Annotated in this window: 106 protein-coding genes (2 of these 106 running past the window's edge); 30 read left to right on the top strand and 76 right to left on the bottom strand. The window is 65.7% G+C overall.

The window, feature by feature from the left end; translation table 11 throughout:
* From MRBLST15_RS03370 to MRBLST15_RS03150, 45 genes are all read right to left on the bottom strand, one after another.
* On the bottom strand, positions 1–243 hold the start of the coding sequence (locus tag MRBLST15_RS03370; protein ID WP_265952294.1) for a protein phosphatase CheZ. The gene continues 363 nt to the left of window position 1, outside the view; 243 of the gene's 606 nt are visible here — the first part of the coding sequence; its start codon is at positions 241–243; the stop codon falls past the left edge of the window.
* Positions 243–635 carry a chemotaxis response regulator CheY gene (gene cheY / locus MRBLST15_RS03365; RefSeq protein WP_005413247.1) on the bottom strand — a complete coding sequence of 131 codons (393 nt, stop codon included), beginning with the start codon at positions 633–635 and terminating at the stop codon, positions 243–245. The genes MRBLST15_RS03370 and cheY overlap by 1 nt, the downstream gene beginning before the upstream one ends.
* A 19-nt stretch (positions 636–654) precedes the next feature.
* A complete protein-coding gene (locus MRBLST15_RS03360) occupies positions 655–1,398 on the bottom strand; it encodes an RNA polymerase sigma factor FliA (protein ID WP_025878979.1) in 744 nt (247 codons plus the stop codon).
* The gene (locus MRBLST15_RS03355) at positions 1,395–2,282 is read right to left on the bottom strand and encodes a MinD/ParA family ATP-binding protein (protein ID WP_265952298.1); all 888 of its coding nucleotides are present in this window, start codon (positions 2,280–2,282) and stop codon (positions 1,395–1,397) included. The genes MRBLST15_RS03360 and MRBLST15_RS03355 overlap by 4 nt, the downstream gene beginning before the upstream one ends.
* A complete protein-coding gene (gene flhF / locus MRBLST15_RS03350) occupies positions 2,269–3,888 on the bottom strand; it encodes a flagellar biosynthesis protein FlhF (protein ID WP_367785226.1) in 1,620 nt (539 codons plus the stop codon). Before flhF ends, MRBLST15_RS03355 begins: the two co-directional genes overlap by 14 nt.
* A 145-nt stretch (positions 3,889–4,033) precedes the next feature.
* Positions 4,034–6,136, bottom strand: a complete 2,103-nt coding sequence (flhA, locus tag MRBLST15_RS03345; RefSeq protein ID WP_367785225.1) for a flagellar biosynthesis protein FlhA — start codon at positions 6,134–6,136, stop codon at positions 4,034–4,036.
* The gene (gene flhB / locus MRBLST15_RS03340; protein ID WP_251475208.1) at positions 6,133–7,263 is read right to left on the bottom strand and encodes a flagellar biosynthesis protein FlhB; all 1,131 of its coding nucleotides are present in this window, start codon (positions 7,261–7,263) and stop codon (positions 6,133–6,135) included. Before flhB ends, flhA begins: the two co-directional genes overlap by 4 nt.
* A gap of 133 nt (positions 7,264–7,396) precedes the next feature.
* The gene (locus MRBLST15_RS03335) at positions 7,397–9,523 is read right to left on the bottom strand and encodes a putative bifunctional diguanylate cyclase/phosphodiesterase (RefSeq protein WP_367785224.1); all 2,127 of its coding nucleotides are present in this window, start codon (positions 9,521–9,523) and stop codon (positions 7,397–7,399) included.
* A gap of 162 nt (positions 9,524–9,685) precedes the next feature.
* Positions 9,686–10,477 (bottom strand): flagellar biosynthetic protein FliR, encoded by a 792-nt coding sequence (gene fliR, locus MRBLST15_RS03330; RefSeq protein WP_099818389.1) that lies wholly within the window; start codon positions 10,475–10,477, stop codon positions 9,686–9,688.
* A 16-nt stretch (positions 10,478–10,493) separates the two neighbouring features.
* On the bottom strand, positions 10,494–10,763 hold the full coding sequence (locus MRBLST15_RS03325; protein ID WP_005413254.1) for a flagellar biosynthetic protein FliQ: 270 nt from the start codon (positions 10,761–10,763) through the stop codon (positions 10,494–10,496).
* Between the two features lie 77 nt (positions 10,764–10,840).
* Complete coding sequence (gene fliP, locus MRBLST15_RS03320) at positions 10,841–11,620, bottom strand: flagellar type III secretion system pore protein FliP (RefSeq protein WP_180166999.1); 780 nt, start codon at positions 11,618–11,620, stop codon at positions 10,841–10,843.
* A 1-nt stretch (position 11,621) separates the two neighbouring features.
* The gene (gene fliO / locus MRBLST15_RS03315; RefSeq protein WP_265952305.1) at positions 11,622–12,029 is read right to left on the bottom strand and encodes a flagellar biosynthetic protein FliO; all 408 of its coding nucleotides are present in this window, start codon (positions 12,027–12,029) and stop codon (positions 11,622–11,624) included.
* Positions 12,026–12,361, bottom strand: coding sequence for a flagellar motor switch protein FliN (gene fliN / locus MRBLST15_RS03310; RefSeq protein ID WP_165377068.1), 336 nt, complete (start codon positions 12,359–12,361; stop codon positions 12,026–12,028). Before fliN ends, fliO begins: the two co-directional genes overlap by 4 nt.
* The gene (fliM, locus tag MRBLST15_RS03305) at positions 12,358–13,362 is read right to left on the bottom strand and encodes a flagellar motor switch protein FliM (protein WP_025878989.1); all 1,005 of its coding nucleotides are present in this window, start codon (positions 13,360–13,362) and stop codon (positions 12,358–12,360) included. The genes fliN and fliM overlap by 4 nt, the downstream gene beginning before the upstream one ends.
* A gap of 10 nt (positions 13,363–13,372) precedes the next feature.
* Positions 13,373–13,888: a flagellar basal body-associated FliL family protein gene (locus MRBLST15_RS03300; protein ID WP_099818393.1), complete on the bottom strand. Its 516-nt coding sequence runs from the start codon at positions 13,886–13,888 to the stop codon at positions 13,373–13,375.
* Positions 13,889–14,086: 198 nt separating this feature from the next.
* On the bottom strand, positions 14,087–15,250 hold the full coding sequence (locus MRBLST15_RS03295) for a flagellar hook-length control protein FliK (protein WP_367785223.1): 1,164 nt from the start codon (positions 15,248–15,250) through the stop codon (positions 14,087–14,089).
* Positions 15,250–15,732 (bottom strand): flagellar export protein FliJ, encoded by a 483-nt coding sequence (gene fliJ, locus MRBLST15_RS03290; RefSeq protein ID WP_089241011.1) that lies wholly within the window; start codon positions 15,730–15,732, stop codon positions 15,250–15,252. Before fliJ ends, MRBLST15_RS03295 begins: the two co-directional genes overlap by 1 nt.
* Positions 15,729–17,129 carry a FliI/YscN family ATPase gene (locus MRBLST15_RS03285; RefSeq protein ID WP_367785222.1) on the bottom strand — a complete coding sequence of 467 codons (1,401 nt, stop codon included), beginning with the start codon at positions 17,127–17,129 and terminating at the stop codon, positions 15,729–15,731. The genes fliJ and MRBLST15_RS03285 overlap by 4 nt, the downstream gene beginning before the upstream one ends.
* Positions 17,126–17,767, bottom strand: a complete 642-nt coding sequence (locus MRBLST15_RS03280; protein ID WP_414716124.1) for a FliH/SctL family protein — start codon at positions 17,765–17,767, stop codon at positions 17,126–17,128. The genes MRBLST15_RS03285 and MRBLST15_RS03280 overlap by 4 nt, the downstream gene beginning before the upstream one ends.
* Positions 17,764–18,750 (bottom strand): flagellar motor switch protein FliG, encoded by a 987-nt coding sequence (fliG, locus tag MRBLST15_RS03275; protein WP_099818764.1) that lies wholly within the window; start codon positions 18,748–18,750, stop codon positions 17,764–17,766. Before fliG ends, MRBLST15_RS03280 begins: the two co-directional genes overlap by 4 nt.
* 10 nt (positions 18,751–18,760) lie before the next feature.
* A complete protein-coding gene (fliF, locus tag MRBLST15_RS03270; RefSeq protein ID WP_265955950.1) occupies positions 18,761–20,407 on the bottom strand; it encodes a flagellar basal-body MS-ring/collar protein FliF in 1,647 nt (548 codons plus the stop codon).
* 12 nt (positions 20,408–20,419) lie between these two features.
* Positions 20,420–20,785, bottom strand: coding sequence for a flagellar hook-basal body complex protein FliE (gene fliE / locus MRBLST15_RS03265; RefSeq protein WP_025878997.1), 366 nt, complete (start codon positions 20,783–20,785; stop codon positions 20,420–20,422).
* A gap of 775 nt (positions 20,786–21,560) precedes the next feature.
* Positions 21,561–23,066 (bottom strand): sigma-54 dependent transcriptional regulator, encoded by a 1,506-nt coding sequence (locus tag MRBLST15_RS03260; protein WP_265955555.1) that lies wholly within the window; start codon positions 23,064–23,066, stop codon positions 21,561–21,563.
* Positions 23,063–23,440 carry a response regulator gene (locus MRBLST15_RS03255; protein WP_025879000.1) on the bottom strand — a complete coding sequence of 126 codons (378 nt, stop codon included), beginning with the start codon at positions 23,438–23,440 and terminating at the stop codon, positions 23,063–23,065. Before MRBLST15_RS03255 ends, MRBLST15_RS03260 begins: the two co-directional genes overlap by 4 nt.
* Positions 23,441–23,454: 14 nt before the next feature.
* Positions 23,455–24,864, bottom strand: coding sequence for an RNA polymerase factor sigma-54 (gene rpoN, locus MRBLST15_RS03250; protein WP_180167005.1), 1,410 nt, complete (start codon positions 24,862–24,864; stop codon positions 23,455–23,457).
* 300 nt (positions 24,865–25,164) lie between these two features.
* Complete coding sequence (locus tag MRBLST15_RS03245) at positions 25,165–25,797, bottom strand: response regulator (protein WP_025879002.1); 633 nt, start codon at positions 25,795–25,797, stop codon at positions 25,165–25,167.
* Between the two features lie 92 nt (positions 25,798–25,889).
* Complete coding sequence (locus MRBLST15_RS03240; protein WP_367785221.1) at positions 25,890–26,468, bottom strand: PilZ domain-containing protein; 579 nt, start codon at positions 26,466–26,468, stop codon at positions 25,890–25,892.
* Complete coding sequence (locus MRBLST15_RS03235) at positions 26,465–26,758, bottom strand: hypothetical protein (protein ID WP_265955561.1); 294 nt, start codon at positions 26,756–26,758, stop codon at positions 26,465–26,467. Before MRBLST15_RS03235 ends, MRBLST15_RS03240 begins: the two co-directional genes overlap by 4 nt.
* On the bottom strand, positions 26,755–27,171 hold the full coding sequence (fliS, locus tag MRBLST15_RS03230; RefSeq protein WP_089241027.1) for a flagellar export chaperone FliS: 417 nt from the start codon (positions 27,169–27,171) through the stop codon (positions 26,755–26,757). The genes MRBLST15_RS03235 and fliS overlap by 4 nt, the downstream gene beginning before the upstream one ends.
* Before the next feature lie 129 nt (positions 27,172–27,300).
* Positions 27,301–28,719, bottom strand: coding sequence for a flagellar filament capping protein FliD (gene fliD, locus MRBLST15_RS03225; protein WP_265955563.1), 1,419 nt, complete (start codon positions 28,717–28,719; stop codon positions 27,301–27,303).
* Positions 28,720–29,162: 443 nt separating this feature from the next.
* The gene (locus MRBLST15_RS03220; protein WP_032974833.1) at positions 29,163–30,341 is read right to left on the bottom strand and encodes a flagellin; all 1,179 of its coding nucleotides are present in this window, start codon (positions 30,339–30,341) and stop codon (positions 29,163–29,165) included.
* A gap of 86 nt (positions 30,342–30,427) precedes the next feature.
* Positions 30,428–31,618: a flagellin gene (locus tag MRBLST15_RS03215; protein ID WP_367785220.1), complete on the bottom strand. Its 1,191-nt coding sequence runs from the start codon at positions 31,616–31,618 to the stop codon at positions 30,428–30,430.
* Positions 31,619–31,690: 72 nt separating this feature from the next.
* Positions 31,691–32,908, bottom strand: coding sequence for a flagellin (locus MRBLST15_RS03210; protein WP_100552482.1), 1,218 nt, complete (start codon positions 32,906–32,908; stop codon positions 31,691–31,693).
* A gap of 367 nt (positions 32,909–33,275) precedes the next feature.
* Positions 33,276–34,478 (bottom strand): flagellar hook-associated protein FlgL, encoded by a 1,203-nt coding sequence (gene flgL, locus MRBLST15_RS03205; RefSeq protein WP_265952785.1) that lies wholly within the window; start codon positions 34,476–34,478, stop codon positions 33,276–33,278.
* A complete protein-coding gene (gene flgK, locus MRBLST15_RS03200) occupies positions 34,475–36,355 on the bottom strand; it encodes a flagellar hook-associated protein FlgK (RefSeq protein WP_367785219.1) in 1,881 nt (626 codons plus the stop codon). The genes flgL and flgK overlap by 4 nt, the downstream gene beginning before the upstream one ends.
* 8 nt (positions 36,356–36,363) lie before the next feature.
* On the bottom strand, positions 36,364–37,557 hold the full coding sequence (gene flgJ, locus MRBLST15_RS03195) for a flagellar assembly peptidoglycan hydrolase FlgJ (RefSeq protein ID WP_367785218.1): 1,194 nt from the start codon (positions 37,555–37,557) through the stop codon (positions 36,364–36,366).
* A gap of 1 nt (position 37,558) precedes the next feature.
* Positions 37,559–38,701: a flagellar basal body P-ring protein FlgI gene (locus MRBLST15_RS03190; protein ID WP_367785217.1), complete on the bottom strand. Its 1,143-nt coding sequence runs from the start codon at positions 38,699–38,701 to the stop codon at positions 37,559–37,561.
* 2 nt (positions 38,702–38,703) lie between these two features.
* The gene (flgH, locus tag MRBLST15_RS03185; protein WP_025879104.1) at positions 38,704–39,396 is read right to left on the bottom strand and encodes a flagellar basal body L-ring protein FlgH; all 693 of its coding nucleotides are present in this window, start codon (positions 39,394–39,396) and stop codon (positions 38,704–38,706) included.
* Between the two features lie 22 nt (positions 39,397–39,418).
* Positions 39,419–40,204, bottom strand: a complete 786-nt coding sequence (flgG, locus tag MRBLST15_RS03180) for a flagellar basal-body rod protein FlgG (RefSeq protein ID WP_025879105.1) — start codon at positions 40,202–40,204, stop codon at positions 39,419–39,421.
* A 103-nt stretch (positions 40,205–40,307) separates the two neighbouring features.
* On the bottom strand, positions 40,308–41,057 hold the full coding sequence (locus MRBLST15_RS03175) for a flagellar basal body rod protein FlgF (RefSeq protein WP_099818408.1): 750 nt from the start codon (positions 41,055–41,057) through the stop codon (positions 40,308–40,310).
* A 32-nt stretch (positions 41,058–41,089) separates the two neighbouring features.
* The gene (gene flgE, locus MRBLST15_RS03170; RefSeq protein WP_032974827.1) at positions 41,090–42,313 is read right to left on the bottom strand and encodes a flagellar hook protein FlgE; all 1,224 of its coding nucleotides are present in this window, start codon (positions 42,311–42,313) and stop codon (positions 41,090–41,092) included.
* Between the two features lie 32 nt (positions 42,314–42,345).
* Positions 42,346–43,029, bottom strand: coding sequence for a flagellar hook capping FlgD N-terminal domain-containing protein (locus tag MRBLST15_RS03165; RefSeq protein ID WP_258265858.1), 684 nt, complete (start codon positions 43,027–43,029; stop codon positions 42,346–42,348).
* 23 nt (positions 43,030–43,052) lie between these two features.
* On the bottom strand, positions 43,053–43,460 hold the full coding sequence (flgC, locus tag MRBLST15_RS03160; RefSeq protein ID WP_025879109.1) for a flagellar basal body rod protein FlgC: 408 nt from the start codon (positions 43,458–43,460) through the stop codon (positions 43,053–43,055).
* A gap of 3 nt (positions 43,461–43,463) precedes the next feature.
* Positions 43,464–43,859 (bottom strand): flagellar basal body rod protein FlgB, encoded by a 396-nt coding sequence (gene flgB, locus MRBLST15_RS03155; protein ID WP_025879110.1) that lies wholly within the window; start codon positions 43,857–43,859, stop codon positions 43,464–43,466.
* Between the two features lie 151 nt (positions 43,860–44,010).
* Positions 44,011–44,955 (bottom strand): chemotaxis protein, encoded by a 945-nt coding sequence (locus MRBLST15_RS03150; protein WP_089241055.1) that lies wholly within the window; start codon positions 44,953–44,955, stop codon positions 44,011–44,013.
* A gap of 134 nt (positions 44,956–45,089) precedes the next feature.
* Between MRBLST15_RS03150 and flgA the strand changes: the two genes are divergently transcribed.
* From flgA to MRBLST15_RS03130, 4 genes are all read left to right on the top strand, one after another.
* Positions 45,090–45,746, top strand: coding sequence for a flagellar basal body P-ring formation chaperone FlgA (gene flgA, locus MRBLST15_RS03145; RefSeq protein WP_367785216.1), 657 nt, complete (start codon positions 45,090–45,092; stop codon positions 45,744–45,746).
* A 75-nt stretch (positions 45,747–45,821) separates the two neighbouring features.
* Positions 45,822–46,127, top strand: coding sequence for a flagellar biosynthesis anti-sigma factor FlgM (gene flgM / locus MRBLST15_RS03140; protein ID WP_025879113.1), 306 nt, complete (start codon positions 45,822–45,824; stop codon positions 46,125–46,127).
* Positions 46,124–46,462, top strand: a complete 339-nt coding sequence (locus MRBLST15_RS03135) for a flagellar protein FlgN (RefSeq protein WP_208081380.1) — start codon at positions 46,124–46,126, stop codon at positions 46,460–46,462. The genes flgM and MRBLST15_RS03135 overlap by 4 nt, the downstream gene beginning before the upstream one ends.
* Positions 46,463–46,553: 91 nt before the next feature.
* A complete protein-coding gene (locus MRBLST15_RS03130; protein WP_236512136.1) occupies positions 46,554–47,771 on the top strand; it encodes an ATP-binding protein in 1,218 nt (405 codons plus the stop codon).
* A gap of 94 nt (positions 47,772–47,865) precedes the next feature.
* On the opposite strand, the gene MRBLST15_RS03125 is transcribed toward MRBLST15_RS03130, so the two are convergent.
* Positions 47,866–49,641 carry an EAL domain-containing protein gene (locus MRBLST15_RS03125; protein WP_025879116.1) on the bottom strand — a complete coding sequence of 592 codons (1,776 nt, stop codon included), beginning with the start codon at positions 49,639–49,641 and terminating at the stop codon, positions 47,866–47,868.
* A 4-nt stretch (positions 49,642–49,645) separates the two neighbouring features.
* Positions 49,646–51,748, bottom strand: a complete 2,103-nt coding sequence (locus MRBLST15_RS03120; RefSeq protein WP_367785215.1) for a PAS domain S-box protein — start codon at positions 51,746–51,748, stop codon at positions 49,646–49,648.
* 143 nt (positions 51,749–51,891) lie between these two features.
* On the opposite strand from MRBLST15_RS03120, the gene MRBLST15_RS03115 reads away from it, so the two are divergent.
* The gene (locus tag MRBLST15_RS03115) at positions 51,892–54,651 is read left to right on the top strand and encodes a bifunctional diguanylate cyclase/phosphodiesterase (protein WP_367785214.1); all 2,760 of its coding nucleotides are present in this window, start codon (positions 51,892–51,894) and stop codon (positions 54,649–54,651) included.
* A gap of 107 nt (positions 54,652–54,758) precedes the next feature.
* Here the strand turns inward: MRBLST15_RS03115 and MRBLST15_RS03110 are convergent, their stop codons facing one another.
* The 9 genes from MRBLST15_RS03110 to MRBLST15_RS03070 all read right to left on the bottom strand — a co-directional run bounded on the left by MRBLST15_RS03110 (position 54,759) and on the right by MRBLST15_RS03070 (position 61,657).
* Positions 54,759–55,844: a GAD-like domain-containing protein gene (locus MRBLST15_RS03110; protein WP_367785213.1), complete on the bottom strand. Its 1,086-nt coding sequence runs from the start codon at positions 55,842–55,844 to the stop codon at positions 54,759–54,761.
* A gap of 198 nt (positions 55,845–56,042) precedes the next feature.
* Positions 56,043–56,570 carry a hypothetical protein gene (locus MRBLST15_RS03105; protein WP_367785212.1) on the bottom strand — a complete coding sequence of 176 codons (528 nt, stop codon included), beginning with the start codon at positions 56,568–56,570 and terminating at the stop codon, positions 56,043–56,045.
* Positions 56,571–56,682: 112 nt separating this feature from the next.
* Positions 56,683–57,147: a hypothetical protein gene (locus MRBLST15_RS03100; RefSeq protein WP_265952794.1), complete on the bottom strand. Its 465-nt coding sequence runs from the start codon at positions 57,145–57,147 to the stop codon at positions 56,683–56,685.
* Between the two features lie 138 nt (positions 57,148–57,285).
* The gene (locus MRBLST15_RS03095) at positions 57,286–57,501 is read right to left on the bottom strand and encodes a hypothetical protein (RefSeq protein ID WP_205404047.1); all 216 of its coding nucleotides are present in this window, start codon (positions 57,499–57,501) and stop codon (positions 57,286–57,288) included.
* 98 nt (positions 57,502–57,599) lie between these two features.
* Positions 57,600–58,790 (bottom strand): methyl-accepting chemotaxis protein, encoded by a 1,191-nt coding sequence (locus MRBLST15_RS03090; RefSeq protein ID WP_100465318.1) that lies wholly within the window; start codon positions 58,788–58,790, stop codon positions 57,600–57,602.
* Positions 58,791–58,955: 165 nt separating this feature from the next.
* The gene (hflD, locus tag MRBLST15_RS03085; RefSeq protein WP_099818418.1) at positions 58,956–59,570 is read right to left on the bottom strand and encodes a high frequency lysogenization protein HflD; all 615 of its coding nucleotides are present in this window, start codon (positions 59,568–59,570) and stop codon (positions 58,956–58,958) included.
* Positions 59,567–60,709 carry a tRNA 2-thiouridine(34) synthase MnmA gene (gene mnmA, locus MRBLST15_RS03080; protein ID WP_089241078.1) on the bottom strand — a complete coding sequence of 381 codons (1,143 nt, stop codon included), beginning with the start codon at positions 60,707–60,709 and terminating at the stop codon, positions 59,567–59,569. Before mnmA ends, hflD begins: the two co-directional genes overlap by 4 nt.
* Positions 60,706–61,167: an NUDIX hydrolase gene (locus MRBLST15_RS03075; protein WP_312704170.1), complete on the bottom strand. Its 462-nt coding sequence runs from the start codon at positions 61,165–61,167 to the stop codon at positions 60,706–60,708. Before MRBLST15_RS03075 ends, mnmA begins: the two co-directional genes overlap by 4 nt.
* Position 61,168: 1 nt before the next feature.
* Positions 61,169–61,657, bottom strand: coding sequence for a hypothetical protein (locus tag MRBLST15_RS03070; protein ID WP_265951814.1), 489 nt, complete (start codon positions 61,655–61,657; stop codon positions 61,169–61,171).
* 113 nt (positions 61,658–61,770) lie between these two features.
* On the opposite strand from MRBLST15_RS03070, the gene clpS reads away from it, so the two are divergent.
* Entirely contained in the window at positions 61,771–62,097 is a 327-nt protein-coding gene (gene clpS, locus MRBLST15_RS03065; protein ID WP_025879127.1) for an ATP-dependent Clp protease adapter ClpS, read from the top strand.
* A gap of 113 nt (positions 62,098–62,210) precedes the next feature.
* On the opposite strand, the gene MRBLST15_RS03060 is transcribed toward clpS, so the two are convergent.
* Positions 62,211–63,023, bottom strand: coding sequence for an APH(6) family putative aminoglycoside O-phosphotransferase (locus tag MRBLST15_RS03060; RefSeq protein WP_312704169.1), 813 nt, complete (start codon positions 63,021–63,023; stop codon positions 62,211–62,213).
* 138 nt (positions 63,024–63,161) lie between these two features.
* On the opposite strand from MRBLST15_RS03060, the gene clpA reads away from it, so the two are divergent.
* Complete coding sequence (gene clpA, locus MRBLST15_RS03055) at positions 63,162–65,444, top strand: ATP-dependent Clp protease ATP-binding subunit ClpA (RefSeq protein WP_367785211.1); 2,283 nt, start codon at positions 63,162–63,164, stop codon at positions 65,442–65,444.
* Between the two features lie 72 nt (positions 65,445–65,516).
* Here the strand turns inward: clpA and MRBLST15_RS03050 are convergent, their stop codons facing one another.
* From MRBLST15_RS03050 to aat, 3 genes are all read right to left on the bottom strand, one after another.
* Positions 65,517–65,906, bottom strand: coding sequence for a hypothetical protein (locus tag MRBLST15_RS03050; RefSeq protein WP_312704167.1), 390 nt, complete (start codon positions 65,904–65,906; stop codon positions 65,517–65,519).
* 209 nt (positions 65,907–66,115) lie between these two features.
* Positions 66,116–66,334, bottom strand: a complete 219-nt coding sequence (infA, locus tag MRBLST15_RS03045) for a translation initiation factor IF-1 (protein ID WP_005409596.1) — start codon at positions 66,332–66,334, stop codon at positions 66,116–66,118.
* 86 nt (positions 66,335–66,420) lie between these two features.
* Positions 66,421–67,161, bottom strand: a complete 741-nt coding sequence (aat, locus tag MRBLST15_RS03040) for a leucyl/phenylalanyl-tRNA--protein transferase (RefSeq protein ID WP_312704188.1) — start codon at positions 67,159–67,161, stop codon at positions 66,421–66,423.
* A 71-nt stretch (positions 67,162–67,232) separates the two neighbouring features.
* On the opposite strand from aat, the gene MRBLST15_RS03035 reads away from it, so the two are divergent.
* Positions 67,233–68,501 (top strand): hypothetical protein, encoded by a 1,269-nt coding sequence (locus tag MRBLST15_RS03035; protein WP_367785210.1) that lies wholly within the window; start codon positions 67,233–67,235, stop codon positions 68,499–68,501.
* Positions 68,502–68,560: 59 nt separating this feature from the next.
* Here the strand turns inward: MRBLST15_RS03035 and MRBLST15_RS03030 are convergent, their stop codons facing one another.
* The gene (locus tag MRBLST15_RS03030; protein WP_367785209.1) at positions 68,561–69,685 is read right to left on the bottom strand and encodes a GNAT family N-acetyltransferase; all 1,125 of its coding nucleotides are present in this window, start codon (positions 69,683–69,685) and stop codon (positions 68,561–68,563) included.
* A 191-nt stretch (positions 69,686–69,876) separates the two neighbouring features.
* Between MRBLST15_RS03030 and MRBLST15_RS03025 the strand changes: the two genes are divergently transcribed.
* Entirely contained in the window at positions 69,877–71,355 is a 1,479-nt protein-coding gene (locus tag MRBLST15_RS03025; RefSeq protein WP_367785208.1) for an N-acetylmuramoyl-L-alanine amidase family protein, read from the top strand.
* 357 nt (positions 71,356–71,712) lie between these two features.
* Positions 71,713–73,251, top strand: coding sequence for an N-acetylmuramoyl-L-alanine amidase family protein (locus MRBLST15_RS03020; RefSeq protein WP_367785207.1), 1,539 nt, complete (start codon positions 71,713–71,715; stop codon positions 73,249–73,251).
* A gap of 68 nt (positions 73,252–73,319) precedes the next feature.
* Here MRBLST15_RS03020 and trxB read toward each other — a convergent pair whose 3' ends face one another.
* Positions 73,320–74,291, bottom strand: coding sequence for a thioredoxin-disulfide reductase (gene trxB, locus MRBLST15_RS03015; RefSeq protein ID WP_176020735.1), 972 nt, complete (start codon positions 74,289–74,291; stop codon positions 73,320–73,322).
* Between the two features lie 232 nt (positions 74,292–74,523).
* Here trxB and MRBLST15_RS03010 point away from each other — a divergent pair, with 232 nt between their 5' ends.
* From MRBLST15_RS03010 to MRBLST15_RS02995, 4 genes are all read left to right on the top strand, one after another.
* Positions 74,524–76,887, top strand: a complete 2,364-nt coding sequence (locus tag MRBLST15_RS03010; RefSeq protein WP_312107064.1) for a DNA translocase FtsK — start codon at positions 74,524–74,526, stop codon at positions 76,885–76,887.
* Positions 76,888–76,923: 36 nt separating this feature from the next.
* Positions 76,924–78,870 carry a DUF3857 domain-containing protein gene (locus MRBLST15_RS03005; RefSeq protein WP_367785206.1) on the top strand — a complete coding sequence of 649 codons (1,947 nt, stop codon included), beginning with the start codon at positions 76,924–76,926 and terminating at the stop codon, positions 78,868–78,870.
* A 110-nt stretch (positions 78,871–78,980) separates the two neighbouring features.
* Complete coding sequence (gene lolA / locus MRBLST15_RS03000; RefSeq protein ID WP_367785205.1) at positions 78,981–79,619, top strand: outer membrane lipoprotein chaperone LolA; 639 nt, start codon at positions 78,981–78,983, stop codon at positions 79,617–79,619.
* A 147-nt stretch (positions 79,620–79,766) separates the two neighbouring features.
* Positions 79,767–81,065 carry a replication-associated recombination protein A gene (locus MRBLST15_RS02995; RefSeq protein ID WP_367785204.1) on the top strand — a complete coding sequence of 433 codons (1,299 nt, stop codon included), beginning with the start codon at positions 79,767–79,769 and terminating at the stop codon, positions 81,063–81,065.
* A gap of 87 nt (positions 81,066–81,152) precedes the next feature.
* Here MRBLST15_RS02995 and MRBLST15_RS02990 read toward each other — a convergent pair whose 3' ends face one another.
* On the bottom strand, positions 81,153–81,518 hold the full coding sequence (locus MRBLST15_RS02990) for a hypothetical protein (protein ID WP_367785203.1): 366 nt from the start codon (positions 81,516–81,518) through the stop codon (positions 81,153–81,155).
* Between the two features lie 185 nt (positions 81,519–81,703).
* On the opposite strand from MRBLST15_RS02990, the gene MRBLST15_RS02985 reads away from it, so the two are divergent.
* Positions 81,704–82,105, top strand: a complete 402-nt coding sequence (locus MRBLST15_RS02985) for a DUF805 domain-containing protein (protein WP_080148804.1) — start codon at positions 81,704–81,706, stop codon at positions 82,103–82,105.
* Between the two features lie 85 nt (positions 82,106–82,190).
* Here MRBLST15_RS02985 and MRBLST15_RS02980 read toward each other — a convergent pair whose 3' ends face one another.
* Positions 82,191–82,565, bottom strand: coding sequence for a hypothetical protein (locus tag MRBLST15_RS02980; protein WP_088099885.1), 375 nt, complete (start codon positions 82,563–82,565; stop codon positions 82,191–82,193).
* A gap of 270 nt (positions 82,566–82,835) precedes the next feature.
* Between MRBLST15_RS02980 and MRBLST15_RS02975 the strand changes: the two genes are divergently transcribed.
* The 9 genes from MRBLST15_RS02975 (at position 82,836) to MRBLST15_RS02935 (ending at position 92,840) form a co-directional block, all read left to right on the top strand.
* Positions 82,836–83,864 (top strand): alpha/beta hydrolase, encoded by a 1,029-nt coding sequence (locus MRBLST15_RS02975; RefSeq protein WP_367785202.1) that lies wholly within the window; start codon positions 82,836–82,838, stop codon positions 83,862–83,864.
* Positions 83,865–83,985: 121 nt separating this feature from the next.
* A complete protein-coding gene (locus MRBLST15_RS02970) occupies positions 83,986–85,365 on the top strand; it encodes an ATP-binding protein (RefSeq protein ID WP_367785201.1) in 1,380 nt (459 codons plus the stop codon).
* A gap of 50 nt (positions 85,366–85,415) precedes the next feature.
* Positions 85,416–86,462, top strand: a complete 1,047-nt coding sequence (locus MRBLST15_RS02965) for a heme/hemin ABC transporter substrate-binding protein (protein ID WP_367785200.1) — start codon at positions 85,416–85,418, stop codon at positions 86,460–86,462.
* On the top strand, positions 86,459–87,502 hold the full coding sequence (locus MRBLST15_RS02960; RefSeq protein ID WP_089241109.1) for a FecCD family ABC transporter permease: 1,044 nt from the start codon (positions 86,459–86,461) through the stop codon (positions 87,500–87,502). The genes MRBLST15_RS02965 and MRBLST15_RS02960 overlap by 4 nt, the downstream gene beginning before the upstream one ends.
* A complete protein-coding gene (locus MRBLST15_RS02955; protein WP_367785199.1) occupies positions 87,499–88,260 on the top strand; it encodes a heme ABC transporter ATP-binding protein in 762 nt (253 codons plus the stop codon). Before MRBLST15_RS02960 ends, MRBLST15_RS02955 begins: the two co-directional genes overlap by 4 nt.
* Positions 88,261–88,329: 69 nt before the next feature.
* Positions 88,330–89,079, top strand: coding sequence for a hypothetical protein (locus MRBLST15_RS02950; protein WP_367785198.1), 750 nt, complete (start codon positions 88,330–88,332; stop codon positions 89,077–89,079).
* A 382-nt stretch (positions 89,080–89,461) separates the two neighbouring features.
* The gene (gene fusA / locus MRBLST15_RS02945) at positions 89,462–91,498 is read left to right on the top strand and encodes an elongation factor G (protein WP_367785197.1); all 2,037 of its coding nucleotides are present in this window, start codon (positions 89,462–89,464) and stop codon (positions 91,496–91,498) included.
* A gap of 202 nt (positions 91,499–91,700) precedes the next feature.
* Positions 91,701–91,973 carry a hypothetical protein gene (locus MRBLST15_RS02940; protein WP_025877210.1) on the top strand — a complete coding sequence of 91 codons (273 nt, stop codon included), beginning with the start codon at positions 91,701–91,703 and terminating at the stop codon, positions 91,971–91,973.
* A 111-nt stretch (positions 91,974–92,084) separates the two neighbouring features.
* Positions 92,085–92,840 (top strand): SapC family protein, encoded by a 756-nt coding sequence (locus MRBLST15_RS02935; protein ID WP_312704187.1) that lies wholly within the window; start codon positions 92,085–92,087, stop codon positions 92,838–92,840.
* Position 92,841: 1 nt separating this feature from the next.
* On the opposite strand, the gene MRBLST15_RS02930 is transcribed toward MRBLST15_RS02935, so the two are convergent.
* Together MRBLST15_RS02930 and MRBLST15_RS02925 are read right to left on the bottom strand one after the other, a co-directional pair.
* Complete coding sequence (locus MRBLST15_RS02930) at positions 92,842–95,169, bottom strand: ATP-binding protein (protein WP_367785194.1); 2,328 nt, start codon at positions 95,167–95,169, stop codon at positions 92,842–92,844.
* A complete protein-coding gene (locus tag MRBLST15_RS02925) occupies positions 95,166–95,858 on the bottom strand; it encodes a response regulator transcription factor (RefSeq protein WP_323054333.1) in 693 nt (230 codons plus the stop codon). The genes MRBLST15_RS02930 and MRBLST15_RS02925 overlap by 4 nt, the downstream gene beginning before the upstream one ends.
* A gap of 148 nt (positions 95,859–96,006) precedes the next feature.
* Between MRBLST15_RS02925 and MRBLST15_RS02920 the strand changes: the two genes are divergently transcribed.
* Positions 96,007–97,272 carry a hypothetical protein gene (locus MRBLST15_RS02920; protein WP_367785191.1) on the top strand — a complete coding sequence of 422 codons (1,266 nt, stop codon included), beginning with the start codon at positions 96,007–96,009 and terminating at the stop codon, positions 97,270–97,272.
* A 1,170-nt stretch (positions 97,273–98,442) separates the two neighbouring features.
* On the opposite strand, the gene MRBLST15_RS02915 is transcribed toward MRBLST15_RS02920, so the two are convergent.
* Entirely contained in the window at positions 98,443–100,026 is a 1,584-nt protein-coding gene (locus MRBLST15_RS02915; protein WP_367785189.1) for a P-loop ATPase, Sll1717 family, read from the bottom strand.
* A gap of 71 nt (positions 100,027–100,097) precedes the next feature.
* On the opposite strand from MRBLST15_RS02915, the gene MRBLST15_RS02910 reads away from it, so the two are divergent.
* Positions 100,098–100,313, top strand: a complete 216-nt coding sequence (locus MRBLST15_RS02910) for a hypothetical protein (protein ID WP_367785538.1) — start codon at positions 100,098–100,100, stop codon at positions 100,311–100,313.
* Between the two features lie 239 nt (positions 100,314–100,552).
* On the opposite strand, the gene MRBLST15_RS02905 is transcribed toward MRBLST15_RS02910, so the two are convergent.
* From MRBLST15_RS02905 to MRBLST15_RS02895, 3 genes are all read right to left on the bottom strand, one after another.
* The gene (locus MRBLST15_RS02905; protein ID WP_367785187.1) at positions 100,553–101,269 is read right to left on the bottom strand and encodes a hypothetical protein; all 717 of its coding nucleotides are present in this window, start codon (positions 101,267–101,269) and stop codon (positions 100,553–100,555) included.
* Positions 101,270–101,387: 118 nt separating this feature from the next.
* On the bottom strand, positions 101,388–101,792 hold the full coding sequence (locus MRBLST15_RS02900; RefSeq protein ID WP_367785185.1) for a hypothetical protein: 405 nt from the start codon (positions 101,790–101,792) through the stop codon (positions 101,388–101,390).
* Positions 101,793–102,005: 213 nt separating this feature from the next.
* The gene (locus MRBLST15_RS02895; RefSeq protein ID WP_367785183.1) at positions 102,006–102,734 is read right to left on the bottom strand and encodes a hypothetical protein; all 729 of its coding nucleotides are present in this window, start codon (positions 102,732–102,734) and stop codon (positions 102,006–102,008) included.
* 526 nt (positions 102,735–103,260) lie between these two features.
* On the opposite strand from MRBLST15_RS02895, the gene MRBLST15_RS02890 reads away from it, so the two are divergent.
* Positions 103,261–103,617: a hypothetical protein gene (locus MRBLST15_RS02890; protein ID WP_230109560.1), complete on the top strand. Its 357-nt coding sequence runs from the start codon at positions 103,261–103,263 to the stop codon at positions 103,615–103,617.
* Positions 103,618–103,629: 12 nt separating this feature from the next.
* A complete protein-coding gene (locus MRBLST15_RS02885) occupies positions 103,630–104,130 on the top strand; it encodes a hypothetical protein (RefSeq protein WP_367785181.1) in 501 nt (166 codons plus the stop codon).
* A gap of 6 nt (positions 104,131–104,136) precedes the next feature.
* Here MRBLST15_RS02885 and MRBLST15_RS02880 read toward each other — a convergent pair whose 3' ends face one another.
* A complete protein-coding gene (locus MRBLST15_RS02880) occupies positions 104,137–104,871 on the bottom strand; it encodes a BPL-N domain-containing protein (protein WP_367785179.1) in 735 nt (244 codons plus the stop codon).
* A gap of 350 nt (positions 104,872–105,221) precedes the next feature.
* On the opposite strand from MRBLST15_RS02880, the gene MRBLST15_RS02875 reads away from it, so the two are divergent.
* The gene (locus tag MRBLST15_RS02875; protein WP_367785177.1) at positions 105,222–106,469 is read left to right on the top strand and encodes an arsenic transporter; all 1,248 of its coding nucleotides are present in this window, start codon (positions 105,222–105,224) and stop codon (positions 106,467–106,469) included.
* A gap of 24 nt (positions 106,470–106,493) precedes the next feature.
* Here the strand turns inward: MRBLST15_RS02875 and MRBLST15_RS02870 are convergent, their stop codons facing one another.
* The 5 genes from MRBLST15_RS02870 to MRBLST15_RS02850 all read right to left on the bottom strand — a co-directional run bounded on the left by MRBLST15_RS02870 (position 106,494) and on the right by MRBLST15_RS02850 (position 111,952).
* Positions 106,494–107,951 carry an OprO/OprP family phosphate-selective porin gene (locus MRBLST15_RS02870; protein WP_367785175.1) on the bottom strand — a complete coding sequence of 486 codons (1,458 nt, stop codon included), beginning with the start codon at positions 107,949–107,951 and terminating at the stop codon, positions 106,494–106,496.
* Between the two features lie 134 nt (positions 107,952–108,085).
* Positions 108,086–108,862 (bottom strand): ABC transporter permease, encoded by a 777-nt coding sequence (locus tag MRBLST15_RS02865; protein WP_367785173.1) that lies wholly within the window; start codon positions 108,860–108,862, stop codon positions 108,086–108,088.
* Entirely contained in the window at positions 108,846–109,679 is an 834-nt protein-coding gene (locus tag MRBLST15_RS02860; RefSeq protein ID WP_089235669.1) for an ABC transporter ATP-binding protein, read from the bottom strand. Before MRBLST15_RS02860 ends, MRBLST15_RS02865 begins: the two co-directional genes overlap by 17 nt.
* Before the next feature lie 14 nt (positions 109,680–109,693).
* Positions 109,694–110,755, bottom strand: coding sequence for an ABC transporter substrate-binding protein (locus MRBLST15_RS02855; protein WP_367785171.1), 1,062 nt, complete (start codon positions 110,753–110,755; stop codon positions 109,694–109,696).
* Between the two features lie 75 nt (positions 110,756–110,830).
* A complete protein-coding gene (locus MRBLST15_RS02850) occupies positions 110,831–111,952 on the bottom strand; it encodes a 4-oxalomesaconate tautomerase (RefSeq protein WP_367785169.1) in 1,122 nt (373 codons plus the stop codon).
* Positions 111,953–112,061: 109 nt separating this feature from the next.
* On the opposite strand from MRBLST15_RS02850, the gene MRBLST15_RS02845 reads away from it, so the two are divergent.
* On the top strand, positions 112,062–112,907 hold the 5' portion of the coding sequence (locus tag MRBLST15_RS02845) for a LysR family transcriptional regulator (RefSeq protein ID WP_099818458.1). It continues 57 nt past the right edge of the window; 846 of the gene's 903 nt are visible here — the first part of the coding sequence; its start codon is at positions 112,062–112,064; the stop codon falls past the right edge of the window.

The following is a 112,907-nucleotide window of genomic DNA, read 5'->3' as shown; positions in this document are numbered from 1 at the left end:
GTGGTCCAGGCGCGCGCAGGCGTCGTCCAGCTCGCCGGCTTCATCGGGCACGGTCGGCAGTTCGCCCAGCGCCTGGCCCAGTTCGCGGGCCAGCCGCGAAAGGCCGCTCATCATCGGCTGGGTGCGCAGCGCCACCAGGCCGTCGATGCGCTGGCGCCAGGCCGTCTCGTCGCCGGATTCCAATGCATCCAGGGCTTCCTGCAGGCGCAGGGCGAGGGCGCTCTTGTCGACCGTGGTGTCCATCAAGCGCTGGCCGCCAGGCGTTCGAAGATCTTGCCGAGCTTCTCTTCAAGCGTCTGTGCGGTGAACGGCTTGATGATGTAACCGTTCACGCCGTTCTGCGCCGCTTCGATGATCTGCTCGCGCTTGGCTTCGGCGGTCACCATCAGCACCGGCAGGGTCTTCAGCTTGGCATCGGCGCGGATCGCCTTCAGCAGTTCGATGCCGGTCATCACCGGCATGTTCCAGTCGGTGACCACGAAGTCGAACGGCTGGCTCTGCAGCAACGACAGCGCGGCATGCCCGTCCTCGGCTTCGGCGGTGTTGGTGAAGCCCAGATCGCCCAGCAGGTTCTTGACGATACGACGCATGGTCGAGAAATCGTCGACGATCAGGATGCGCATGTTCTTGTTCAAAGCAGAGTTCCTTTGTTGATCAGCTCTCGAGGCCGGCGTCGGCCGCCTCGAAAATCTTCAGTCGGCCACGCAGGCGCAGGACCGCCTGGCCGTGGATCTGGCAGACCCGCGACTCGCTCACGCCGAGCACTGCGCCGATCTCTTTCAGGTTCAGCTCCTGCTCGTAGTAGAGCGACAGCACCAGCTGTTCGCGCTCGGGCAGGTGGCCGATGGCATTGCCCAGCTCGCGGCCGAACTCGCCGCGTTCCAGCACCTGCTGCGGGGTCGGGCCGCCCTGGGCGACGGTGTCCAGTTCGCCCTGGTCTTCAATGCGCGACTCCAGGCTCAACACCTGCCCGCGCGAGGCGTCCTCCATCAGTCGCAGGTACTCGGGCAGCGGCATCTCCATCGCAGCGGCCACTTCGGTGGCGCTGGCGGCGCGGCCGGTGCTCTGCTCCAGGCGGCGGATGGTGGCAGCGGCGTCGCGGGCACGGCGGTGCACCGAACGCGGCACCCAGTCGCCACGACGGATCTCATCGATCATCGAACCGCGGATGCGGATCGAGGCGTAGGTCTCGAACGAGGCGCCCTGGTCGGCGTCGTAGCTGCGCGACGCTTCGATCAGGCCCATCATGCCGGCCTGGATCAGGTCGTCCACTTCAACGCTGGCCGGTAGGCGTGCGGCCAAGTGGTGGGCGATGCGCCGCACCAGGTCCGAGTGCTGGGCGATGACCTCGTTGGCCGCCGTGCGCTGGACCTCTCTGTACTGGGCGGCGCCTTTCATGCGGCCACCCCGCGCTGCTTGATGATGCGTTCGAGGAAGAACTCGACGCCACCGCGCGGCTCGGTCGGGGCCTGCCAGCGGGCGGTGCGGCGGGCGATCTCGGTGATCGCCAGTGCCGACGGGCTGGATGGATAGGCCTTCACCACCGGCTGCTGGCGCTGCACCGACAGGCGCAGCCAGTCGTCCTGCGGCACGCAGCCGAGGTAGTTCAGCGAGACATCGGCGAGGAATTTCTCGCAGACGCGGGTCAGCTTCTCGTACAGCACGCGGCCTTCGTTGGGGTCGCGCACCATGTTGGCCACCACCTGGATGCGGTCCACGCCACGTTCGCGTGACAGCACCTTGATCAGGGCGTAGGCGTCGGTGATCGAGGCTGGTTCATCGCAGACCACCACCACGGTGTCCTGCGCGGCCTGGCAGAAGGTCAGCACGCCATCGGTGATGCCGGCGGCGGTGTCCACCACCATGATGTCCAGCTCGCGCTCCAGTTCGGAGAACACGTTGACCAGGCCCACATGCTCAGCCGGGGCCAGCTCGGCCATGTGTCGCCGGCCGGACGCGGCCGGTACCACCAGCACCCCGTTCGGGCCTTCGATGATCACGTCATCCAGGCTGCAACGCCCAGCGACCAGGTCGGCCAGGGTATTGGTGGGGTTCAGGCCCAGGATCACGTCGATGTTGGCCAGACCGAGGTCGGCGTCCAGCAGCAGGGTGCGTTTGCCCATGCCGGCAAGTGCCACGGCCAGGTTGGCCGACACGTTGGTCTTGCCGACGCCGCCCTTGCCGCCGGTCACGGCAATCGTGCGCACAGGGCCGAGCGGCTCGCTGCGGGTCGCCGTCAGCGGGAAGGTGGTGGTCAGCTTGGCGTACTCACGCGACGGCATGGTTCAACTCCGGGTTGCAGGGCATATCGGCCGCGCGGCGCAAATCTTCAAGGCGAAGTACAAGATTGGCTGCACTGGCCCGGTGCAGGTCGTCCGGGACGTCCTGGCCATCGGTCACCCAGGTGATCGGCAGCTTGTGGTCCACCGCCACCGACAGCGCGTTGCCGAAGCGGCCGGTCTCGTCCAGCTTGCTCAGCACCAGGCCCTGCAGGTTGGCCGCGCCGAAGCGGCGGACCACCTCGTCCATGTCGCTGAAGCTGGTGTTGGCCGGCAGCACCAGCAGGGTGCGGACCTGGCGGGCGGCGCGCAGCCATTGCAGCTGGGCGGCCAGCGCACGGTCGCGCGGGCCCAGGCCGGCGGTGTCGATCAGCACCAGCTTGTAGTCCTTCAGCCGCTCCAGCAGCTGGTCCAGGTCGGTGCCGCTGTTGGCCTCGTGCACCGCGATGCCGAGCTGGCGGCCATAGCCGTACAGCTGTTCACGGGCGCCGATGCGCATCGTATCGGTGGTGACCAGGGCGACATCGCGGGCCGCATGGGCTTCGGCGAAGCGCGAGGCCAGCTTGGCGATGGTGGTGGTCTTGCCGGCGCCGGTCGGGCCGACCAGGGCGATCACACCGCCTTCCTCCATCGGATCGACCGGAGCGATCGGCAGCTTGCGCGAGATCAGCCCCAGCATCAGGCCACGGCCACGATGCGCTTCGGTTTCCAGCGGAATCTGCATGGCCACGTCGCGGGCGATGCCAGCGTCGAAGCCGTACTCGTCCATCAAATCCAGCGCGGTGGCGCGCACCGGGCAGCCGCGCAGGCGCTCGTCGGTGAAGCGGTTCATTTCGCGCTCGATCACCTGGCGCATGCCGGCCACTTCCTGGCGCAGATGACGGATTTCGGCGTCGTCGGCGACCAGGGTGAGGGCAGGTGCCGGTGCCAGCGCCGGCAGCGGTGCCGGTGCAGCCTCCGTCGGCTGCATGGCAACCGACGCGTGGTGTGCTTCGTCTTCTGATGCGACGGCGGCCTGTAGGGCAACCGGCAACGGCGGCGGCGAGACTGCCGGCAGCTGCGTGCTGTCTTCCAGCGGCGGATCGATCTGGAAGCGGGCGCGGTTCACCGGCGCGGCTGCGGCCGGCGAGGGCGCCACGATGGCGTCGGCGAACGGGGCGAAGATCTGTTCCGGCAGCGTCGATTCATTGACGGCGGCACGCGCCAGGGTAGCGGCGAAGCCGGTGCTGCCGCGCGTCGGCACGATTTCGTCGGCGCTGTCCAGGGTGCGGCCGGTCGCGCCGACGGCGGCGCGGGCGAGGGCGGCGACGGCCGAGGTGGTGGCTGCCACCGGCTCCGGTGCCGGGGTGCTGCTGCGACGGCGGGTGACCGCAGCGATCACCGCGTCGGCGGCGGTACGCGGTTTCGGTGCGGGCGGCGGTGCCACGTCGCGACGCGACGCTTCCAGGGCGCGCTGCACGGCGCTCTCATCGTAGTTGGCGGCTGCCACGATCTCGATGCCTTCCTCGATCCGGCGGTTGGACAGGATCACGGCGTCAGGACCATGTTCCTTGCGCACCAGGTTCATGGCCGAGCGCATGTCGGCGGCGACGAATCGTTTGATTTTCATGCTGTGGTCACGGGACGAAGTCGGCGGAGTGGCGGTCGGAGAACGCGGGTGGTCGGTGGTCTGCACGGTTCGGGTTCCCCTTGGAATCTGTCTGTTGCGGGTGTTTGAAAGTGGTGTCTGTTTTCTGGCGCGTTGCAGGGCGGCGTCAGCTGATCGTTCCGACCAGCTTCAGGCGCTTGTCCTCCGGCACCTCGCTGTACGCCAGGACCGACAGCGACGGAACGCTGTGGCGGACCAGGCGGGCCAGCGCGGCGCGCACCGGGCCAGGTACCAGCACCACCGCGGGCTCGTTGCGGGCTTCCTGCTTGCTGACACATTCGGCCAGGCTCTGGTGCAGTCGCTCAGCGAGTCCGGGTTCCAGCGCGGCGCCGTTGCCCTGCGTGGACTCCTGCAAGACACGTTCCAATTGCGGGTTGAGGGTGAACACCGGCAGCTCCGCCGACATTCCGGCGATCTCCTGCACGATGAAGCGGCCCAGCGCGGTGCGCACGGCGGCGGTCAGCGTGGCCGGGTCCTGGCTGTGCGGCGCATGTTCGACCAGTGCCTCGGCGATCTTGCGCAGCTGGCGGATCGGAATGCGCTCGACCAGCAGGTTCTGCAGCACGCGCACCACCGCCGACAGCGGCAGCGCCTTCGGCGTCAGATCTTCGACGAGCTTCGGCGCGCTCTTGGCCAGGTTGGCCAGCAGATGCTGCACTTCTTCGTGGCCAAGCAGTTCCGGTGCGTGTTCGCGGATCAGGTGCGAAAGGTGGGTGGCGACCACCGTGGCCGGGTCGACCACGGTGTAACCCAGGGTTTCGGCCTGGGCGCGCTGGTGCGGCTGGATCCAGGTCGCATCCAGGCCGAAGGCGGGGTCCTTGCCGGCGATGCCCTCCAGCGGACCAAGCGCACTGCCGGGGTCCAGCGCCAGCTCGCGGTCGGGATGGATCTCGGCGGTAGCCACCGGCACGCCATGCACCAATACCCGGTACCCGTTCGCCGGCAGTTCCAGGTTGTCGCGGATGTGTACCGACGGAATCAGGAAGCCGACGTCCTGGGTCAGTTTGCGGCGTACGCCCTTGATGCGGGGCATCAGCTCGCCCCCCTGGTTGCTGTCCACCAGCGAAATCAATCGATAGCCGACTTCCAGGCCCAGCGGATCGACCGGACGCAGTTCGTCCCAGCTGAGTTCCGCCGTGGGTGCGGGGGCAGCGGGGCGGCCCAGCGCGTTCAGCGCGTTGGTTTCGCCTGCCGCGGTGTCGGCCTGGGCCGGCGCCAGGCCCTTGCGGTACACCTTCCAGGCGATGAAGCCGAGGATGGCGGCCAGCGTCAGGAAAGCGACGTTGGGCATGCCCGGCACCAGGCCGACCACGCCGAGGATGCCAGCGGTAATGGCCAGCGCACGGTACTGGCCGAACACCTGGCCGGTCATCGCCTGCGCCATGTCCTGCGAGCGCGAGGCACGGGTAACCAGCATCGCCACCGCACTGGAGACCAGCAGCGCCGGCAGCTGCGCCACCAGGCCGTCACCGATCGACAGCAGGGTGTAGGTGGCAGCGGCATCGCCGAACGGCATGCCATGCTGCAGCACGCCCACGGCCAGGCCACCCAGCATGTTGATGAACAGGATCAGGATGCCGGCGATCGCATCGCCGCGGATGAATTTGCTGGCGCCGTCCATCGCGCCGTAGAAATCGGCTTCCTCACGGACCTCTTCACGGCGCAGCTTGGCTTCCTCGCGCGTCAGCAAACCGGCGTTGAGATCGGCGTCGATCGCCATCTGCTTGCCGGGCATGGCGTCGAGGATGAAGCGCGCGGTCACTTCCGAGACGCGGCCGGCGCCCTTGGTGATGACCACGAAGTTGATGATGGTCAGGATCGCGAACACCACGATGCCGACCGCGTAGTTGCCGCCGATCACGAATTCGCCGAACGCGGCGATCACCTTGCCGGCCGCTTCGTGGCCGTTCTGGCCATTGAGCAGGATCACGCGGGTGGAGGCCACGTTCAGCGCCAGCCGCAGCATGGTGGTGATCAGCAGCACGATCGGGAAGATGGTGAAGTCCAGCGGGCGCTTCACGTAGACCACCGCCAGCAGCACCATCAGCGAGATGGCGATGTTGAAGGTGAACAGTGCATCGAGCACCGGCGCGGCCAGCGGCACCACGACCATGGCCAGCAGGGCGAGCACGATCAGCGGCGCGCCAAGGCCCTGGCGGATCATTTCAAGCGCGCGGCGGGTATTGAAGCTGGATGCCTGGGCGCTCATGGACGGCCCCCGTTGCCGAACTCATCAACCTGGATGTGTGGCGTGGACGGCATCGGGCCGGTCCGCCAGCTGCGAAGCTGGTAGACGTAAGAGAGGACCTGGGCGACGGCTGAATACAGTCTCACGGGGATTTCCTTGCCGAGTTGGCCTTCCCGATACAAGGCGCGTGCCAAAGGCGGGGCAGAGACGATGGCTACCTTGTTGCCGTCGGCCACTTCACGGATGCGCAGGGCGGTTTCATCCACGCCCAGGGCGACCACGGTGGGGGCGTTCATGGCCCCGCCTTCGTATTTCAGGGCCACCGCGTAGTGGGTGGGGTTGACCACCACCACGTCGGCAGTGGGGACCGCCTCCATCATCCGGCGGTTGGCCATCTGCTGCTGCAGCTGGCGGATGCGGCCCTTCACTTCCGGGCTGCCTTCGCTTTCCTTCATTTCCCGACGCAGCTCTTCGCGGGTCATCTTCAGCTTGCGCATCCAGTTCCAGCGCTGGTACGGCGCGTCGATGGCGGCGAGTACCAGCATTGCGCCTGCGGTGGCCAGCAGCAGCCTCAGGGTGAAGCCCAGGCCATCACCGATGGCGGTTTCCAGCGGCTGGTGGATCAGCCCGCGCAGGGTGTTGAAGCTGGTCCAGACGACCATGCCGGCGGCGACGCCGACGAAGGCTACACGCAGCAGCGACTTGATGAACTCGGCCACGGCTTCGGGGCCGTACAGGCGCTTCAGCCCGCTCATCGGGTTCATGCGGTTGATGTCGGGCATCATCGCCTTGGCCGACCAGCGCAGGCCGCCCATCACCACCGGCGCCAGGAAACTGGCCAGCAGGCAGACCAGCACCAGCGGCGCGATCACCCACATCAGCTGCAGCAGCAGGTCGCCGAAGTGGCCGAACAGGGCCTTGGGGTGCTGGCGCAGGCCCTGTTCGGGGCTGAGCGCATGGCGCATCCAGGCGCTGGCGCCGCTGGCCATCGAGCCACTCATGGCCATCACCGCGATCACCCCGGCGCCGAATACGGCGGCCGTGCCCAGTTCACGCGAGCGCGGCAGGTTGCCCTGCTCGCGGGCGTCGCGCAGGCGCTTTTCTGTCGGTTGTTCGGTTTTTTCGCCGGCGGATTCGTTCTCGGACATCACAGGCACTGCAGCAGGGGATGCCGGGGTGCGTGCAAGAATCGTTCCGTGACGGCGGCGCGGGGCATCCACGCATGGCGTGGATCTACCGGGTTTGGCTCCGCGGGAAGGGCCATCCACGCATGGCGTGGATCTACTGGGGGTTGCGGGGTGGCCCGCTGGCCAGCTCCACCCGTGGCCGCGGCAGGTCGTGCAGCTGCATGAAGCGGGCTGCGTCCACCGGCCGGCCCAGCAGGAAGCCCTGCAGGTAGTCGCAGCCCAGCCGCTCCAGATAGGCACGCTGCGCGGCGGTCTCCACACCCTCGGCCACGATGTCCATGTCGAGCGCATGGCCCAGCGCCACAATGGCCGACACGATCACCACGTCTTCGGCGCTGTGTTCCAGGTCGCGCACGAATGCATGGTCGATCTTGATCTCGGTGGCCGGCAGGCGCTTCAGGTACAGCAGGCTGGAGTAACCGGTGCCGAAATCATCGATGGAGATGCCCACGCCCAGTGCGGAGAAGCTCTGCAGCAGGCGCAGGCTGGTATCGGTATCGCGCATCACCGTGCTTTCGGTGATCTCCAGCACCAGGTTGCGCGGGGCGATCGCGTAGCGCTCGATCACCTCGCGTACGTCCTGCAGCAGGTGCGGGGAACTGAACTGCACCGGTGACAGGTTCACCGACATCGTCCAGCTGTCGTGGCCGGCATCATGCCAGTGCCGCAGCTGCTGGCAGGCCTGGTCCAGCGCCCAGCGGCCGATCTCGTTGATCGCACCGCTGCGCTCGGCCAGGCGGATGAAGCGGTCCGGCGGAATCAGGCCCTGTTCCGGGTGGCGCCAGCGGATCAGCGCTTCGGCGCCGGCCACCTTCTGGCTGGCCACGCGGATCTTCGGCTGGTAATGCAGGAACAGCTGCTCGCTGCCGATCGCCCGACGCAGGTCGGCCAGCAGGCGGAACTGCTGCTCGGCGCTGTCGTTCATCCAGTCGGCAAACAGCACGAACGCGTTGCGGCCCGACTCCTTGGCCTGGTACATCGCTGCATCGGCGAAGGCCATCAGCTGGCGTTCGCTGGCGGCGTGGTCGGGGCAGATCGCGATGCCGATGCTGGCGGTCACCTGCAGCTCGTTGTCCGGCAGCAGCGGGCCGCTGCCCACCGCCTGCAGGATGCGCCGGGCCAGGGTCGGCAGGTCCTCGTCGTGCTCGATGCGCACCACCAGCACGAATTCGTCGCCGCCCAGCCGTGCCAGCATGTCGTGCGGCCGCAGCAGCTGGCGGGTGCGTTCGGCCACGGCCACCAGCAGCGCATCGCCGGCCTGGTGGCCATAGGCATCATTGACCTGCTTGAAGCCGTCCAGGTCCATGAACATCACCGCGAAGCGGCTGCCGCCCTGTTCGGCCTCGGCCAGGGCCTGAACGATGCGCCGTTGCAGCAGCAACCGGTTCGGCAGGCGGGTGAGCGGGTCGTGCAGCGCAGCCTGGGTCAGTTCCTGCTGGGCGTCGGTCAACGAGGTGCTGAGCAGCGAATTGCGCAGGCGCAACAGCTGTGCCTCCACCCGCTGGTCCAGCCAGGACACCACCAGCACCACCGCCAGGATCGCCACGGTCAGCACCACCACCAGCATTGCCAGCCAGTTGTTCTGCAGGCCATCGCCCACCGCTGCGCCGCAGACGCTGCCTTCGGGGAAACGGGCGGCGGCCATGCCGGTGTAATGCATGCCGACGATGGCCAGGCCGAGCAGTCCGGCAGCGGCCAGGCGGTCGCCGATGCGGGTGTGCTGCGCGCGCAGGCGGAAGGCCACGTACAGCGCGGTCCACGACGCGGCCACCGCAACCAGCAGCGACAGCAGCAGCCACACCGGCTGGTAGTCGATGCCCGGTTGCATGCGCATCGCGGCCATGCCCACGTAATGCATGCTGGCGATGCCGCTGCCCATCAGCACTGCACCACCGGCCAGGCGCGGATGGGGCAGGGTGCGCAGCGATACCAGCCAGAGCGCGAACACCGACGAGCCGATCGCCAGTGCCAGCGACAGCAGGGTGATGGGAAGGTTGTAGCCCAGCGGGATGGGCAGGTCGAAGGCGAGCATGCCGATGAAGTGCATCGACCAGATGCCCAACCCCATCGCAAAGCCGCCGCCGAGGCGCCACCACCAGGTCGCGCCCTTGCCAGGCGCGGTGACGGTGCGCCCGGCCATCGCCAGCGCGGTGTAGGACGCCATCACTGCAACCAGCAATGAGGTCGCCACCAGCCACGGGTTGTACGTGCCTACCAGCATTCGTCAGTCTCCCGGACCTGCCTGTCAACGGAAAAACTACGGTGGGGCATGCGTAAGGCGGGCGACCAGAGACCGCCGGTTGCAGCGTCCCCCCGGTCGCTGCCCATTCACTCTAACGCGGGCACCGGGGGGGACGGCAAGCAGCAGGACGTGACGACCGCGTCAGCGGGTCACTGCACCCGCTGCTTCGAAAGCGGCATCGAACAGGCGCTGCACCGGTGGACCCATTTCACCGACCAGCAGGGTCAGCAGGAACAGGCCCAGCAGCAGCGAGACCGGCAGGCCCAGCTGGATCGGATTCAGCGCCGGCGCCGCGCGGGCCAGTACGCCAAAGGCCAGGTTCACCGCCAGCATCGCCACGGTCAGCGGGATGGCCAGGGTCAGCGCCCCGCGCAGCACGGTCAGCAGGAAGGTCGGGGCGATGCTGAAGAAGGCATGCGGGTCGGGCAAGGGCGCGCCGATCGGCAGGGCGCGGTAGCTGTCCACCACCAGCGAGATCAGCGCCAGATGGCCGTTGGCGGTGAAGAACAGCAGGCCGAACAGCAGGTAGAACCACTGGCCGATGACACCGGAGGTGCCGCCGCGCAGCGGGTCGCTCATCTGCGCAAACGCCAGGCCGGTGCCCTGCGCGACCAGCTCGCCGGCCATCGCGCCGGCCTCGAACACCAGCCGCAGCATGAAACCGATGGCCACGCCGATCGCCAGCTCGCGGGCGATGGTCAGCACTGTGGCGGCGTCGAAGCCGGTCCAGTCCGGTACCGGCGGCAGCAAGGGCGCCAACGCAATGGCCAGGGTACCGGCCAGCATCACCCGCACCCGGCCGGGCACGGCGCGGGTACCGATCATCGGCATCGCCATGGCCACCGCGCCGATGCGCAGCAGGGTCCACAGCACGGTGCCGATCATGCCGAAGGCATTCAGGCCGTCGGCAGCCATCTGGGTGGCGGCGTCCATCTGCGTGCGCGTCCGTCTAGCCGATCAGGTGCGGAATGCGCTGGAACAGCAGCGTAGTGAATTCGACCAGATGGCCGATCAACAGGCTGCCCAGTGCGAACAACACCGCAGTGAGCGCTGCGGCCTTGGCAACGAAGGCGATGGTGGGCTCGTTGAGCTGGGTCGCGGCCTGCACAACGCCCACCACAACGCCGACCACCAGGACGGTCAGCAGCAGCGGGCCGGCAACCCACAGCACGGTGATCAGGCCGCCACGCAGTTCGGTCAAGGCAAGTTCGGGAGACATCAGGGTTCCATCGGTAGCGCCGGGCCATGCCCGGCGGTGGTCAATGCGGCGGCCGGCACTGCCCGGCGTCGCGTCTGTCAGGCCGGATTGAAGCTTGCCGCCAGCGTGCCGACGGTCAGTACCCAACCATCGACCAGCACGAACAGCAGGATCTTGAACGGTGCAGACACAAGCATCGGCGACAGCATCATCATGCCCATCGACATCAGCACGCTGGCCACCACCAGGTCGATGATCACGAACGGGATGAAGATCAGGAAGCCGATTTCGAAGGCGGTCTTCAGCTCACTGGTGACGAACGAAGCGACCAGCACCGGGAACGGAATCGCATCGGGGTTGGCGTAGGTGCCGTGGCCGGCGATGCCGGCGAAGGTCATCAGGTCGGTCTCGCGGATCTGCGCCAGCATGAAGGCGCGCAGCGGCGTGGTGGTCAGCGTCCAGGCGGTCTGGAAGTCGATCTCGCCATTGAGGTAGGGCGCCATGCCGGTGCTCCAGGCCTTGTCCCAGGTCGGCAGCATGATCATCGCAGTGAGGAACAGGGCCAGCCCCAGCAGTACCTGGTTGGACGGCGTCTGGCCGGTGCCCAGCGCCTGCCGCAGCAGGCCCAGCACGATGATGATGCGGGTGAAGGAGGTCAGCACCAGCAGCATCGACGGGATCAGGGTGATCGCCGTCATCAGCAGCAGCGTCTGCAGCGGCAGGCTGACCGGCGCACCGCCGATCTTGCCGACGTTGATGTCCGGCAGCGGAGTGGTCGGTGCGCCCGGGGCGGCGAACGCCAACGCAGGCAGCAGGCACAGGGCGATCAGGCTCAGCCACGGCAGCAGGGCGGCAAGTCGGGAACGGGTCACACGCATGTCAGGGGTCCTTGCGCAGCCGCTGTTGCAGCAGCTGGGCGAAATTCGGCAGGTTCTTCAGATCGGGGACGCGTACCGGCGCGGGTGGCGGCAGCGGTTCGGGCAGTGTGTGCAGGGCGTTGATGCCGCCTGCGGTCACGCCCAGCAGCAGCTGCTGGCCATTGACCTCGACCACCACTACGCGTTCCTTGGCGCCAACGTTCAGGCTCGCCACCAGCTTCATGCCTTCGGCCGGGCGGAAGCCGCTGCCGGGCAGGCGCTTGAGCAGCCAGCCCAGGCCGATGACCAGGGCCAGCACCGCCAGCAGGGCCAGCACCGCACCGAACAGGCTCGGTGCGGCCGGCGCATGCTGGCCGATCTGCGGGGCCGTCTTGGAGACGGCCAGCGCGGTGGCGGCGAGCAGGCTCAACGCAGTCTCCGGATCCGCTCGCTGGGGCTGACCACATCGGTCAGGCGCACGCCGAAGCGGTCGTTGATCACCACCACTTCGCCATGGGCGATCAGCGTGCCGTTGACGAACACGTCCAGCGATTCGCCGGCACCACGCTCCAGCTCCACCACCGAACCCTGGTTGAGCTGCAGCAGGTTGCGGATCGGCAGGCGGGCGCGACCGACTTCCAGCGACAGCGTCACCGGCACGTCGAGGATCACGTCCAGGTTCAAATCCGGGCCGGTCGCCTCATCGGCCTGCAGGCTGGTGAACTGGGCCGGGGTCGGTTCGAGGGCGTCGATATCGTTCATTGCGGGTCTTCCTGGATGACGGGTACGCGCGGACGGGTGCCCGGCGGATGGGTAGCGGTGATCTTTACGGCGTTCATGCCGTTGGCGACGCCGAACTCACCGGTGAACACCGGGATGTTCTCCACGCACAGCGGCACCTGCGGGCTGAGGTCGATCGGCAGGATGTCGCCGACCTTCAGCCGGGTCAGGTCGCGCAGCGTCATGCGCTTGCTGGCCAGCACGCTGGACAGGGTGACTTCGGCCACGTTGAGCTGCTCGCGCAGCGTGCGGCCCCAGCTCTCGTCGCGGTCGTTGCGGTCGCTCTGGATGCCGGCGTCGAGCAGTTCGCGGATCGGCTCCAGCATCGAGTACGGCAGGGTCACGTGGATGTCACCGCCACCGCCGTCGAGTTCGACATGCAGGCGGCACACCACCACGTATTCGCGCGGCGTCACGATGTTGGCGAAGTGCGGGTTGATCTCCGAGTTGATGTACTCGAATTCCACGTCCATCACCGGGGCCCACGCTTCACGCAGGTCGGCGAAGGTCTGCTTCAGCAGCAGGTGGATCACCCGCATTTCGGTAGCGGTGAACTCGCGACCTTCGATGCGTGTGGGGTAGCGCCCGTCGCCACCGAAGAAGTTGTCGACGATGGCGAACACCAGGGTCGGTTCGAACACGATCAGGCCGGTGCCGCGCAGTGGCTTGAAGCGGATCAGGTTCAGGTTGGTCGGTACATACAGCGAGTGCATGTAATCGTTGAACTTGATCAGCTCGATGCCGCGCACGGACAGTTCGGCCGAACGCCGGATCAGGTTGAACAGGCCGATCCGCCAAAGGCGCGCGAAGCGCTCGTGGACCATTTCCAGGGTCGGCATGCGACCGCGGATGATGCGGTCCTGGCTGGCGAAATCGTAGGAGCGTGCTTCGCCACTGGGGGCGTCCGGCTCGGTTTCGACCGCGCCACTGTCCACGCCATGCAACAGGGCATCGATCTCATCCTGGGACAGCAGGTCATTCATCGGGGAGCCCTTACTGGGTCACGAAGCTGGTGAACAGCAGGTCGTCAGCACCGTTGCTGCCGGTCTCGGCCTTCAGCACCTTCTGCACTTCGGCCAGCGAATCGGCCTGCAGTTTCTGCTTGCCGGCGATGTCGGCGATCTGCTGCGGGCTGACCTGCGAGAACAGCATCAGCAGGCGTGCGCGGATGGCCGGGGCATGGGTCTTGATCGCTTCCAGCGCGGCCGGATCGCGGGTCATCAGCTGCACTTCCACCTGCAGGTAGCGCGGGCCGTCGATCGAACCGTTGAGGTTGACCACGAACGCCGGTTCCAGTGCGAAGTACTGCGCCGGGGCCGGGGTGGCAGTCTTCTTCGGCGCCTGCGCGGTCTTGTCTTCGTGCTTGGACTGGGTGAAGAACCACACCCCGCCACCGGCGGCGCCGGCGGCCAGTACGGCGACCAGGGCGGTGATCAGGATCGGACTGCGCGGCTTGGCGGTCTTGTCCTTGTCGGCGGTCTTCTTGGTTTTGTCAGCGGCTGCGGCCACGGGGTGAAGCTCCTGAGGGTTGCTTCACCGGGATATGCAAGGGGTGTGCCGGAGTGCTCGGCGAGGGGGGCGACGGAATTCCGTCGGGTGTTCAGATCGGTAGCGCCGGGCCATGCCCGGCGGAATGTCGGTAATCCGCCGGGCATGGCCCGGCGCTACCCGTGTTCTGGTGGGTGCCAACCTTGGTTGGCACGCCCGTCAGGCGTATGCGTCCAGCAACCCGCGTTGACGGATCAGCTGCGACGCCGACATCGTGGTTTCGCCCAGTGACGGTTCTCCGTCACCACCGCGACCGCCGCCGGCTGTCTGGCTGCCCGGATTGCCGTCGCCACTGTGCTGCTGGCCGACATCGGCATGGGCCAGCTGGAAGCCCTGCTCACCGAGCAGTTCACGCAGGCGCGGCAGGCTGCTTTCCAGTGCCTGGCGGACATCGACGTGCGGGCTGCTGAAGCTGGCATGCACCTTGTCGCCGTTCATCTGCAGGCGCACGTCCACCGGCCCGAGGTCTTCCGGATTGAGGCGGATGTGGGCATGGCCGATCTTCTGGTCGGCCAGCCAGCCGATGCGCGCGCCGATGGCCTGGTCGAAACCATCGTCGCCCAGCACCGGCTTCGGTGTGGGTTCGCCATTGAAGACGGCATTGCTGGCTAGTGCGGCCTTCAGATCCTGCAGGGCGGCGGGCAGCGGGGGCTGCAGCGGCGCCGGCGGCGCGCGGTCGCCGATCTGCAGGCTGTCGCCATCGTCGGCGCGATCCAACGCCTTGCCACCCAGCACCAGTTCGGGCAGGGGCAGGCCGCTGGCCTCAGTGTCGCCGGCAGCGGAGGCCGATGCGCTGGTGGCTGGCGCTGCTGCGCCCTGTGCCGCGTTGGCGGCCACGGCGGCGGCCGGCAGTGCCGGTGCAGCTGAGGGCAGCGCGCCGGCTTCGGCATCGCTGGCGGTTGGTGGCGGCAGCGCCGGTGTCGGATCGACGCCGGTGGGCACGGCCAGCATCAGGCCCGCCAACCCCAGTGGTGGCCAGGGTGCGTCGTCCGCGCTGGCCGGCGCGTCCTTGTCATCGGCCGCTGCCGATGTTGCCGGTACAGCGGGTGTCGATGTCGTGGCGTCCGTGGCGGCGGCTTCGCCGTCGGACGGTCGCGGCGTCGTCTTGTCCGGATTGCCATCGGAGGTTGACGGGGTAGTGGCCTGCTTCGCGGGACTGCTGGCGGTGGCCGCGGCACCGGTAGCGCCGGTCGACGCGCTGCCGCCCTGCAGCATCTGGCCGAAATCCTTGCGCGAATCACTGCTCGAGGTGCGCGCAGTGCTGGCATTACCGCTGCCGCCGGGCGTCGGTGCGCTGGCGTTGCTGCTCAGGGGCGAGGGCATCACGACCGGCCTCCCTGCTCGCCATCATCCTGGTCTTCGGTCTGCGCCAGGCGCGCGCGGCGTGCGCCGATGTCATCCATCTCGCGCTGGTCGCGGCGGTCGGTCACCACCTTTTCCTGCGCGCGATAGCTGGCGGCCAGCTGCTCCAGCACCGCCTTGTCACGGCTGGCCAGGATCAGCCGCGCACGCTCGGCTTCCACCTTCTCGCGGTTGCCGTTGACGGTCTGCTGCTGCTGTTCCACCGCACTGTCCAGCCGGTCCAGGAAGGCGCGCCGGTTCAACAGCTGCGCCGGGCTGGTCGCGGCCATCTGCGCGTCGGCCATCTGTTGCGAGGCATATTCCTCGGCGTAGCGACGCAGTTCGTCCAGGCGCGACAGATGGGTGTCGAGCACGGTCTGGCGCTCGGCCAGGTCGCGGGCGACCGCATCCTCGTGTTCCTGGGCCCGCTTCAGCAGCGGATCGATGCGCTTGGACTGGATCATGTCAGCCTCTCATTCTCTTGTTCCACCAGGCGCTGCAACGCCGCCTGGCTGTGCGGTAGATCTGCGGCCTTGGCAACATCCTGGCCGAGGAATTCCATGATTTCCGGCCAGCGCTCAAGGGCTTCATCGGTCGCGGCGTCGTTGCCGCGCTGATAGGCGCCGATGGCGATCAGGTCGCGGTTGGCCGAATAGGCCGAGACCAGCCGCTTCAGCTTGCGGATGCGCAGGCGCCACGGTTCATCGGCGATTTCCGTGACTACACGGCTGACCGACGATTCCACGTCGATGGCCGGGTACAGGCCGCTGTCGGCCACGCGGCGCGAGAGCAGGATGTGGCCGTCGAGAATCGCGCGCGCAGCATCGGCGATCGGATCCTGCGGATCGTCGCCCTCGGTCAGCACGGTGTAGAAGGCGGTGATCGAACCGCGGCCCTTGGCGCCATTGCCTGCGCGTTCGACCAGTGCCGGCAGCTTGGCGAACACCGAGGGCGGATAGCCGCGGGTGGTCGGCGGCTCGCCCACCGACAGGCCGATCTCGCGCTGCGCCTGGGCGAAGCGGGTCAGCGAATCCATCAGCAGCAGGACGTTCAGGCCCTGGTCGCGGAACCACTCGGCGATGGCGGTGGCGCGGTAGGCGCCATGCAGGCGGGCCAGCGGCGGACGGTCGGCCGGGCTGGCCACCACCACGGCGCGGCGCAGGCCTTCCTCGCCGAGAGTGCTTTCAACGAAATCGCGCACTTCGCGGCCACGCTCACCGATCAGGCCGACCACGATCACGTCGGCGGCGGTGTAGCGGGTCATCATGCCCAGCAGCGTCGACTTGCCGACGCCGGAACCGGCGAACAGGCCGACACGCTGGCCACGGCCGATCGGCAGCAGTGCATTGATCGCGCGCACGCCCACGTCCAGCGGCTGGGTGATCGGTTCGCGTGCCAGCGGATTGATCGAGACGCCGGCCATGCCGACGTGGCCTTCCGCACGGATCGGGCCCTTGCCGTCCAACGGCACGCCATCGCTGTCGATGACACGACCGAGCAGGCCTTCGCCCACTTCCACGCCACCACGGCGGGCCGATGGCACCACCCGCGCATTCGGCAGCAGGCCGTGCAGTTCGGCGCTGGGCATCAAGTAGGTGCGTTCGCCGGCGAAGCCAACCACTTCGGCATCGACCCAGCCGCCATCGACCACTTCCACCTTGCAGCTGGCGCCGAGCGGTGCTTCGCAGCCGACCGCTTCCAGGGTCAGGCCGACCGCCCGGCGCAACACGCCCTCGCGGATCAACCCGCGGCCGTGCGCGGTGTCGACCTTCAGGCTGTCCAGGCGGTTGGCCAGGCGCAGGTTGCGGGGAATGGTCCAGTCGGCCGGCGGAGACGACGGCGATGCGGTGTCGGTGTTCATGCGATGGCTCCGGTCTGGCGGATCACGGCGTCCAACGCGCCGCGCAGGCGGGCTTCCAGCGTGCCGTCGATGCGCACCGCTTCGGCATGCACGCGCAGATCACCACGGCTCAGGCTGGTGTCAGGCACCAGCCGCTGCTGCGGCGACAGGGTCAACAACGGGGCGAGGGCGGTGATGTCATCCGGATGCAGGCGCACTTCCACCTCACGGTTGCTGCCGCCAACGGCGTCAATCGCCTCGCCGACCAGTTGCCCCAGCAGCGCCGGGTCGGCCTCGTAGGCACGGCCTACCAGCGCACCGGCGATGCGTACCGCCAGTTCGCCGAGGGCGCCGACCACTTCATTTTCCAGGCGCGCCAGCGGCCGCCCGAAGTTATCGAGGATGCCCTCGATCTGCGCGACCAGCCGGCGCACCTCGGCCTGGCCCTGGCTGAAACCATCGGCATGGCCGTGGTCGAAACCTTCCTTCTCGGCGCTGTCCTGGATCGCCTGGATTTCTTCCAGGGTAGGCAGCTGCAGCGGCGGCTCCGGCTCATGCTCCGGGTCCGGCTCGGTGAGTTCGAAGGCATCCTCGTGGTCCAGCACCGGTTCGGGCTGGGCCAGCAGATCCGGGGCAAGCCAGCGCACGACGTTGCTCACAACATCGCCTCCGCGCTGCCACCGATGGTGACGGTGCCCTCATCGGCCATGCGCTTGACGATGGCCAGGATCTCGCGCTGCGCCACTTCCACGTCGGACAGGCGCACCGGGCCGCGTGCTTCCATGTCTTCCAGCAGGATCTCGGCCGCGCGCTGGGACATGTTGCGGGTGATCTTGTCGCGCACCTTGATGTCGGCGCCGCGCAGGGCCAGGCCCAGTCGTTCGCCGCTGACTTCGCGCAGCACCAGCTGCATCTCGCGGTCGTCCAGGTCCACCAGGTCGTCGAACACGAACATCAGGTCCTGGATGCGGCCACTCAGCGGTGCGTCGATGCGTGCGATTTCGCCCAGGATCGCCTGGTCCTGGCCGCTGTCCATGAAGTTGAGGATGTTGGCCGCGCACTGCACGCCGCCGATGTTGGACGACTTCAGGTTCTGGTTGCCGGCGAACTGGCGTTCCATGATCTCGTTGAGTTCGTTCAGCGCATTCGGCGGAATACCGTCGAGGGTGGCGATGCGCAGCAGCACATCCACACGGGTGCGGTCGGGCAGCAGCTTCAACGCGTCGGCGGCCTGGTCGGTTTCCAGGTGCGCCATCACGATGGCGATGATCTGCGGGTGCTCGTTGCGCACCAGATCGGCCACCGCGCGCGGGTCCATCCACTTCAGTGCATCCAGGCCGGTGGTATTGCGGCCCAGCAGGATGCGGTCGATCAGGTTGCCGGCCTTCTCGCTGCCCAGCGCCTGCACCAGCATGTTGCGGATGTAGTCGTCCGAGCCCACGCCCAGCGAGGTCTTCGAGCCCAGTTCCTGGCTGAACTGGTCCATCACCCGTTCCACCTGTTCGCGGGTGATGTCGGACATGGTGGCCATGGCGATGCCGATCTTCTGCACCTCCTTCGGCTCCATGTGGCGCAGCACTTCGGCCGCGTCCAGTTCACCGAGCGACAGCAGCAGGACGGCGGCGCGCTGCACGCCGGTCAGGGGAGCGACCTCAGTCATTGGCCACCCAGCCCTTGACCACCTGGGCCACGCGCTTGGAGTCGGTCTTCACGGCTTCACGGGCCATCCGCAGTCGTTCCTCATAAGAATCCACCGGCAGGGCCAATGCTTCCGGCCCGCCCAGGCTTGCCCGATCGGCGCCCAGCGCCGGCAGCGGGGTGCCATCGTCATCGACCAGCTGCACGTCCGCGGTATGCGGTTCCAGCGCCAGTTCTTCGTTCTTGCGGTTCTGCCCGGTGATGCCGCGCAGTGCCGGGCGCAGTACGCCGAACAGCAGCGCCATCACCACCAGCGCACCCAGCAGCATGCGGCCGGCATCGTGCACCCACGGCAGTTCCCACCAGGCTGGGCCTTCCACCGGCGTGGTATCACGCACGAACGGGGCATTCATCACCGACACGGTGTCGCCGCGCTCGGCACTGAAGCCGACGGCCTGCTTGACCAGTGCCTCGACCCGGGTCAGTTCTGCCGCCGACAGCGGCTGCGGTGCAACCTTGCCGTTGGCGCCGGCGCGCGGCACGTTGTCCACCAGCACCGCTACCGACACGCGCTTGATGCGGCCCGCTGGCTGGCGGGTGTGCTGCAGGGTACGGTCCAGCTCGTAGTTGCGGGTCGCGTTCTTGCTGCTTTCGGTTGGCGCCTGCGCGGTGGCTGGTGCGGCGGCCTGGCCCGGCGGGCTGTTGCTGGTCGCACCCGGTACGCCCTGCGGGCCCGGCGTGTTGCTGGTGTTCTCGCTCATCTGCTCGCTGCGCAGTTTCTGCGGCTCGCCGTTGTAGAGCTCGCGCGCTTCTTCGGTCACCGAGAAGTCCATGTCGACGCTGACTTCCGGATTGACCCGGCCGGGACCGGTCATCGGTTCCAGCAGTTCGCGGATGCGCTGGTTGAAGGAGGTTTCCTGGCGGCGCACCTGTTCGAACTGAGCCGCGTTGACCGCCGCTTCGCTGTTCGGGTCACTGACGCTGAGCATGCGCCCGCTCTGGTCGACCACGGTGACGCGTTCCGGCGCCAGATCGGGAATGGCGGCAGCGACCATGTGCACGATCGCATCGACCTGGCTGCGTTCCAGCTGCTGGCCGCCGCGCAGTTCCAGGGTGACCGAGGCACTGGCCACGTCACGCTGGCGGGTGAACGCGCTGGGCTTGGGAATGGCCAGGTGCACGCGAGAATCGCGCACCGGGCGCAGCGTGTTGATGGTGCGCGACAGCTCGGTTTCCAGCGCGTGCTGGTAGCGCGCGCTTTCCACGAACTGGCTGACACCGAAACCCGGATCGCGCTCCATCAGCTCGAAGCCGAGCTTGCCGCTGTCGGTCAGGCCCGAGCCCGCCAGTTTCAGGCGGGCATCGTGCAGATTCTTTTCCGGCACGGTGATGCCACCGGTGGCCGGGTCCAGCTGGAACGGAATCTGTGCGGCACGCAGCAGGTCGGTCGCTTCAGCGGTGGCCTTCTGGTCCAGGCCGGTGTACAGCGGCACCATGCCCGGCTTCTGCGACCAGAAGAACACGAACAGGCCTGCCGCCACGGCCACGGCGATCATCGCCATCAGTCCGAGCCGACGGGTGATCTGCAGGCTTTGCAGCCGGTCGAACCACTGGCCCGCCTTTTCGGCGTTCAGGGATTCCTTGGAGAGCGACAGGGCCATGCGGTTCTATCCTTACAGCGGCATGTTCATCACGTCCTGGTAAGCCTGGACGAGACGGTTACGGACTTCCACGGTGGCGCGGAAGGCGATCTGGGACTGCTGCGAGGCGACCATCACCTTGGCGAGGTCGGCGCCGGGTTCACCCAGTTCGAAGGCCTTGGCGAGGGCGCCGGATTTCTGTTGCGCGTCGTTGACGCCGGCGATGGCGCCGCGCAGGGTTTCGGTGAAGCTGGCAGGCTGGACCTGCGGCGCATCCAGCACCGTGCCCGGCAGGGCATTGCTACGCGGCGCTTCGGCCAGCGGGTTGAGCGCCGGCTGTCCCACCTGGGTCTGGTAGGAGCGGATCTGGGAAAGGATCGAAGTGACGGAGTGGGACATCTGCAACGGTTCCAGAAACAGGGATGGGGGTGTCTGCTGGAGCTAGTGCAAGTGCCGTGCCGAAATCGATGATCGGTTCAGTGACGTGAGGGTTGGCGGGTGTTCGGCAGGGCTGCGCCCTGCACCTGCCGAAGCAACGGCAAAGGCCGGAGCAACAGCAGAAGCTGGCTATCCGGGGGATGGCGGGGTGGGTCCGATTGCGGGGGACGCCGTGAATACGTCCCTGTAGGCTCGGTCGCGCCATCCATGGCGCTCACGCCCCCGCAACCGAACCCACCCCGCCCTCGACAGTTTCCTGCGATCTGTCGGATTGACACGGGGTCGGATCCCGTTGCGACGCAACGGGATCCGACCCCGATGACGCGTCATTTCACCGGCGTCGGTTTTTTGGCCTATGGCTCCAACTGGAGCGGCGCAGACCGTCAACAGATAGATGCGTCGACAGATACTCCGTGTGCTTCGAAGCAAGCTCGGCGCCACATGGCGCGAACCCTCCGTCACAAAGAAACCGTCGGAGGCGTGGGCGGGTCAGGGTGCGGGGGCGTGAGCGCCATGGGTGGCGCGACCGAGCTTACATGGACGTACTTGCAGCGTCCCCCGCACCCTGAGCCGCCCGCGCATCGCGCAGGAAGCCAGCTGTTGCTGTTGCTTCGGCCGTTGCTTCAGTTGTTGCCTCTGCGGGTGCCGGGCGGTAGCCCGGCAACAGCACCCCCCACAAACACGAACGCCCGGGCAAGCCCAGGCGTTCGTGCCCCCTTCATGCTGGCAACGCGTGTCAGCTGGCCAGTTCGGCTGGCTCGCGTTCGATGCCGTACTTGCGCAGCTTCTCCACCAGGGTGGTGCGGCGCAGGCCGAGCAGCTGGGCGGCGTGGGCGACTACGCCCTGGGTGCGTTCCAGTGCTTCGTTGATCAGGCCCAGTTCGATGTTGGCCATGTGGTTGCGCAGGTCCAGGCCGTCGTCCGGCAACGCGGCGGGCGCGGCGGCGCGGTTGACGGCGATGCCGTGTTCGAGCGACGGCTGGTTGCCGCTGCCCGGGGTGTGGAACGAGAAGCTGCGCAGGTCCAGGCGCTCTTCGCTGGCGACCACCGGCGGCGCTGTGGCAACAGCGACGGCGGCCAGTGCGGCATCGCCGCGATAGCGTGCCGGCAGGTCCTGCACGCGCACCGAGCCACCTGGGTGCAGCACCGCCAGGCGTTCGACCAGGTTGGTCAGCTCGCGCACGTTGCCCGGCCACTCATAGCTGGCCAGCGCCTGCAGCGCTTCCGGCGTGAAGCGCACTTCGCCGCGGCCGGTGCGCGCCAGCTGGGTGGCGATGGTTTCCACCAGCGCCGGCAGGTCTTCGCGACGCTCGCGCAGGGCCGGCACATCGATCGGGAAGACGTTGAGGCGATAGAAAAGATCCTCGCGGAACTTGCCATCGGCAATCCGGCTTTCCAGGTCGCGATGGGTCGCGGCGATCACCCGCACGTTGCAGCGGATGGTCTGGTTGCCGCCAACACGCTCGAAGCTGCGTTCCTGCAGCACGCGCAGCAGCTTGACCTGCATCGGCAGGCTCATGTCGCCGATCTCATCGAGCAGCAGGGTGCCGCCCTCGGCCATTTCGAAACGGCCCTTGCGCGCGGTCAGCGCGCCGGTAAAGGCGCCTTTTTCGTGGCCGAACAGCTCGCTTTCCAACAGTTCCGCCGGAATCGCGCCGCAGTTGATCGCCACGAACGGACCATCGCGGCGCGGCGAGCGCTGGTGGATGCTGCGCGATACCACTTCCTTGCCGGTGCCCGATTCGCCCAGCACCAGCACGGTGGTGTCGAACGCGGCGACCTGCTCGATCATCGTGCGCAGGGCGCTGACCGCCGGACCGTTGCCGGTCGGGCCTTGCTCCTGCACGGCACCGGCCTGGTGCTCGGCATCCAGGCGCTTGAGGCTGGCACGGCGCAGCAGGGCTTCCATCTGTGCGTGGCGCAGTGGCGCTTCCAGCGGCCAGATGTTGGCTTCGTGCAGGCCATGCCGGTGGGCGAACGCAGTGGCGTCACCGTCGGCCAGCAGCACCGGCGGCGGCAGGCTGCTGCCACCCAGCCAGGCGTACAGCGCGGTGCTGGCGGCACTGTCGTCCAGGTTGCCGACGATCACCGCCATCCAGTCGTTCTGGCGCTGGCGGGCCAGGTCGAAATCGGCTGCGTCGGAAACCCAGCGCGGGTTGAAGTCCATGAATTCCAGCAGGGCGACGGTGCGCTCGGCACGCACCGCATCGTTGTCCAGTACCAGGATGCGCGATTCGCTCACGACCGTTCCTCCCTGAGGCCTTCCAGGATCGGCATGACTTCCTGGATGTAGGACAGCTTGCTGACGAAGTTGTCGGCGCCGGCGCGCAGCGCGTGTTCGCGATGCTCGACGTCGTCGAAGTGGCTGGCGATCACGATATACGGTGCATCGTCCTGCGACTTGATCAGGCGGGTGGCCTGCAGGCCGCCCATTTCCGGCATCGCCAGATCCATCAGCACCACCTGCGGGCGCAGGCTTTCCGAGCGTTCGATCGCTTCCAGGCCGTTGCCGGCGCTGCCGACGATCTGCAGCCAGTCGATCTTGCGGAAGTGGCGCATCGCCGCGTTGATGAAGCCCTCGTGGTCATCGACCAGCAGAACTGTGAGCTTGTTCATGTCCAACATCCTTTTCAGCCCACCCGGGCCAGCTGCGGTTGCCTGGCGTTGACCCGGCGCCGTTCGCGGGCCGGGGCGATATCCAGTTGTTCGCGGTATTTTGCGACGGTTCGACGGGCAATGTTCACTCCCTGGCGTGACAGCAGGCCAGCGATGGCCTCGTCCGCCAACGGGCGACCGGCGGGCTCGGCATCGATCAGGCGGCGGACCATGGCCTTGACCGCCTGGCCGGACACGCTGGCCCCTTCCAGGCGCACCGCGAAGAAGTGCTTGAGTTCGAAGGTGCCGCGCGGGGTCTGCAGGTACTTGCCGGTAGTGATGCGCGAAACGGTGGATTCGTGCATGCCGATTTCCTCGGCCACTTCCTTCAGGGTCAGCGGTGCCATGGCTTCCTCGCCACGCACCAGGAAGGCGGCCTGGCGCTCGACGATCACCCGCGCGGTGCGCAGCAGGGTGTCATAGCGCATCGACAGGCCGCGGCTGAACCAGCGCGCCTCCTGCAGCATCTCGCGCAGCGCGGGGGCGGCCTCGCTGGTCTCGGCCAAGGCCTGCTCGTACTGGCTGTTGATCGACACGCGGCGGCTGGTGGCCGGGTTCAGTGCCACCTTCCATTGTTCATCGGCGTGCCAGGCAACCACGTCGGGCACCACCACTGCATTGCGCTCGGGCAGCAGGCTGTCGCCCGGGCGCGGCTGCAGCGACAGGATCAGGCGAACGGCTTCGCGCACGTCCTCGATCTCGGCATCGTGCTGGCGGGCGAGGGCGGGGTAGTCGTGGGCGGCCAAGGCATCGAGCGCGCCGTCCAGAATGCGCGCGGCCAGATGACGGGCCGGCACCACCCCGTGCAGGCTGCACAGCTGGGCCAGCAGCGATTCGCGCAGGTCCTGCGCAGCCATGCCGGCCGGCTCGCCCTGCAGCAGATGCTGGCGGATCGCTTCAACGCCGTTGGCATCGATATCGAACTGCGCGCTGGCCAGCAGTTGCAGCTGCGCCAGCGGTGCCTGCAGGTAGCCGGCATCGTCGCAGTGTTCCAGCCAGAAGGCGGCCACGGCCAGTTCGCGCTCGTCCAGGTCCAGCGCCAGGCGCTGCAGCACGCGCAGCTGCGGGTCGCTCGATTCGCCAGCGGCGATGCGCGCCATGCGGTCGTCGTCGCCGTCCTGCCAGTTGGCGCCGGACACATCCCACATCGAGGATTCGGGCAGCTCGTCGAACGCAGCCGTATCGAGCGTGGTGCTGGCGGCATCGGTGGCTTCAGCGGCGGGCGCTTCGGCGTCTTCGATTTCCAGTAGCGGATTGGATTCCAGCAGGCGCTGGATTTCCTGCTCCAGGTGCAGGCCGTCGAGCTGCAGCAGCCGGATCGACTGCAGCAACTGCGGGGTGAGGTGAAGCTGTTGACCCAGCTGGGTCGAAAGTGAAGCCTTCATCGTGATTCCCCGGCGCCGCTCCCCGACGCCTTGTGGAACACATCTTGCTTTTGATCCGGCAGGGGCGGAATCAGGGGGTTCCTGAGGGCGCTGGTGGTGTTCCCGACAGCGTGTAAGGAAAATCCCTACACGGGCGCGGGATTTTGACGATCCTGGTGGCTAAATCGTTGATTCGTGGTCGTTCGCAGTGGTCATCGCTCGCGCCTGTCGTACGGAATCCCGTCGGGGAGCGCGTGGGTGACGGTATTTCGTCGCCAATCCCGTGGGCGGCACCACGGCGTTACCCGTGGAGCGCGGACGTCATTCCAGCTCGTGCTGGTGGCGCGCAGCCAGCAGCAGCAGATCGTTGGCGCGGCGGCAGCCGAGTGACTCCATCATGCGCGCGCGATGGGTCTCCACCGTCTTGACGCTGATGCCAAGGTCGGCGGCGATTTCCTTGTTGCTCTCGCCCTTGCCGATGCGGCGAAGGATCTCGCGTTGGCGTGGCGACAGTGCGGCAATGCCGGTCGGCTTCTCGCGCCCGAGCATCGGCGCCAGCATCTTGGCCGAGATCTGCGGGCTCAGGAACACCTGGCCGGCATGCGCGGCACGCAGCGCCAGTTCCAGTTCCTGCGGTGCGGCATCCTTCACCACGAAACCGACGGCGCCGCGATCGAGTGCATCGCGCACGTGGGCGGCGTCATCATGCATGGTCATCATCACGATGCGCGTACCCGGTGCGCGCAGGCGGATGTCGCTCAGTGCTTCCAGGCCGGTACGGCCGGGCAGCGACAGATCCATCAGCACCACATCCGGCGCGTGCTGCAGGGCCATCTGCAGTGCCTGTTCGGCATTGCTGGCCTCGGCGACGAGCTGCACGTCGGCAAACCCCTGCAGCAGCCGCGCCAGGCCGGCGCGAACCAGGGTGTGATCGTCGACGATGAGAACTCGCACAGGCACGCTGGGGGTTGGGGAGGGGGGGTCCACCTTAACTTAGCTGAACGGGCACGCCAAGGGCCGTCCGTCCGCCTGCATGGTGGCAGATTTCAGCGTGCGCGGCGGGCCTCGGCCACCTGCCGCCGATGCAGTCGGAACAGATGCCGTTCCATCGCCATTTCCAGACCATCGCCGAGGTGATGGAAACGCAGCCACAGATAGTGGCCGCCGCCGCCATCGGCCGCTTCGGCGATGACTTCCACCGGCAGGTCGATATGATCGGGAAGCCAGTCGCTCGGTTGCAGGCGGACTACGCCGGCCTGGCCGGGCAGGCTGCCGCTGCGCGGGCCCAGCTGCAGGCGGATGCCACGGCGCGACCAGCGCACCGGGCGCAGCGTCGGTTCCTGGCCCTGCTGGCGGATCAGGCGGCCGAGCAGGACCATGGTCAGGTCCACCTTGGCTTCCAGCCGCTGCAGCTGCAGGCTGGCTTCGCTGCGTTCTTCGTGTTCGTCGACGCGACTGTCTTCGACCAGCGCCAGGCTGCGCAGCAGGCCTTCGGCGCTGCTGGTCCGGCCTGTTGCACTACCGGCCTGGAACTCGGCGGGCAGGGCCAGTTCGCAGCTGAGCGTTTCGTCGAACAGCTCGCTTTCGGCCGGGTGGTGCAGGGACGTGGTCGGCAGGACGGTCATGCCAGCGATTCTGCCTGCAGGTAGGCATGCGCGGCGCGAAGGGAGCGGCGGCCATCCTGCATCTGCACCGATACGGCATCGCGACGCTGGCGCAGCAGGCCAATCAGGCTCTGCTGGCGTTCCAGCAGCGCCGACAGCGGTGCGTGGTCGGCGCTGGTCAACGGTTGGCTCAGCAGTGCATGCAGGGTGCTGTCATGACCGTCGAGCAGGCTGTCGGCCTGTTCGAAGGCCTCTTCGCCGAGGGCCTTCTCGAAGGCATCCAGCTGCGCATTGAGTTCAAGCAGGCTCACGGTGCCACCGCCGCCGGTCGGCGCTGTTCATGCGGAATCGCATTCCAGGCACCGTCGATCTCGCCCAGCAGCTGCAGCGATTCGTCCAGTGCAGCGCGGTCGTTGTGCAGGTTGGCCTCGGTCAGGCGTTGCAGCAGGTAGTCGTACAGCGCCGACAGATTGCCGGCGATCTCGCCGCCGGCTTCATGGTCCAGCGAGCCGTTGAGGTGGGCGACGATCGCGCATGCTTCGCCGATCGCCTTGCCCTTGCCGGCCTGATCGCCCTGCTCGAGGGTGGCCTGGGCACGGCGTACGCGCTCCAGTGCGCCGGACAGCAGCAGCGCCACCAGTTTGTGCGGATCGGCATCGGCGACCGCACTGGTCACACCCACCTGGCGGTATTGCTCGGCGTACTGACGGCTGGAACCGTACATTCGTGATTCTCCCTTGCGCGGTGTGCCGGGGTGCGGTCGAAGGGACCGTTGACGCCGGCACTGCGATGATTGCTGTTGCGTCCGTTATCGGTGCGTACGGCGCCAAACTTGAGCGCCGTGCGTGTTTCCTCAGCGGTTCAACTGAGCCAGCTGCTGCTGCAGCGCGGTGTTGCTCTGCTGCAGCTTGCCCATCAGGCTGTCCAATGCCACGAACTGCTTCTTGTAACGGGCCTCGACACCGACCATGCGCGCGTCCAGGTCCTTGCGGCGCTTGTCGATGTTGTCCAGCGTGGTGTTCAGTCCCTTGGTGCGGGCGACGAAGGCGCCTTCCTTGCCGACCGTGGTGCTGACGTAGCCGTCCACCAGTGAATACAGCCGGCCGGCACCACCGGTATCGCCGGTGACCGCCTGGCGGATCTTCTCCGGCTGGGCGGCGAGGGCGGCGGCGAACTTGGTGCTGTCCAGCACCAGGGTGCCATCGGCGTTGGGGTAGCCGCGGGTCTGCAGACCCAGCGCCTTGGCGTCCAGCTGGTCGCCCGCCAGGTCCTTGAGCACGCCGGACATCGTCGAACGCAACTGCGCGATCGCACCACGCATCTGCGCGTCGCCGGTCAGTGCGGCCGCTTCCTTGGTCTTCGGGTCGTACTTGGTTTCGGTGTTGATCGCCGCGACGGCCGCGTTGTAGGCGGTGACGAATTCCTGCATCACCTTGGTCGCGGCGGTCGTGTCGGTGCTGATGACCACCGTGCTCTTGCCCTGTTCCTTCAGGTTCAGGGTCAGGCCTGGCACGGCATCGGCCACGGTGTTGCTGGCACTCACTACTTCCACGCCATCAATGGTCAGCAGCGCATCCTTGGCGGGGCTGTTTTCCTTCAGGCTGCCGACCAGCGCGCCCAGCTTCGGATCGCTGCCGGCGTACTCCAGCTTGATGGCGCTGGCTGCACCGGTCTTTTCCTGGGCGATGGACAGGTACTGATTGTCGCCGGAGGTGATCAGCGTCGCCTGCACGCCTTCCTTGCGGCCAGCGGCGTCGATCTTGTTGCGGACGGTGGTGAGGGTGTCGCCTTCCTCCACCTGGATGTTCATGGTCTTGGCCTTGTCACCCACGCCGACGGTCAGCGTCAAGGTTCCGGCACCGAAGGTGTCGGTCTTGGGCACCGAGGTGTCGGCGATCAGCTTGTGGGCCGATGCCAGGTTCTTCACCTCGATCAGATGGGTGCCGTTGGACGCGGCGGCCTTGCTGGTGCCCACGTCGTACAGCGCTACCGACGCGGTCAGCACATCGTTGGCGTTGTTGGGGCCGGCTTTGCCGGTGGCGGTGACGGTGCGGGTGTCGAAGGCAGTGGTGGCCTTCAGCGCGGTCAATGCGGTCTTCAGCTTGTCGAACGCCGAGGTGACCGTGCCGAGCGACGACAACTGCATCTTGGTCTTGGACTGCTGCAGGTTCAGCGCGTTGTCGGCCGGCTTGCGGTCCGCCGCGACCAGCTGGTTGACGATGCTGGAGATATCCAGCCCTGAGCCAATGCCACCGTATCCAAAGTCTGCCACGTCGTTTCTCCTGGTATACGGGCCTGGCCGTCGTGCGGCGGCCCGTCTTCAACGAAAATAGCGGCCTGCGCCGCTGGGTCTTGAGGACTTCGTTGATGCATGCGCCGTGCCACTGGCCGGTGAGGCAGTTCTGGCACGCCGGTTGCAGGAGGTCTGGGGCAGGGTGCGGGTGGGTTCACCGCAGGCTGCCGGGGGTCTGTAAAAAACCCTCCCCCAATGCAGGGGAGGGATCAGGCTACTGACAATCGGGGGGAGACGAAGCCGCCCGGTACGTACAGTCAAAATGCACAACGCTGAAAGAGAGGTCCGCAGGGGCGGGCGATGCCAAGCCGGTTCGGGAAGCTTCCCGGGCCGGGCATGGCCCGCGCCTGTGTACGCCGTGGCTGTCGGGTTGCCGCTACCGTCGGTTCAATCCGACGGTAGCGGCGCCTTCTTGCCGTGGATCAGCGCAGCAGGCTGAGCACGCCCTGCGGCACCTGGTTGGCCTGGGCCAGCATGGCCGTACCGGCCTGCTGCAGGATCTGGGTGCGGGTCAGCTCAGCGGTTTCCTTGGCGAAGTCGGTGTCCTTGATGCGGCTGCGCGACGCCGACAGGTTCTCCGAAGAGGTCTGCAGGTTGGCAACGACCGAGGTGAAGCGGTTCTGGATCGCACCCAGGTCGGCGCGGGTGCTGTTGATCGCACCCAGGGCCTTGTCGACCACTTCCAGCGACTGCTGGGCGCCGAGCACGGTGCTCACGTCCAGCTTCTGCACGTTGGCCGAGGTATCGGTACCGGCGGTGTAGGCGCCAGCGGCTGCCGCGGTGCCCCAGGTCTTGCCGGTGGCGTCGTAGTCGCTGCGCATCAGGGCGATATCGGCAGCGGCAACGGCCTTGCCTTCCTTCACCGAGCTCAGCTTCAGCGTGCCGTCGGCATTGGCTTCGGCGTAGATGCCGGCTTCGCCGAGCTTGGCATTGATGGCGGTCGCCACGGCCTTGGATGCGTCGGCGGTGGTGGCACCGGCCTTGACTTCAACCGTGCCGATGTCCACGCCCATCACCGTGCCGGAGAAGCGTGCACCGTCGGTGCTGGCGGCCAGCGCAGCGGTCGCGCCGGTGGCAAAGGTCGAGGTGCCCAGCGAGCCAGCCTTGGCGTCGATGGTCTTGTCGATGGCGATGGCCTGGCCGGCGTTGGCGCCGACCTGGAACAGCTGGCTGGAGAACGAACCGTCCAGCAGCTTGGTGCCGTTGAAGTCCGACTGCTTGGCGACGCGGTCGATTTCCGAGACCAGCTGGGTCACTTCGGCCTGCAGCGCCTTGCGGTCGCTGGCCGAGTTGGTGGCGTTGGAAGCCTGCACCGACAGCTCACGGACGCGCTGCAGGTTGTTGCCGATTTCGGTCAGCGAACCTTCGGCGACCTGGGCCAGCGAGATGCCGTCGTTGGCATTGCGGATGGCCACGTCGGTACCGCGGATCTGCGTGCCGAAGCGCTCGGAGATGGCCAGGCCGGCCGCATCGTCCTTGGCGCTGTTGATGCGCGAACCGGAGGACAGGCGCTGGATGGTGGTAGCGAGCGAGCTGCCGCTGGTGCTCAGGTTGCGCTGAGCATTCAGGGACATGGTGTTGGTGTTGATGACTTGTGCCATGGTGCTTTTCCTTTGGCGAAGGTGGAACGTATTTCAGGAGCCGGGCGGCAGCTCAGCCGCCGCCCGGTGGTCGATCAAGAAGCGGATCAGCGCAGCAGGCTGAGCACGCCCTGCGGCACCTGGTTGGCCTGGGCCAGCATGGCCGTACCGGCCTGCTGCAGGATCTGGGTGCGGGTCAGCTCGGCGGTTTCCTTGGCGAAGTCGGTGTCCTTGATGCGGCTGCGCGACGCCGACAGGTTTTCCGACGAGGTCTGCAGGTTGGCAACGACCGAGGTGAAGCGGTTCTGGATCGCACCGAGGTCGGCGCGGGTGCTGTTGATCGCACCCAGGGCCTTGTCGACGATTTCCATGGCCTGCTGTGCACCCTTCACGGTGCTGACGTCCAGGTTGCTGGCGTACTTCGAAGCCGGCGCCGCCGCAGCGGTGGTGGCGGTGAAGGTCGGCGCGGTGGCGCCGGTCCAGGTGCCCGGGGTTGCGGTGATGGCCTTGAACGAGCCGTCAGCGTTGGTGCTGTCCTTGACCGAGGTCAGGGTCACGCCGGTGGTGCCGTTCACTTCGGCATAGACGCCGGTTTCGCCGATCTTGGCGTTGATCGCGGTCACCAGTGCTTCGCGCGAGGCCTTGCCGGTGGCAGCGGCGTCGGCGCCCTGCTTGACCGAGACGTCGGCGATGGCCACGCCGTTGATCGACAGGCCGGTGGTGCTGAAATCACCGTTGGTGCCCGGATCGGCCAGGGCCAGTGCGTTGGTGTCGAACTTGGCGCCACCCAGGGCGTTGGCCTTGGCATCGATGGTCTTGTCGATGGCGATGGCCTGGCCGGCGTTGGCGCCGACCTGGAACAGCTGGCTGGAGAACGAACCGTCCAGCAGCTTGGTGCCGTTGAAGTCCGACTGCTTGGCGACGCGGTCGATTTCCGAGACCAGCTGGGTCACTTCGGCCTGCAGCGCCTTACGGTCGCTGGCCGAGTTGGTGGCGTTGGAAGCCTGCACCGACAGCTCGCGGACGCGCTGCAGGTTGTTGCCGATTTCGGTCAGCGAACCTTCGGCGACCTGGGCCAGCGAGATGCCGTCGTTGGCATTGCGGATGGCCACGTCGGTACCGCGGATCTGCGTGCCGAAGCGCTCGGAGATGGCCAGACCGGCCGCATCGTCCTTGGCACTGTTGATGCGCGAACCGGAGGACAGGCGCTGGATGGTGGTGGCCAGCGAGCTGCCGCTGGTGCTCAGGTTACGCTGAGCATTCAACGACATCGTGTTGGTGTTGATTACTTGTGCCATGAGGAGAGGTCCTTGAGCGGTTGCACGTGAGTTGGGTTAGACGCCCCCGACGTGCCCCGGGGGCGGCTCATGTCAGCGCTGCAACAGGCTGAGCACGTTCTGCGGTACCTGGTTGGCCTGGGCCAGCATGGCCGTACCGGCCTGCTGCAGGATCTGGGTGCGGGTCAGCTCGGCGGTTTCCTTGGCGAAGTCGGTATCGCGGATGCGGCTGCGCGATGCGGACAGGTTCTCCGAGGAGGTCTGCAGGTTGGCGACCACCGAGGTGAAGCGGTTCTGGATGGCGCCGAGATCGGCGCGCACGCTGTTGACCGATTCGAGGGCCTTGTCGACGATCGACATCGCCTTCTGTGCGCCCTCGGCCGTGGTGACGTTCAGGTCCTTGACGAAGCTGGCCGTTGCGCCGGTCAGCGTGCCGCCGTTGGTGCTGGTCTCGGTCAGGCCCAGGCCGGCGATGGTGGCGGCGGTGACGCCGGCCGGCGGGGTGGCGGCGCTGACGCCCAGGGTGAAGGTCTGGCCGTCCTTGACCGATGCCAGGCTGACCACGCCGGCGTTGACGGAGGCGACCACGCCGGTTTCGCCCAGCTTGTTGTTGATCGCAGCAGCGGTGGCCGAGGTGATCGACTCGCCGGCCTTCACGGTGAAGTCGCTGACGGTGACCGTGGTGGCGGTGCCGCCCGGCGGGGTCACCGAGATCTGCAGGCCGGAATAGGTGGTATCGGCGGTTGCCTTGTCGACGGCCAGTGCGGTGCCGGTGTAGCCGTTGGCGAAGTTGGCCGCGCCCAGCGAATCGGCCTTGGCGTTGACCACGCTGTTGATGGCGATGGCCTGGCCGGCATTGGCGCCCACCTGGAACAGCTGGCTGGTGAACGAACCGTCCAGCAGCTTGGTGCCGTTGAAGTCGGCCTGCTTGGCGACGCGGTCGATCTCGCTGACCAGCTGGGTCACTTCAGCCTGCAGCGCCTTGCGGTCGCTGGCCGAGTTGGTGGCGTTGGAGGCCTGCACGCCCAGTTCGCGGATGCGCTGCAGGTTGTTGCCGACTTCGTTCAGCGAACCCTCGGCGACCTGGGCCAGCGAGATGCCGTCGTTGGCATTGCGGATGGCCACGTCCAGACCACGGATCTGGGTGGTGAAGCGCTCGCTGATGGCCAGGCCGGCCGCGTCGTCCTTCGCGCTGTTGATGCGCAGGCCGGACGAGAGGCGCTGGATGGTGGTAGCGAGCGAGCTGCCGCTGGTGCTCAGGTTGCGCTGAGCGTTGAGCGACATCGTATTGGTGTTGATTACCTGTGCCATGGGGTCGTCTCCTCTTATGTGGAACCCGTTGGTGAATGAAACGAAGCGCCGCCTGATTTTTTTGTTTGGCTGTGTGCTTCGCCGTTGCCAAATGAATAACGGCGCTTTGTCAACAACCTTTAGCGGGGAATTTCGTTGCAGCCGAATTTCGTCGCTTAAGGCTGTTTTTCCGGGGATTTCCGCCGGCCCGGAAGGGGCGGGGTGAACCCTGGATGGGGCGGCCAGGCAGGACCTGGCCGGCGCCAGAAGAGGTATCGGCGCCCGCCCGGCAAGCTGAATGGTGGCGCTGGGGTGTATCCCTGGCGGAAACGAAAAAGGCCGCGATGCAGGGCATCGCGGCCTTGGGCTCCAACGCGGGTACGTGGAATCAGCGGATCTTGTTGAACAGCGACATCGACTGCATCTGCGAGAACAGTGTCTGTGCCGCCTGTAGCGCGGTGCTTTCCAGCTGGTACTGGCTCAACGCGTCGGCGTAGTCCAGGTCGCGCATCTGCGACAGCGTGGTCTTCAGCGTCACGCCATTGGCCTCACGCATTTCCGCCGCATTGTCCAGCGCCTTCAGCTGCGCACCGCCGGCAGCACGCGAATCGATCATCCGTTCCGCAGCGCGGCCGACATCGCGCAATGCGCTCTGCAGTTCGTTCTGCTGCGCGGCCATCTTCGCCGGCGTACCGGTATCGGCATCCAGCGCGGCGATCAGCTTGTCCATGGTGCCAAAGATGTCGCGGCTGCTGGCGGCCTGCACATTGAAGCTGTCACCTGTCGCTGGTGCGCCCGCGATCTGCAGGCGAACGCCGTTGATCTCCAGTTCGCTGCCGGCCTTGTAGGTGCCGGTGCTGGTCACGTTGCCGGCACTGTCGAGCACTTCGTACTGGTCGGCGGCAGTGAAGCGCACACTGAATGACTGCCCGTTCCAGCTGTCGCTGCCATCGCGGGTGATGTTGGTCAGCACGCCGTTGCCGGTGTTGCCTGCCGCTGCGCTGCCATCAACGAAGCCATCGCCGGTGGGAATGCGCAGGAAGATCTCGCTGCCGGGCAGGGCATCGCGCACGTAGGTGTCCGGACCGACTTCCACCTGGCGCTGGGTCTGATCGCCGCGATAGACCACCTTGCCGTCGATCTTGGCGAACGGCGGATCGCTGTCGTTGGTGCCACCGAACACGTAGCGGCCGGTGCCGTCGCTGCTGTTGGCCAGCGACAGCAGGCCCTCGCGGATCTGGTTCAACTCGGTGATCAGGGTCTTCTTGTCAGGCGCACTCAGAGCGGGGTTGCTGGCCTGGATGGTCAGGTCGTTGACGCGTGCCATCAGGTCGTTGACCTGGGCGAGGGTGTTTTCCTGCACACCCAGGCGGTTCTGCACGTTGTTGCCGTTGAGCTTCATGCGCTCCAGTGCGGCCAGGCTGCGGTCCAGGCCAACCGCGGCACCTGCAGCGACCGGATCGTCCTTGGCGCTGACGATCTTGCTGCCGGTGGCGATCTGCTGTTCCAGATGGCTGAGCTTGGCCTGCTTGGCCATCATCAGCGCCACCGACTGGCTGTACATCATTCCGGTGGAAATGCGGTTGCTCATCGGCGCACGGCTCCCAGGATGGTCTGGAACATGGAGTCGGCAGTGGAAATCAGCTGCGAGGCGGCCTGGTAGGCCTGTTGCAGGCGCAGCATGTCGGCCGCTTCCTCATCGAGGTTGACGCCGGAGACTTCGTCACGCGCGGCCTGCGCCTGGTCGGCGATCACCTGTTGTGCCCCCAGCGAATACTCCGCCGAACGCGCCGCCGCACCGACCTGGGTGGTCAGCCCGCCCAAGGCACCGCCCAGTGTCACCGTGCCAGCGTTGAACGCCTTGGCCGATTCCACCTTGGACAGCTTGGTGGCGTTGCTGTTGTCCGACGAGCCGGCCGGGGTCGGAGTGATGTTGAAGGTGTCGCCATTCTTCGGCACGCCATCGAGCACGAAGCTCCAGCCGTTGGCGCTGATGGTCTGGCCGGGCGTGTAGGTCTGCGGCGGGCCACCATCGATGGTGTAGGTGGTGGCCGAGGTGAACACGATCGCAGCCGGGTTGCGCAGGTTGGCGTTCGCTGAGTCGGTCACGGTCACGCCGCTCAGCCTGCCGGTACCGGTGTTGGCCAGTGCCGCTGCACCCTTGATCGCGGCCGCCGCGGCAATGCGCGACGGATCGGTGATCGCCATCTCCAGGCTGCCGGCCACGCCGGCTGTCGGCTGCAGCAGGAAGCGGTCGTTGGCTGCCGGGGTACCGCCGACCACCAGCTTCACGCCGTTGATGACCAACGGGTCAGCGGCCGTACCGGTGCCGGTCAGCGGCACGCTGGCGCCGGTGTCGGCGCGGCTGGCAGCCCAGTTGCTGCCATCGAACTTCAGCACGATGTTCTGCGCTTCCAGTTTGCCGAGGTCACCATAGCTGGCGGTGATCGAACCGGTGCCGGTGTTGCTGGCATTGCCGGTGACACGCGGCGTGCCGATGTTGAAGAAGTCGCCGCCCATCTGGCCGTACAAATCGACGCCCTGGCGATGGGTGCTGTTGAACGTCTCGGCCAGGCCGACGGCCAGCTTGCCCAGTTCGGCCTGTGCCGGGGTCAGCACGGTGTCGCGGAACTCGAGCAGGCCGCCGATCTGGCCGCCCACCGCCTTCGGGTCGAGGGTGATGGTGCCACCCTGGGTCTGCAGCGCCAGCTGCAGGCGCTCGGGCTGGTACGGGTCGGCCACCGTAGTGACCTTCGATGCAGTGGTGCCCACCACCAGCGCCTGGCCGCCGGCGGTGTAGACGTTCATGATGCCGCCGTCCTGGACCACCGCGGTGCCGCCGGTGTAGCCCACCAGCTGCGAGATCAGCTGATCGCGGCGGTCCAGCAGGTCGGGCGCGGCGTTGGCGATGTTGGTGCCGATGGCACCGTTGATCTGCGCGATCTCCGACGCCAGCCGGTTGACCTCGGTGGCACCGGCCATCAACCCGTTGTTGACCTCGCCATTGAGGTTGTTCAGATGGGTGTTGAGCTGGCTGAAGCGGTTGGCCAGCGCCTTGCCACCATCCAGCATGTTCTGCCGGTCGGCAGTGCCGGCCGCGTTGGAAGACAGGCCGCTGACGGTGTCGAAGAAGTTCGACCAGACCCCGGCCACGTTGGTGGCCGCGTCAGAGAACAGCGCATTGACCCGGTCGGCCATGCCCGAAAGCTGCTTCAGGCGCGCCAACTCACCGCTGCTGTCGAGCAGGCGCGAGATCGCCAGCTGGTCGGCCGCGCGGCGGATGTCGACGATGCGGGTGCCGTTGCCAACGTCACCGTAGCCATAGTTCTGCGGGGTGGCGGTGGCGAAGTCGACCTTCTGCCGGCTGTAGCCGGGCGTGTTGAGGTTGGCCACGTTGTGGCTGGTGGTGGCCAACGCACGCTGGAAGGCGAGCAGGGCACTGGTACCGGTGGAAAGTACGCTGGACATGGGGTTCCTCAACGACGAGTGATACCCAGCGCCGCGGTTGCGGTGCTGGCGAAGGTCTGACCGATGCGTGAGCCGGCGTCGGCCACGGCGGCCACGGCGCGCTCGATGGTCGGGCCGCCGGCGATCGCGGCGATCTTGGCCGCGTAACGCGGGTCGGTGGCATAGCCGGCGCGTTGCAGGCCGCGCGCGAAGCCCTGCACATCGGTGCCGGCCTGCAGTGCCTGCTGGTAGCGCGGGCTGGTCTTCAGCAGCCGCACGTAGTCGGCAAAGCTCTCCGCGGGCGAGGTGTAGGCGCGGAAGCTGGCGGTCTCGTTGCGGCGCACGCCATCGACGTACTCATGGGTGCCGGCGCTGGCGCTCTGGCCCTTCCAGCCGGTGGCCTTGATGCCGAACAGGTTGTGCGAGGTGCTGCCATCGGCATGCTTGATCTGGCGCTTGCCCCAGCCGGTTTCCAGCGCTGCCTGGGCCACCAGGGCGCGGGCGTCCACGCCCAGTTCCTTGGCTGCGCTCTGCGCGTGCTGCCAGATACTGGCAACGAAGCCTTCGGGCGTGTGCGCGCCCAGCTGGGCGACGGCGGTGCGGGTGGCCAGCGCATCGGCCGGGGTGCCGCTGCTGCCGCGGTTGCTGGCGGTCGGCGCCCACTGGTCGCTGGCAGCGGCCCAATCGGCACCACCGATGGTGCCGGCATAGGGATCGTCGGTGCCCAGCGAACGGTGCATGCCGCTGCTTTCCCGGCCTGCAATCAGGTCCAGCGCCTGCTCCATCGGTGCGACCGAAGACTGCGCGCCCTCCTGCACACCGGCTGCCATCTGCTGCAGCATGCGCACGGCCTGGCCGGCATCCTGAAGCGGCAGCGACGGCGCCGCCGGGGCATTGAGCTGGTAGGCGCGGCTGGCCTTGGCCGGATCCACGCGGGTATCCAGTGCCGGGCCATCGGCCTGCGCGCCGGACAACTGGCGGGTGATCATGCTCGACAGGCCCAGGCCCTTGCCGCGGGTCATCGCCTCAGCGATCTTCTGGTCGTACATCTCCCGGAACATCTTGTTTTCCCCGGGGAACAGCGAATCGCCGAAGCTGGCATCACGCATGCTCTTGACCAGCATCTGCGCGAACTGGCCTTCAAGCTGGCGCGCGACCTTGTCGATCTTCGCCGGGTCGTTCTGCTGTGCGGGGCTCAGCTCGAATGCGGGAGTGATGCGCATGTCAGATCACCTCGAGCTCGGCGCTCAGGGCGCCGGCCTGCTTCAGTGCTTCCAGGATCGCGATCAGGTCGCCCGGTGCCGCGCCAACGGCATTCACCGCATGCACGATCTCGTCCAGGGTGGTGCCGCCGTTGAACTTGAACATGCGGCTGCCATCGTTTGTGGCGGTAATGGTCGACTGCGGCGTGGCCACGGTCTGGCCACCGGCAAAGGCGTTGGGCTGGCTGACGTTGGTGTTTTCCTGGATGGTCACCGTCAGCGAACCGTGCGAGATCGCGGCCGGGCCGACCCGGACCTGCTGGCCGATGACCACGGTGCCGGTACGCGAGTTGACCACCACCTTGGCCGGCGCAGCACCCGGGGTCAGTTCCAGGTTTTCGATACGGGCCAGCAGGCCGATGCGCGCACCGGCATCGGTCGGCGCACGCACGGCAACCGTGCCACCGTCCACCGCGCGGGCCGAGCCCTCGCCAAAGGCATTGTTGAGTGCACCCACCATCCGCGAGATGGTGGTGAAGTCGCTGTTGTGCAGGTTCAGGGTGATCTCGCCGCTGGCACCGAACACATCGGGCAGTGCGCGTTCAACGGTCGCACCGTTGGGAATGCGGCCGACGCTGGGCACGTTCACCGAGACGCGCGAACCGTCCTTGCCCTGCGCGCCGAAGCCGCCGACGATCAGGTTGCCCTGGGCAATCGCATAGACCTGGCCATCGGCACCGCGCAACGGCGCCATCAGCAGCGAGCCACCACGCAGCGACACCGCGTTGCCAATGGAGGACACGGTGATGTCGATCGGCTGGCCGGGCTTGGCGAACGGCGGCAGCTCGGCATGGATCGCCACCGCCGCCACGTTTTTGAGCTGCGGGTTGACGTTGGCCGGCACGTTGACGCCGAGCTCGCCCAGCAGGTTCTTCAGGCTCTGCACGGTAAACGGCGCCTGGCTGGTGCGGTCGCCGCTGCCATCCAGGCCGACCACCAGGCCGTAGCCCACCAGGGCATTGCCACGAACGCCACCCACCTGGGCCAGGTCCTTGATGCGCTCGGCGCTGGCCGGGGCAGCCACCGCGAAGATCATGAACACTGCGCAGCAGATCGACGCAGCGCGTCGCTGCCAGGAAGAAGAGAAGAAGAGTTTCATGGCCATACTCAGAACGGCGTCAGTCCGGAATTGAAGAAGCGGCTCAACCAGCCCATCGCGTTGGACTGCGCGACAGGGCCGCGGCCGCCATAGACGATGCGCGCTTCAGCCACGCGGCTGGAGGGCACGGTGTTGTCCGCGCTGATGTCACCGGGGCGCACGATGCCCTGAACCTGCACCAGTTCATCACCCTGGTTCAGGCGCAGGTTCTTCTGCCCCTGCACCACCAGGTTGCCGTTGGGCAGGCGCTGCACCACCGTCACGGTCACGTTGCCCTGCAGGCGGTTGCTCTGCGCGCTGTTGCCCTTGCCGGTGAAATCACGCGCGCCCTTGGCCGTCGCACTCAGGATGTCCTTGCCGCCCAGGGTGACCGGTGCGCCGAGAATCGACGGCGTACCGAGGCTCAGGTTCGATTCCTTGTTGGTGGCGGTGTTGGCGCTGGTCTGCGCGGTGGTGTTTTCCAGCAGGGTGATGGTCAGCAGGTCGCCGACATCGCGCGCACGGCGGTCCGAGTACAGCTGCAGCGTCGGGCCGGCAGCGTAGATCGCGCCAGCGGTCGGTTCGGCCTGCGGCGGCATGATCGGCTGCAACGGCGCCATCGTCGGATAGGGGCGCACGTCGCCAGCGATCACGCAGCCACCGAGCAGGGCAGCCACGGCGCAGGCGAGGGCAGTACGGGCGAAGGAAGAAAGGGGCGACATGGCAGTTTCCCGGTGAGGGCGGTCAGAGCTTGTTGCTGAGGTAACCGAGCATCGAGTCGGTGGTCGAGATCGCCTTGGCGTTCATTTCGTAGGCGCGCTGGGTTTCGATCATCGACACCAGCTCTTCCACCACGTTGACGTTGCTGCCTTCCAGCGCACCCTGCACCACGGTGCCAAGGCCATTCAGGCCAGGGTTGCCGTTCTGTGCCGGGCCGGAGGCCGTGGTTTCCAGGAACAGGTTTTCACCACGCGCCTGCAGGCCCGCCGGATTGACGAAGTCGGTCAGAGTCAGCGCACCCACTTCCACCGACGCCGCACCGTCGGCCATCTTCACGCTGATGGTGCCGTCGGTACCGATGGTCACCGACTGCGCGCCTTCGGGAATCTGGATGCCCGGCTGCACCGGGTAGCCGCTGTTGGTGACCAGCTCGCTGTCCTGGTTGATCTTGAACGAGCCATCTCGCGTATAGGCCGAGCTGCCGTCGGGCATCTGCACTTCGAAGAAGCCGCGGCCGTTGACCATCACGTCAAGCGCGCGACCGGTCTGCTGCTGGCTGCCCTGCTCGAAGTTCTTGGCGGTGGCCACCACGCGCACGCCGGTGCCGATCTGCAGGCCGGTCGGCAGCTGGGTCTGTGCCGAAGACGAACCGCCGGGCTGGCGCACCTGCTGGTACAACAGGTCCTCGAAGCTGGCGCGGTCCTGCTTGAAGCCGGTGGTGTTGGTGTTGGCGAGGTTGTTGGAAACCACCGACATGCGCATCTGCTGCGCATCCAGTCCGGTTTTCGCGATCCACAATGCCTGGTTCATCTTCGGAGTCCTGTCTGGGTGAAGCCGGCCGCGCGATGCGGCCCATGGGGTAGGGAGTGCAAGCGGCGTGCCAGCACCAGCGCAGGCCGGTGCCGGAATTCCGTCAGCTGCCCAGGCGCAACAGGCTGTTGGCGCTGCGCGCGTTGTCATCGCCGTGCTTGATCACCTGTACCTGCATTTCGTACTGGCGCTGCAGCTGGATCATCTGCACCAGCGCACCGGCGGCATCGACGTTGCTGCCTTCCAGCTGGCCGCTGTGCACCGCCGTGCCCTGCGCCTGGGCGAACGGCTGCAGTGGATCGGTGTTGCGGAACAGGCCATCCAGGCCGCGTTCGAGGCGTTCATCCGGCGCCTGCACCACCTTGATCCGGCCGATCATCGCCATCGTCTGCGGGCCTTCGCCCTGCGGGATGATCGAGATCGTGCCGTCGTTGCCGATCTCCATCGCCTGGTAGGGCGGAATCGCGATCGGGTTGTTGTTGTCATCCAGTACCGGACGGCCGCTGGAGGTCACCAGCTGGCCGTTCGGGGTCACCGACAGCGCGGCGCCACGGGTGTAGGCCTCGCTGCCATCGGTGGACTGCACGGCCAGCCAGGTGCCGGTCTGCAATGACAGGTCCAGCGGCTTGCCGGTGATGTGCTGCGCGCCGGCGGTGCGGTTGAAGCCCGCATCGACGTGCAGCGCATCCACCCGCGAGGCAAAGCCCGGGCCACGGATCGGGAAGGCTTCGGTGTTGGCCAGCGCTTCCTTGAAGCCGGGGGTGTCCGAGTTGGCGAGGTTGTGGCTGAGCGTTCCCTGCGCCTGCAGGGAGGCGCGGGCACCGGTCATCGCCACGTAAAGGGCTTTATCCATGCGGGGGGTTCCGTGACAGGGTCAGCAGGTCATCAACGGATGTTGATGACGGTCTGGGTGATCTGGTCCTGGGTCGTGATCATCTGCGCGTTGGCCTGGAAGTTACGCTGCGCGGTGATCATGTTGACCAGCTGTTCGGTCAGGTCGACGGTGGAGGACTCCAGCGAACCGGCCTGGATCTTGCCGAGGTTGGAGGTGTCGGCGGCGCCGGTGCGCGGCGTGCCCGAATCGAAGGTCTCCACCCACAGGTTGTTGCCCTTCTGTTCCAGACCCTGCGGATTGTTGAAGCTGGTCAGCGCCACCTGGCCCAGCGGCTTGTCGTCGCCGTTGGAATAGCGGGCGAACACCACGCCGGTTTCCGACACGGTGATCTCGTTGAGCTTGCCGGCCGCGTAGCCATCCTGCTGGGTGTTGCGCAGGGCGAACTTCTCGCCGTACTGGGTCGAGCCGCTCACATCCAGCGTCATGTTCAGCACGCCAGCGCCGGTGGTCGGGGTGAAGGTGCCGAGGCTGATCTTGCCGTTGGCCGGCGCCGTCAGCTTGCCGGCGTTGTCGAAGGTCAGCGGGGTCGGCGTGCCGGCCGGCTGGCCATCGACGTAGTTGTGCACCGTCCAGGCGTTGGTGGCCGCTTCCTTGACGAAGTAGGACACCTGGGTGTGGCTGACGCCCAGCGAGTCATACACGGTGATGCCGCCGCTGGAGTGGCTGTAGCTGTTGGAATTGGTCGGGTCGAAGGTGGTCACCGTCGGCTGCTTGGCATTGCCCGGCAGGGTGAAACCAACCTTGACTTCGCTGGTCTGCTTGGGCGGGCTGTCGGTGGTCAGCAGCTGCAGGTCGACCAGGCGGCCGGCATCGAAGTTGGTGCCGTCGGCGTTCGGTGCGAACACCTGCAGGCGTGCGCCCTGCGGGTTGACCACGTAGCCGGCGGCGTCGGTCTGGAAGTTGCCGGCGCGCGAGTAGACGCGTGCACCGTTCATGTTCATGGTGAAGAAGCCCTCACCGGAAATGGCCATGTCCAGGCTGCGGCCGGTCTGCTCGTTGTTGCCCTGGATGAACTGCTGGGCCACGTTGGAAACGCGCACGCCCGAACCGATCGCGTTCTTGGACAGACCGTAGCTGGTGGCGGCGAACAGGTCGGCGAATTCCGCGCGCGACTGCTTGAAGCCGGTGGTGTTGACGTTGGCCACGTTGTTGGCGGTGACGCTCAGGTCCGAGTTGGCAGCGTTGATGCCGGACAGGGAAATGTTGAAGCCCATGGGATGCTCCTGTTGGATGCGGTGGGTGCGGCTCAGCTGACGCGGAGCACGTAGTCGAGAGGGGCCGTGCCCAGGCCCTTGAGATTCAGGTAGAGGCCGTCGGACCCGACGGTCACGCTTTCCACCGGTGCCTGCACGAAGGTGGACAGCTTGGTGCTCTTGCCGGTGGTGTCGACGTGGTTGGCGACGATGTTGTACTTGCCCGGTTCCATGCGCTTGCCGTTGGCATCCTTGCCGTCCCAGGTGAACGCGGTCTCGCCGGCTGCCTTGGCTTCAACGCTGATCGAGGTGACCTTGGCACCGTTGGCGTCGGTGACGTCCACGGTGACGATGCCCGCGGCCGGTGCGGCAACCGTGCCGTCCACCGAGCCTTCCTTTTCCAGCACCAGCTTTTCCGACGGCACCAGCACCTGGTGGCCGACCAGCGCGGCGCCACGCAGCACCTGGTCGCTGGCCATCGACTCCTGGAAGCCTTTCACCGACTTGTTCAGATCGGTGATGCCCTGCACGGTCGACATCTGCGCCATCTGCGAGACCATCTGCGTGTTGTCCATCGGCTTCAGCGGATCCTGGTGCTGCAGCTGCTCGGTCATCAGGCGCAGGAAATCGGCCTGGTCCAGCGTGTTCTTCTTCTTGGTGGCATTGCTGTTGGGGGCGTTCAGGCCGAGGGCGGCGTAGACGTCCTGGTTGCTCTGGTTGTTGACGGCAGTGGTCATGGCGGTGTCCGGTGCAGCGGGCCTCAGCGGCCCATGGTCAGGGTGGCCAGGGCCAGTTCCTTGGCGGTGGTCAACATCTCCACGCCGGCCTGGTAATTGCGCGAGGTGGAGATCAGGTTGACCATCTGCGCCACCGGATCGACGTCGGGCTGGTAGATGTAGCCATCGCCATCGGCCAGCGGATGGCCCGGCTCGTAGCGCTTGATCGGCGCCGCGTTGCTCTGGGTGATTTCCTTGACCTGCACCGAGGTGATGTTCGGATCGGTCTTGCTGGTGACCGCCTGGAAGATCGGTTCCAGCGGCTTGTACACCGCGTCGGCGGAGCCGGCGATGCTGTCAGCATTGGACAGGTTGGAGGCGATGGTGCTCATGCGCACCGACTGCGCCTGCAGTGCGGAGCCGGCGATGTCGAAGATCGGCAGGTTGCTCATGGCTTATTGCCCCGTGATCGCGGTGAGCATGGAACGCACCTTGCTTTCGACGAAGCTCAGCGAAGCGCGGTATTCCAGCGCCGCGCGGCCATAGGCGGCGCGTTCGGCATCGGGGTCGACGGTGTTGCCGTCGATGCTGGGCTGCACGCCCTCGCGCGCCACCTGGAACGGATTGAGGCCACTACCGATTTCGTAGTGCTGCTCGTTGGTGGTGGTCATCAGGCCGTTGGCATCCAGCCCCTGGGCATGGCGCAGGGCCGAATCGAAGTCCAGGTCCTGGGCCTTGTAGCCGGGGGTGTCGGCATTGCCGAGATTGCTGGCGATCAGCTTCATGCGCTGTTCGCGCAACGGCATTGCCTGGGCATGGACGCCCAGGTAGTCGGTAATCAGGTTGCGCACGGTGCACTCCCACGGGAACGTTGCCCGGGAAGCTGCAAGTGGTGTGCCAAAGGCGTGGGGTCAGATCCCCGCAGGGGCTCTGACCCCGAGGGTCACGCATTGCGATGTATGGGGTCGGAGCCCCTTCGGGGGTCCGACCCCACGGGCGGCCTTACGCCGCCATCGCTACCTTGCGCAGGCGGTCCAGCACGAAGTCGGCCAGCTCGTGCGGCGAATACTTGGCAACGAAGGCATTGGCACCCACGCGCTCGACCATCGCATTGTTGAATACGCCCGACAGCGAGGTATGCAGCAGCACGTACAGCCCGGACAGGCCGGCGTGCCGCCGGATTTCCGTCGTCAGCGTGTAGCCGTCCATCGCCGGCATCTCGATGTCCGAGATCACCATGGCGTAGCGGTCTGCCGGGTTTTCACCCGAGGCGTGGATCTGCAGCAGGTGGTCCAGCGCCTGCTTGCCATCCGAGAGCAGGGTTGCGCCCACGCCCAGCTGGTCCAGCACACTGCGGATCTGCTGGCGGGCCACCCGGGAATCATCCACCACCAGCACCTGCAGCTGCGGGGCATCGGCGGGCATCGCCATGGCGGGGTCGAGCACCGCCTCACCACGCACCTGGGCGATGTCGGCCAGCACGCTTTCCACGTCGATCACCTGGATCAGCTCGCCCTGGAAGCGGGTCACCGCGGTCAGGTAGCTGGATTCAGCACCCAGTTCCGGCGGCGGGTGGATGTCTTCCACCGCGATGTTGACGATGCGCTCCACGCCGCTGACCAGGAAGCCCTGGATCGAGCGGTTGAACTCGGTAACCACCAGATAGCCCGGTGCAGTGTCCGCATCCGGCTCGCGCTCGGGGTGGCCGATGGCCAGGCCCAGGTCCAGCACCGGCACCGAGCGGCCGCGTACATCGGCCACGCCGGCAAACTGGCCGGGCAGGCCGGGCACCTGGAACAGTTCCGGGCGGCGCAGCACTTCCTGCACCTTGAAGACGTTGACGCCAAAAAGCTGACGTCCGCCGAGGCGGAACAGCAGCAGCGCCAGGCGATTGTGGCCGGCCAGTCGGGTTCGCTGGTCGATCCGGTTGAGCAGGTCATGGGACATGGCTGCTGTATCGGCGCGGGCAGGGCGGAACTTGAGGGCCTGTGTGCAGGGCCGGACCCGCGCGGATTTCCGTGCACCGCCTGTGGCACGCAGCTTGCACGCGTCTGGGCCAGGTCTTACCGACAGGAGGCGCCATGCGCCGCATTGCTTCTTTCCTTGCCATTGCACTGGCCGTGGCCGCGCCGTGGGCAACCGCAGCCGACTGGCAGCCGGTGGCCAGCATCCGCGCCGCGGCACTGTCGACCCTGGCCGCAGGTACCGAGGGTGAGGCTGTCGTCGCCGATGCGCTGCGCCTTCCCCGCTGCGGCGGCGCACTGCAGGTGCAGCCCACCGCCAATACGACCGTGGAAGTCAGTTGCCCCGACGCCGGAGGCTGGCGCCTGTTCGTGCCGGTGAAGGTGCGCCGCAACCAGACCGTACTGGTGTTGACCCGCGGCATCGGCACTGGAGAATCCATCGCCGCCGCCGATATCAGTACTGCCCAGCGTGACGCGGCACGGATTGCCGGCGCAGTGCTGGCCGATCCTGCCGCAGCGATCGGCCGCATCGCCCGTCGGCCGTTGCCGGCGGGAACCCTGTTGTCGAGCAACGATCTGGTGGCCCAGCGTCTCATTAAACGAGGAGACAGTGTGGCACTTGTATCGCGGCGTGGCTCGGTCGAGGTCCGCATCGCCGGGCGCGCACTAGGCGATGCCGGACAGAACGAGCGCGTCTCAGTGGAAAACCTGTCCTCGCGCCGTATCGTGCAGGGCACGGTGGATGCGGCCGGTGACGTAATCGTGGCGCGTTGAAATGATGCAGAATTCCCCTAAAGATCACGGCCCTGCGGCCGTTATCCCTTGTGTACGGCAACTCCAGGACACCCCATGAGCCAGAAAATCGACGGCAACCTGCAGGTCCCCCAGGCACTGCGCAGCGTGACCACCCCGGCCGCCAAGCCCGGTGTGAGCACCGATTCGGCGGCACGTCCGGTCGAGGCGGCTGACAGCCTGCGCCTGACCGGCGAAGCCACCAACCTGCAGGCCATCGAGCGTGAGCTGAGCACCGCCCCGGCGATCGACGCCCAGCGTGTTGCAGCGGTGCGCGAATCGCTGCAGAACGGCACCTACAAGATCAATCCGGACGCGATCGCTTCGCGCATGCTTGAACTGGACCAGCAGCTGCAAGGATGACCGCGGCGATGAGCGAGCCGCTGCAGCGCCTTGCCCAGGCCCTGGACGTTGAGCGCCAGGCCCTGGTCGAGCACGACGTGCATGCCCTGATCCGTGCCACCGGTGCGAAGCTGGAAGCGCTGCGTGCGTTGGAAGGCACGCCGCCGGTGGGCGAGGGCGAGCAGCTGCAGGAACTGGCCGAACGCAACCGCGCCAACGGCGTGCTGCTGTCGCGGCGCCGGCGCGAGGTCAACTGGGCACTGCGCCAGATGGGCCGCACCGAAGAGTCCTCGGCATACGACGCCAAGGGCCAGTCGCATACCGTCACCGCGCGGCGGCCACTCGCCGTCGCCTGACCGGCCGGCGGTCGGCTGACCGCCCGATGGCGGCTGTCGGCCGCCGCACGAGCGCGTATATTGGGCGCCTGTTTGATCGCCTCGAGTCGCCGTGTCCGCCGCCAACGTTCTGGTTACCGCCCCCCTTCCGCCGCAACCGGTGCTGCAGGCCCTGCTTGAGCGCCTGCGCGAAGGTCTGTTGCTGTTCACCGAAGATGGACAGGTGGCCCTGGCCAACCCGGCCGCACAGAGCCTGCTGGGCAGCGACGAAAGCGCCTTGCCGCCGCCGCAGCGCCTGCGCGAGCTGTTGCCGCCGGATGCCCTCGAACATGCGCGCCAGCACGGTCATTGGAATGGCAGCCTGCCGCTGGGCGAGGGCGTGGTCATCGCCCATCTGTACTTCCATGGCGAGCCCGGTTCGGGGCACTACCTGGCGTTGTTCCGCCATATCGAAGGCCAGGAAGACTACGAGCGCGAACTGCAGCAGCGCCATGCCGAACTGCGGCAGGCGTACCTGCGCTTGAACGGCACCCAGGAAAAACTGTTGCAGTCGGAGAAGATGGCCTCCATCGGCCAGCTTGCCGCCGGCGTGGCGCATGAGATCAACAACCCGATCGGTTACGTGCATTCCAACCTGGGCAGCCTGCAGGAGTATCTGCGCAGTCTGTTCACGGTGATCGAAGCCTACGAGCGTGCCCTGCGTGCGCCGGATCCTAAGGCGTTGATTCCGGAAATCGACGATATCCGTGACCGCCTGGACATCGATTTCATCAGCCGCGACCTGCCGCAGCTGATGGCCGAATCACGCGAAGGCATCGAGCGCGTCACCCGTATCGTGCGCGACCTGAAGGACTTCTCCTATTCCGGCCGCGATGAGTCGTGGAAGCTGGTCGACCTGCATTCCGGCCTTGAATCGACCATCAACATCATCTGGAACGAGCTCAAGTACAAGGTGCACCTGGTGCGCGAGTTCGGCCAGCTGCCGCTGGTGGAATGCCTGCCGTCGGAGTTGAACCAGGTCTACATGAACCTGCTGCTCAACGCCGGCCATGCCATCGCCGAGCGCGGCACGATCACCGTGCGTACCGGCGTGGATGGCGATACGGTGTGGGTGGAATTTGAAGACACCGGCGGTGGCATCTCGCCGGAACTGCGCCAGCGCATCTTCGATCCGTTCTTCACCACCAAGCCGGTGGGCAGTGGTACCGGCCTGGGCCTGTCGATCTCCTACAGCATCATCAACAAGCACCACGGCCGCATCGACCTGGACAGCACACCGGGTGTCGGCTCGCGCTTCCGCCTGGTGCTGCCGATCAAGCAGCCGCGGTAGAGATTTCCGGTAATGCCGGCCGCTGACCGGCAACCCGGTGAAACCAGCGACCCGGTAGCTGTCGGCCAGCGGCCGGCACTACCCGTGCGCAGGATCAGCGCAGCGGCGAACGATCCTCGCCGCCGTCGGCCGGCTCCACCGCTGCCAGGCCACCATTGCTGCGCCGCTGTTCCTCGTACGTGCGGAATGCCTGATGGATGTGCTTGCGCAGTTCGTCGTCGTTCCATGGCTTGGTCAGGAACCGGTAGATCGCACCGCGGTTGATCGCATCGGTCACCGTGTTCAGATCGGTATAGCCAGACAACACCAGACGGATCGTGTCCGGGTACAGCATCTTCACCCGGCCCAGGAACTCGGTGCCGCTCATGTCGCTCATGCGCTGGTCGGACAGGATCACCTGCACGTCGTTGATCGCCAGCAGATCGAACGCATCGCGCACATTGCCTGCCGCCAGGATGCGGTAACCATCGCGGCGGAACAGGCGCACCAGCGAGCGCAGCACGTTCTCTTCGTCGTCCAGCAGCAGCAGGGTGCGGTCCGGCCGGGTTTCGGCGAATGCTTCCGGACGCAGGTAGCGGCGACGCAGGGTCATGCCCGCGGCATCGGCCGACATCGGCTCGCCGAACAGATAACCCTGGAACACGTCGCAGTCATTGCGGCGCAGGAAGCCGAGCTGCGCCTGCGATTCCACGCCATTGGCGATCACCGTCATGCCCAGCTGGTGGCCCATCGCGATGATCGCGCGGGCGATCGCCGCTTCACGATTGCCCGCCGGTGCGCTCTTGATGAAGCTGCGGTCGATCTTCAGCTTGTCCACCGGGTAGCGCACCAGCGCACTCAGGCTCGAATCGCCGGTGCCGAAGTTGTCCAGGCTCAGGCTGATGCCTTCGTTGCGCAGGTTGGCCAGTGTTTCGTGGACGAAGTTGACGTTGTTGGTCAGGGCGCTTTCGTTGATCTCCAGCGTCAGCATCTGCGCTGGCACGCCGGACGCCTGGATCACGCCCATGACCTCGGCAAAGAAGTTCGGGCGCAGCAGCTGCAGGGTGGATACATTCACCGCGATGGTGAAGTCATCGAAGCCCTGGTCGCGCCACAGCCGGGCCTGCTTCAACGCGCCTTCCAGCACCCACGTGCCGATCTGCACGATGATGCCCAGGCGCTCGGCGGTACGCATGAAGCGCTCCGGCACCAGCATGCCCAGCGTGGGCGACTGCCAGCGCAGCAGCGCCTCCATGCCCACCACATGGCCATCGCGGGCGCTGACCAGCGGCTGGTAGCGCAGCTTCAATTCGCCGTTGGGAATGGCATCGACGATCTGCCTTGCGATGATGCTCTCGCTGTGCGCGCTCGGCGGCGTGTCCACCGCATGGATGCGCACCGCATTGCCGCCTTCGCGGGCGGCCTGGTACAGCGCGTCCTCGGCATGGTCGAGCAGGCGCGAGGCATTGCTGGCGTGCTCCGGGCACAGGCTCACGCCCAGTTTGCCGGTCATGAACAGCGTATAGGGCAGTACCGAAAGGGGCAGCTCCATCTGCTGGCGGATCTCTTCGGCGAAATCCTCGGCCAGTGGCAGATCGGCGGTGCGCGGCACGGCGATCAGGAACTCATCGCTGCCATGGCGCCACAGCATGCCGCGTCCGCGCAGGTAGGACTGCAGGCGCTGGGCGACCAGCACCAGTGCCTGGTCACCGACCTCCGCACTCATGTTCTCGTTGACCGAGGCGAAGTGGTCGATGTCCACGTGCATCAGCATCAGCGGGGTGCCTCCGGAAGCGGCTTCGGCGACCATAGCCTGCAGCTCGGGGTTGCCGGCGCCGAGGCGATCAGGCGCATCATCGATGCTGACCGGGGGCAGGTTGGGGTTCCACATGGGCTCAGTATTCCGCTGACTCGACGGCCGCCGTAACAGCGGCCTGGTAAGGAAGGTGGACATCGACGAGGGTACCGGCGCCATGCGCCGACTCGATCCGCACGTGGCCGCCCACGCTCTGCGCGCGCTCGCGCATCACGATCAGGCCCAGGCCGCGCGGGCCATCCGGGTCGAACCCTTCGCCATCGTCACGGATCATCAGGTGCAGTCCGCGCTGGTCGACATCGCGCAGCTGCAGCACCACCTGGCTGGCGCGCGCGTGGCGCAGCACGTTGGTCAGGCTTTCCTGGGCGATGCGGAAACAGGCCTGTTCGATGCTGTTGTCCGGGCGTGTGGGCAGCGATTCGATCTCGGCCTGCAGTTCGACGCTGGACGAGCGGAACAGCACGCGCGCCTGCCAGCTCAACGCCGCCTCCAGGCCCAGCGCATCCAGCTGTGGCGGCCGCAGCAGGGTGGAGATGTCGCGCAGCTTGGCGACGGTGGTATCGGCCAGGCTGACGATCTGCGCCAGGTCCTCGCCGCGCCGCTGCGCATCATCCTCGTGCTGTGCCGCATAGGCAGAGAGCTTGATCGCGGTGATCGCCTGGCCGATGTCATCGTGCAGGTCGCGCGAGATCGCCCGGCGCTCGTCTTCCTGCAGCGAGAACAGGCGGCCGGCCATTGCCTGCAGCTCGCGGTTGCTGGTCTCCAGCGCGCTTCGGGTCTGTTCCGATTCACTCAGGTCGCGCACGATCAGCAGCTTGCAGTCGCGCCCGCCATAGCGCACGTCACCCACGGCAAGGCCCGCCTGGAAGCTGCGGCCATCGGCGCGCTGCATGGCCACCACGCTGCTGTGGCCCGGGCTGTGCTGGGGCTGCCCAGCGCGCATCTGCGCGCGCGTCCGGGCCAGGTCGCCGCCCGCCACCAGGGCCGACAGCGGCTCACCCAGCAGTGTGTGGCTGCCGTAGCCGAACAGGCTGGCCGCCCACGCATTGGCATACAGCACATGTTCGTCGGACAGGATCACCACGCCGTCGGGCAACACCCGCACCAGCTCGCGGAACTGTTCCTCGCGTTCGCGCAGCAGGCGCCGCGACTGCTCACGCTCGGTCACGTCCTGCAGGGTGCCCAGGATCCGGTCACGGCCGGCCTCATCCACACCGCTGGCGGCGCGCAGGTGCACCATCAGCGCGCGGCCATCCATTGCCAGCACCGGCAGCAGCACGTCCACCTGCACCTGCTCACCCGAGCACAGCTCGGCCAGCACCTGATCGGTCTGTGCTGCGGTGGCCGGGTCGGCTGCCACCAGCAGCTCGTCGAAACGGTGCCAGCGTCGCGCTTCGGGCGGGCGACGGCCGAGCAGGCGATAGACCTGGTTGGAGTAACGGCCCTGGCCGGTGGACGGGTCCAGCTCCCACGCGCCGATCCGGGCCAGCTCGTGGGCTTCTTCCACGCGCGCCAATGCCTGGTCGCGCCGCAGCTGGGCCAGGTCTTCGGCGGTGCGATCGATGGCGATCAGCAGGCGGGCAGTGTGTCCGTCGTAGTCGATCGCGTTCGAGCGCAGTTCCATCTGGCGCAGGCTGCCGTCGCGCAGCTGCAACTGCGCGCGCAGGATGCACAGCTGCTCGGGTGCCTCGCGGATCTCCTCCAGCTTGGTCTGCAACGCCTGGTCCTGGCCCGGTGGCCAGAGCACATCGATGGTCTGCGCCAGAAGTGCGTCGCGGTCCCAGCCGAAGGTGCTGCAGGCGGCAGGATTGGCATCGAGGATGGCCAGCGTGTCCAGGTCATAGACCAGGATCGGGCCCGGGTTGCCTTCGAACATCTGCCGCAGACGCAGCTCGGAGGCCTGCAACCTGGCATGGGTGTGCAGCACGTGCTCGGCCAGCGGCCGCAGCAGCAGGTACAGCAGGCCCGCGCTGGCCAGGGCGAAGAATGCGCCCTTCACGCTCTGCCAGAGTGCTGCCTGTTGCGGGTCCGGCACGAGGGCCGTCACCGCACCGTCACTGGCGATCATCCATGCCAGCGCCATCGCCAGGTAGCTCAGCACCACGCGCCGACGGTCGCGCCCCAGCGCCTGCGCCATCCGCGGGTCGGGAACAGGGGCAGTGCCGGTCGGTTCTACGGGCATGGACAGGGCAGGCAGGAGGGCAGGGAAGTGGGTTGCCGGTCATCTTACCGCGCAGGTGTGCCCGGGCCACTCAATTATCCGCCGCAGGCGCCGTTAACCACTGCGTGCCCCGCTGTCGGGCGTTTCATCCGGAGCAAGATCGCGTGGACCAAGGGATCATCGCCAGCCTGCTGCAGCATCCGCTCGCCTCGGCGCTGGTCATCGTCGACCGCAGCGGTCGCCCGCTCGCGGCCAATCCAGCCGCGCGCGAGCACGGCCTGCCGGCCACGGTGGCCGCCTATGCGCCGATGCTGGAGGACCTGCGCCTGCTGGCCGCCGACGGTGGCATCGTCGCCTGCACGCTGCCGGGCGGCCCACGTGGCCATTACGATGGCCACCTGCGCGCTGTGCATGACGGCAGCGGCAATCTGCTCGCCTTCACTCTCAGCGTGCCCGAGCCGGTGCCGGTCGACGGCGGCGGTCGCTGGGAGCTGGCGCTGGACAGCGCTGGCCACAGCCTGTGGGACTGGGACATCCCCAGCGACCGGGTGTCCCGCACGCCCGCGCTGGGCGAGGAAACCGCCACCCAGATGCTGGCGCGCGTGCACGCTGACGACATCACCCAGGTGCGTGTCGCGCTGGATGAACACCTGCAAGGGGGCAGCGAGCAGTACAGCGCCCAGTTCCGTTTCCGCCAGGCCGATGGACAGTGGCGATGGGTGCTGGACCGTGGACGGGTGGTGGCGCGTACCGCCGATGGCCAGCCGCTGCGCATGGTCGGTACCCATACCGACATCGAGCAGCAGAAGCAGCTGGAAGCCCTGCTGCAGGAGCAGCAGCTGCACCTGCGCGAAGCCCAGCGCATCGCCAGCATGGGCAGCTGGTCGTTCGATCCGCACAACCGCCATTTCTGGTGGTCGCCGGAGCTGCGCTCGCTGCTGGCGCTGCAGCAGGGCAGCATCCCGGGGCAGCGACGCTGGCTCAAGCAGCTGCACCCGCGCTCACGCGGCGCGCTGCGTGCGGCATGGCGCCGCCTGTGGCGTGACGGCCGTGCCGCCAACATCGAACTGGAACTGACCCGCGGCCACGAACCTTCCCAGCATCTGCGGCTGTGGATGCAACCCCTGCTGGACATGGACGGCCAGCCCAAGCGTTTGCTGGGGCAGGTACAGAACATCACCGAACAGCACCAGACCGATGCGCTCATCCGCTGGCGCACCGAACTGCTCAACCGCGTATCCGCGCTGGGCCGCATCGGCGGCTGCGAAATCGAAGTTGCCACGCGCAACATGCAATGGACCGAGGAGTGCTATCGCATCCACGGCCTGCGCAAGGAACCGATCACGCTGGACCAGGCGCTCGCACTGTACGCCGAGGATTCGCGCGCGGCGTTTGAAGCAGCGCTGGGGCGGATCGCCGGTGGTGGCCTGCCCGAGCAGCTGGATCTATGCTTCTACCGCCAATCCGGGCTGCGTGTGTGGGTACAGGTACTGATCGAACTGGATCGTCGCGATGGCCTGCCGCCGCGCTTCGTGGTCCTGTTCCGTGACATCACCCGTGAGCGCGAAGCGAACGAACGCATCGAGCTGCTTGCGCACTACGATCTGCTGACCGGATTGCCCAACCGGGTGCTGCTGGGCGAGCAGACGTCCGAGGCCATCGAGGAAGCGCGCGATCGCGGCACCTCGCTGGCCATGCTGTTCATCGATCTGGACGGCTTCAAGAACATCAACGACAGCTTCGGCCATGCCACTGGTGACGCGTTGCTGAAGGCCGCCGCGACCCGCCTGCACCAGAACCTGCGCAACAACGACCTGTTCGGCCGCTTCAGCGGCGACGAGTTCATCGTAGTGCTGCGCGACCTTGCCGAGCCGGAAGATGCCGGGCATGTGGCGCGCAAGCTGATCAACTCGCTGGCCGAGCCACTGCGCCGTGGCGATACCACCTTGAAGGTGGGTGCCAGCGTGGGCATCGCCATGCTGGGCGAGAACCAGACCGACTTCGATTCCCTGCTTCGCGCTGCCGATGCGGCGATGTACGCGGCCAAGGAAGCCGGCCGCAACACCTATCAGTACTACAGCCAGGACGCGTTGGCGCGGATCCAGCGGCGGCTGGAGATCGAGCACGGTCTGCATGGCGCCATCGAGCGCGACGAGTTCAGCCTGGCCTACCAGCCGCTGCTGCACGCCCATCACGGAGAGCCGCCGGCGATTGAAGCGCTGCTGCGCTGGCATCGACCGGGGATTGGCTACTGCAGCCCGGCCGAGTTCATTCCCATCGCCGAAAAGTGCGGCGAGATCGTCCGCATCGGCGACTGGGTCTTGTCCGAAGCCTGTCGCCAGGCGGCCGCGTGGGATCGTGCTGGCCTGCATTTCGAGCGCATTGCGGTGAACGTGTCGGCGGTGCAGCTGCGTGATCGTGGTTTTGCCGAGCGTGTGATCGAAATCTGCCACGCCCACGGCTGGCCGCCGCAGCGGCTTGAGCTGGAGCTGACCGAGTCTGCCCTGATCCGTGACACCGACATCCTGCGCCACTGCTTCGATGTGCTTGAGCGGCATGGCGTGCCGCTGGCGGTGGATGACTTCGGTACCGGCTTCTCCAACCTCAACTACCTCAATCGCTTCCCGGTTGGTCGCCTGAAGATCGATCGCAGCTTCGTGCAGGGCATGCTGCATGATTCCGGTACCGCCGAAGTCACCCAGGCGATCGTGCACCTGGGCCACGCGCTGGGCATGAAGGTGGTGGCCGAGGGCGTGGAAACGCACCAGGAAGAGGACATGCTGCGCCGCCAGGGCTGCGACGAGATCCAGGGCTACCTGTACTCGCGCCCGCTCAGCCCGCGCGACCTGGCGCAGTGGCTGCGCCAGCAGCACCTCGCGCCAGGCCGCACCGACGCCGCCAGCGAAGTGGCGCTGGCGCGTTGAAGGGCCGCGACCCTGCTTTGGTGGGTGCCCGCACGGTGGAACAGGTCTTGGTGGGTGCCGACCGTTGGTCGGCACGGTTGCCTGCACGCGCGTCAAGGTGCCTGCTCTCAGCGACGCTCTGCGAGCTCTGCGAGCACATCCAGCGCCTTGCGTTTTACCAGGCTGCTTAGCCGCCAGCCGTACTCTGCTACGGGCTCCGTCGAGGTATAAACCTCTCCGTCGCCCAGTGGCCCCAACATCTCACGGGCTCGCCAGAGCATTGGTTCTCCGTCCTCGGCAAGGACATCCATTTCGGAATCATCCAATGTCAGCAGGAAGTCGTGCAGGCGACTGTTCCGGTCGATGCTGCTTGTTCGGACGGTCATCGCCGCAGGCGCGCACAGGCAGCCTTCGTGCGGCTCAAGCATCAACTCGACGCCGGTACGCTCACCACAAAAGAACATCTGGCCAAACGGCGAAATCGCGTAGGTATGGAAACTGTCCTTGCCCGACAGCGGGCTGTCCGCCAGGAAAACATCGAGCAGGGCTGCATAGTGCTCAGGGTTGACCATCGTCAGTCGATCATCGTGATAGCGCGCAAGTCCGTCGCGCTGCCACAGTGCCAGCAATGCATCCGGAAGCCTGCCCCTCCATAGGGCCAGCGTGACTTCGGTGACAGGCGATCCTGGAGAGTGGGTGCTGAGTTGATCCAGAACGCTCTTCATGAACGGATCTGGGGCATCGAAATCCGTGGCTGGCGAGCAAGCCTCGGGGCGGCCCCTGGCTTCCGGGTCGTTCGGCAGCAGGTCGAGAAAGGTCAACATCATCTCGGCCCGTGCAAGCTCCGGGTTCCACTCCAGACCTGAAATGACGGTCGCTTTGTCTCCAGAGACAAGCAACAACGTTCCCGCCGGAAGGCTTTGCCATGGCTCGTTCAGCACCAGATAGCGCCGCGGTTCCTGTTCGGCATCATCGTCAAGAATGATGACTGGCGGACCGTCCTGCACACATCCCGCGGCCACCTCGACTGCTGCGTCGATCACACCCGCGTCAGGATCGTACGGGTCGATCGCAGCGGAGTAGGGCTGCTGGAACGCTCCAAATGTCTGCAGCGCCTGCTGAAGCGCCGCGAGGGAGTTGGGATCAATGGTCAATGGGTAGGGTGTTGCCGGAAGGTGCAATGCAACTGAAAGGCAGAGGGCCATGCTGGTCATCGAGCTGCAGTCTTATCTGAACTGGAATCGGCCCATCACGATGAGCGGCGGATTGGCCGAGGTCCATGCAAACAATCCGAAACTGTATAGCTCTCTCGGATCCATCCACGCATAGCGTGGATCTACACTGCTCTGGTAGATGCCGACCTTGGTCGGCGCTGATGCCTGCGCGAGCGTTCATCCACGCTTGGCGTGGATCTACTTTGGCGCGGCAACCAGCCGCTGTGGGAATTCGGACCGCAGCCGTGCGCGCACCGCTTCGACCACGCCTGCATAGCGTCGCCGCTGGATGTAAAAGCCCATATAGAACAGCAGCAGGGCCACCAGCATAGGCCACGCCGCTGGCCGGATCAGAATGATCGGCACCATCATCAGCGTCAGGCCCAGCGCGAACCAGCTGCACAGTCCGACCACCCGCACCTCCCGGCGCCGCGCGTCGATCATCACCCGACCGCGCATCAACGGAAAATAGCGACCTCCGAAGCTGGGTGCGAAGCTCTCGCGAAAGGCGACACTACCGTCAGGCAGCGCATGGAACACCAGACGCAACCAGGTGTCGGTGGGCAGGTCATGCCCCAGGCCGGCCAGCGAAAGATGGGCCAGCTCGGCCGGCGTAGCGGCAACGCGTTGGTTGAACAGGACGATGCCGGTACGGAAGAAGAATGGCGCCCACATCACCAGCAGCAGGATTTCGACCAGCAGCAGGGTAATCAGGGCGATGGCCATCGGTCTTCCATGAACAGGACCGGCGCATCATGCCACGGGGGCGACGACGTGCAGCGGCGCTGAGGACTCGAGTGCGTGCAGCAGGTCAGGTGCCTTTCGGGACTGACTTGGGTCAATCTTCTTCTACCAGGTCGCTTAGATCCAGGATCTGCGGATTGACGCTGCTGGCAACGATGCTTCTGATCAATCCCGGGCGGCCACGAAGCGAGTAGGCGCGTATGGTATGGATGGGGCTGAATTCTTCCATGGGATAGGTCGAGTGCCCCACGATTACGGGTCTGTTGAAGTGGACGTCCTTGGGGTCGTCCAATGGCAGGGTCCACCTTCCACCGTGTGCCCGCCTGACGGTCTCCCCTAGATATCGGGCGAGCACGACCCTCAGAGAGTCCCGCTCATCCTCAGACAGCGTGGCAGCCATCAAGTCATGCAGGCGTTCCAGCCTGTCGAGGCTTTCGGGGCTCCTATCCAGTTCAATGCCATGCGTTTGAGCCTGCGCGACCAGCCATTCCATCTGGCCGTCCATCAGCATCAGGAATTGCTCAAAAGCCTCGCGGGATTCTTCCAGATTGAACGTCATGCAGAGGCCAGAGAGACAAGGTGGGAGTGGGCAGTGTGTCCTCGTCCCTTTGCTCTGGCTATGCAACAAATCCTAAAAGGCGGCAGGTAAAGCCGAGGTTGCAGATATCGCGGCGGCTCATCCACGCATGGCGTGGATCTACTTCAACGCACTGCCATCCAAGCCCAGATCCCACGCCAACCCCAGCAGGTCGTCGCCGGCCACAGCAGGGGCAGGGCGCGCATCGGCCAACTGCTGCAGCTCCTGCATTTCTTCGCGGGCCACCTCTTCCAGCTGGCGCAGCTGCTCACGTACGCCCGCATTGCGCGGGCGCTCGTTCTCGTTGATCGGGGGCAGGGCGCGGATCAGGGTCATGGTGCGCTTGCAGGATGCATCCAAAGGCGGGTCACACGCAAAGGCCCCGGCGGAACCGGGGCCTTGCACGCTGCCGGAAGAGGCAGCGGACATCAGGATCAGAACAGCTCGACCGCGCCGGCGGCCATGCTCTGCTGGGCAACCGGCTTGTGCGGCGGGCGCTCCCATTCGCTGCGCAGTTCGCGCAGGCGGTTGCCGGTGCGCTGCAGGGCAGAGGCGATTTCTTCGTCGAACACGCCGCCGTTGCGGTGCAGCAGTTCCTGCAGGGCCACGGCTTCGCGGTTGATCGCGGTCAGGCGGTCCAGGTGGGTATGCACGCCGCCCAGCGCCTGGGTGGCGATGTCCTCGAACTGCAGGGCGCGCACGGCTTCGGCCACGCTGCCATCGATCGAGCGCGCGCAGTCGGATACTTCGCGCATGCCGTCGCCCAGCGACGCATTGATCTGCGCCACGTTGTCGAGCATCGCCGCGGCTTCCTGGCGCGCTTCACGGGAGCGGTCCATATCGCGCGAGGCCATGTGCGAAACCGTTTCGCGGACCTTGGCGATGGCGTCCTTGGAGCTGTGTGCCAGCTTGCGGATCTGTTCGTTGAAGGTGGTCGAGCGCTCGGACAGGTTGCGCACTTCGTCGGCAACCACGGCGAAACCACGACCGGCTTCACCGGCACGCGCAGCTTCGATGGCGGCGTTCAGGGCCAGCAGGTTGGTCTGGTCGGCGATCGACTTGACGTCTTCCAGCAGCGCGAAGATGCCATCCAGGTGCTGCGCCATCTGGTCGATGTGCTGCACGGTGGTGCTGCTCTGGCCGCTCACCTGTTCCAGCGCTTCCACCAGCTGTTCCATGCGGTGGCTGGCGTGCTGGGCGAAACGGGCAACGTCGAGGCCGGCGCCGCCTTCGTCACCGGCGCGGTCGACGATGCGCGACAACGCCTGGCTCTGCTGGCGCGACTTGCGGTTCATCGCATCGAAGCTGCCGCCGAGGCTGGAGACGGCCTGGCGGATCAGGTCGCGGGCGCGTTCAACTTCGCCACGCGAACCGTCGATCTCGTTGCCGACGAAGTTGCGCAGTTCGGTCAGCAGCTGGTCCTGCTCGCGCAGGACACGGGCATGTTCCGGGGAACGGTGCGCCTGGGCGCGGGCGGTCCACCACGCAAAGCCGAGCCAGCTCAGCGTCATCGTGGTCAGGATCGCCCAACGCAGGGCGACCGGCCATTCGAAACCGATGGCGAAGGGGAGCAGCAGGGTCAGAGCCAGGGGGGCGGCCAGACGGATGAAAATGCGTGAGTACATGGACGTTCTCGGGAGGTGCACGGAGGATGTATCGGCCGTACCCCCTTTCTCTTTAACGTCGATGTGCCTCGAAATGCATTCTGAATGCGCCGGTTTTCCGGCGCTGCGGGATCGTGCGGGGTCAGAGCCCTTTCCATGCCGGAAAGGGATCCGACCCCCAAACCGTCAGGCCAGCTGACGGTCCACGGCCTCGACCATCGCCTTGCGGCTGAGCAGGAAGTCCCAATAGCTGCCACCCAGCTGCCGCCACAGCACCGCGGCGCGCACGGCCGCCAGCAGCAGCGCGCGGATCTCGGCCACAACGCCAGCCTGCCCGAGGTAGTGCGGGTTGCCCTGCACCATCACCCGCGGCTTGAGGTGGCTGATGGTGTCCGCATACAGCCCGCCCAGCGCGGCCAGTACTTCCGGGTGGCCACTGTCACCCAGCTCGGTGGCCTGGCGCTGGGCGCGCTCGATGCCCGAGGCTACCTTGTTCACGGTGGCTCCATCCTGCACGAAGCGGCGCTCCAGCTGCAGCACCGAGAGGGCCAGCTTGGGCAGGATCGGATCCTGGCCTTGGCTGCGGAAATAATTGTGCAGCAGGCGCAGGCCGGATTTCAGCGCGTGCCGATCACCAAACACTGCCTGCGGCGAGGATGCATCGATGCGGAACACGCTGTCCACGGCGGTGCGCACGGCAGCGGCGTCGGAATGGCCGGTATCGGCGATACGGCGTACCTGCTGCAGGGCCTGGGCAATGCCGGCCAAAGCCAGAACGCGGTCGTCGACAGTGAAACTCATGCAGCGAGTACCTCAAAAGGAGAAGGGGTGGTGCGCAGGCGCTGTTCCAGCGGCGCGTCGGTGGCGGCGATCACCGCGCCACCCAGGCAGACCTCACCGTCATACAGCACCAGGGATTGCCCGGGGGTGACTGCACGCTGCGGCCGGGCGAAGGAAACCTGCACGCTGCCATCGTCCAGCACGTCCACCGTGCACGGCTCGTCCGGCTGGCGGTAGCGGGTCTGCGCGGTGCATTCAAAACGACGTGCGGGCGGCGCGCCGGCAATCCAGTGCGCGGTCTCCGAGCGCAGCCGGTTGGACAGCATCCACGGGCTGTCGCGATCCTGGTCCACGTACAGCACGTTGCTGGCCACGTCCTTGCCGACCACATACCAGGGAGCGGCAGGGCGGCCGCGCACGCCGCCGATGTTCAGGCCTTCGCGCTGGCCCAGGGTGAAATAGAACACGCCAGGATGTTCGGCGATCACGCTGCCATCGCTGGGGTCGAGGATCTGCCCGGTCTTGGCCGGCAGGTAACGACCGAGGAACTCGCGGAAATCGCGCTCGCCGATGAAGCAGATGCCGGTCGAATCCTTCTTGGCGTGGGTCGGCAGGCTCACGTCGCGGGCAATCCGGCGCAGGTCGCTCTTTTCCAGATCACCAATCGGGAACAGCGTGGCTGCCAGCTGTTCCTGCCCCAGCTGGTGCAGGAAGTAGCTCTGGTCCTTGGAACGATCGGCGCCGCGCAGCAGCAGCCATTGATGGCCGCGCTGGGCAATGCGCGCGTAGTGGCCGGTGGCGATGCGCTCGGCGCCCAGCTCGCGGGCCGCATCCAGGAAGTGCTTGAACTTCACTTCGCGGTTGCACAGCACGTCCGGGTTCGGCGTGCGGCCGGCGGCGTACTCGGCAAGGAAGTGCTCGAACACGCCCTGCCAGTACTCGTTGGAGAAATCGCGGAAATGGAACGGGATGCCCAGCAGCCCGCAGACAGCCACCGCATCGCGGCGATCATCTTCTGCGCGACAGTCACCGCTGCCGTCGTCGGCCCAGTTCTGCATGAACAGGCCAGCCACGGCCTCGCCCTGCTGTACCAGGCGCCAGGCGGCGACGGAAGAATCCACGCCGCCAGACACGCCAACCATCACCCGTGGGCTGCTCATGCGACCTCCCGGACCAGTGCAAGCGGGTAGCGCTGGCCGGCCAGGTAGTCGGCCAGCACCTGCCAGACCAGGGGGCTGCGCTGGCGTCCGGCGGCTGCCTGCAGTTCGGCCGGGGTCATCCACAGCGCCCGATCGATGCCGGCATCCAGCGGCCGTGCCGGGTCGTGCGAGACCGGGTGCGCGGCATAGCAGAAGCGCAGGAACGGGGTGCCGTCGGCGGCGGTCCACTGGTAGCAGCCGATGAAGGCGGTCAGCTCCACGGTCCAGCCGGTTTCCTCGACGGTCTCGCGCAGGGCGGCTGCAGCCAGGCTTTCGCCCGGCTCCAGGTGCCCGGCCGGCTGGTTCAGCACCTGCCGGCCTTCGATGGTCTCTTCAACCAGCAGCACCCGGCCGCCGTCGATCACCACGGTGGCGACGGTTGCATGCGGTGCCCAGCGCGGGTCCGGCGAGGTGTTCAACTCAGAGGTCGTCCTTCTTGGTCAGCTCCAGCTCCATCGCATCGGCGGTGCGGATGGCCGCATCGATGGCGTCGCTGAGCTGGTCGGAGGTGGCGTCGGCATCGATCTTCACCACGAACATCGCGGTCGACTCCTGCTTCACCCAGCCGCCCATCTTGGCATCCTGCGAGTCTTCCAGCAGGCGGTTGGCCACGGCCACCGGGAACTGCTTGGTCGGCGAGGTGTAACCCGGCGACCAGATCTCGCGGATGTTGTGGGTACCGAAGTCTTCCACCGACGAGCGCACGTAGACGATCTGGGTGCGATCGCCTTCGACGTCGAACACCATCTGGTAATCGCCGTCTTCATCCACCTCGTAGGTGTAGCCCAGCTTTTCCAGATGACGGGCAACGGCCTTGTCGGCCTTCGCGCTGTCAGTGGTGGTCGCGGCGCCAGCGGTGCCAGCGGCAGCCAGGGCGATCAGCAGGGCGGAGAGAAGGGTCCTTTTCATGAAGATCCTGTGAAACCAAGAGTGTGGGAAGGTGCAATTGTGACGGCGGGCGTCCGTGCCGTCCATTCCGCGCAGGGCCGACGCAGGACCGTCTCACCCCTTATAATGGACCGATGCCTCGCGAGTCCGCCCCCGATTCCCACCACGAGCACGGCGTTGCCGTGGAGCCCGCGCGCCCGGAAGTGGCGCCGCCGCCGTTCTATCAGGTCATGCTGCTCAATGACGACTACTCCCCGATGGATTTCGTCGTGGACGTCCTGCAGCAGTTCTTCAACATGGACCTGGACAAGGCCACCCAGGTGATGCTGCATGTCCACACCCGTGGCCGTGGCGTCTGCGGTGTGTTCACCCGCGAAGTGGCCGAAACCAAGGTGGCTCAGGTCAACGAGTACGCGCGGATGAACCAGCACCCGCTGCTGTGCACGATGGAAAAGGCCTGAGCGCCCACGATCTGTAGAGCCGAGCCCATGCTCGGCTGCTTTCTGCCCGGGCGTATTGACCCCGGACGGAGCGTGCCCACCAAGGTGGGCACCTACCAGGGCAGGCAGAGGGTTCACACCTCCGCCAGCGCCTGCAGGGCCATCGTGGCCACCGCCTGATCGATGTCGGCCGGGTCGCCGTCATCGAGGAACCACACCGCTGACAGCCCGGCACTGGCCGCGATCCAGCGCAGCAGACGCGCGCGCTCGATATCGGCCAACTCGCAGACCTGCTCGAGCCTGGCGTGGAAGCGGTCGGGCCGCGTTGCTACGTGGATGCCTGGCCCGCACAGGTCCGGGTTGCTGAACATCGTGGTGTAGTCGAACGCGCGGTCACCCAGCAGCCGCTTCGGGTCGATCGCCAGCCAGCCCCGCGTGCCGAAATCGAGCACGTTGTCGTGATGCAGGTCGCCGTGCAGCGGCCGTATCTCCTGCTCCTCCTCCAGCAGTGCCATCGCCAGCGATCTGCACTGTTCCAGCAATGGCGGCAGCGGCGCCCTTGCCTGCAGCAGATCAGCGAACCATCTACGCAGGCAGACCAGATCTTCTGGCGGCGCGCTCCGTGGCCGGTGCAGCTGCTGCAGGACCTGGCACAGGATCATGGTGCAGGCGTCGTCCTCGCCCTTGATCGAACGTTGCCGCAGGGAGTCGCCGTGCGCCCGTTCGATCAGGATCGCCGGTCCCTCGTGGGCCAGCAGGCGTGCGGCGCCGTCGCCATTCCACCAGCGCAGCAGGCGATGGCCGTTCTGTTCCTCTGTCTCCGTGCTCACCTTCAACATGGCCGCCTCGCCAGAGGCGGTCAGCACCGGCCAGAGCCGGGCATGGGGGGTACGGATCGAAGGACCATCACGTCGCAATCGCCAGCGGCTCAGGTAGGGTTCGCTCATGGTCAGTGTGGTGTCCTGGAGTGAACGATGATCAAGCGTTTGGCAGTGCTAACGCCATATGAACGCCGCAATCCGCTAGGGTGATGGAAATCGCGTAGTCAGGCCGCATATTGTCTCCAACTGCCGCCGGAGTAATCCATGTTCAGCAAAGACCTCGAACACACCATCGGCCAATGCTATAAGCGCGCCCGTGAGGCCCGACATGAGTTCATGACGGTCGAACACCTGCTGCTGGCACTGCTCGACAACCCGTCCGCCCAAGCCGTATTGAAGGCCTGTGGAGCAGACGCCGACCGCCTGCGCCAGGAGCTGGAGCAGGCCATCGAGGCCTCCGTGTCCCGCCTGGCCGAAGATGACGGCCGCGATACCCAGCCGACCCTGGGCTTCCAGCGTGTGCTGCAGCGGGCCGTGTACCACGTGCAGTCCTCGGGCAAGAAGGAGGTCACCGGCGCCAACGTGCTGGTCGCCATCTTTGGCGAGAAGGACTCCCACGCCGTCTATTACCTCAACCAGCAGGATGTCACCCGGCTGGATGTGGTCAATTACCTGTCCCATGGCATCGCCAAACTGGGTGAGGAGGGCGAGCAGCCGTCCTCGTCCGAGGGCGAGGGCCGCATGGAAGGGGGCGAGGGCGAACCGAAGGGTGATGCCCTGACCGAGTTCGCCAGCAACCTCAACGAGCAGGCTCGCGCCGGTCGCATCGACCCGCTGGTCGGTCGCGCCGACGAGATCGAACGCACCATCCAAGTCCTGTGCCGCCGCCGCAAGAACAACCCGCTGTACGTGGGCGAGGCCGGCGTCGGCAAGACCGCGATTGCCGAGGGCCTGGCCCGACGCATCGTTGAAGGCTCGGTGCCGGACGTGCTGGCCGATGCGGTCATCTATTCGCTCGACCTGGGCGCGCTGGTGGCCGGCACCAAGTACCGTGGCGACTTCGAGAAGCGCCTGAAGGGTGTGCTGACCGCGTTGAAGAAGGTGCCCAATGCGGTGCTGTTCATCGACGAGATCCACACCATCATCGGCGCCGGCTCGGCGTCGGGCGGCACCATGGATGCCTCCAACCTGATCAAGCCGGCCCTGGCGTCGGGCGAGCTGCGCTGCATCGGCTCGACCACGTTCCAGGAATACCGCGGCATCTTCGAGAAGGACCGGGCGCTGGCCCGTCGCTTCCAGAAGATCGACATCGTCGAGCCGACCGTGGGCGAGACCTACGAGATCCTGCAGGGCCTGAAGTCCAAGTACGAAGCCCACCACGGCGTGACCTACGCCGATGAAGCGCTGCAGGCTGCGGTCGACCTGTCGGTCAAGCACATTGCCGATCGCCTGCTGCCGGACAAGGCCATCGACGTGATCGATGAGGCCGGTGCCCGCCAGCGCCTGTTGCCGGAAGGTCAGCGCAAGGAGCTGATCGACGTCGAAGAGGTCGAGGCCATCGTCGCCAAGATGGCGCGCATCCCGGCCAAGCAGGTCAGCGCCACCGACAAGGATGTGCTGCAGCACCTGGAGCGCAACCTGAAGATGGTGATCTTCGGCCAGGATCCGGCCATCGGCACCCTGGCGTCGGCCATCAAGCTGGCGCGCTCGGGCCTGGGCAATCCGGAAAAGCCGATCGGCAACTTCCTGTTCGCCGGCCCCACCGGTGTCGGCAAGACCGAGGTGACCAACCAGCTGGCGCTGCAGCTGGGCATCGAGCTGGTCCGATTCGACATGTCCGAGTACATGGAGCCGCATTCGATCAGCCGCCTGATTGGTGCGCCTCCGGGCTACGTCGGCTTCGACCAGGGCGGCCTGCTGACCGAGAAGATCGTCAAGACGCCGCACTGCGTGCTGCTGCTGGATGAAATCGAGAAGGCGCACCCGGACATCTTCAACATCCTGTTGCAGGTGATGGACCGCGGCGTGCTGACCGACACCAACGGTCGCGAAGCCAACTTCAAGAACGTGGTGCTGGTGATGACCACCAATGCCGGCGCGGCGCAGGCCTCGCGGCGCTCGATCGGCTTCACCAAGCAGGACCACGCCACCGATGCGATGGAGACCATCCGTCGTGCGTTCACGCCGGAATTCCGCAACCGCCTCGATGCGGTGGTGCAGTTCCAGCCGCTGGGCTTCGAGCACATCCTGCGCGTGGTGGACAAGTTCCTGATCGAGCTGGAGATGCTGCTGCAGGAGAAGCACGTCAGCCTGTCGGCCACCCCGACCGCGCGTGACTGGCTGGCCCACCACGGTTTCGATCCGCTGATGGGCGCCCGCCCAATGGCGCGGGTGCTGCAGGACAAGGTCAAGCGGCCGCTGGCCGACGAGCTGCTGTTCGGCAAGCTGGTCAACGGCGGCAAGGTCAGCATCGACGTGCGCAACGACGAGCTGGTGGTCGAGGCGCAGGCCGAGCCAGAGCGGCTGTTGCCGGCCACGGTGGAATAAGCGTCTGCCGGGCATTGCCCGGCGACGGAGGCAACGACAGGGCGGCTCAGGCCGCCCTTGTCGTGTCGGCCTTCAGCGGCTGCGCTGGCGGGCCATGCGCTGGAAGGCGGCAGCTTCCAGGGGCTCGACCCGTTCGATCGTGCAGCTGGCGCGATCGGTTTTCAGGACGCTGCGCGAGCCGCCGCACAGCTGGTTGCCCTGGCCCTGGGTTTCAATCGCCAGCCGTCGCGAGGTCACGGCGCTGCTGCAGGAGGCGGTGAACACCACACGATAGTGCTGGTCACCATTGCGCAGCAGCACATCACGGTCGGCGCCCGCGCGGACGATCTGCTGGTCCTCGCTCAAGGCGATGCAGCTGTCGCCGGTACTTGCCGGCGGTGTGTCGGCGGCCTGGGCGGCAGGCGCGATCAGGACGGCAGTGACGAGCGCGAGGGCGGCGAAGCCGGCGGGCAGGGAGGACATGTTCATGGCAGGGGCAGGGGGTGGCGATCCGGACTGGATCGGGTGCCACGATGACGCCGCCGCTGCGAATGCGAATCTGCCGCAAGCATGGCTGACCGATGTCACGGTGCATTCGGTCAGGGTGCCGTCCGGCAGGGCCGGATTCCAGGCATGACAAAAGGCCAGCGTCCAGGGCTGGCCTTGTCGGGGTGGCGCAACGCGCCAGCCGCTTACTTCATTCGGTAGGTGATGCGACCCTTGGTCAGGTCGTACGGGGTCATTTCAACCTTGACCCGGTCACCGGTGAGGATGCGGATGTAGTTCTTGCGCATGCGGCCGGAGATGTGGGCGATGATTTCGTGCCCATTTTCCAGACGAACGCGGAAAGTGGTGTTCGGCAGCGTCTCGCTGACGGTGCCCTCGAACTCGATGGAATCGTCTTTCGACATGTAGTCCTGTGCGGTTCAGAAAACGGCCACGTTGGGCCTAAGGCGCAGCATTTTACGCGTCAAACGCCCAGCTTGCAAAGATTGTGTTATTCCCCGGCAAAATCCGTTGCCGGCACGCGCCCGACCAGCTGAGTCCAGGCGCCTTCCCGGCCCGGCGCCTGCACCGCACTGCGGACCTGTTGCAGGAACGGCGCACGCGGCAGATGTTCGGCGCCCATGCGAAGCAGGTGCGGATTCTCCACCTGCGCATCGATCAGTGGCCAACCCCAGCCATGTAGCGTGCGCGCCAGTGCCGCCAGCGCCACCTTGGAGCCGCCGCTGGCGCCGCTGAACATGCTCTCGCCGAAGAACATCGCGCCGATGGCCACGCCATAGATGCCGCCGACCAGCGTCTGCCGGTCCCACACTTCGAAGGAATGCGCAAACCCCAGGTCGTGAAGCTGGCTGTAGGCATCCACCATCGCCGGGCTGATCCAGGTGCCCTCCTGGCCGGGACGGGGCGCGCTGGCGCAGGCGCGCATCACCTGGCTGAAGGCGGTATCGGCGGTCACTTCCCAGCTGCTGCCGCGCAGCTGCCGGCGGAACCTGCTGCTCAGGTGTACGCCATCGGTGCGGAACACCATGCGCGGGTCCGGCGACCACCACAGGATCGGCTCGCCCTCGCTGAACCACGGAAAGATGCCGCCGGCATAGGCGTTGAGGAGGCGCAGCGGGTGCAGGTCACCGCCCACGGCCAGCAGGCCATCGGGTTGGCGCAGCGCGGTCTCTGCCGGCGGGAAGGGGGCATCCGGCGCATCGGCCAGGCGCCAGGGCAACTGACGGGTCATGCCGGCATTGTATTCGTCGTGGCGATGCGCGATGTCTGGCACCATCACGCTTCACCGGCAAGGAGCCCTGCATGAGCGACCCCATCACCGCCATCCTCGATGCGCACGATGCGACGCGCACACGCAATGACAGCCTGGGCATGCTGTTGACCCTGGCCAGCGAAGACCGCCCCCGGCTTGGCGCGCTGCTGCTGCAGGCGCTGGAGCGCCGCTCGCCCAGCTCCACCTTCCTCGATACGGCGCTGGATCTGCTGCCGGATGAGGCTGTCGCGCCGGTCTGTGCCGATGCCTGGCGGCGCTATCGTGACGGCGAGCGCGGTGAGCTGCTGACCAGCGTGCTGGAGTTCGCCAGCTACCAGGCGCCGCACGCGCTGCAAGGCGACTGGGAGGCGCTGCTGGAGCTCGCCATCGAGGATGACATCCAGCTGGCCCCGCAGGTCTGGCAGGCACTGCCGCCGCCGGTCGCAGCGCACTGGGCGCATCGGTTGACCGAGGCCGACGACGATCGTGAACTGGAACGCGCCAAGGCAGTGCTGTTGGCGATCCAGCCGGAAACTTACGCCGCCGCCCGTGGCTACCTGGCCGACTGGAGCGATCTGGATGCGCAGGTCTGGGCGCACTGGGCGGGCCTGGCGGATGGCCCTCGGCTGCGCCGCCTGCATGGCCAGCAACCGCTGCACCTGCGTTTCGGAAGCAAGCAACATCGTGCACAGGTGGCCGAAGAGCCGGGCTGGCGCAAGCGGATCTGGCGGCTGCACCCTACCTGGAACGGTGGCCAGGTGCAGCATGCGGGACACATGGGTGGCTCGCTCGACACCGCATGTGGCAGCTGTCATGCGCCGCTGCAGCGTCTGTTGCGGACCGATGCTGCGGCGCTGGAGGAAGGCGCGGCCGGCTCGATCACCTTGGGCCTGTGCCTGGACTGCTGCGGTTGGGAAGATCCGCCCGTGCGCTTCTATCGCCACGATGCGGAAGGCGTGCCGAGCTGCCACCCAAGCCAGCACTGCGAAGTGCCGATCAATCCCACCGACAGCGGTGACCTGATGCAGGCCGACGTCGGTCTTGCCGCGATGGACAGCCCTCGCTGGCAGCAGCAGGACTGGGGCCAGTCCAATCATCGGCAGAACCTGTCGCGCGTGGGCGGCGCGCCGAGCTGGGTGCAGAGCGCGCACTACCCGGCGTGCATCGATTGCGGCGAGCAGATGCCTTTCGTGATGCAGCTCGACTCGACCCTGCCGACCACCAATGAAGGCATGTTGCTGTGGGGGAGCGGCGGCATGCTGTACAGCTTCTGGTGCGGCAAGTGCCGGGTGAGCGGGCATTTCTGGCAGTGCACCTGAGCGCAGCGTCCTGAATTGCTCTGGTAGGTGCCAACCTTGGTTGGCACGCTTCTCCGACGCTACGCTTCCGTACGAAACGGGCTATGCCCCTGCAGCTCCTGCTGGTATCGCCGCACATCCCGCCGCTCCTGCCGGCACCAGTCGCGCAGCGCATCGGCAAACGCCGCATCGGCCACCCAGTGTCGGCTGCGCACGATCGTCGGCAGGAAGCCGCGTGCCAGTTTGTGTTCGCCCTGCGCACCCGGCTCGAAGCGGGCCAGGCCCTCGCGCAGGCAGTATTCGATGCCCTGGTAGTAGCAGGCCTCGAAGTGCAGGCCGGGCAGGGTGGCACCGCCCCAGTAGCGCCCGTACAGCGTGTCGCCACCACGCAGGCACAACGCACCGGCAATGGGCTCGCCGTCCTGTTCGGCCAGGAACAGCACCAGTCCGCGCCCCATTGAAATCGCCAAATGGCGCAGGAAGGCTTCGGTCAGCGCTGGTGCGTTGCCGTATTCCAGGAAGGTCTGCAGGTAGAAGCGGTACATGGCCTGCAGATCGGTGCGGCTCGCTTCGTCGCCATGCACCACCCGGAAGCTGATGCCCTGGCGGGTAACCTTGGCCCGCTCCTGGCGGATGTTCTTGCGATGCTTGTGGTTCATCGCGCAGAGGAACTGCTCGAACTTGCTCCAGTCACCCGGGTTCTGCCACTGGAACTGGATGTCCTCGCGCAGCAGCCAGTCGTCGCCGAAGGCGGTCTCGTCAGCTGCCGTGTGGAAATTGATGTGCGCCGACGACACGCCAAGTGCGGGCATCTGTTCGCGCAGCGCCGTCAACAGCGCAGTGCGCTGCGAATCGTCACGGGCCAGCAGTCGCGGGCCGGTCACCGGCGAGTAGGGCACCGCGCCGAGCCACTTCGGATAGTAGTCGCGGCCGTGGCGCGCGTAGGCATTGGCCCAGGCGTGGTCGAACACGAACTCGCCATGCGAGTTGGTCTTCAGGTAGCCGGGAGCGGCGCCGACCAGGGTGTCGCCGTCCCACAAGGTGAAGTGCTGCGGCTGCCAGCCCCAGTCCTCGCGCAGGCAGCCATGGGTTTCCAGGCCGGACAGGAAGGCGTGGCTGACGAACGGGTTGCGGCCGTCGTGCAGGGCATCCCAGTCGGTGGCGGGAACGGACTGCAGGGAGGCGAGGAAGCGGGCGGTGGGCATGGGGAGAAAGGATAGGGCAGGACGATCGCGAACGGTGTTGGCGGGGCTGGGTTGGTTTGTTCTGGTTGGGGATGAGGGAAGTTTGAAATCTCCATCGGTGTGCGCCTGGTGCGGAATCGCTGGCGCATGGCTGGGCAGGGTGGCGGGGCGCTGCATGAGCGGCGTGCATCCACCACATGGAGATATCAACAATGAAGGAATTGAAGCTTGTGTCTACTGTGATCGCGTGTGGCCTGTTCTTTGTGTCACCAGTGTTGGCTTCTGGAGCCGAGCAATCGTCCTCAGTCGAAGATCCGGGCATGTATGCCGAACTGGTGGCAATGCTCGAGCGGGAAGTGGCAACCCGGTTGACGCGTCATCTGCAGGACCATGGGAAACTGCGTCAGGTGACTGTCGGCATAGTGATTGAACCGCGAAAGCGCAGGATGGTCGTCAACTTCGGTCCGGGCTACCTTCCCGGAAAGGAAGATGGCTATGGTGAGCTCTTCCTGGAGCCGTTGGCTGCCGATCTGCGACGCTATTCAGAGCGGTCTGGGATGGAATTCCTGGATGTGGAATTCCTCTTCCAGGGTAGGTCGATGGACGAGCACTTCCCTGATGATCACCCCCAGCCCGCGCTGACAAAATCTCGATCAGCGCACAGCAAAGTCTTGGTGTCCTCGAGTCATGGATACATCGCCCTGCATCCCGGCAGGGAATGGGAGTTCCAGCGGCCATCTCCGCTAGGGCTGCAGGAGGACTTGCTGAGCCCGATATATGGTGATGCGCTTGAAGATCTGTTGGAGCAACGGAGTGGTCTGGTCGTGTATCGCGCCCGAAGCCGTTCGGCGGATCCTCATCCGGAGGCCCTACATCCGTGGGAGCATATGTCTGCACGCTACCACCTAAAGGCGCTTTTTCCTGACCGCGCTGACATTTGGAATGAGCTCCCAAATAGCCCGGACAGTGATCGCGAGGTGAAAGAGGATATCCGTGCTCGTCCCAATTACGCCAATCATCTCGGCGTCGACGTAATGCTGAGCCTGCACACCAACGGCAGTGTTGACCCGGGCGTTCGCGGCGCGGAGGTCTATTACCACCAATCCAAACCGCAGGACAAGGCTCTGGGAGACAGCATTCTGTGTGGAATGCGTGAAATCATCCGAGCTCAACCAGGGTACGAGAGCTTTCCTGTCCGTGAGATGTCGACCTCGGCCAGGCACGGCGAGAACCGCATTGGCACGATGCCGTCGGTCATTGTCGAGACTGCCTATCACTCCAACCCGGATGACGTTGCGGCGCTACAGGATCCCGTATTCCGTTCTGCTTCAATGAAGGGCGTGGAAAAGGGCTATCGCTTGTGGGCTACCGGAAAGTCCTGCAGGCAGTTCGCACTGCAGCCAATTTCCGACATCGAAGTTCCGCTCCAGACTTCGCGCGATGTGAACGTGAGCTTCCTGGGGAGCCCCCAATACCCGTTGGGAATTGAAGTTGCGGTGGCAGATTGCCGCCCGCCTGGAGTCTGCACGCCATGGAAGGGCCGCTTCGAAGATCCCGATGCGCCTGTGAAGTTTGGAGTGAGCTGCTCGTCCACGCGACCGGGAACAGTGCTCTGGAAGGTCCTGATGCGCGATGCAGACGGTGTCGCTGCGGCACCGGTGGAGTTCACTCAGTCCTGTGTGCGTGCCTAATCGCCCGTCTTCTAGAGAGAAAGTGTCAATCCCATTCAGAACGTGGCACTGAAAACGCCAAGGCCGGCGCATTGGCGTCGGCCTTGGCTCACCCGACAACGCTGACTGCAGGGGGAGGGCACGGCCGATGCCGTTCAGTGTTCGCCAATGGACTGCTTGCCTTTCTCAAAATTCTCGGGGAACTGTTCGAGGCCGGCGAGGATTGGCCTGTTGCGGCATTGGTCGGCGCGATGGGCCTGAGGGAAATTGTGAATTCGCGTATCTGAAACGCCTGGCATTACATCCCTTTTGAGGGCTTGGCAGTGTTGGTCCGTGCGACACGCGTGGCGCATTCCCCAGCCTCTCAAAGGAACTGATATGAATTTCGTGCGCGCGTTCCGCCGCATTGGATTGGCGTCGATCATTGCCTGCACCTTACCCTGCCCGCAGGCGCTCACTCAGCCTTTACCGTCCGCCGCTGAGACAGATCTGGCGTTGGATCTTCTATTGACGCGGCAGGCACAGAAGATCCTGGATGACCACCAGTTGCGCAAGTCCAGATCCACGGGCATCTCAGTGGGTGCCTCGGTTGATATCCAGCAACGGAAGCTCGTCATCAGCTTCGGGGCTGGAATCCTGCCGTCGGAGGACGATCATTCGCTCGAGGAGCTGGAGCAGTACATCAGGAATACCCTGGAGGCCTACACGATGCAGGCCGGCGTAGGCGAAGTTGAGACGGTCATTCTTTACGAGGGAAAGCCCTACTGGGAACACTTTCCTCGCGGCATCAGTGCGCAACAGCAAGGCTCTGCCAGGCAGGCAGGGGGCCAGGTTCTTGTCTCGGCGAGTCACGGGCTGCTGAAAGTGCACCCCGGCATGGAGTGGGAATTCCAGCGGCCTGTACGCAATGGTGTGCAGGAGGATCTGATTACGCCCGGATATGCGGACGAACTGCAACGGCTGCTGGAGGATCGCGGGGGTGTGACCGTGCATCGTGCGCGTCGCGGCGGGGGCGGTGCGCACCCGGATTCAATGCGTCCGTGGTACGAGATGTCAGCTCGTTACCATCTCAAGGATCTTCTTCCGGATCGGACAGATATCTGGAACCACTTTGCGAACAGTACTGCGAGCAATAGGGAGGTGTCAGATGACATCCGTGCTCGACCGTACTATGCCAATCATCTCGGCGTTGCAGGGATGCTCAGCATTCACACCAATGCGGATGTCTCAGGCGTTGCCCGTGGGTCAAGGGTTTTCTACCATTCAAGCAAGCCAGCGGATCGACAGCTCGCCGATCTGACGCTGTGTTACATGCGCGAGCTCATCACCGCGCAGGAGGGTTACGCTGACTTTCCTGTTCCCCGAAGTGGCGTCGCCGCAGGGCATGGTGAAAACAACTTCGCAACCATGCCGTCCATAGTGGTCGAGGTGGCTTTTCACACAAATGCCACGGACGCCGCCGCCCTCCAGGACCCGGTGTTCCGCACTGCTTCCATGAAAGGAGTCGAGAAGGGCTACCGGCTCTTCCGTGAAGGCAAAGGCTGCGTTCCGTTGAAGGCCGAGCCCATCCAGGGAATCCAGTTGCCCCAGGGAAGCTCACAGCAGGTTGATGTCGCCTTCGAGGGCTATCCGCAGTACCCCATCGAACTGGTCACCACGAACGTGGGCTGCCCGCCCGGATGGACCTGTAGCGACGGAAAGGTTCACATCACTACCCCCGACGACAAACCCAGCCAGATCACCCTGCGGTGCGAGAACGCCGGGAGTGCGCCAATTCTGTGGGATACGCGGGTCGTGGACGCCGATGGCGTGAAATCGCCGCCTGTGCGCCACGTCGTGCAGTGCATCCGAACGTCGCGCGGATCGAATGGGGCTCCGATCAGCCCTGCCGGTGTGGAGCCCGCGACGGCAGGTTGAGTGCTTTGAAGCGGGCGCTTTCGCGCCCGCTTCGAGTCAGCCATTCCTCGACGCTACAGAAGCCAGTCTCAGCTGGCCTTGCCCTGTGCATCCAGGTAACGCTCTGCATCCAGTGCGGCCATGCAGCCGAAGCCGGCCGAGGTGATCGCCTGACGGTAGTGCTGGTCGGCCACGTCGCCGGCGGCGAACACGCCTTCCACCGAGGTCTGGGTAGCGTTGCCGCCCAGGCCCGAACGGATTTCCAGGTAGCCGTTGTTCATGGTCAGCTGGCCGTCGAACAGCTGGGTGTTCGGGTGGTGGCCGATGGCCACGAAGAAACCGTGCGCATCGATGTCGCGGGTGCTGCCGTCCAGGGTCGACTTCACGCGCACGCCGGTCACGCCGGCCTCGTTGCCCAGCACTTCCTCCACCTGGTGGTGCCAGACGGTTTCGATCTTGCCGGCTGCAACCTTGGCAAACAGCTTGTCCTGCATGATCTTTTCCGCCTTCAGGGTGTCGCGGCGGTGGACCAGGTAGACCTTGCGGGCGATGTTGGACAGGTACAGCGCTTCTTCCACGGCGGTGTTGCCGCCGCCGACCACGACCACGTCCTGGTCACGGTAGAAGAAGCCGTCGCAGGTGGCGCAGGCGGAGACGCCGCGGCCCTTGAACTCGTCTTCGGTCGGGATGCCCAGGTACTTGGCGGTCGCGCCGGTGGAGATGATCAGCGCGTCACAGGTGTACTCGTGGCTGTCGCCGATCAGCTTGAACGGGCGCTGCGACAGGTCCGCGGTGTGGATGTGGTCGAAAATGACCTCGGTCTCGAAGCGCTCGGCGTGGGCCTGCATGCGCGCCATCAGGTCCGGGCCCATCAGGCCATGGGCGTCACCCGGCCAGTTGTCCACTTCGGTGGTGGTCATCAGCTGGCCACCCTGCTGCAGGCCGGTGATGACGACCGGCTTCAGGTTGGCGCGGGCAGCGTAGACGGCAGCGGTCCAACCGGCCGGGCCGGAACCGAGGATGACAAGACGCTGGTGGCGGGAGGGCAGGCTGGTGCTCATGTAGACTCGCGAAAAGGTAGATGGGACAAGGCGCGGCGATGTTTGCACAGCATCCTTGGCTGGTCATAGAGTGGCGGCTGGGGCAGGGTGATTCAAGCCGATGAACAGAACAGCGCCATCCACGGGCGGTTTCGGGCCCTGTCCCCGCCTGGGCGGCAACGGATAACTGAAAACTGACGCCGTCTCGTTTATTATCAAACACTAACAGCGCATTCCAAAGGTATGGTCTAAGGTGGCGAAGCAGGTCCCCGAACGCTCCAAGTCCGACGACAAAAAGGCGTCGCGTCGCTCGGCGGCAGCGGCCACGACCGACAATCCACGCCGTCAGCGCCTGTGGCGTGACCTGGGTCTGATCGCCATCGCGCCGGCGCTGCTGTATCTGGCTGCCAGCCTTTTCACCTATTCAGCGACGGACCCGGGCTGGTCGCACACCGGCAGCGTGGTCGCGCCGGTACACAACATGGGCGGCCGTGCGGGCGCGTGGATCGCCGACGTGCTGCTGCAGTTGTTCGGCTACATCGCCTTCCTGCTGCCGGTGGTGCTGGGCGCGCTGGCCTGGATTGCGATGTTCGGCCTGAAGCGCGAGAGCAAGGGCGAGAACGATCTGGACCCCGCGTTGCGGCTGGTCGGGCTGGTCGGCTTCCTGATTGCCGGCACCGGCTTCCTGCACGTGCGCCTGTTCAGTGGCGATGTCTCCAGTGCCGGAGGCATTCTCGGCAAGCTGGTCGGCAATTCCCTCAGCGTCGGCTTCGGCGCGCTCGGGGCGAACCTGTTCGTGCTGGTGCTGCTGCTGGCCTCGATCACCTTGGCCACAGGCCTGTCCTGGTTCGTGGTGATGGAGAAGATCGGCCGCGGCGTGATGTCGCTGGCACCGTTGCTGGAGCGCAAGAAGGAGCAGGCCACCGAGTGGCAGCAGACCCGCGTGATGCGCGAGGAGCGCCAGGAAGTGCGCAAGGCCGATGCCGAAGTGCGCGCCAAGCGTGAGCCGGTGAAGATCGAGCCGCGCCCCGAACCAGTGATCGAAAAGAGTGATCGGGCCAAGCGCGACAACCAGATCCCGATGTTCCGCGGCGTCAATGGCGACGGCTCGGACCTGCCGCCGCTGGCCCTGCTGGATGATCCCAAGCCGCAGCCCGTGGGCTACGACAAGGACACCCTTGACGCGCTCTCGCGGCAGATCGAGTTCAAGCTCAAGGACTTCCGCATCGATGCGCAGGTGGTCGGCGCCAACCCCGGCCCGGTCATCACCCGCTTCGAGATCGAGCCGGCGCCGGGCATCAAGGTCAGCCAGATCAGTTCGCTGGACAAGGACATCGCCCGCGGCCTGTCGGTCAAGTCGGTGCGTGTGGTCGATGTGATCCCGGGCAAGTCGGTGATCGGCCTGGAAATCCCCAACGTCACCCGCGAGATGATCTACCTGTCCGAGCTGCTGCGCTCGAAGGAATACGACAAGTCGGCCAGTTCGCTGACCCTCGCGCTGGGCAAGGACATCGCCGGCCGCTCGACCGTGGCCGATCTGGCGCGCATGCCGCACCTGCTGGTGGCCGGTACCACCGGTTCGGGCAAGTCGGTGGCGGTCAACGCGATGGTGTTGAGCCTGCTGTTCAAGGCGTCGCCGAAAGACCTGCGGATGCTGATGATCGACCCGAAGATGCTCGAACTGAGCGTCTACCAGGGCATCCCGCATCTGCTGGCGCCGGTGGTCACCGACATGAAGGAGGCCGCCAACGGCCTGCGCTGGTGCGTGGCCGAGATGGAGCGCCGCTACAAGCTGATGAGCGCGGTGGGCGTGCGCAATCTGGCCGGCTTCAACAAGAAGGTGAAGGACGCGCAGGACGCCGGGCAGCCGATGATGGACCCGCTGTTCAAGCCGAATCCGGAGCTGGGCGAGGCGCCGCGGCCGCTGGAGACGCTGCCGTTCATCGTCATCTTCATCGACGAATTCGCCGACATGATGATGATCGTCGGCAAGAAGGTCGAAGAGCTGATCGCGCGCCTCGCGCAGAAGGCGCGTGCGGCCGGCATCCACCTGATCCTGGCCACCCAGCGCCCGTCGGTGGACGTCATCACCGGCCTGATCAAGGCCAACATTCCCACCCGCATCGCCTTCCAGGTCAGCTCGAAGATCGATTCGCGCACCATCCTCGACCAGTCCGGCGCGGAGACGCTGCTTGGTCACGGCGACATGCTTTACCTGCCGCCCGGCACGGCGATGCCCGAGCGTGTGCACGGCGCCTTCGTGTCCGATGAAGAAGTGCATCGCGTGGTCGAGCACCTCAAGGCAATGGGGCCGGCCGACTATGTCGACGGCGTGCTGGACGAAGTGCAGACGATGGGCGATGGCGTGGTGGTCGGTGCGACCGGCCTGCCGGAGACCAGTTCCGGCGGCGGCGATGAGTCCGACCCGCTGTACGACGAAGCGCTACGCGTGGTCACCGAGACCCGTCGCGCGTCGATTTCCGGGGTGCAGCGTCGCCTGAAGATCGGCTACAACCGCGCAGCGCGACTGATCGAGGCCATGGAAGCGGCCGGTGTGGTCAGTCCGCCCGAACACAACGGCGACCGCACGGTGCTGGCACCGCCGCCGCCGAAGTAAGCCCTGCCGCATTCCCGACGTCCAAGGAACCGACGCATGCTTCAACCCGTTTCCTGCGCGCTGGCGCTGGCGCTGGCCTGCCTGCTGGCAGCCGGCCCGGCGCTGGCCGATGCTGCCGCGACAGCCGTGCCCGCGGTCGCGCCGCCATCCACCGGCGGCGATGCCGAGGCCAGCAACAACTTCAGCTTCGTCCGCTACCGCGCCGACTACCAGGTGCGTGCCGATGCCGGCAACGTACAGACCGAAACCTACGAAATCCTGCTCAAGACCAAGGCCGCGGTGGAGCAGTTCAGCCAGGTGCGGTTGAGCTACAGCGAGAAGATGGAAACGCTGGACGTGGTCAACGCCTATACGCTGACCGCCGACGGCCAGCGCCGCGAGGTGCCTGCCGATCGCATCTACACCCAGGAGAGCTATTCCAGCGCCTCGGCGGCGATGTATGCCGACCGCAAGGTGCGGGTGATCGTGTTCCCCAACCTGGCGCCGGGTACCCGGCTGTTCTACCAGGTGCGGCGGACCCAGCTGACGCCGTACTTCCCGGGCTACTTCGGCCTGTGGGAAACGTTCAATGTGTTCACCCAGTACGACGATGCCGAGGTGACCCTGAGCGCGCCGGCCAATCTGCCCATGTTCGTGGACAGCCGAGGCGTGCAGGGCAGCGATCGCCCGGTGGTGAAGAACGGCCAGGCGCAGTGGCGCTGGCGCTACCAGCGCCGCGAACCGATGCAGGCGCAGAACTGGTCGGCGGCGGTGTGGGAGTTCGGGCCGAACATCATGGCCAGCACCTACCGCGACTGGGCGCAGATGGGCCGCGCCTATCAACTGAAGGCCGGTCCGGCCGCGCAGGTCACGCCGGAGATCCAGGCGCTGGCCGACGAAGTGACTGCCGGCATCAGTGACCGCCGCGCGCAGGCCGATGCGCTGTACCGCTGGGTCGCGCAGAACATCCGCTACGTCGCGGTGTACCTGGGTAACGGTGGCCTGGAGCCGAACAGTGCGCAGAGCATCCTCGACAACCACTATGGCGACTGCAAGGACCACGTGACGATTCTTGAGGCGCTGCTGGCGGCCAAGGGCATCACCAGTTCACCGGTGCTGATCGGTGCAGGTGGCGGCCCAACGCTGCCGAAGATTCCGCTGCTGGGTCGCTTCAACCACGCCATCACCTATGTGCCCGAGTTCGATCTGTATCTGGACTCGACCAGTGCCTGGGCGCGCTTCGGCCAGCTGCCCGATGGTGATCTTGGCGCGCCGGTGCTGCACACCCGCGATGCCACCCTGGCACGCACGCCGGCCAATGATCCGCAGCGCAACGCAACGGTGATGGACGTACGCTTTACCTTCGACGCACAGGGCAATCTGCGTGGCGAGACGGTGCCGCAACTGAGCGACAACGCCGAGATCGGCATGCGCGCACAGTTCGCCCAGCTCAATGCGCAGAACCGGGCGCGCGCTGAAGAATCGATCATGGCCGCGTCCGGTTTCGATGGCCGTGGCCAGCTGCAGCTGCAGGGTGTACCGGTCGACCTGACCCGGCCGTTCGGTTATCGCATGGCGTTCCAGGCCGAGGATTACGTGGACTTCGACGTGGCCGGCGGCATGGCCGTACCCGATCCGCCGGGTGGCGAATCGGTGCGCGGGCTTTATGCCAGCGCCTCGGCACCGGACAACGAGACGCCGTTCTACTGCTATGCCAGCCTGCGCGAGGAAACCTATCGCCTGCAGTTCCCGGCCAATGCCCCGATCATCGCGATTCCCGGCAGCCAGCGGTTTGCCAATGCGGCCGGCGAGTACCGGGTCGACTGGAGCCGACAGGGCCAGGAAGTGACCGTGCATCACCGCCTGCAGCAGAACGCGGTGCGCGGCGCCGAGGCGTTGTGCCAGCCGCAGGACTATGCCGCCTTCCGCGCGCTGTTCCGCGAGGTGCGCCGCGGCTTCCGTGGTCAGGTGCTGTACGGCAAGCTGCCGGGCGCTGGCGGCTGAATCGCCGATCAGCGATCAGGGCGTCATAATGGGGTCCTGATCGCCCATTCATCTTTTGCCGGGCACACTGGCACCCAACTTTCCTGGCCGCGCGCCCACAGGATTTCCGCATGAACCTTCGCCTCCGTCGTTTCCTTGCCACCACCACCCTGGCCGTGGCCTGCGCCGTCGCCGGCAGCGCCTGGGCCGGCGCCCGTGATGACCTGAAGACCTTCACCACCGGCCTGAAGGGCCTGGATGGGCAGTTCAGCCAGCAAGTGTTCGACAGCCGCGGCAAGGTCAAGGAATCCACCAGCGGCCGCGTCGCCTTGTCGGCACCGCGTCTGTTCCGCTGGGAGTACGTGCGCCCGCATGAGCAGCTGATTGTGGCCGACGGCAAGAAGGTCTGGATGTTCGAGCCGGACCTGGAGCAGGCGACCGTGCGCGAGCAGGGCAAGGAAGAGCAGAACAGCCCGCTGACCGCGCTGATCAACCCGGCGCTGCTGGAGCAGCAGTACGACGTGAGCGAAGAGGCCGCCACCCGTGATGGCCTGCAGTGGCTGTCGCTGTCGCCGAAGCGCGAGACCGAAGCCAGCTTCCAGTACGCCGCGCTCGGCTTCAATGCCCAGGGCCTGGCAAAAATGGAGATCACCGACGCCGTCGGTCAGCGCACCGTGATCAGCTTCAGCGGCTGGAAGCGCAACCCCGCCTTCGCCGCCAACACCTTCCGCTTCACCCCGCCGGCCGGCACCGACGTCATCGGCAATTGATCGTGGCCGTCGGGCATGGCCCGGCGCTACCGTCCTTGGTAGGTGCCAACCTTGGTTGGCACGCTCTCGCGGTACAATGATCGCGTGCCAAGACATCGCTCCACTTCATTCCCCGGACCCGATCTGCTGAGTGTCGATCGGGAACACATGCGCCCGCTGGCCGAGCGCATGCGCCCCCGCACCCTGGACGAAATGGTTGGGCAGAAGCGTCTGCTCGCGCCGGAAAGCGCGCTGCGCCGCGCGGTCGAATCCGGGCGCGTGCATTCGATGATCCTGTGGGGGCCGCCGGGCTGCGGCAAGACCACGCTGGCGTTGCTGCTGGCTGAATACTCCGACGCCGAATTCCGTGCCATTTCCGCAGTGCTGTCCGGTCTGCCGGAAGTGCGCCAAGTACTGGCCGAAGCCGCGCAGCGCTTCGCCGAAGGTCGTCGCACGGTGCTGTTCGTCGACGAAGTGCACCGTTTCAACAAGGCGCAGCAGGATGCGTTCCTGCCGCACATCGAGCGCGGCACCATCCTGTTCGTCGGCGCCACCACCGAGAACCCGTCGTTCGAGCTGAACTCCGCGCTCCTGTCGCGTTGCCGCGTGCACGTGCTGGAAGGCGTCTCGCCGACCGACATCGTTGAAGCACTGGAACGTGCGTTGGGCGATGGTGAGCGTGGCCTCGGCGAGGAACATATCGAGGTTGCGCCGGAGCTGCTGCTGGAGATCGCCACTGCGGCCGATGGTGACGTGCGTCGTGCGCTGACCCTGCTGGAAATCGCTGCCGAACTGGCGGGCGGGGAGGGCGGTCGCATCACCCCGCAGACCCTCACCCAGGTGCTGGCCGACCGTACCCGCCGCTTCGACAAGGGCGGCGAGCAGTTCTACGACCAGATATCGGCGCTGCACAAGTCGGTGCGAAGCTCCAATCCCGACGCCGCGTTGTACTGGCTCACGCGCATGCTCGATGGCGGCTGTGATCCGTCATATCTGGCGCGTCGGCTGACCCGCATGGCCATTGAAGACATCGGCCTAGCCGACCCGCGCGCGCAGAGCATGGCGCTGGAGGCGTGGGACATCTACGAGCGGCTGGGCAGCCCGGAAGGCGAGCTCGCCTTCGCCCAGCTGGTGCTGTACCTGGCCAGCACCGCCAAGTCGAATGCCGGCTATGCCGCCTTCAACCAGGCCAAGGCCGATGTGCGCGACAGCGGCACCGAAGAAGTGCCGTTGCACCTGCGCAATGCACCGACCAAGCTGATGAAGGAGCTGGGCTACGGCGCCGAGTACCAGTACGACCACGACGCCGAGGGCGGCATCGCGCTGGACCAGACCGGTTTCCCCGATGCGATGGGCGAACGCGTGTACTACAACCCGGTGCCGCGCGGGCTGGAGATCAAGCTGAAGGAAAAGCTGGACCGGCTGCGCGCCGCGCGCGAGGCGGCGAGGGCGACCAAGAGCCGCTGAGCTTCGCTTCTGTAGAGTCGAGCCATGCTCGACTGCTTTTGACGACCGAGACCACCGTTTACGCACACCCCCATAGTGGCGGATACGTCAGCCTGCGCCGATCAGTATCAGGTTGGTGCCTGTGGGATGAAGCCAGAGAAAGACTTCCTGCTTGCCCTTCCGATAGCCGGACGAGCAGGCCGCCTGCCAACCCTGGCCACAATTGACCTCGGGGAATCCGTAGACGGTTGGGTGAGAGTACTCTCGTGGCGTTGCGACCCGCCCAGCCTTTAACAGGGCACGACGCAGCGTTTTGTAGTCCATTTCCCATTGCGCACCCATTGCTTTGAGCGCGCCAGGCATTGGAGGCGGGTTTGCCTTGAGGCTGCCCATCATGTAGCCGGGCTCTATGTAGCCGGGTTCTGTTGAGGGCGGTGCGGACGTCAGGAGTAAGGCAATCAGGATGCTCTTCATCTGCCCGAGCGTAGTGGTGTTGCCGCGCTAGTCAAATGGCGCTGACGCAAGTGCCAATGTGAAGAGCAAAAGGGTCGTATGGAGGCCCCCTCCCCAGTGAGGCAGCCGAGCATGGCTCGGCTCTACATTGCCCCGCCCGTGTGCATTTGGCAGACTGCGCGGCTTATTTTTCAAGGAACGATGCCGTGCAGGAAATGATTCTGCCGTTGAAGCGCTACGCCCAGTTCGAAGGCCGCGCCAACCGCCGCGAGTACTGGATGTTCCAGCTGTTCCTGCTGCTTGCGGGAGCCGCGGTATGCGTGATTGCGCTGACAGTGGCGCTCGTTGCCGGCCTCGTGCTGGACGCCGATTCCAGCTGGATGGCCGGGATCACGATCGGCGCGGTGGCACTGGTGGGTGCGCTCTGGCTGGCCACGATCGTGCCGCTGATCGCGGTGACCGTGCGCCGCCTGCATGACTGCAACCAGTCAGGGTGGCTGTACCTGCTGGCGCTGGTGCCGGGCGGTGGTGTGGTGATCCTGATCTTTGCGCTGCTGCCGGGTACGCCGCAGGACAACCCGTACGGTCCGGTGCCCGCCGGCCCCTGAGTCAACGGGTTTCGGCCCGATGCAACGAAGCCGGCCCAGGGCCGGCTTCGTCGTTTCTGCGCTGCTGTCAGCAGTGCCAAGCTGATTACTGCAGAACGCAGTCGCCCAACGCCAGGTAATCCGATCCCGAACTGAACTGCAGCGTGCAGCTGGCGGTGAAGGTGACGCCGTCCTCCATCGCTGCAAGCTTGGCGTTCTGCTCGTCGTCGGAGGCGGTCAGGCGGGCCAGCACCTGGCCATCCTCATCGCCCGCCTCAAGGACCGGCTCGCCCTGCAGGTTGCTGGAGGCGCCCAGGCTCACTGCCGTGAACTGTACGGTCTGGTTGAGTTCTTCCAGCCCGAGGGAGGAATAGCCGGCCTCTTCATAGGCCGAATACAGCCCGGCCAGGCTCGGCGCGGCATGGCCGGCCAGCGGGGCGAGAAGGCCGGCGACGAGTGCGATCAGTGCTTTGTGCTTCAAGGGGTTCTCACAATCATGGGATCCGATCCCATGGCGGCTGTGGAGCTGATGGGCAGGGGCCAGGCAGGCACCCGCAAGGGCGGGGCGATTCCTGCGCCCCGATGGCAGGCAAAGTAGATGAACCCGGACTTCCTGTGCAAGCGCTGGCGTACGCACTGTCGCGCGCGTGATACACAGCGTGACGTTTGATCGATGTGATAATCATTCGCGTTTAAGGTAGACTGCGGTCCCCTGTGAACTGGTGGCCGTGTGCCGCTTTCGCCGTCACTGATGAAGTCTTCCGTCCTGCCTCCGCGCCGCGGCCCGCTGCTGTCCGGCCTGGCCGCCTTGATGATGGGCCTGCTCCTGGCTACCCCGTACGCATACGCGCAGCAACGCAATCCGCTGCAGAAGATGGGCCAGACCGTGCTCGATGCACCGGCGGCCAGCTATCGCTTCGAGCGTTTCGTGATCGACAGCCCCGACCAGCAGCGCCGCTGGCGGGTGAATGTGGCGATTCCGGCCAAGGCCTCCAAGGCGCCATCGCCGGTGCTGTACGCACTGGACGGCAACGCCGTGGCGATGGTGCTGGACCAGCCGCTGCTGGCCGAGCTGGCCGCACGCAAGGCGCCGCCGGTGCTGGTGCTGATCGGCTACGACAACGACCTGCGCATCGATTCGGCTGCGCGCACCCGCGACTACACCGCGTGGATCGATCGCGCCGATGATGAAAGCGGCAGGACCCAGGCCGTCGGCGGCGGCGCAGCAGCGTTCCTGGACATGATCGAGCGCCGCATCAAGCCTGAAGTCGAGCGCCGCGCCAACATCGATCACCAGCAGCAGGCGCTGTGGGGTCACTCGCTTGGCGGCCTGTTCGTGCTCAGCAGCCTGTACACGCGCCCGGCCGCCTTCCAGTACTACCTCAGCGCCAGCCCGTCACTGTGGTGGAGCCAGGGCGCGCCGCTGGGCGACGTCGAGCAGCAGTTCGTGCAGAACGCACACGGTCAGCCCGCGAAGGTGTGGCTGATGCTCGGCGGTGCCGAGCGCATCGGCGACCGCGGCAAGCGCGACATGAGCAATCCGCGCGTGGTCGCGCATCTGCGCCGCATTGGTGGCGCCACCCCGGATGCGGCGATGCAGCTGGCCGAACGCCTGGGCAACGTGCCGGGGCTGAGCGTGCAGTACCGCGAGTTTCCCGGTCTCGGCCACGGCCCGATGCTGCCCGCATCCTTCCACGCGGCCCTGCATGAGCTGTATGGCGTGACCGACCGCAGCGCCGGTGACGGCCAGCCAACCGGTGGTGACAACGCCGCCGAATGAATCCCTCGCACGGCAGTGCCGTGCGACCCCACTACCCAGGCGGACTGTCGACGTGCAGCGGCCAAGGCAACCGATGAATCCCGCGCCACGAGGCGCGGCCCACGTGTGCAAGGAGCCTTCCATGTCGTTCCGTCCGTCTTTCCGTCTCACTTCCCTTGCTGCCGGCCTGCTGCTGGCAGTGACCGCCACCGCGCAGCCGGTGTTCGACCAGCCGGCCAGCGCCACCTTCAAGGGCCAGGTTGTCTCACGCGGTGAGAACGTGGTTCCCGGCAGCACCGCCGACGTCACCGGCCGCGGCTTCGTGCCGGGCCAGCAGGTCAGCCTGCTGCGTGGCGATACCGTGCTCAACAGCCAGCCGGTGGTGGTCGATGCCGATGGCAACTTCAAGACCCAGCTGGCCATTCCGGCCGACGCGGTGCCGGGCACCCATCCGGTGGTGGTGCGCGCCAGCCAGCCGGCCGCCGCAGCCGTGCTGAAGCTGCGTGTGTCGCCGCAGCTGCCGCTGTCGGGCCAGGCGAAGTTCGCCACCCAGTCCAACAAGCTGGTACCCGGCCTGTACCAGTCGGCCTACAGTGCTGCCAGCAATGCCGTGTTCGTGACCTCGGCCGTCGGCCGCCCGCCGGTCACCCAGTCGCAGCTGCTGAAACTGGACCCGAAGTCGCTGAAGGTGACCAAGGCCATCACCCCGGCGCAGGTGCCGGGCAGCACCAACGGTGCGGTGTTCGCGGTATATGGCGTGGGCGTCGATGATGCCAATGGCAATGTCTGGGTCAGCAACACCCGCCAGGACACCGTGGCTGTCTATCGCCAGGCGGATCTGTCGCTGGTGCATCAGTTCCCGGTCGGCACCGTGCCGCACGCCCGCGACGTCGTGGTCGACAGCACGCACGGCAAGGTGTTCGCCTCGGCCACCGGCGAAGACCATCTGTCGGTATTCGATGCGAAGACGCTGAAGGCGCTGGAGCCGATCACTCTGGCCTCCGGCGTGGACGACGAGAAGTTCGTGCCGATGAGCCTGGTGCTGGATGAGCCCAGCGGCAAGCTGTTCACGGTCAGCATCGGTACGCCGGAAGCGGCGGTGATCGATGTGGCCAGCGGCAAGGTCGAGAAGGTGATCGACCTGGGCAATTCGATCAGCGCCTCGGGCGTGGCCTTCGATGCCCAGCGCAACCGCCTCTACGTGGCCTCGCAGGGCACTGACAACCTGCTGATCGTCGACGTGGCCAGCGGCAAGGTCGTGCACGACGTGCCGGTCGGCGCCGGTGCGCTGAACGTGGCCTTCGATGCGAAGAGCGGCCTGGCCTACGTCACCAACCGCGGTGCCGGTACGGTCACTGCCGTTGATCGTGATGGCAAGGTGGTCGGCAACCTCGATGGCGGCACCTTCCCGAATCACGTCCGCGCCGATGGCAAGGGCAATGTCTTCGCCGTGAACAAGTCGCGGGGCGCTGAAGATCCGAAGGGTGACCGCATCACCCGCATCAGCCTGCGCCAGCCGTAAGCCACAGGGCAGGGCGGCACCCCGTCGCCCTGCCAGCAAGGAGAATCTGCATGAACATCGCTTCCCGCCTGCGCCTGTGCGCGCTCCCGCTTGCCGTTTCACTGGTGCTGGCCGCCTGTGGCGACAAGGCACCGCCGTCCTCGGGCAACCCCGACACAGCTGCGCCGGCCACCGCCACCGCCGAATCCGGGGCGCTGCCCGCAGGCTGGCAGCGGGTGGCGGGCAATGACGTGCCGACCCTGCCGGGGCAGCAGGCGGTGTTGCCGACCAAGGTCCAGTCCGACGATGGTGCCGGTGTGGAAGTGGATGACACCAGCCGGATCATTGCCGGCGGTGACGACATCATCGCGGTGATCGAGGCGCTGGGACTGGGCAAGCAGGTGTTCGCTGCGCCGACCAACACCACGACTCAGGCAGGCCTGGCTGCGCCGCACCAGTTCCTGTTCAACCGCACCACCGGTGTGGAGGGCGTGCTGAGCCTGCAGGGCTCGCTGTTCATCGGCAACAGCCTGCGTCGCCACACCGAACTGGCAAAAAAGCTGCGTGAAGTGGGCGAGCCTGCGGTGGTGATCGATGACCTGCAGCCGGCACCGGACAAGGTGCGCAAGATTGCCGCCGTGCTCGGCGTGGCCGATGCAGGGCAGACCCTGGCCACGCAGGTGCAGCGTCAGCTGGATGAGGCTGCCGCTATCGGAAAGGGCCTGGGGCATGCGCCGCGGGTGATCCATGTGTCGGCGACGGGCGCAGGCGGTGCGCCGACCGTGGCCGGTGCCGACAGCGCGTCGGCCAAGCTGATCGCGCTGGCCGGCGGCATCAACATCGGCACCGAGGCCGGCGTGGCCAACTATTCGCAGCTGAGCAACGAAGGCGTGGTCGCGGCGGCACCGGAGGTGATCCTGGTGACCGAGCATGACCTGCAGCTGTTCGGCGGTGCCGAGGGCCTGTGGAAGGCCTACCCGACGCTGAAGCAGACCCCGGCGGGACAGGCCAACCGGGTCTGGGTGATGCCGGATGCGCAGCTGAAGTACGCCAGCATCGGTTCTGGTGCGGGCGCGTTGGCGTTGGCGCAGGCGCTGGCGGCGCTGCCGAAGGCATGAGTCCTGCGGATCGACGCCGCCGTCGCGGGCGGACGATGTTGTTGATTGCGCTGGTCGCGTTGCTGGGTGCGGTGCTGGCGTCGTTTGCCGTGGGGCCGCTGCGGCTGCCGCCTCTGGAAGTGATGCAGGCGCTGGCGGTAAAACTGGGTCTGCTCGATCCGCAATCGGTCAGCAGTCGTGACCTGGCCGTGGTGTGGCAGCTGCGCATTCCGCGTGCGCTGCTGGGGGCCATGGTCGGCGCGGCGCTGGCGATGGCCGGCGCCAGCCTGCAGGGACTGTTCGGCAATCCGCTGGCCGATCCGGGCATCGTCGGTGTCAGCCAGGGCGCTGCGTTGGGCGCCGTGGCGGCGATCGTTCTCGGCGCCGCGGGTGCAGCCGGCTGGTTGGTGCCGGTGGCGGCATTCGGCGGCGGTGCCGCCGCGATCGGGTTGACCTACGCGCTGGCACGGCCGGGCAAGGGCAGTGGCAATGCCACGCTGTTGCTGGTGGGCATTGCGATGGCCGCATTCTGCTCGGCCCTGATCGGCTTCCTGACCTACATCGCCAACGAAAGCGAGCTGCAATCGCTGGTGTTCTGGCAGATGGGCTCGTTGGCGCGGGCCAACTGGGCTGATGTGGTGGCGGTGCTGCCGCTGTTTGCCATCGGTGCGTTCGCGCTGCAGCGCCTGGCCACGCCGCTGGACATGCTGGCGCTGGGCGAGCGCCAGGCGCAGCACCTGGGGCTGGATGTGGCGCGTACACGCCGCCTGCTGGTGGCGTTCAGTGCGCTGCTGGTGGGCTCCGCCGTGGCGTTCGCTGGTTCGATCAGCTTTGTCGGCCTGGTCGTGCCGCACGTAGCACGCTTGCTGGTGGGCCCGGGCCATCGCTGGCTGCTGCCATTGTCGGGCCTGCTGGGGGCGCTGCTGATCGTGGTGGCCGACACTGCTGCACGCACCCTGGACCCGCCTGCCGAGATTCCACTGGGCCTGTTCTCCGCCGCGCTGGGCGCGCCGTTCTTCCTGTGGCTGGTGCTGCAGCAGCGTCGCAAGGCAGCCGCATGAGCGCTTTTCTGCAATTGCGCGACGTGGTGGTGCGCCGCCAGCAGCGCGAGATCCTGCATGGCATCACCCTTGCGTTCCAGCCGCGCACGGTGACGGCGCTGGTGGGGCCCAATGGTGCCGGCAAGTCCACCCTGCTGGGCGTGGCGGCCGGCGATCTGCGCGCAGACGGTGGCGACGTGCATCTGCACGGACGTCCGCTGCGCGACTACAAAGCCGGGCCGCTGGCATGCGAACGTGCGGTGATGCCGCAGGAGCACGGCGTGCGCTTCGCCTTCAGCGTGGAAGAAGTCGTGGCGATGGGGCGCCTGCCGCATCCGCCGGATCCGCAGGTGGACGATGCGCAGGTGGAAAGCGCAATCGATGCTGCCGAACTGCAGGCGCTGCGCCTGCGCGAAGTGCAGCAGCTGTCGGGTGGTGAATCGGCGCGGACCACCTTCGCCCGTGTGCTGGCACAGGACACGCCGTTGCTGTTGCTGGATGAGCCCACGGCTGCGCTGGATCTGCGCCATCAGGAGCGCACCCTGCGCAGCGTGCGTGCCTGCGCCGAAGCGGGCGCGTGCGTGATCGTGGTGCTGCATGACCTCAACCTGGCGGCCGGCTACTCCGATCGCATCGTGCTGCTGGAACAGGGCAGGGTGGCCGCTGACGGCACGCCTTCGGAGGTGCTGACCGAGGCCAACCTGCAGCGCGTCTACCAGCAGGACGTGGTGGTGCTGCAGCATCCGCGCCGCGGTGTGCCGTTGGTGGTGGTGACCTGATGCGGTAAAGCCGCGCAGAGCGGGGAGAAGTATCATTGGCGGTTCGTTTTTCTCAACGGAATGACCCCCATGAAATACATCCTCCCGCGCGCGACACTGCTGGCTTCGATCATTGCTGCATCGTGCACGGCGCACGCCGCTCCCGTCCGCACGGTTGTGCTGGACAAAGTGGCTGACCAGGCGACTTCGATCGAAATCCGTCATGCGAAGGGTGCCGGCGCCGCCTCCGATCTGTTCACCACGCACTACTACACCGGTGGCGCGATGCTGATGGCCTGGGGCAATCAAAGCGTGCTGCTGCTCTGCAAGAAGTCGGCGTATCTGAAGCTGCCGGGCATGAAGCCTGCAGCCAGCGAACTGCCGCTGGAGAAGCGGCAGATGATCGGCTACGAAGCAATGATGGCGGGCTACGGCGGCATCGCTGCCGTGGGTGGACTGGTGGATGGCAAGATCGAAGTTGCCGATGACGGCAGTGAAGTGCGCCGCCAGGCCGAGCGGTCGTGGGCCTACGGCGTTGAACGCTACGACGTGATCAGCCAGCGCATGCCCAATGGTGCGCTGCGCGTGCGCGCACTGAAGACCGCCACGTTGAACAACGCAAAGCCGTCGAAGCCGGGTGACACCTTCAGTACCGAAGACGATCAGGCGGCCCGCCTGCGCGAGCTGGGTGCGGTGGGCAGCTGGACCGAAGTGACGATCCACGACACACCCCGTCGCGGCGAGATCAATGCCGCCTTCCCGCTGAAGGACTGGGTGTCGGTGACGGGGGATCACGCCGCGACGGTGGGTGAGGCGCGGCGTATCAACGGTTGTGAGTGATCGTTCTTGAGATATTTCCACCCCGATGCGCCGCATCGTTCCACTCATGTGCGCAATATTCACTTGCGCGCCAGACTGACAGGTCTAGAATGCGCCGCATGAACCGGATGCCGCTCCTGAAGTTTTTCACCCTGACCCGCGCTGGCGCGGAACGGGCGTGTCTGCCTGGAGCCCCACGAGGCCGCTGATCGCGGCCTTCGCTGGACCATCCACAGAGCGCCCTCCGGGGCGCTCTTTTCGTTTCCGCCTTCCATCCCTCAACCCGCTCCACCGCAAGGAGAACGTGCCATGCACCAGATCGCCGAGACCGAACGTCAGCCGCACACCCTGTAGCCAACCGGGGTGTGCGGCCCCCGAAGTTGGCCCAGCAGGAACCCATCTCATGAACACCCATACTCTGTCGCGTCTTCGCAACCTCGGCATCATTGCCCACATCGACGCTGGCAAAACCACCCTAACCGAACGTCTTCTGTGGAAGACCGGCGAGATCCACCGCGTCGGCGAAGTGCACGACGGCAACGCGACCACCGACTTCTCGGCGATCGAGCGCGAACGTGGCATCACCATCGGCGCCGCTGCCGTGCACGCGCAATGGGCGCCGCGCGATCTGCCGCTGCACCAGCTGACCCTGATCGACACCCCCGGCCACATCGACTTCGCCATTGAGGTCGAGCGCTCGCTGCGCGTGCTCGACGGTGCCGTGGCCGTGTTCTCGGCCGTGGACGGCGTGCAGCCGCAGTCGGAAACCGTGTGGCGCCAGGCGCGCCGGCATGGCGTGCCGTTGATTGCGTTCGTCAACAAGATGGATCGCATCGGCGCGTCGTTCGAGCGCGTGCTGGAGCAGCTGCAGGACAAGCTGCGGGCGCGCCCTTGGGCGCTGGGCGTACCGTTGGGCAGTGAAGGTGGCTTCCATGGCTGGGTCGACCTGGTCGATGGCCGAGTGCTTCACTGGCAGGATGGTGGCGCGGCGACGGTGACGGCCTGGAGCGACGCCGAGCGCGCGCAGTGGCAGCCGCAGCGCAATGCGCTGGTCGAGGCCGTGGCTGATCATGACGATGTGCTGGCAACGGCATGGCTGGAAGGCCGTGACATCGACGCGACGATGCTGCGCGCAGCGATCCGCCGCGCGACGCTGTCTGGCGCCGGCGTGCCGGTGCTGGCTGGCGCTGCCTTCAAGGACAAGGGCATCGAGACACTGCTGGATGCGGTGGTCGATTACCTGCCGTCGCCGCTGGATCGTCCTGCGGTTACTGCCGAAGGCGAAGGTGGTGACGTCCTGCTGCCGCCGGACCCGGACGGCCCGTTGGCAGGCCTGCTGTTCAAGATCACCCACCAGCAGCACGGCGCGTTGAGTTTCGTGCGGCTGTACTCGGGCACCTTGAAGGTGGGCGACAACGTGGCCAGCTCGCAGCACCCGCAAGGGCGCCGCATCAGCCGGCTGGTGCGCGTGCAGGCCGACCAGACCCAGGACATCGCACAGGCCGTGGCCGGGGACATCGTGGCGGTGCTGGGCTGGAAGGATGCGGTCAGCGGTGAAACGCTGAGCGGGCGAGGGCAGCCGTTGCGTCTGGAGAGCATCCAGGCGCAGGCCCCGGTGCTGGCATGGCGGTTGGAACCGGCCCGTGCGGCCGACCTGATCCGATTGGCGCAGGGGCTGGCCAGCCTTGCCCAGGAAGATCCCTCGTTCCGGGTGGAAACCGATCGCGACACCGGTGAAACCCTGGCCTGGGGCATGGGCGAGCTGCACCTGGAAGTGATGGTCGAGCGCCTGCGCAGCGAATGGAAGCTGGACATCGGCATTGGTGCGCCACGCGTGGCTTACCAGGAGACGCCGCAGCGTGCCGTTGAAGGTGTTGTGGGCCGGTTGGTCAAGCAGACCGGTGGCCAGGGCCAGTTTGCACACGTGGTGCTGGATGTGGCGCCGCGCGACGACGGCGAGGTTGTGTTCAATGACCGCATCGTTGGTGGCGTGGTGCCGCGCAACTTCATCGCTGCGGTGGAGAAGGGCGTTCGTGCGGCGCTGTCGGAAGGCCCCCAGGGGCATCCGGTGGTCGGCATCGAAGTCAGCCTGGTGGATGGCCAGACCCACGCCAAGGATTCGTCGGAGATGGCGTTCCACCGGGCAGGCAGCGAGGGCATCAAGGCCGCGCTGGCGGCCAGCGGCACGCAGTTGCTGGAACCGGTGATGGCGGTGACGGTGCATTCGCCGTCTGCCTCGGTGGGTGACGTGGTGGGCGATCTGAATCGTCGCCATGGCCGCGTCGCCCGCATCGACGACCAGGACGGTCGCGCCGAAGTCAGCGGGTTCGCGCCGCTGGCGCAGCTGGTCGGCTACACCACATCGCTGCGTTCGCTGAGTCAGGGGCGTGCCAGCAGCGAATCGCATCTGCACGGCTACGAGCCGGTGCGTGCGTCGTAAGGAAGGAGCAGGGGAGCCCGTACGCGGGCTCCCTTTTTTTGTGTGGTGCCGGGGTCCGTATCCACGCATGGCGTCGATCTACTGCAAGCCCGTCGCCCAATTGCACTGCATTGCAACAAAACTGCAGAAAAAGCTGGATTAAAGTGATGCCTCACGATAAATTGCGCACCCCCCGTTGCTTGCCGCCGCCCGCACCCTGCCCATGCGTGATGACAATGACCCCGGAACCCTGGAGCTGACCCTGCCGCGCAAACGCGGTCGGCCGCCCAAGTTCGGGTACGCAATGAGCGACGCGCAGCGGGCTGCACGCTACCGGGCGCGGCGCGCAGGGCAGGCCAACCATGCCGATGTGCGGCACTGCAGCGACATGGTCCTGCTGGACAAGATCCGCGCAGCGGTCAGTGCGCGCGACACCGAGCTGGCCGGCTTCCTGGTTCACGTTCTGTGGCAGCGTTACCCGTTGCAGCTGAAATAAGTCGGCTGCGGGGTGGCCGTTGTCACCTGCCTTGTTGATAATGCGGGATTCAGGTTGTTCCCGCTGGCGCGCCCGGGATGGCAGGCGCGCATGATCGACATGGTTTCCACGATGACCACCACCAGCGACACCACCACCGAAGCTGCGCCGAGCAGCACGCCCCTGTTCTACAACCGTCCGGTGCCGCTGCAGGCAGATCTGCACGCCGATCTGCGCATCCTGCCGGGCAAGCTTGAGTTCGCTGCCAGCAGCAACTCGATCCCGCTGGTGCTGGGCGAATTCTCGCTGGCGCTGCACCACTTCCCGATCCTGTTCGCAGGCCCGACCGCGGTGCCGATGGCAGCCGTGGGCGTGACTACCGACAACCTGTTCATCACCGATGGCCTGTGGGACGACGAGACCTACATTCCGGCCTATCTGCGCCGCCATCCCTTCATCTTCATCGACACCGGCGCGGACAATGACTTCCTGCTCGGCATCGATGAAGACAGCACGCGCATCGTCCGCGGCGGCGAAGAAGGCCAGCCGCTGTTCGTCGATGGCAAGGCCACGGACATGGTGCAGCAGGCACTCGAGTTCTGCGGCCAGTTCACCCGCGAGCACGAACAGACCCAGGCGTTCTCCAAGGCGCTGGTCGACAACGGCCTGCTGGTCGAGCGCAATGCAACCGTGCGCCTGCCTGATGGCCGCGAGTTCAACCTCAACGGCTTCTTCGTGGTCGACGTGGAGAAGTTCATTGCACTGCCGGACGCGACCGTCGTCGAATGGCACCGCAACGGCTGGCTGGCGCTGATCCACCAGCACCTGATGTCGCTGGGTCGCTTCAACGACCTGACCCGCCGCCAGGCGGGCCGCAACGCTGCCTGATTCAGGCTGCCGGCGTGGCTTCCGTACTCCGGGAGCCGCGCCAGCGTTGCATCTCGGCCAGCATCTGGCGCGCCTCGCCCCACCTGGGTGGCACGCAGTCGCCCAATTCCCAGAGTTCGCCGGCAAGCCCCGCCATGCCGCCCGCGCCGAGCATCTGCAGCGTCCCCTGCAGTCGATGCGCGTGATGGCGCAGCCGCACGGCATCGCAATGATCGATCGCTTCGTGCAGGCATTGCAGTTCGCGATCCATATCTTCTTCGTAGGCGGCCACCAGTTCGTGGCCAATGCCCTCGTTGGTGCCGGCCGTCACAGGTAGATCCAGCGCCTCCAGCAGCGCATCGATCTGCAGCGGCTTGACCAGCACCGCGTCGATGCCAGCCGCGTGGCAGCGCAGCGCGTGGTCGTCACCGGCGAAGGCGGAGAGTGCAACCAGTCGGCTGCGATGCATCCCTCCCGCCTCAAGCAACCTCAATTGCCGCGCCAGCGCATAACCATCCATTCCGGGCAGACCGATGTCCAGCATCACCAGCGGGCAGGGCGATTCCTTCTGGGCCGCCAATGCGTCGGCGGCGTTGGCAGCCTCAAGCACCGTCGCACCCCATTGCCTCAACTGGGCGGCAATCACCCGGCGATTCAGCACGTGATCTTCGACCAGCAGCACGCGCATGCCGGCCAGATGGGGCGGGGCGGAGGCTGCAGAAGTGGCCTGCGCCTCCTCGCGCACCCGCTGCACGGGCAGATGAAGAATGAAGCGGCTGCCACGGCCATGCACACTATGGACGTCCAGAGTGCCCCCCATGGCTTCGGCCAGTGTGCGGCAGATGGAGAGGCCGAGCCCGCTGCCCCCGCGCTGCCTGCCCGCGTCGGCCTGCTGGAAGGGCTTGAAGAGGTCGGCCATCTGAGCGGGCGCAATGCCGATGCCACTGTCGATGACCTCTATCAGCAGCGATGCGGGCTTTGCTGGGGCATCCACCTGCAGGCGTAGTTCAACGCCGCCGACGTCGGTGAATTTGACGGCATTGCCGAGCAGGTTGTCGAGCAGCTGGCGCAGGCAGTCCGGGTCCGTTGCCAGCATCGGGAAGGGCGCATGCGGCGCGGACAGATGCAGGCTCAGCGCCTTCTTCTGCGCCTGGGGCGCAATGGCCTGCAGCGCCTGCGTGCAGATCGCAGGAACGTCGCATGACACCCGCTTTGGCCGGAAGGTGCCATTGGCCAGGCGAGAGAAATCCAATGTGCGATCGAGCAGTCCGCGCAGTGCCTGGCTGGCATTGGCGGCGGCGGCGACCAGCTCGCGCTGCCCGGCTGGCAGTGGCGCCTGACCCAGCAGATCGATGGATGTCATGATCGCCTGGGCTGAGTTGCGGACCTCGTGGCTGATCATGCCGGTCATCTGCACCTGTTTCTGGTCAAGGCCCTGCTGCCGGCGCAGGCTGCGTGCAGCCAGCAACGGAAACGTCAGCAGCAGAGCGGCGACGGGGATGAGCCAAAGCGAAGCGCCATCGAGGCCTTCGCGCACCTTTTGGCCGAACGCAGCCGGCAGCCCCTGCTGGGCCCAGTACTGCAGCAGCTGGGCATGTTCTTCGACGGTGATGTCATCCAGTGCTGCTTCGATACGATCAAGCAGCTTCTGGTCTTCGCGCCGGGCAAGAAGATGCAGCTGCGTCGGGAAATTGGCATCCAGCCTCTGCAGCCGCAGGCTGTGGGAAAAGTGGCGCCGTGTCATCGCACGCGCAGTGGATTCCAGGCCGATGGCAGCGTCGGCAATGCCGGCATCGACGGCAGTCAGTGCCGCCCGCATGCTGGGATGCGGCAGCACATGCACTGCAGGGTGGTATTCGGCCAGCCACGCCGGATAGGGGCCTCCTTCAACGGCAGCGATCCGCAGCGCGCCGGCATCGGCAATCCGCCGCGGCAGGCGCTCGCCAATGCGGCCGGCGAGCACGCTTGCACCTCCATGAAAACTGCGCGAGGGCGCGAGGTTGGGGCAGGGCAGGCGCGCGCCATCGCCCGCCCCTTGCACCAGCACAAGATCAGCCTTCCCCTCGCAGACAGCCGTCATCGCGGCGAGAGTGCTGGGAAAAGGGACCTCGACGAAGACCAGGCCGGAATGGCGGGTGACGAGCGCGGCATAGCCATGCGCCAGCGTCTGCAGCACCTCCGGGTTGGCGGCATCTTCGGGGGTAGGGTGCAGTGTCGGCGCCGCGGCTACCCGGACCTCACGTCCAGCCGCCCATTCGCCGTGCGGGATGTCGCCTGCAGACGTACAGGGAAGCAAGGTGAGCAGCGCCAGCAGTGCGAGTGTTCGGGCGCGCTTCAACAGCGCGGTCACAGAGCCTCCAGCTGCTGCCGCATGGCGAAGATCTCCGCGTCATTGCGCAGGCCGAGCTTGCGCAGGGCGGCGATTTTCTGCGTGCTGACGGTCTTTATGCTGCGGTGCCGGTGCAATGCAATTTCCGAGACGGTCAATCCATCCAGGACCAGGCGGATGACCTCGCGTTCATTGCGGCTGAGGGTATCGCAGGGGGTCAGCAGCTTGCACGACGGCGGAATCCTGCAGAGCCCTTGGGCCACGCGTACAACCGCGTCGGAAAGTTCGGTCAAAGGTTCGGACTTGCCGACAAAGCCGCTGATCCCTGCATCCAGCAGGTGATTGATGATCGCAACGGAGTTCTGCCCAGCGAAGCCAAGCAGCGTTACCCGCGGCAGCACCTGTCGCAGGTGCTGGACGAGCTCGGCGCCGCTGATATCACCCGGCGCCAAGGTGATGTCGATGATCGCCACATCCGCGTGGCACTGCTGCAGGGCCAGCACGAAGGCCTGGCTGTCACTGTGGCTGGCAACGATCTCGAAGCGGCTGTCGTTGCCGAGATGAAAAGCCGTGCCGCGGCGGACAACGTCATGGTCATCTAGCAGGGCCAGGCGAAGCCGGCGCGGTGCAGGGAATCCGTTCATGCGCAGGAGTGCTGTCAGCGCCGAGTGGCGTGGTGAGCATTCTGACGCCCCTGTCGCGTCGAGCATCGAAAACGTTCGATTTTTGAGACTTTTCCTAGGGCGCAATTAGGAAAAGTTGGAGCTTTATGTCGGAATCGGCGCCGGCAGGACGTAGCGAAGTAGCCTGTTGCGTCTACCAACTTCTGAACAACGTCTGCAAGGAGTGTATTGAGCCATGGACACCTGCTTCTCTGATATCCGCAACGCCGATCTGCAACGTCGGATGGATGCGTCCGGCACCCTGTCGATCTTCGATGCGTTGTTCGTAGCCCGCTCACCGCTGCTGTTGAACGCTTTGTTCCCGAAACTGGACGCGGCGCATGCGGCAGGTGCGCTCGAGGATCGCGTCGTTTCGACGTACCAGCGGCAACTGCAACGGGAACTGAGGCAACTGCAAGCGGCAGTGGAAGACGCCGAGGCGGCCGGTCGCGACTGCCACATCGAGAAGGCAAAGATCGAAGCGCTTGACCGTCGGCCTGCAGTGGACTCCCTCAGTGCATTCCTGGCGATGTGCGATGGGCTTTGGCCGGGTGTCCGCGACCTGCGCGTGCAACGCTGCCAGCAGCTTCAGCCTGACAAGGATGCGAAGGCCTACGTGGATCAACATGGCCAAATGTTCGAGATCGGGGCGCTGCTTTACCAGGAGTACCTGGACAGGCGAGGGCTGCTTGATCGTTTCCGCGCCCCCTTTGCAAGCGAGCTGGCGGCGATCTACAAGGGCAGGGGCGTTGACCTTTCGGTGACCGACCAGCAGTTCGCCAAGTACAGACTGCTTTCACTCAGCAAGCCACTGCGCATTGTGAACGACCAGGCATTCCAGGGACTTTCACATGAGGGCTGGGGTCTGTATTTCGGCATTGAGGTGCCTCGGCCGGTGCTGTCCGCGATCGAGTCGATGCGTGACGACAGTCGCGTTCCCAGCATTGCCTTCGCCATCAACTCAGCGCTGGACGCAATCCCAAGCTTTGAAGCGCTGGAGTTCGGCAAATCCTTCCAGCTGACGGATCTGCAGGCGCCGTCGGTGTCGAAGTTCTATGGTGACAGCTGTTATGACGACGCGCTCTGGATCAAGATCGAGCAGAACCCGCCGAGCATGACGTTTGAAGAGCTGTGCGCCGACGTGCCGGCGCTGGATGGCCAGGTGGTGACGCAGGTGGTGCACCTGCAGTTCGCTGGAGCCGCCGGGCAGGAGGTCATCTACCACCTCGATCACGAGTACATCCTGTATTCCGAAGCCGACCATGCACGCCGCCGGCAGGACGCCAGCATCAAGGGCAATGCCCGGTACAAGACGTTCAAGATCGATGGCGCGCACATTCCAATCGATTTCCAGGTCAACGGGGGCTACTTCCTGTACCTGGTGCTGGACGCGTTCTTCGAGAACAAGGCGCTGATCCGTGAGTACTTTGGGGTGGCCGACGGTTCTGGCAGTGCCAATTAACGTGACGCGTCACGGTGAATGCGGGGCTGCGGTCTGTTGAAATCTGCAGGACTGAGGGCCTGGATGGCCCTCAGAATTCAACGTTTGCCCGGTTCGGAATGCTGCCTGGCTCGTTGCTGACGTGCGTGCGGGTTGAGGCTGGGGTGTGCTGCAGGGCTGGCTGACTGTGCGTGGCTGTTCGTAATCGCATGGACGCGATTGCCGCAGGTGCTCTGGTCCAACTGCGGCTCTGACGATGTACGAGGCGTTGGGATGAGAGGTTGAAGGCTGGAGCTCACTGCTGGTCCGTTGTGAACATAATATACATTATGCGAAATTATACATGTCCGACACAGTCTGCTGTGTTGGGCTGCTTTCGCTGGTTCTGCTTGGCAATGGCTGAAGCCCTGGCTTGGCTCTTGCCTCCCTACAAGCTCCCCCGACAAGGATGAGCTTGCAGCATGATCTGGATCGACCCCCACGACCGAATTGACCTGACCAGCCCTTGGGCTGGTTTCGAGTTCCACGGTGAGCACATGTTCACTCCTGAAGGCCATCAGCTCGAACATGCAACATGACTTAGCGGTCCCCGACATGCGACAACGCGCGAGTGCCTTGCCGGGGCTCCCAGAATTCACCGAGAACGGCGGTTGGGCGTGTGCGATACGAGGGGCGCTACCATTAGGCGCCGATCAAGTTCCAAGCAGGGACGCGCCGCCACCACGGCGCAAAAGATTGCGCCAACGAAACCTTCGTTCCAGATCTCCATCCCCTACTCTCTATGCAAGTAGCTCCTGTTGATCCAGTTCGCCCTGCAGTTCGCCTAGCGTTCGCGGCAGCGCTGCCGACCGCCTGCGGGAGCGCGGATCTGATCCCGGTCGTTCGGCACTTTTCGGGACACCCAACCGCCGATAGCGCTGCTCGACGGACTTGCCCGTCCAGTGCGCGGCGCTTCACTCGACAGGGGCGGGCCTCTTCTAGGCAGTTCAATAAGCTGAGCTCCATTATGAGATCTATTAAAGGAAAAGGCTTCGCGCCAATCTGACGCGAAGCCTTTTCAATAAATAGCGCGAAGCGTGCTCGTAACAAGTGTTGCAAATATATGGATTGCGCCCTTGGCCAGGGAATCGCCGAACAGCCGAAATATCGAAGTAATTTTCCACTCATTGCCGCATCTTTCAGCGGCTCGCATCAGCCATCGCCAAAGCTTGACCCAGACTCAATCTTTAGGATTTCACGATAGCTCGGATGAATTTCCCAGTCCATCCCATCATCTAGATTCAGATCACTAGACAGGAGGTTGGGGCGCTCCTCGTAGCGAACAAAGCCGAGCCCGGCAGAATCGTCTTCGTTTCGAGCGCAGATGAAGCCGCATCTAAAGAGGAAATTGGCGATTGAAAGGCTGCCGCGGGCGGACGAAACGCCGTCGATCTTTGGGATTCCTCCGCGAACAACGATCTTTTCCCCAATGTGATCCAGAAGCTCAGTCGTAGTATATCGCTTTCTTCCCCCGCTGAAGCTCTCAATAATTGCCTGCAAACTTTCACACTGATGCCTGTGCTCTTTATAAAGATCACTAATTCTCAGCGTTCCATAGTTGCGCAGGATCGCCTTAATGTGGCCAATCGAAATCCGAGTTGCACTTTTTGCAGAAGCATCCCTGGCTGCCATCTTGCACAGCTGAGCCGCCCATCGTGGACGTCCGCCGGATAGGATGTGTATGGGGCGAAATGACTCGAGATGGCGCCCCGACCAAGGGAAGGGCTCCTTAAAAATCCACTTCCTTATCTCGTGCCTTTCTAAATCAGCCCTGCGGAGAGCATATGGTTTGTGGTGAGGATAACGTCTACTGAAGAAGCTATAAATTTTGTTTTCAAGAATTCGCCCTGTCTCTTCCGTACTCCAGGCGAGGTCAAGCATGTATTGCTCGCACTTATCAAGCGCCTCATCATACTGCGCTATTACCGACCAAACGTCGGTTCTAACGGCCGCACGAATGTAGAGGCCACTTATTGACGTCACCAAGTTCCTGCATGCACTAAAGAACGTCCCTACCTTGAGTCGCTCCGATTCTGTATTTACGAACGTCGCGTCGACATCGTCTATGAAAATCCAAACATCTACGGATTTTGTTTTATCCAAGAACCGCTGCAGCAAGCGCTGTTGATCAGCAATTTCGATTCTAGACCTGCCAATATCCACGCCGGGCATTTTTACACTAAGCCTATCAAAGAGCGCGCTAATCAAGTTCCTGCCGCGAAATCCGGCGAGCTCCGATGACTCAATCAGAGAGATAGCGTCGTCGGTGAATCCGACATTCAGAATGGACCCCATCTCTCGATTAACAAGCGTGCAAATCCGTTGCTGCCACCCATAGATCATTTCGTCCGGTGTCTCGCCTCGCACATCTTGCAGTGCGATCAGATCCGATGCCTTGACGTAAATGCATAGCCCAGCCTCCTTCTGGCGCCGCCGCTCGTAATACGTTCTTTTCAGTAGTGACGATTTTCCAATTCCCTTTCTAGACCTGACAAATTGAAGCCGCTGAGAATCCGAATAAAATGGCTTAAAGGCAGCCTTATCAAGAAAATAGCCCGCGAGCACCTCCGGATCCTCATCGTCCCCAGCCTCGTTGCCAAACAGCTCAGGATCGGTCAGCTCCGCAAGCCTTGCCTCGATGCCGGAAACCAGCGGAGCGTCATCAAGATCCCTCGCAATTTCGTCATCTTGCCGTCGGCTAGCCCCCTTGGCCTTCCACACGCTTCTTCTGGACATACACTGATCTCCTTGCCCTTAAAGTTGAACCCAATTTCCATATCCGACTAATCCGAGGCCTGACTCAACCATTGACCCTCGCCGCCGATACTACCGCTGATGATAGCCACACTGCCGACGTCTTCCGGCGCCCGGTCCAGCTGATCGGCGACCAGGACGTGGCCGTGGTCAGCGGTGACAACGCCGCCGTTGAAGAAGCGTTGTGCCTGCGCAGCATCGCCTGCAAGGCCTGCCTGATCTACCGCGGCGACAGCCTATTGTTTAGCCCCAAAAGAGGTGGCCCCTAGGTGCACTCCATGCATCACCTTCCATCAATGCAGCCCTGCCCTATGGTGTCATGCAGCTGACCCGCCCCCGATCTTGATCGCTTCGGGCTTGCCACGTTGGCCGGGGGGGGGGGGGGCATGTCAGCAGCGCCGTGCGCACACATGCGAGCGAAAACGTAGGTGCCGGATGCCAAGCACGGGGCGGCTGTTCGGGCATCCTGCGAATGGTCGAGCAGGAGCGACGCTCTTCAGTAGCTTGATCAGCGAGTCTTCAGGCGGCCAACCTCATCGGAAATAAGCGCTTTCAGCTCTTCGTAGTCCACCTCAATCCGCCCACCTGCATCAGAGGCATCTTTGAGAGCGCGCGCCAGACTATAGTTCGATGAGGGATTCTTCTTCATGTCAATAACACCAAGAAAGGCCTCGACCTCACTGCGGCAGTCTCTGGCCAGCGCCAGGGATCTGCTCACAATTTCCTGCGATGGAAGAAATGGCTTGTTGAGCCCGACATACGTCTGAACTTCAGTAGTGTCTTCCTGCGCCTTGCTCAGATACACCTGATCTGAATCTCTGTAGGTGCCGTAGTACAGATTTGAAAGCCGAAGAGTGCTGTCTGTCATCTTGTGAATCCGCTTCCAGAGTTCTCTGTATTCGGACACTCTCGCCTCACCCTGCTCATTCTCGTGCTTCAAGTTCAAGAAGATGTACGCAAGGTGGTTCAGTAGCCCAAGGGCAATGACCGTTGTGCCTGCAATGTATGCATAGCGGTCGGGTGCTTCTATTCCAATATCGATGCCAAGAACTCTTTCCAGGAGTGTGGAAATGAGCAGATGTTCAAGCGGCGGGGCAGCGACAATGAGCGCGCCGATCCAAACGGCTGTCTTTGAAAGCTGGTTGGAGAACGGGCGCCTGACGATTCTCTGAAACCACTCAATGGCAAGCGCCAACGGTTGATCCACTATCCTCTTGAGATCCACGCGTCATCCTGTAATGAATATTGTCATTGCGCGATCAGCTCCGGCGATTGACCCTGGAATCGAACGGCAGTACGTCCAGCAAGGTTGGGTGATGAAGTCGCTCAGATTGACTGAAACATCATAGGTTGCGAAAAGCTTGCTCGCCATGAAGGTGGAGATGCATCCTGTACCTCTTTTTTGTCCCCTGCTTCGTCCCTTCGATTAGCAGAACGCCATCATCCTCATCAAAGCTCATTTCCTGCCAAGCAACCGAGAATTCCGCATGGAAATCATGATCGACCAAGTCGTCGATCTGAACTTTGTGGTAGTTCGTATCGTGAATAAATCGTACCAAGCAGGATTCGATCTCGATCAATTTCCTCCTGCCAATCGATACAAAAACCGGTACCTGCGCGTAGCAAGTCTTGCCTTCAAATTTCAAGCCGCCCAGATACCGCAGGGCGTCAATCAAAGCTTCCCTGCTCATTTCTACCTCATGGGACTTCAGCATGATGGCCAGCGCCTCTTGGAGACTATCAATCATAGGCGGCGAGCGTGAACGCTCGCAACTGCCTACCCGGCGCAAGCAACCTCACCGGCCATCAACTGAGTTGGGCCACCTGCACTACCAGTAGTTCCGCGGCCGCGGCTTCAGGCCGCAAGCTGCCGCTCCTCAACTCCGATAAATCTTCCTTATCGCCACAAGAGCGGCACTCTCTGCAGACGTTGCGCCATCAAGTAGGCAAGCGAGCAGACACTACAGATCAGGTGGTGAATGCTCCTGTAGAGATGCCTCAAGCAGGTTTATGTAGGCATCCAGTCGAGTGCGTTGAGCGATCAGGAGCCAGGCGGCGACGTAAAGTAGCGCAATGAAAAAGATAAGGATGCCTCCCGCCAATCCGACGTCGAACACACCTGCCCAGCCGCCCTTCTTCCAGGCCTGATACTGCACGAACAATGCAACAATCAGGGGGAATGGCCCCAGTCGCTGAAGTCCGCCATACAGCAGACCCATGCGATCAACCATGCCGGCCCTGAGTGCCGTGGCGAAGCGAAGCCTCTGCTCCCGTTCGATCTTCGGGAAGCGCTGCAGTTCACCCACCAACGCGCGCCACTGTGCGAATTCGCTGTCCATCTCTTTGGCATGTGACAACCTGGGTTGCAGGTACTGCTGATACTGTCTCAGCACACTCAGTACCCCATTGACGGCAAAGCCGCCAATCTCGACCAGCAGGCACCCCACCGTGATCGGCAGCAGAATGCTGACGGGCACCCAGTGGACGAGCCACACTCCGCTGACGATACCAACGATGGCGGCAATGACCGCAATGCGCATCGACCAGCGCTCAATGCCACTTGGCTTTGGGTAAATGCTGCGGTCGACTAGACCTTGCACACGCGTGTACAGCCCATGGAAGGTCAGTGTCTCGACCTGCAACTGGGGGGCAATTGGGGTCTCATCCAGGAACTGCGTGTCCATTGCCATGGCCATGTCTTCCTTCGCGTCCTGCGGAGTGTTGCATGCTATCGCACCAGCCATTGCATGGCACATTTCGGACGAGACAGCCGATTTCCATGTCGGAATCGGCGCACTTTCAGTGCAGGCTTAACCCTGTCATCGTCAGGCAGAAATTCTTCCCTTGACGGCAGCAACGTCCTGTCTGACAAGCATCTCGTGCTAACTCACCACTATGCAACAATGCCGCAAGCGTCACGGGTTTTGACGGCTTCAGCCTCAACCCCTTGGCATCGCGCACAACCGGGCGTATTCCTTGCCATGCCACCGAACATCGGTGGTCGGGGCTCGAAATCCCGGTTGTACGATTGATGTTTGCGCTTGCCAGTCGGCACCACCTCCGCGTGGTGTCGGCTGGCAATCCGTCTGCCGGCTATGGCGGGCGGTGCGTGGGGGCCTTGTGTCCACCGGTTTAATCGTACGCCGGATTTCGAGCCACGCATCGTCCGCCACCTTTATCGGTGGCGGCTTCTGCCTGCACGCAAGGAGCCCTGCCATGACCACGCCCTACTCCCCTGCCCCACAGCCCATCCACGAGGCACCCTCCGCCGGGCCTGCCGTGGATCCCAACACCCTTATCGCGCTGCTGCACAGCATCGGCTCGGGCGTTGCCGCCAACGGTCAGCCCTGGCCAGAGCGCCACCAGCTGCGTGGCCGGCAGATGGCATTGGCTGATACCGATTGCTCACTGACAGGCCTGCGCGTGGTACTGGAGGTGCTGCTCGCCGCCGAACGCACGCGCCAGAACGGCGAGCCGGACCAGTACGTCGGCGACCGGGTGATGGAAGGGCTGATCATGGCCGGTATGGGGCTCGCAGCCCACGCAAGCGAACGGCTGCAGCCTGAAGGCTGAAGGATTGCTCTGGTGAAGTGCACGCTGGTTGTGCGCACTCCGCTGGTGAAGGTGCACCAGGGGATGATGTGGTTGCTTTTTCTGGTGCTGGTCGTTGCAGCACGGATTCATTGGCTAGAGCCTGAAGAGCCAGAGATCCTCGCGTACCGGGGCGTATCCGATGAGACATTCTCGACGCTGCGCCGCCACGCACTCCGATTCGCAGAGGCGCGGGCACGGGACGGTTTCGAGCTGACAGACGGGCCGAACGCAGCGTCTTCCTTCCAGATCCAGTGCAGGAGTGTGCCGGTTCTGTACGTAGAGAGGCAGCCCCCTCTGCTGTTGATCAGGTTGCCACTTGGCGCGGGGCGACGGGCGCCTGCGATCTTCTACCTGCAGGCCACGCTGGAGTGGCCGCTGCACCCATTGAGCTATCTGGAGCAGTTCCTGGCGGGCGTGCAGGAGCCAACCGTGCAGGATCGATTATTGCTGATGGTCGCCGGCGGCGTGCCTGAGGATGAGCGCTGTGAGTGACGAAAGCTATCGCGCCAGGGCCTCGGCTAGAACGCTCCCCATCACATCAGACTTTGGCATTTGGCTCACTGGGATTTCGGCTTGCTCAAACCACGCCCGGCCTGCCTCCGGGTGCGGGCCAGTCAGAACAACTTTTCCCGAACCGTAGCGATACGCGGCGGCGCTTATGTCGCCATTTTCATAGTGCCCAAGCGCCTTGAACCCAGCTGAGGGGGATGCAGGGAAATAGGGCCCGTCCTGGAAGAACATCTGATCCTGATGCCCAAGCCACTCCACGGCAACGGCAGCGTCGTCAATCGAATGCACCGGGAAGCCGGGACGGCCGACGGCACTGTCCAGTTCCTCGTCAATCAAGCCGAGATTGTTCGCGTCCGCCAAGTACGCGCCCATACATAAGCCAAGGTAGTGACCGCCTTGATCTACGTACTCCCTGATGGCGTTGGAACGCTGCCCACCTAAGGCTCGAAGCGCCGCTGGGATGTTCTGGCCTCCACCAGGCTGGATGTAGAGGTCGAAGCGCTTCAGGTTTTCAGGGATGACGTCCAGCGGCTCATCCGGCCCGACGTACTCCACCTGGTACTTCCCCGATGCTTCGATCGAACGTCGAACGGTCTCTGAGCAGTCATCGCATCCCGCGTCGCCGCGATAGATTGCGATACGAGGAGGCGTCGAGGAAAAGGCCGCGCCAGAGATCAGTAGCAGCGCTGCCAGGAGGGTGCCTGTCCGCAGGAATTCAGCCACCGAAAGATCTCCGCTGGTTCACTGAAAACGTCTGCATAGGATGGTGATCGAGAGCGGTGGCGGGTGGCCGGATTACGCTGGACTGCGGGTGAATTTGCTCTGAATCCAATGGGCAGAAAGGATGCGGGGAAATTCGACTCGCGGCGGGCATCGCATGGCGTCTTGCCGGCCAGCGGCCGGCACTACCCCTTGCGCTGTGGGGGTCCGGAATCGCAATTACCGTGACGCGTCACGGTGAATGGCGTGAACCATCGACCGGGTATGATGCCGACTTTCTCGCACTTGCCGCGATGCAGCGCGCGCGTTGCTGTTGGCTACGCGCCGGTGCCGCTGAGACCCCCACGTACTCCATGCTCGCTTCCCATTCCCCCCTCATCATCTGGGCGGCCGTGGCCGTTGCCACCGTCGGCCTGTTGTTCCGCCCCTTCCGCATTCCGGAATACGTGTGGGCGCTGGGCGCGGCCGCGCTGCTGCCGCTGCTCGGGGCGGTGTCGCTCGGCACGACCTGGCATGCAGTGGCCGAAGGGCGCGACGTCTATCTGTTCCTGATCGGCATGATGGTGCTGGCCGAGCTGGCGCGGCGCGAGGGCCTGTTCGACTGGCTGGCGCTGTATGCGGTGCGGCATGCCGGCGGCTCGGGGCGGCGCCTGTTCGATCTGGTGTTCCTGGTCGGCACGGTGGTGACGGTGTTCCTGTCCAACGATGCCACGGCAGTAGTGCTGACGCCCGCCGTCTATGCGGCATGCAAGGCGGCCCGCGCCAATCCCCTGCCCTATCTGTTCGTCTGCGCGTTCATCGCCAACGCGGCCAGCTTCGTGCTGCCCATTTCCAACCCGGCCAACCTGGTGGTGTACGGCGACCACATGCCCTCGCTGCTGCAGTGGCTGGCGCAGTTCGCGCTGCCTTCGTTGGCTGCGATCGGCGCCACCTATCTGGTGCTGCGCTGGGTGCATCGACGTGAGATCGCACAGCCGCTGGCCGCCGCGCCCGAGCATCGCCCGCTTACCGAGGGTGGTCGGCTGAGTGCGCTGGGTGTGTTGTTCACCGGCACCGTGCTGCTGGTGACCTCGGCAATGAACGGCCCGCTGGGCCTGGCCACCTTCTGTGCAGGCGCGCTGAGCGTAGCGGTGGTGGCGATCCGCCAGCGGCACAGCCCGCTGCCGCTGTTGCGCCACGTGTCGTGGGGCGTGCTGCCGCTGGTGGCCGGCCTGTTCGTGCTGGTTGAAGCAGTGGCGCAGACCGGTGTCATCCAGTTGGCGGCCAGCAACCTGCAGGCGCTGGCGCAGACCTCGCCGCACCAGGCTGGCTGGCTGGCCGGCGCCTCGGCCGCACTACTCAGCAACGTGGCCAACAATCTGCCGGTGGGTCTGGCGGCCGGCTCGCTGGGCCAAATGGCCGAGTTGCCGGCGCAGACGCGTGCGGCATTGCTGATCGGCGTGGACCTGGGCCCGAACCTGTCGGTTACCGGTTCGCTGGCCACCATGCTGTGGCTGGTGGCGCTGCGCCGCGAAGGCGAGCATGTCAGCGCGCTCGACTTCCTGCGGGTCGGCGCGCTGGTGATGCCGCCCGCGCTGATCGGGGCGTTGCTGTTGCTCTGATCAGGGCGCGGGCGCAGTGCTGGCCTAGAACGCCACCTGCAGGCGGGTGTTGAAGGTGGTGCCTTCGTCCTTTCCCGGCCCGGTGCCGCTGCGGTTGTTCGTCTGCCAGCGGATGGCCTCGAACATCACGCGGCTGAAATCGTTGAGGTACCAGTTCGTGCCCAGCGTCCACGCGTGGCCGGTACCGCCGCTGGGCAGTTCGGCGTAATCCACGTCTTCATAGCGTGCCTTCAGCTCCCAAGCGCCCCTGCCGCCGCGCGTGACCGGGTCCGCCACCTTCGCCCGGCCCCAGGTGCCGGCCTTGCCCGAATAGGCTGGCATGGCACCGGTCAGGAACCAGCCGGCCGAGACGGCCCAGGCCTGGTGGTCAAGGTCGTAGCGACCGCTGGCATCGGCGCCACGCAGGTTGCGCGTGCCCCACTCGCCCGTCGCCCAGGCCGGGCCGAAGAAGCCCGCCAGCTCCGCGCCATAGCCGGTGCTGCGCTCGGCGCCCAGCAGCGCGCCCGGGGTGATCTTGACCAGATCGTTGAAATGCCCGGCGATGGCCGAGCTGCGCACCACGCTGCTGGCGCCGGCGGCGATCTCCTCGTGGAAGGCCCATGCGCCCAGATGCACCGTCGCGGTGGAGCTCTCGATTGGGTTCCAGTGCACGCGCGTGGCCCAGGTCTGGCTGTCGTTGTCGGTGCCGGCGTTGTTGAGGTCATTGCCCGCCACCGAAAGGCTGGCGTGCCAGCCCTTGCCGTACACGCGCTCGGTAAGGCCGACACCGAACAGCCCGCGCTGCGGCAGCATCAAGGTGCCCACCACGTTGCGGTCCTGGAAGGGCGTGTTGGAGGTGCTGCTGGAGCCGTCGATGCCGCGATCGTTCAGGCGGTTGCCGACGGTGAGGTCTGCAGGCAGGCCGAACAGGCGGTGATCGACGGTGGCATAGACCGATTTCCAGGCCACGTCGTTGTCGGCGAAATCGCCTTCCACGGCCCAGCCGAGAATGCCGTAACGTCCTTCGGCGCCCAGGCGCACCGAACGGATTTCGGTGCCGGAGAGGTTGCGATCGTTCACCGCGGAGCGGTCGGTGCTGGAGGCATCAACAAACAGGCGACCGCGCGGCCGGAAGGTGACGTTGCCGTCGGCGCTGCTGAACTCCGGCGCGCCCTTCGACCAGGACACCTTGGGCTGTTTCGACTGGCCCGATTCCAGCGCGGCCACCCGGGTTTCCAGCGCAGCCGCAGCCGCAGCCGCAGGCGTTGCCGTCGCCGTTGCCGAAGATGGGGCTGCAGTGCCCTGCCCGCCCTCGACAGCGCGCAGGCGCGCCTCCAGCTGCTGGATCTGCACGGCCTGCTGCTGCACCAGTTGCGAGAGCTGGGCATGGCTCAGTGGCGCAGGCGGTGACGACGTGGACTGGGCGCCGGCATGGCCACTGGTCAACAGCAGGCCAAGCGCGACCGACAGCGCTGCCGGCGGCAGCACGGTGGAATGGTTCATGGTCTTTCTCTCCGGCCAGCCGGCCCCCTGGCCTGGCGCTGGCCTGTTGCGGTGGTGCGGGGGAAGATCGGGGAAGGAGGCGCGCGCCGCCGGATCAGCCCGGCGGCGCGGCAAGCGGGCTCAGGCGGCCGCGCTCAGCTGGTGGCCTGCGTCTGCGCGTTCGGGCGCCAGGTGATCATCTTGTTCTCGACCACATCCAGCAATGCGTCGATGACCAGCACGAAAGCGGCCAGGATGATGATGCCGGCGAACACGCCCACGGCATTGAAGTTGCCCTCGGCCTGGGCGATCAGGTAGCCCAGCCCTGCCGAGGCACCGAGGTACTCGCCGATGATCGCGCCGACCACGGCGAAACCGACCGAGGTGCGCAGCGAGGACAGGATCCAGCTGGCCGCCGCCGGGAAGTACACGTGGCGCAGCAGGTCGCTGCGGCCTGCGCCGAGGATGCGGGCGTTGGCCAGCACCACCGGGTTCACTTCGCGCACGCCCTGCATGGCGTTGAAGAAGGTGGTGAAGAACACCAGCGTGACCGCCAGCGCCACCTTCGACCACAGCCCCAGGCCCAGCCACAACACGAAGATCGGCGCCAGCACCACGCGCGGAATCGCATTGAAGCCCTTGATGAAGGGGTCCAGGATGCGTGCCGAACGGCGGCTCAGGCCGAGCCAAACGCCGCCTGCCACGCCCAGCCCGGTGCCGATGATGTAGCCCAGCGCGGTTTCGGTCAGGGTGATGTAGACGTGCTGATAGAACGAGGTATCCGACAGCCAGGTCCAGGCCTGCTGCACGATCGCCGTTGGCGAGGGGAAGAAGAACGGATCGATCACGCCCAGCGCGATGCCGCCCTCCCAACCGCCGAACACGGCGACCACCAGGGCCAGCTGGATGAATTTGTCAGTCTTGGCGTGCATAGCTCTTCTCCACTTCGCCGCGCAGGCAGGCCCAGATGTCGCGGTACAGGTCGGTGAATCGTTCGTCCAGCTTGATTTCGGCCACGTTGCGGGGCCGCTCCAGGTTCACGTCGAAGCTGCGCACGACGCGGCTGGCCGGGCCGGAGGACAGCACCACCACGCGGTCACCCAGCGCGATCGCCTCTTCCAGGTCGTGGGTGATGAGGATCACCGAGCGGCGATCCTCCTGCCACAGCCGCAGCAGTTCGTTCTGCATCAGGTGGCGGGTGTGGATGTCCAGCGCCGAGAACGGCTCGTCCATCAGGATCACCTTCGGCTCGACGATCAACGCCTGCGCCATCTGCACGCGCTTGCGCTGGCCGCCGGACAGCTGGTGCGGGTAGCGGTGCTCGAAGCCCGTCAGGCCGACCTTGGCCAGCCAGGCATTGGCCTTGGCCTTGCGCTCGGCTTCAGGCACGCCACGGAAGCGCAGGCCCAGTTCGACGTTCTGGTAGGCGGTCTTCCACGGCAGCAGTGCATCCTGCTGGAACAGATAGCCGACCGATTCCTGCACGCCGCTGACCTTGCGGCCATCGATGGCGACGTCGCCGGACGACGGGGTCAGCAGGCCCGCCACGGAATTGAGGATGGTGCTCTTGCCGCAGCCGGTGGGGCCGACGATGGCGAGGAACTCGCCGTCGCCCACCTGGATGTCGACATCGCGCACGGCGGTGAATTCGCCGAAGGACATGGTCACCTTGTTGATGGCGACCATGGTCTGTGCAGGCTCCAGCTGCGGCGCGCCGTTGAGCTGGCGCACGGTGGCATTGAGGGCCATGGGGTTACCTCCGCTTAACGTTGGGCTGCCGGCGCCGCAGCGTGTGCACGCTCGACGAAGGCATTGGTGTAGGTCCTGGACAGATCGATGTTGGCCTTGGCCACGTCCGTGTTGAATTCGCGCAGCACCTTCAGCGGTGTTTCCAGATCGGCCGCGGTGAAGTGGCCATCGGTGGTGAAGATCGCGCGGGCGTTCTCCACGGCGCGTGCATAGGTGGCGCGGTCGCCGGAGACATAGCTGTCAGGCAGGGCCGCGACGATGTCCTCGGCGCTGTTGTCGGCGATGAACTTCAACGCCATCTGCTCGGCACGGGCGATCTTTTCGGCCGCTTCCGGGCGCTTGTCCAGGAAGCTCTGGTTGGCGTACATCACCGAGGTCGGGTACAGGCCGCCATAGACCTGGCGTGCGCCTTCATCACTGCGTGCGTCGAGGATGATCCTGCCGACCTTGCGTTCGGTGATCAGGGTGGCGGCGGGGTCGTAGTTCACCAGCAGGTCGATCTTGCCCTGCTCCAGCGCGGCGACTGCTGCGGCACCGGACCCCACGCCGATCAGCGAGATGCTGTCGACCGGGATGTCATGCTGGGCCAGGAAATGCCGCACGAAGAAGTCCGACGAGGAGCCCGGCGCGGTGATGCCGACCTTCTGGCCCTTGATGGTCTGCGGGCGCGCCGGATCGAACGTGGCGTCTTCGCGGCCGGCCATCACCAGGCCGGAATTGCGCGAGAGCAGCACGAAGGCGACCACGTCCTTGCCCTTGGCCTGCATCTGGATGGTGTGGTCGTAGAAGCCGACGGCCACGTCGGTGGAGTTGGCAACCAGCGCCTGCAGCACCTTGGAGCCACCCTGGGCGAAGTTCTCGGTCTTCACGTCCAGGCCGACGTCCTTGAAGTAGCCCTTGGCGTCGGCGATGAAGAACGGCAGGTTGTTGAGATTGTAGGAACCGACGCTGATGCGCACCGGGGCATTGTCGCCGCCGTGCGCGCCGCCACCGGCGGCCGTGGCGTCCGGCTTGCTGCATCCGGCCGCGGCCAGGCCGACCGCGCACAGCGCGGCCATGAAGAACTGCTTGTACATCATCCCTCCCAGGAGTGAAGCATCTACGTTGTGGTGGCGGGCAAGCACGGCTGTGCTGGCCCGACCGGTTTCAGATCATGCCGCTGACGTCCATTGGCGGGCTTGATTGGCACTGGCCCTGGCGGGCGCGGGCGACGTGGCGAACACGCGACCTTCAAACAGACGACGTGCGGTGCGCACCACGCTGGCGACCACCGGCGCATCGTCCGAGCTGCGACTGAGGCCCACCTCCAGGGCCCCACTCGGATGTTCGAGGGTAATGCTGCCGGGCAGCGGCAGGCACCCGACCAAAGTGTGGGCCAGCGTGCCCGGGGTGACGGCGGCGGTCGCGATGCCCACCGCACCGGTGATGGCCAGCGCGGTGTGGCACTGGTGCGGCATGAAATAACGCACCTGCAGCTGCCCGCCGTGTTGTGGTGCGGACAGCAGCACCGGCTTGGGAATGACCTTGTTGCCGGCGTCGGCGATGCCCATGCGGGCGCCGGCCTCGATGCGCAGTGCCTCCAGCCGCGCCATGAACGCTGCATCCGCGTTCAGTTCTGCAGGTGAGGCATCGCCGCGTACGCCCAGGTCTTCGGCCTGCACCAGCATCAGCGGCATCGCGCAGTCGACCAGGCTGACCGGCACGCGGTCGATGGTTTCCCGGGCATGGCCGCTGGGCAGCAGCTTGCCGGTGCGTGCGCCGGCCGCGTCCAGGAAGGACAGCCGCACCGGCGAGGCCGAGCCCGGTGCGCCGGCAATGCGCGTATCACCCCGGTAGACCACGTTGCCGCCCGGGGTTTCCACCGTGGCGATGATCAGCTTGCCGGTGTTGACGTTGTGCACGCGCACTTCGGTCTGCGGGTCCTGTGCCTGTACCAGCCCGCGCTCGATCGCATACGGGCCCACGGCCGCCAGCATGTTGCCGCAGTTGGGCGAGGTATCGACCACCTGCTGCTCCACCCGCACCTGGGCGAACAGATAGTCCACGTCAGCATCGGGGCGGCTGGAGCGGTCGATGATGGCCACTTTGCTGGTCAGTGCGTTGCCGCCGCCGATGCCGTCGATCTGCAGCGGGTGGCCCGAACCCATCACCTCCAGCAGCAGGCGGTCACGCTCGGCGATATCAGCCGGCAGATCGCTGGCCAGGAAGAACGGGCCCTTGGAGGTACCGCCGCGCATGAGCACGCAGGGAATGCTGAGCAGATCGTTGGACATACGTGTGATAGATTGATGCGTATAGGGGATGAATGACCCCTCTGTGATTCGATACTGGCATGACCCCAATTGATCTGTGAATTGCTGATTTTTGGATGATTGATACCTTATGAGCATCAATTGCGAAATTCTGGATCTGCGCGCGTTCCTGCTGGTGTCGGAAACCCGCAGCTTCCATCGCGCTGCCGAGATCCTGCATGTCTCCCAGCCGGCGTTGAGCCGACGCATCCAGAAGCTTGAGCAGGCGGTGGGCTCGCCGCTGCTGGAGCGCACCACGCGCAGCGTCAGCACCACGGCCGTGGGCGAGAACCTGCTGCCGCTGGTGCGGCGCATGCTGGAAGAATTCGATGGATCGCTGTTCTCACTGCGCGGCCGCGAAGACACCCGCGGCGCTACCGTGACCATCGCCTGCCTGCCCACGGCGGCGTTCTACTTCCTGCCCAGCGTGATGGCGCGTTTCCACGAGGCGCATCCGAACGTGCGCTTCCGCATCCTGGATATCCCGGCCACCGAAGGCCTGCAGGCGGTGGAGCGCGGCGAAGTCGAGTTCGGCATCAACTTCATGGGCGCCAACGACCCCAACCTCGATTTCGACGTGCTGGCCGAGGATCCATTCGTGCTGGCGTGCCGGCGCGATCATCCGCTGGCCCGCAAGCGCACGGTGGAATGGGCCGACCTGGCCGAGCACCAGCTGATCACCGTGCATCGCACCAGTGGCAATCGCACGCTGCTGGACGGCGCTTTGGCGCGCGAGAACCTCAAGCTGAGCTGGCATTACGAAGTGACCCACCTGTCCACGTCACTGGGCATGGTCGAGGCCGGCATCGGGGTATCGGTGCTGCCGAAAATGGCGACCCCCGACGGCGATCACCCGACGCTGGTGACGCGTTCAATCGGCAACCCGGTGGTGTCGCGCACCATCGGTATCGTGCGCCGTCGCGGTGCCCTGCTCTCG

It is taken from the genome of Stenotrophomonas sp. LST15-1-1.1, assembly GCF_040815575.1.
Classification (GTDB): Bacteria; Pseudomonadota; Gammaproteobacteria; order Xanthomonadales; family Xanthomonadaceae; genus Stenotrophomonas; species Stenotrophomonas lactitubi_B.
Note: the sequence above shows the minus strand (reverse complement) of the source record. Positions and strands in the feature narration are given on the sequence as shown.

Excerpts from the sequence above, each read along its gene's own strand:
- MRBLST15_RS03360 (WP_025878979.1), bottom strand. The coding sequence starts at position 1,398 with ATGAAAGGCGCCGCCCAGTACAGAGAGGTCCAGCGCACGGCGGCCAAC.
- MRBLST15_RS03355 (WP_265952298.1), bottom strand. The coding sequence starts at position 2,282 with ATGCCGTCGCGTGAGTACGCCAAGCTGACCACCACCTTCCCGCTGACG.
- flhF (WP_367785226.1), bottom strand. The coding sequence starts at position 3,888 with ATGAAAATCAAACGATTCGTCGCCGCCGACATGCGCTCGGCCATGAAC.
- flhA (WP_367785225.1), bottom strand. The coding sequence starts at position 6,136 with ATGAGCGCCCAGGCATCCAGCTTCAATACCCGCCGCGCGCTTGAAATG.
- flhB (WP_251475208.1), bottom strand. The coding sequence starts at position 7,263 with ATGTCCGAGAACGAATCCGCCGGCGAAAAAACCGAACAACCGACAGAA.
- MRBLST15_RS03335 (WP_367785224.1), bottom strand. The coding sequence starts at position 9,523 with ATGCTGGTAGGCACGTACAACCCGTGGCTGGTGGCGACCTCATTGCTG.
- fliR (WP_099818389.1), bottom strand. The coding sequence starts at position 10,477 with ATGGACGCCGCCACCCAGATGGCTGCCGACGGCCTGAATGCCTTCGGC.
- MRBLST15_RS03325 (WP_005413254.1), bottom strand. The coding sequence starts at position 10,763 with ATGTCTCCCGAACTTGCCTTGACCGAACTGCGTGGCGGCCTGATCACC.
- fliP (WP_180166999.1), bottom strand. The coding sequence starts at position 11,620 with ATGCGTGTGACCCGTTCCCGACTTGCCGCCCTGCTGCCGTGGCTGAGC.
- fliN (WP_165377068.1), bottom strand. The coding sequence starts at position 12,361 with ATGAACGATATCGACGCCCTCGAACCGACCCCGGCCCAGTTCACCAGC.
- fliM (WP_025878989.1), bottom strand. The coding sequence starts at position 13,362 with ATGAATGACCTGCTGTCCCAGGATGAGATCGATGCCCTGTTGCATGGC.
- MRBLST15_RS03295 (WP_367785223.1), bottom strand. The coding sequence starts at position 15,250 with ATGCCCTCGCCCCTGAGCAGCAACGCCAGCGCACCGACGCCCGGCGGC.
- fliJ (WP_089241011.1), bottom strand. The coding sequence starts at position 15,732 with ATGATCCAGTCCAAGCGCATCGATCCGCTGCTGAAGCGGGCCCAGGAA.
- MRBLST15_RS03285 (WP_367785222.1), bottom strand. The coding sequence starts at position 17,129 with ATGAACACCGACACCGCATCGCCGTCGTCTCCGCCGGCCGACTGGACC.
- fliF (WP_265955950.1), bottom strand. The coding sequence starts at position 20,407 with ATGGCCCTGTCGCTCTCCAAGGAATCCCTGAACGCCGAAAAGGCGGGC.
- fliE (WP_025878997.1), bottom strand. The coding sequence starts at position 20,785 with ATGTCCCACTCCGTCACTTCGATCCTTTCCCAGATCCGCTCCTACCAG.
- MRBLST15_RS03255 (WP_025879000.1), bottom strand. The coding sequence starts at position 23,440 with ATGAACAAGCTCACAGTTCTGCTGGTCGATGACCACGAGGGCTTCATC.
- rpoN (WP_180167005.1), bottom strand. The coding sequence starts at position 24,864 with ATGAAGGCTTCACTTTCGACCCAGCTGGGTCAACAGCTTCACCTCACC.
- MRBLST15_RS03240 (WP_367785221.1), bottom strand. The coding sequence starts at position 26,468 with ATGACCGTCCTGCCGACCACGTCCCTGCACCACCCGGCCGAAAGCGAG.
- fliS (WP_089241027.1), bottom strand. The coding sequence starts at position 27,171 with ATGTACGGTTCCAGCCGTCAGTACGCCGAGCAATACCGCCAGGTGGGT.
- MRBLST15_RS03220 (WP_032974833.1), bottom strand. The coding sequence starts at position 30,341 with ATGGCACAAGTCATCAACACCAACACCATGTCCCTGAATGCTCAGCGC.
- MRBLST15_RS03215 (WP_367785220.1), bottom strand. The coding sequence starts at position 31,618 with ATGGCACAAGTAATCAACACCAACACGATGTCGTTGAATGCTCAGCGT.
- MRBLST15_RS03210 (WP_100552482.1), bottom strand. The coding sequence starts at position 32,908 with ATGGCACAGGTAATCAACACCAATACGATGTCGCTCAACGCTCAGCGC.
- flgL (WP_265952785.1), bottom strand. The coding sequence starts at position 34,478 with ATGAGCAACCGCATTTCCACCGGAATGATGTACAGCCAGTCGGTGGCG.
- flgK (WP_367785219.1), bottom strand. The coding sequence starts at position 36,355 with ATGTCCAGCGTACTTTCCACCGGTACCAGTGCCCTGCTCGCCTTCCAG.
- flgJ (WP_367785218.1), bottom strand. The coding sequence starts at position 37,557 with ATGCGCATCACTCCCGCATTCGAGCTGAGCCCCGCACAGCAGAACGAC.
- MRBLST15_RS03190 (WP_367785217.1), bottom strand. The coding sequence starts at position 38,701 with ATGGCCATGAAACTCTTCTTCTCTTCTTCCTGGCAGCGACGCGCTGCG.
- flgH (WP_025879104.1), bottom strand. The coding sequence starts at position 39,396 with ATGTCGCCCCTTTCTTCCTTCGCCCGTACTGCCCTCGCCTGCGCCGTG.
- flgG (WP_025879105.1), bottom strand. The coding sequence starts at position 40,204 with ATGAACCAGGCATTGTGGATCGCGAAAACCGGACTGGATGCGCAGCAG.
- MRBLST15_RS03175 (WP_099818408.1), bottom strand. The coding sequence starts at position 41,057 with ATGGATAAAGCCCTTTACGTGGCGATGACCGGTGCCCGCGCCTCCCTG.
- flgE (WP_032974827.1), bottom strand. The coding sequence starts at position 42,313 with ATGGGCTTCAACATTTCCCTGTCCGGCATCAACGCTGCCAACTCGGAC.
- MRBLST15_RS03165 (WP_258265858.1), bottom strand. The coding sequence starts at position 43,029 with ATGACCACTGCCGTCAACAACCAGAGCAACCAGGACGTCTACGCCGCC.
- flgC (WP_025879109.1), bottom strand. The coding sequence starts at position 43,460 with ATGAGCAACCTGCCGATCTTCGACATCGCCGGCTCCGCACTGCAGGCG.
- MRBLST15_RS03150 (WP_089241055.1), bottom strand. The coding sequence starts at position 44,955 with ATGTCCCATGACCTGCTCAACCGGATCGACCAGCGAACCCGACTGGCC.
- flgA (WP_367785216.1), top strand. The coding sequence starts at position 45,090 with ATGCGCCGCATTGCTTCTTTCCTTGCCATTGCACTGGCCGTGGCCGCG.
- flgM (WP_025879113.1), top strand. The coding sequence starts at position 45,822 with ATGAGCCAGAAAATCGACGGCAACCTGCAGGTCCCCCAGGCACTGCGC.
- MRBLST15_RS03135 (WP_208081380.1), top strand. The coding sequence starts at position 46,124 with ATGACCGCGGCGATGAGCGAGCCGCTGCAGCGCCTTGCCCAGGCCCTG.
- MRBLST15_RS03125 (WP_025879116.1), bottom strand. The coding sequence starts at position 49,641 with ATGTGGAACCCCAACCTGCCCCCGGTCAGCATCGATGATGCGCCTGAT.
- MRBLST15_RS03120 (WP_367785215.1), bottom strand. The coding sequence starts at position 51,748 with ATGCCCGTAGAACCGACCGGCACTGCCCCTGTTCCCGACCCGCGGATG.
- MRBLST15_RS03110 (WP_367785213.1), bottom strand. The coding sequence starts at position 55,844 with ATGACCAGCATGGCCCTCTGCCTTTCAGTTGCATTGCACCTTCCGGCA.
- MRBLST15_RS03105 (WP_367785212.1), bottom strand. The coding sequence starts at position 56,570 with ATGGCCATCGCCCTGATTACCCTGCTGCTGGTCGAAATCCTGCTGCTG.
- MRBLST15_RS03100 (WP_265952794.1), bottom strand. The coding sequence starts at position 57,147 with ATGACGTTCAATCTGGAAGAATCCCGCGAGGCTTTTGAGCAATTCCTG.
- MRBLST15_RS03095 (WP_205404047.1), bottom strand. The coding sequence starts at position 57,501 with ATGACCCTGATCCGCGCCCTGCCCCCGATCAACGAGAACGAGCGCCCG.
- MRBLST15_RS03090 (WP_100465318.1), bottom strand. The coding sequence starts at position 58,790 with ATGTACTCACGCATTTTCATCCGTCTGGCCGCCCCCCTGGCTCTGACC.
- hflD (WP_099818418.1), bottom strand. The coding sequence starts at position 59,570 with ATGAGTTTCACTGTCGACGACCGCGTTCTGGCTTTGGCCGGCATTGCC.
- mnmA (WP_089241078.1), bottom strand. The coding sequence starts at position 60,709 with ATGAGCAGCCCACGGGTGATGGTTGGCGTGTCTGGCGGCGTGGATTCT.
- MRBLST15_RS03070 (WP_265951814.1), bottom strand. The coding sequence starts at position 61,657 with ATGAAAAGGACCCTTCTCTCCGCCCTGCTGATCGCCCTGGCTGCCGCT.
- clpS (WP_025879127.1), top strand. The coding sequence starts at position 61,771 with ATGCCTCGCGAGTCCGCCCCCGATTCCCACCACGAGCACGGCGTTGCC.
- MRBLST15_RS03060 (WP_312704169.1), bottom strand. The coding sequence starts at position 63,023 with ATGAGCGAACCCTACCTGAGCCGCTGGCGATTGCGACGTGATGGTCCT.
- clpA (WP_367785211.1), top strand. The coding sequence starts at position 63,162 with ATGTTCAGCAAAGACCTCGAACACACCATCGGCCAATGCTATAAGCGC.
- MRBLST15_RS03050 (WP_312704167.1), bottom strand. The coding sequence starts at position 65,906 with ATGTCCTCCCTGCCCGCCGGCTTCGCCGCCCTCGCGCTCGTCACTGCC.
- infA (WP_005409596.1), bottom strand. The coding sequence starts at position 66,334 with ATGTCGAAAGACGATTCCATCGAGTTCGAGGGCACCGTCAGCGAGACG.
- aat (WP_312704188.1), bottom strand. The coding sequence starts at position 67,161 with ATGACCCGTCAGTTGCCCTGGCGCCTGGCCGATGCGCCGGATGCCCCC.
- MRBLST15_RS03035 (WP_367785210.1), top strand. The coding sequence starts at position 67,233 with ATGAGCGACCCCATCACCGCCATCCTCGATGCGCACGATGCGACGCGC.
- MRBLST15_RS03030 (WP_367785209.1), bottom strand. The coding sequence starts at position 69,685 with ATGCCCACCGCCCGCTTCCTCGCCTCCCTGCAGTCCGTTCCCGCCACC.
- MRBLST15_RS03025 (WP_367785208.1), top strand. The coding sequence starts at position 69,877 with ATGAAGGAATTGAAGCTTGTGTCTACTGTGATCGCGTGTGGCCTGTTC.
- MRBLST15_RS03020 (WP_367785207.1), top strand. The coding sequence starts at position 71,713 with ATGAATTTCGTGCGCGCGTTCCGCCGCATTGGATTGGCGTCGATCATT.
- trxB (WP_176020735.1), bottom strand. The coding sequence starts at position 74,291 with ATGAGCACCAGCCTGCCCTCCCGCCACCAGCGTCTTGTCATCCTCGGT.
- MRBLST15_RS03005 (WP_367785206.1), top strand. The coding sequence starts at position 76,924 with ATGCTTCAACCCGTTTCCTGCGCGCTGGCGCTGGCGCTGGCCTGCCTG.
- lolA (WP_367785205.1), top strand. The coding sequence starts at position 78,981 with ATGAACCTTCGCCTCCGTCGTTTCCTTGCCACCACCACCCTGGCCGTG.
- MRBLST15_RS02995 (WP_367785204.1), top strand. The coding sequence starts at position 79,767 with ATGCGCCCGCTGGCCGAGCGCATGCGCCCCCGCACCCTGGACGAAATG.
- MRBLST15_RS02990 (WP_367785203.1), bottom strand. The coding sequence starts at position 81,518 with ATGAAGAGCATCCTGATTGCCTTACTCCTGACGTCCGCACCGCCCTCA.
- MRBLST15_RS02975 (WP_367785202.1), top strand. The coding sequence starts at position 82,836 with ATGAAGTCTTCCGTCCTGCCTCCGCGCCGCGGCCCGCTGCTGTCCGGC.
- MRBLST15_RS02970 (WP_367785201.1), top strand. The coding sequence starts at position 83,986 with ATGTCGTTCCGTCCGTCTTTCCGTCTCACTTCCCTTGCTGCCGGCCTG.
- MRBLST15_RS02965 (WP_367785200.1), top strand. The coding sequence starts at position 85,416 with ATGAACATCGCTTCCCGCCTGCGCCTGTGCGCGCTCCCGCTTGCCGTT.
- MRBLST15_RS02960 (WP_089241109.1), top strand. The coding sequence starts at position 86,459 with ATGAGTCCTGCGGATCGACGCCGCCGTCGCGGGCGGACGATGTTGTTG.
- MRBLST15_RS02955 (WP_367785199.1), top strand. The coding sequence starts at position 87,499 with ATGAGCGCTTTTCTGCAATTGCGCGACGTGGTGGTGCGCCGCCAGCAG.
- MRBLST15_RS02950 (WP_367785198.1), top strand. The coding sequence starts at position 88,330 with ATGAAATACATCCTCCCGCGCGCGACACTGCTGGCTTCGATCATTGCT.
- fusA (WP_367785197.1), top strand. The coding sequence starts at position 89,462 with ATGAACACCCATACTCTGTCGCGTCTTCGCAACCTCGGCATCATTGCC.
- MRBLST15_RS02940 (WP_025877210.1), top strand. The coding sequence starts at position 91,701 with ATGCGTGATGACAATGACCCCGGAACCCTGGAGCTGACCCTGCCGCGC.
- MRBLST15_RS02935 (WP_312704187.1), top strand. The coding sequence starts at position 92,085 with ATGACCACCACCAGCGACACCACCACCGAAGCTGCGCCGAGCAGCACG.
- MRBLST15_RS02925 (WP_323054333.1), bottom strand. The coding sequence starts at position 95,858 with ATGCTCGACGCGACAGGGGCGTCAGAATGCTCACCACGCCACTCGGCG.
- MRBLST15_RS02920 (WP_367785191.1), top strand. The coding sequence starts at position 96,007 with ATGGACACCTGCTTCTCTGATATCCGCAACGCCGATCTGCAACGTCGG.
- MRBLST15_RS02915 (WP_367785189.1), bottom strand. The coding sequence starts at position 100,026 with ATGTCCAGAAGAAGCGTGTGGAAGGCCAAGGGGGCTAGCCGACGGCAA.
- MRBLST15_RS02900 (WP_367785185.1), bottom strand. The coding sequence starts at position 101,792 with ATGATTGATAGTCTCCAAGAGGCGCTGGCCATCATGCTGAAGTCCCAT.
- MRBLST15_RS02895 (WP_367785183.1), bottom strand. The coding sequence starts at position 102,734 with ATGGCAATGGACACGCAGTTCCTGGATGAGACCCCAATTGCCCCCCAG.
- MRBLST15_RS02890 (WP_230109560.1), top strand. The coding sequence starts at position 103,261 with ATGACCACGCCCTACTCCCCTGCCCCACAGCCCATCCACGAGGCACCC.
- MRBLST15_RS02875 (WP_367785177.1), top strand. The coding sequence starts at position 105,222 with ATGCTCGCTTCCCATTCCCCCCTCATCATCTGGGCGGCCGTGGCCGTT.
- MRBLST15_RS02870 (WP_367785175.1), bottom strand. The coding sequence starts at position 107,951 with ATGAACCATTCCACCGTGCTGCCGCCGGCAGCGCTGTCGGTCGCGCTT.
- MRBLST15_RS02865 (WP_367785173.1), bottom strand. The coding sequence starts at position 108,862 with ATGCACGCCAAGACTGACAAATTCATCCAGCTGGCCCTGGTGGTCGCC.
- MRBLST15_RS02860 (WP_089235669.1), bottom strand. The coding sequence starts at position 109,679 with ATGGCCCTCAATGCCACCGTGCGCCAGCTCAACGGCGCGCCGCAGCTG.
- MRBLST15_RS02855 (WP_367785171.1), bottom strand. The coding sequence starts at position 110,755 with ATGTACAAGCAGTTCTTCATGGCCGCGCTGTGCGCGGTCGGCCTGGCC.
- MRBLST15_RS02850 (WP_367785169.1), bottom strand. The coding sequence starts at position 111,952 with ATGTCCAACGATCTGCTCAGCATTCCCTGCGTGCTCATGCGCGGCGGT.